A 115,343-nucleotide genomic window follows, 5' to 3' on the forward strand; every position below is an offset into this window, starting at 1 on the left:
AGTAAGAAATAAAATCATCCATCGAATCTTCGCTGTTATTAAAAACCAAGTACCTTACCAAAAGCATTTGTTTGTATCATAGAAATCGCAATGACGCGTGAGGGAATTGTTTCATCAAGGCTGTGGCAACCTCTAATTTATCTATTGTTTTGCTGCCCAGGAATCCATTTTTGCTTCAAATACAGCAAGCGGCATAGCGCCATCTTTCAATACCTGGTTATGGAATTCAGCCAGGTTAAATTTGCTGCCCATCTGTTTTTCGTATTTATTACGAAGCTCACGTATTTTAAGCGCCCCTATTTTATAGCCCAATGCCTGACCCGGTATGGCCATATAACGCTCAATTTCGGCAGTGGCACCTTGTTCGCTGATGGCTTCGTTATCCATCATGTATTTAATGGCTTGTTCGCGGGTCATGTTTTTGGTATGTATGGCCACATCAACCACTAAGCGGATGGCACGGTGTATCTCATCGCCCAGCGCGCCCATATATTGATAAGGGTCTGTATACAGCCCAAGTTCTTTACCTAACGATTCGCAGTATAAGGCCCATCCTTCTACATAGGCATTTTCATTGGCATCAAACCGCCTGAATTTTGGCAAGGAGGTGTTTTCCTGTGTCAACGAGATCTGGTAATGATGGCCGGGAATGGCTTCATGCAGAAATAAGGATTCCATACCCGAGGTAATATTAAACTTGGTAGCGTCCAGTATGGGCACATAAAATATACCGGGCCTGCTGCCATCTGCCGATCCGGGGTTGTACTCAGCACTGGCCGATGCAGCCCGGAAGGCTTCCGTTTGCCTGATTTCGAAAGGGGTTTTGGGCACATGATTAAACATTTTTTTCAGATTGGGCCCCATGAGTTTGTGGATATTTTCAAACGCAGCCAAAACATCTTTTGGGGTTTTATATGGGGTAAACTTAGGATCGGTTTTCATGTATTCAAAAAACGCTTGCAGGTCGCCTTTAAAACCAACGCTTGTTTTGATGCTATCCATAATACCACGTATGCGGCTTACCTCTTTCAGTCCGGTTTGGTAAATTTCTTCGGGTGTTTTGTCGGTAGTGGTTTGTTGTTTTACCAGGTAAGCATATTTGGCGGCCCCATCTGGCAAAGCCGAGAAGCCCGACGTTGCGCGGGCATGCGGCAGGTATTCTGTTTTTAAATAGTCGGCCAGTTTTTTATAAGTGGGCGAGATAACGGTGTTGATCGCTTTTTTATAAGCTTCGGTGAGTTGTTTTTTATCCGCGTCAGAAAAACTCTTGGGCAGATTGGTGATCGGCCCGTAAAATAAACTTTTTGCAGGGTCGGCAACTACCAGGTCTTGCAGTTCGGGGATGGCTTTTAGTACCAGCGCTTTGGGTAAAACTACGCCCGCTTTAATGCCTTTATTAAAATTGCTGATAGCAGTATCGGCCCATACCGAAAACGCCGATACGCGTTTTAGCCAATCATTGTAATCCTTAACCGTTTTAAATGGCTGCGCGCCCGAACCCGAGCCTAACTGACCCATAGTAAGCGGTAGGGCATAAAACTGGTTAAAAGGCATGTATTCAAAATGCTGTTTAAAACCATCCAGTGCAAGCTGGGTCTCGTAGATAAAAATATCATAAGAGAGCTGATCGGCCTCGCTGAGGTCTTCCCGGTTAAAGTGTTTTACCTGGGCCAGGTAATTGGTGTAAAAAGCCTGGGCTTTGGTCAAAAACGCTGCGGAGCCATCATTGGGCAGCTGATCGTTATAGCGATTATCGCCAATGTTGGTGGCATTAAGCGGGTACAACTTTAACGACTCCTCAAAGTAATTATCAAATACTTTGGCCAGCTCCGGACTGTCGGTTTTGGAGGCGTTGTTTGTTTTGGGTTGATTGCAAGCGGCCAATATGGTGGCGGCAAAGAGGTATAGAAAAGTTTTTTTCATTTTCAGCTAGTAGTTAATGAGTAAAGCTAACAAAATGAAAATAAAGAAAACTGTGCGTGAATCACCTTTTAACTGGCAGGCTTTAACAGATCGTTTAATAATGATAACGGCACTGAAGAATAAAAATAGATTCATGCTCTACCTTATACACCAAACGATGTTCGAGATTAATTCTGCGAGACCACCAACCAGCCAGGTTATGTTTTAATGGCTCTGGTTTTCCACTACCATCATAAGGAATACGTTCTATTTCTTTAATTAAGGCGTTGATTTTCTTTAAAATAGATTTATCTGTGGTTTGCCAATATAAATAGTCATCCCATGCCGGACTCAGAAAAATGATCTTCACTAATCAATAAGCTTTTTTTCCTGACCTAAACCGTTCTCATATTCTTCAATGCCTTTTAGAAGCCGTGTAGCATTGTTTGGACTTTTGAGCAGATAAAAAGTTTCCTCCATGCTCTCATAATCGGCTTTTGAAATGACAACCACATCGTCGCCAGTAGTACTGGTTACCAATAACGGTTTATGATCATTGCGTACTTTATCCAGAAAGGATTTTAGTTGCTGCCTGAATGCGGTATATGTGGTAATTTCCATCTGTCTTTTATATTAATATAAAGATATAAAAACAAAACGACATGTACAATATGTTGTACATGTCGTTTTAAAGAACGTTTAGCAAAAAATTTACTTTACCCCCATTTCCTTTTTCAAAAACTGGCCGGTAAAGCTGTTTTTTACCTTGCACAAGCCTTCTGGTGTGCCGGAGAACAGGATATTACCCCCGCCCGATCCGCCTTCGGGACCCAAATCGATCAGGTGATCAACCACTTTGATCACATCCAGATTATGTTCGATGACCAGTACGGTGTTGCCTTTATCAACCAGTTGGTACAGTACGCCCAGCAGTACGTTGATATCCTCGAAATGCAAACCTGTTGTTGGCTCGTCCAGTATGTAAAAAGTGTTGCCCGTGTCTTTTTTGGATAGCTCGGTAGCCAGTTTAACCCGCTGCGCCTCACCACCTGACAGGGTTGTTGATGCCTGCCCCAGGGTGATGTATCCCAAACCTACATCATACAAGGTTTTCACCTTGCGGTAAATAGATGGGATATGCTCAAAAAACGGTGTGGCATCCTCAATGCTCATGTCCAGCACATCGCTAATGGATTTGCCGCGATAGCGTACTTCCAGCGTTTCCCGGTTATAACGACGGCCGCCGCATTCTTCGCAAGGCACCTGTACATCGGGTAAAAAGTTCATCTCGATCACTTTCATGCCCGCACCCTGGCAGGTTTCACAACGACCGCCTTTTACGTTGAACGAGAAACGACCAGGTTTGTAACCCCTGATCCGGGACTCGGGCAGGGCCACATATAGGTTACGGATATCAGAGAACACCCCGGTATAAGTAGCCGGGTTGGAGCGCGGCGTACGACCAATAGGCGTTTGATCGATCTCGATTACCTTGTCGATATTTTCAAGCCCCTCAATTTTTTCGTAAGGCAAAGGTTGTTTCTTGGCCCTGAAAAAATGATGGTTCAGTATAGGATATAAAGTTTCGGTAATTAAGCTCGATTTACCGCTGCCAGATACTCCGGTAACACCAATAAGTTTACCCAATGGAAATTCAACCGATACCTTTTTCAGGTTATGACCAGTAGCCTTTTTCAGACTCATCGTTTTGCCGTTACCTTCCCTGCGTTTTTCGGGGATAGCGATAGAGCGCTCGCCATTGATATAGCTGGTGGTCAAGGTATGCTCGGCCATAAGTTGCGCCGGGGTTCCCTGGGCAACTATTTGTCCGCCATGTACACCCGCTGCCGGACCCATGTCAATCACGTGGTCGGCTTCAAGTATCATGTCCTTATCATGCTCTACCACTAAAACGGTATTGCCGAGGTCGCGCAGGTTTTTGAGCGCGTTGATGAGGCGTTCGTTATCGCGCTGGTGTAAACCGATGCTGGGCTCATCCAGAATGTACATCACATTCATCAACTGTGAGCCTATCTGCGTAGCCAAACGGATGCGTTGTGCTTCACCGCCCGATAGCGTTTTAGCGGTACGGTCGAGTGTTAAATAACTCAAGCCCACATCCAGCAGGAACACAATCCGAGCGCGGATCTCTTTCAGGATCTCTTTAGCAATTACATTCTGGCGTTCGGTAAGCCGGTCTTCCAAATTGGTGAACCACTCCTGCAGGGCACGGATATCCATACAGGCAAGCTCAAATATATTTTTATTGTCGACCTTAAAATGCAACGACTCTTTCTTAAGCCTGGCACCTTCACAAACCGGACAGGTTTTCAGCACGCGATAGTTTTCCATATCGTCCATGCCTTCGTCACCGCGGCGTTCCTGCTGCTCTTCCAGCATACGCACAATACCATCAAAAGTGATCTGGTAGCTTTGCACGTTCCACTTATTGTACTCCACCGCAACGGTGATCATATCCGGCGACCCATTCAGGATGATATCCTTTTGCTCCGGCGTCAGTTTGTCGATCGGTGTCGACAGTGAAAACTCATATTTCTTGGCCAGCGATTTCAATACCTGGAATATCCAGGTTTCGCGGTACTCGCCAATTGGGGCAAGGCCGCCGTTCATGATGCTCAGTTTGGGGTTGGGAATAACCGAAGCTTCATCAACCTCAAAAATGTAGCCTAAACCATTACACTTTTCGCAGGCGCCGTAAGGCGAATTGAAGGAGAAAGTATTGGGTTGAGGTTCATCATAGGAGATACCCGATACCGGGTCCATCAGGTATTTACTGTAATAGGCTACATTATTATCCTTATCGCCTACGCGGATGATGCCTTTGGCAATTTTAAGGGCAGTTTGTACCGAAGTGTATAAACGTTTGCTGTCTTTGTCAGATACCACCAAACGGTCAACCACAATATCAATATCATGGATCTTGTAACGATCCACCTGCATTTTGGGCTCCACATCGGCCATGGCGCCATCTATCCATACTTTTAGGTAGCCTTGCTTGCGTATCGATTCAAAAAGCTCACGGTAATGACCTTTACGGGCTTTTACCACCGGAGCCAGGATATTTACCGGCTGCCCGTCGAATTTTTCCGTAATGGTTTTCAGGATCTGATCTTCGCTCATGCGCTCCATCTTCTCGCCGGTAGTGTACGAGTAAGCTTCACCGGTACGGGCAAAAAGCAACCGCATAAAATCATAGATCTCGGTAATGGTACCCACGGTTGAGCGCGGGTTTTTGCTGGTTGTTTTTTGCTCAATGGCAATAACCGGGCTCAGGCCCGATACCTTATCCACATCGGGGCGCTCCATACCGCCCATGAACTGGCGCGAGTAGGCCGAAAATGTTTCCATATAACGGCGCTGCCCTTCGGCATAAATGGTATCAAAAGCCAGTGACGATTTGCCGCTGCCACTCAAACCGGTGATCACCACCAGCTTGTTGCGCGGAAAAGAAACATCAATATTTTTTAAATTATGTACCCTGGCGCCATAAACTTCAACTTCGCTTTGTTCGCCCAGGTCAACGGTTATTTCGTTCATATATGTTATTGGTACCAAATTTATTAAACCCGGGTAAACGGGTTTACTTTTAAAAGCGTATGTAAGATAATACCTTTAAAAGAAATTGCTAAAAAATTAAGCAAAGATACAGAAAATTGACGTGGATTTTATGCTAAGCGTGTCAGCATAAGGTTAATATTTACAGGGTTTAGAGTTTTTAATCAACAGCCGAAGCGGCTTATTTTTTATAAACGCTATTTATAATAAGCGCGTCATTGCGAGGTACGAAGCAATCTCTACATAGGCAGGTCAAACAGGTAAGTTCGCTCTGTATAGCATAGAGATTGCTTCGTACCTCGCAATGACGCGAGTTTTGATGTTTTTTCATTAGCACATGTGCACCAGCCGAAAGCAGTGATGATAACAAGCGATGAAAATCAATAATTCGCTACAATACGCAGCGCCTCATCCAACCTCTTCAAACCCAAATTATGCTGCAATTGTTCTCGATGAACCTGGGCATATTGCAAGCGGTTATCCATATCGGCTAAACTGAGCTTGCCTGTCCAGATGCGGTCATGAAATTCCCTGAAGTCGGGCACTATCATACCCAGATCGATGGGTTTATCGGGTGTTTTACCCACTATGGTAAAAACAACAAAGTAAAATAAATGGAGTATCTGGCGCATCAGGAAAAAGCGGGCGTGCTGATATTCGGTAGCTTCGTGGCCAAAATAGGTGTCCAGGTAGATCTTTTCGTCGTCCTCATTTTTCACCAGGAAATTGGCCATGATCGACAGGTCCAAATAGCGATCGTTCAAAAAGGCGGCTTCCCAGTCCACGAGCCATACCCGCTTTCCGTCAAACAGGGTGTTTTCTGGTTTAAGATCGTTATGGCAGCCTACCATATCTTCGGCATTACGCGGATATATGCTTTTTACCCGGATATAAAAGTCGAATAACTCGGCGGTCATATCCTCGGGCATGAGTTTATCGGTCCTGAATTTTTCAATGAACTCGCCAATTTTATCCAGGTAGTTGATGCGGAAAGGGAAAGACGGCAACGAATGCAGCCGTTTAAGCAGATGAGGCAGCTTCGTTTTGGCCTCCTCCATTGGGAAAGGCTTAGCTTCTATAAAATCAATAATGGCTAACCTGTCCTCCACATGGGTATACCAAACCTTGGGCGCTATCCCGGCTTCTGCCGCTGCTTGCATGCAATTGTACTCGAGTGTGGGATCGGCCATGGCATCTGTGCGGGTAATGATGCGGAGCAGGTAAGGCTTGCCACCAACGACGATCCGGAAAACAAGAGCCGATGATAGTCCGGCGGTGAGTTCATGGATCTCTTCCAGATCGGTGGTGCCAAAAGTTGTCAGCAGAGCATGGTCGACAGCAGTTTTTTTGGTCTCGGGAATCATAAATACAGGCTTTAAAATGGTGATGATGAGCCAAATATATTTATGGTTTTTTACTTTCGGCAGCTTTTGAAAGTATATTTTTTGCGCCGTACTTTTTGGTTAATATTGACGTTTACCCAGTATATAGTCTTGATGGTCAAGGGACTAATTCTTTACGTATCCTGGTTGTCCGGTGCACGCGTCTCAGCGCTATACCGCATTCACTTTCAACCAGCCGGTTATACTCATCCTGGGTTTGTTGGTACACAATACTTCATGTTCCAGTTCGCCGCTTTTAAAGAAAACACTTTTCCTGTTTTCGGGGGATATGTGCTGCAGTTGATCGGCATGATGAATACATAGTTCGCCACCATCAGCCTGCAGCCAGTCGGGGTTTAAATAAATGATCATGGAGTACTTTCTATCATCATTATTCCTGAACTGATCCAGATGCTTTTTGTAGAAACTGCCCGTATCATATAAGGTATAATGAAATTCATAGCCTGTTATGCCGGTATAGCAGGTACTGTTTAAATGACTTACAAAGCTATCCATCAAATTAAAAAAATCATTTTCGTGCCGGTCATTGTGTTTACGGTCGAGCCAGTAAATGCTATCGCCTCTTACGGATAGATTGTGCGCGACCAATTGATCATTGCCGGTTCCTGCCGCCAGGAGTAGCTTTTTGTGGTACAGGGCAAGCAGGTTTCCTTTCAGATCGGCAGCAAGTGCCGCGCTTAAAAAATGATCGGCTATGCCTACATGGTTATCTATAAAGCTATCAATGAGTTCATCAAACATTTTTTGCAATTAGCTATGATTTAGCAGAGGTGAGGGGGCAGGGGTAATGGGTGAAGGTAGCTTTAATTTGTGGTTAGTTTGTATGTGGTAACACTATAGGTGTTTGGAAGAGATAAAACCGGTTGTCATTTCGAACGAGGAACGAGGAGAAATCTTCAGCGACATGCAATTGTAACTTTGTATGCTGCAGAAGATTTCTCTTTCGCACAACGCTTAGGCCTATCCCGGCTCTATCGAAATGACAAATTTTTATTGAAATATAGTTTTCCAAACAACTGTGGTGATAACACCGTCCGCCAACTAAACGATAATATTTATAAGGATCTCTGTAGCATTTTGCTTTTTCATCCGTACTATAAATAAATCATTATCATGTAATTATGAAAAAGCAGATCCTGTTGCTGAGTACTGTTATAGTCTTGTTATTTATAGTCTCGTGTAAAGACAATCATGAAAGCCTTAAAACCGAGGACGAAAAAAAGCTTCGGGAACTTTATGCTGATATTCAAAAGATGGCACAGCAATTTAACTGTGAAAATGCCGTCGACTGGAAATTTACGGACATAGGTTCAAAAGCATGCGGCGGCGCAACGGGTTTTATCGCGTATTCCATCAAATTGGATACAGCGGTTTTTCTGCAAAAAGTACGATCTTATACCACACAACAAGCCGGGTTCAATAAAAAATGGGGTGTAGTTTCAGATTGCTCCCTGGCTATCCCACCCAAAAGCGTAACATGTGACAGCGGGAAACCGAAGTTTACTTATTAAGGTTCCGACTTCTATTCAGGTGAAAGCTCGTGGAAGCGAATCGTTAACTCAACCATTCACCAACAAAAAAAGTCCTGCTTTCCATCTGGGAAAGCAGGACTCGGGGTGCTCCGTAATGTATTCTTTAATTAATTAAATCTCAATTAATTAAAATTCAGCAATGATGAAGGCGGGGTCATGGCGAAATAATCGCTATACCCGTACTTCTTGGGTTGCTGGATAATTGCTTTCATAGCAATAAGCTTGTAAACATATGAACCGGTTTCGCGGTTCAGGCTCATGCGGAAGTAATTATCTTCATTCTGTTTGTTAATAGCCCTTTCCAGCTTAATTGAACCGTTGTTGTAAGCGGCTGCAGCCAGTGTCCAGCTATTAAATTCACCGTATAGTTCTTTGATATACTTGCAGGCTGCAATGGTTGATCTGCGCAGATTGAGGCGCTCGTCGACCCCATGGCCTACTTTAAGTCCGTAAGTACGCGCGGTGCCAGGCATAAACTGCCATAAGCCACGTGCCCCCTTGGGCGAAGTGCCTTCGCAAAGGCCCGACTCCACCAGTGGGATGTACTTAAAATCATCGGGGATACCATAAAGCCTTAAAAGCGGTTCAATAACAGGGAACCATTTTTCGGCTTTGCGATGCAGAATAGTCGACTGAACGGTTTTGAAGTTATGCTGTTTAAGCGATATTTTCAGTTTCCGTGTCACCCGTGCATCGTTTACAGGTAAAGCTTCGTTTGCAAAATTGTATGCATTTGCATTGCTTTTTATAAAAATAAATTTCGAGTTCCGATGGCTAATATCTCCAGTGCTCGCAACCTTTTCATTGATGGTTGTGCTGAAAATATTGAGCTTTGAAATGAGAACCAGCACTAGCATTACGGAGCACGTAAATAAGTGTTTTTTGATCATTTCTTTCTTTATCATTAACTATACATTTGGTTAAAATGTGCTGCAAAGGTATGTTATACAGGGCACATAATCAAATACTTAGCAAAATACTAAAGATTTTAGTTGTGGTTTTTGGTCCAAAAACAGGCTTTAAAACTGTTTAAACCGGGTTTTTGAACCGCTTAATTTTTTTGCTTTTTTTGATTAAAAATTGCCAAAAAAGCGTATCTTTGACCCTCACGCTGCGAAAGCGCAAAACAAAAAAATATGGTATTTAAGAGACCAACAGGTAGTCGCGACGACAAGCCAAAAAGAACAACAGGCCGGAGCTCCAGAAGCGACGACAAACCCAAAAGACCTGCAACCGCAAAAGGCAAAGCCACTCCAAACGGAGAGAAAAAAAAATTCACTAAACCAGAACCAAAACCTTTTCAAAGCAACAGGTTTAGCGACGACAAACCCAAAAGCAATTTCAGGGATGGCGCTTCATCATCTGGCGGAAGATCAAAACCTTATTCAGGACGTCCAACAGGTGATAGTCCATCGGGCGATAAAAAATCATTTACACCACGCAGCAAGCCATACTCTGGCAGGCCAACTACCGGTGGCGATGAAGAAAGACCGAAAAGAAGTTTCGGTTCCAATTCAGCAGGCGAAAGGAAGCCTTACTCAGGCCGGCCATCATCTGGTGAGGAAGAAAGACCAAAAAGAAGCTTTGGCGGCAGCGCAGCTGGCGACAAAAAACCATACTCATCCCCACGTACCCGCTCAGCTGCAGGTGCCGAAGGAAAGCCCAAAAGAAGTTTTAGCGAAGGTGGCGACCGTAAGTTTGGCAACAAACCAACCGAAGGCGGCGATCGTAAGTTTGGTAACAGACCGACTGAAGGCGGCTTTAAAAAACGCGATGACGCTTCATTTAAGGACAAACCTTACCGTGACAAACCATCACGCGATCAGGATGCCCCTGCCAGAACCATGCGTGGTCGTAAAAACCCGGCTGAACCAAAAGCAAAAGACGATGGGCTTATCCGCCTGAACCGTTATATTTCAAACGCCGGTATCTGCTCACGACGTAAAGCCGATGAGTTGATCATTGCCGGTGTGGTTTCGGTGAACGGTGTGGTGGTTGACGAACTGGGCGCCAAGGTTGACCCTCAAAAGGACGATATCAAATACAATGGCGAAACCCTCCGCCGCGAAAAAATGGTTTATGTACTATTGAATAAACCAAAAGACTATATCACTACTACCGAAGATCCGCAGGAACGCCGTACCGTAATGCACCTGGTTGAAAAAGCAACCAAAGAACGCATTTACCCTATCGGTCGTTTAGACAGGAACACTACCGGGCTATTATTAATGACCAACGATGGTGACCTGGCCGACAAGCTGTCGCACCCGCGCAGCAATATCAGCAAGTTGTACCAGGTGGAGCTGAGCAAAGCCTTAACCCAGGGCGATTTGAACAAAATTGGCTTTGGTGTTGAACTGGAAGATGGCTTGATAAAACCCGACGCGGTATCATACGTAGCCGGTGGCACAAAAAGAGAAGTAGGTATACAGATACATAGCGGTAAAAACCGTGTGGTACGCCGTATTTTTGAAAGCCTGGGTTACGAGGTAGTAAAGCTCGACAGGGTGGTTTATGCCAACCTCACCAAGAAAGACCTGCCCCGCGGCAAATGGCGTTTCCTTGACGAGAAAGAAATTATCCAACTGAAACACCTGATCAAATAAGATTGGTAGAACTATGATTTTTGGACTATGGGATTTTGAGACTACAGGATAAAAATCTTAAAGTCCTACCGTCACAATGTCCCAAAATCTCATAGTCGCAAAGTCCAAAAATCAAGGTTCAGAAACAAAAACAGGGCTATTTTTAGCCCTGTTTTTGTTTAATGTTCTCAGTGCCAATATATTAATACTTTTTAAAGCTTTCAAAACCCATCAAAAATTTGTTAAAAAGTGTTAAAATGGCGTTAAAACTTTGTTAAAATGGGCAATTATCAAGCCTTTTTACCCCATTTTTGATCAGAAAATTGTTAAAATAAGAGGTTTAAAAAGTTTTTATTTCAGGATGGATACCCGATGGGTGGGAGGGCTGTTTTTTTAGCAATTTTGTTAACTTGCGCTTCGTAAACCAATTTCATCTCTCATGAAAAAAATCGTATTGTTCGTTGTCTTATTGCTGCCTTTGCTTGTGCAGGCGCAAAGCACGCAAAACAAAAAGAAAGGCCCCTCAACTTATGACCTCGTCATTGGCACCTATACCACAGGCACCAGCAAGGGCATAGCGGTTTATCGCTTTTATGCCGAAAATGGCAGGCTGGCCTACCTGAGCCAGATTGATGGTGTGGTAAACCCATCCTACCTGACCGTAAGTGCCGATAATAAGTTTATCTATGCCGTAAATGAGCTGCCTAAAGGCGAAGTAAGCTCTTTTTCATTTGAGCCTAAAACAGGCAAAATGCAGTTCATCAATAAGCAATCATCCCTCGGCGCCGACCCTTGCTACATCACAGTGGATAAGGCCCGTAAAAACGCTTTTATCGCCAACTATTCAAGCGGGCAGGTTACGGTAATGCCTATCAATAAGGATGGCTCACTGGCCAACGGTGTGGAGACAGTAAAAAACGACGGTACTGGTCCTAATAAAGGCCGTCAGGAAGGGCCACATGCCCACATGAGCATACTATCGCCCGATGAGAAATATGTGCTGTATAATGATCTGGGAACTGATAAGGTACACATATATCGTTTCCGCTCTGGTAAAAGCTCACCTTTAACCGAGCCTACATCCGTAAGCGTAACCCCGGGCGATGGTCCGCGGCACCTGGATTTTTCGCCGGATAAAAAACACGCCTACCTGGTAACTGAGATGGGATCAAATGTATATGTGTTTGATTATGCTGGCGGTAAGCTTAAACAGAAACAAATCATAACCCTTCTTCCGGAGGGTTTCAAGGGTCAAACCGCAGGTGCGGCTATTCATATATCGCCAAATGGTAAATTCCTGTATGCTTCTAATCGTTTAGAAACCAACGAGATCATTGTGTACGCTATTAACCAGGAAACCGGCGAACTTACTTTTGTACAGCGCCAATCATCTATGGGTAAAAATCCGCGTGATTTTGCTATCGACCCCACTGGTAAATTCCTGCTGGTAGCCAACCAAAACAGCGACAGCATATTTGTATTCCGGATTGATCAAACCACTGGCCGTATATCGCCAACCGGTTTTAAACTGGAAATTGGTAACCCGGTGTGCCTGAAATTTGCACCTTCAGAATAGAGTGAAAGGATAAAGATTAAGGGCGAAAGGTTTAAATATCTCTTCCCATAAAAAAAGGTAAAGGTGAATGTTTAAATTCCCTTTACCTTTTTTTACGAACCTTTTACCTTTCGCCTTTGTCCTTTTACCTTAAAATTAATTGCTTTTTGTAAACGAGTAAATGATATACCCGGTACCGCCGCTACCGATGGCAACCGGCGATTTCAAGGTCATGGTTGAGCCGTTATTGCTGGCAATATCTAAACGATAACCTTCGGCTACGTTTTTGGCTTTATCGCCTTCGTACAATTTTTTAAACTGGAATTGTGTGCCTGTGCTGCCGCCATTATAAACCGACCAGAATATAGTTTGTGAGGTACCGTTCGATAAAGTATACACACCATTACCACTATTGGTTAGTTTCCAGGTACTACCCGCAAATGCTTCGGGAGGGGCCTGATCAAATACATTTTGAACGGCATTTTGAACAAGGCCATCATAACTTACGTTGTTTAACGTCCAGGTACCCACAAATTTGCCACGTGATACATTATTAGAGACTGTGTTTTTTTGGCCAGAGCAGGCTGATAAAACAAGAATAACGGATAAGATTGCGATTGAGGTTTGAAATATCTTTTTCATGATTGGGGTTATTTTATGGCATAAGAGCATAAATCTTGCCAAACATAACTAAGTTCAACAGTTTTTTGGCTTAAGCTTTTTTTGCATTTCGTTTAATCGCTTATTAATGGCCTCTGCTACCTGGTCTGCTTCTTTAATATGAGTAAGGCTATTGGCAAATTGCTGATCAGTGTTTTTAGAAAATACAGCGCGGCTTAAATGTAATACGGTTTTCATGGTTACTTCTAAAAGTTTAGGTATACGAACTTTTAAACGGAATGTTACGCGTAGGTTAACCGAAAAATAATTATTTCTACAGACCGCTTGTGGTGCTTAAAAAATCGATGAGCTTATCAACAGCTCTTGCACGGTGGCTAATGCTATTCTTTTGGTCCATGCTCATTTCGGCAAAGGTGATGTTGTATCCCTCAGGTTCAAATATGGGGTCATAACCAAAGCCCTCGGTACCGCTGAGTTCGGTACGGATGTTGCCTTCAACTGTTCCATCAAAAAAATGTTCCTCACCATTCCAGATCAACGATATCACGGTGCAGAAACGTGCCTTTCGATTTTTTTCGTCATGTAGGTTTTGTAGTACCTTGCTTATATTGGCTGCATGGTTACCATGCTCGCCGGCATAGCGTGCGGAGTAAACGCCAGGCTCGCCTTTTAGGGCGTCTATTTCCAGTCCGCTGTCGTCACCAAAACAGTTCAGTTTGTATTGCTGATAGATGTAATGGCTTTTTATCGATGCGTTTTCACGAAAGGTGGTCCCGGTTTCTTCAATATCATCGGTGCAGCCAATATCATCCAGGCTCAATAGTTTAAACCGGCCTTTTATTTTGGCCGATACCTCCTCAAGCTTATGTTGGTTATTGGTTGCAAAAACTAATTGCTGCATATTTTATGGGATGAAGGATTAAAGGATCAAAGATTTTCTGACAAATGACTTTATATTGTAGACTTATAGAGCTTTCATCAGTTCCCAGAAAATTTTCTTGTTGTCGACACTGGCCATCATCTCATCAAAACTGAAACTATAGAGCGCCGTGCGGGATCCTGATGTTTTTGGCGTGTTTAAGGCGAGCGAAGTAAGACCTTGAGGTATAGCTGACTGACCTAATAACAGGAGCTTTACAGGTTTAAAAAAATCGGCAAGCTGACCAATAGTCGCTTCGCTATGTTGAGCCATGTTGAGTATAACAACATCATCAAGCTCAAATTCCTTGCGTTTCAGTATGTTTTGCAATGCGGCCAGATGGGCGTCAGCAATAAACTCCTGATCGGGATAGTGAACCAGTATTAAGAAGTTCTTTAAATTTTTGCCCAGATAATTAAAAGCAAGCTCTGGCGTTTTTACCTCAGGCTTAGCTTCTTGAGGTGTAGTATCAATAGCCGGCGTTTTTATTTCGGGTTCAGATTCTTCAATGATGGGTTGATGTATTTCTCTTTTTTCGTAAAAAGCTTTATCTGTATTTAACAGATAAAGCTCATCCTGTAATATAAAACGCAGGGCAACCGGGTTTTCAACTTTCACTTTAACAAATTTTAACCAAAAGTAGTTAAATGGTTTCAAGCTTTATAGCCATATTAGCGCAATTATAGGCAGTTATATGTAATTGCCATTTTTTGTTCAGCTATAATTAATAAATTTTACCGAAATTCGAAGTTTTTAACGGACTATTGATCCGTATTATTTAGAGTATAAGTGCATTACATGAGAAAGTTAGGGATATTCATTTTAAGTTTTGTTTTGATCATATCAGTTGCCCACGCGCAAACCAAAGTTGATTCAACTGCAAAAAAAGCAGCAAAGGCTGATTCAACAGTGGTACCATCGGGCCCGAAGCATACTTTAGATAAAATTGCGGCCATTGTGGGTAATGCCCCCATATTACAATCAGATATTGAACTATCATACGCTCAATTCCTTGTTCAGGGTAACCAGCCGGATCCGGGCGTAAAATGCCGTATTCTGCAATCCTTACTAACCCAAAAGCTATTGGCACAACAAGCCGCTATTGATAGTATTGAGGTAAAAGAGGATGAGGTTGATAACAATGTTGACCGCCGTATGCGCGAAATGACCCAAAGAGCAGGCGGCCAGGAAAAACTGGAAGCCTTCCTGGGCAAATCAGTTATTCAGTATAAAGACGAGATTCGCCCCGACCTGAAAGAACAAATGGTTGCGCAGAAAATGCAGCAACACATTACCGAGAAGCTGAACGTGACCCCGCAGGATGTTAAAACCTATTACGACAAGATCCCGAAGGATAGCTTACCATCTTTTAATAAAGAAGTGGAGGTTGGCGAGATCGTATTTCAGCCGAAATTAAATAAAGAAGAAAAAGAACTGTATAAAGAAAAAGCAGAAGAATTGCGCCAACGTATTAAAAAAGGAGAAGATTTTGGAACGCTTGCCCGTTTATACTCTCAGGATCCGGGATCGGCGCCTGATGGTGGTGATCTGGGCTTTGCCGACCGTACAACCTTTGTGAAAGAATTTACCGCGAATGCCTTTAGACTTAAAGCGGGTGAAATATCACCTGTATTTGAAACCGATTTCGGTTTTCACTTTTTGCAGGTGATCGAGCGCAGGGGCGAGCAGGTCCATGTTAGGCATATATTAATAGCCCCGGTAATTACCCAGGCCAGTTTAGAAAGGGCGAAAGTAAAAGCCGATAGTATTTACACCCTGATGATGACCAATAAGAAGATCGACTTTTCGAGCGCGGCTGCTTATTACTCTGATAACAAGGATACCAAATACAATGGCGGTATGATGCTGAATGCAGAAAACGTTCAAAACCGTACAACCTTTATCCCTACTGATAAGCTTGATCCTAAGGTTGCCCTTACTGTTGATACTATGAAAATTGGCAGCATATCAAAACCCGATGTGTTTACCGGTGCCGATGGTAAAAAAACTTATAAGATATTATACCTTAAATCGGCAACAAATGCACATAAAGCCAACTTAGAGCAGGATTTTCCTAAACTAAAGGATATGGCTTATGAAGATAAAACCAATCGCACAGTAACCCAATGGTTTGAAAAACGCAGAAAGGAAACATTTATTAAGATTGATCAGGAATACCAATCCTGTGATATATTAAAAAAATGGATCACCCCGCCAACAACTACCGCGCAAGCTAAATAAAACTAACACTATGCAACACCGATCTGACGTGGAAGCTGCCGATGCTTTAAGGCAGGCATATCAGCAAATACGCTCCGAAATAGGTAAAGTTATCATTGGGCAGGATGAAGTGGTGAAATTTGTTCTGGTATCCATCTTCAGCAACGGTCATTGCTTGCTGGTTGGGGTGCCGGGCCTTGCCAAAACACTGCTGGTACAAACTATTGCCAGGGTGCTTGACCTTGATTTTAAACGCATACAATTTACGCCGGATCTGATGCCATCAGACATCATCGGGTCTGAAATACTGGGCGAAGACCGGAATTTTAAGTTTATACCCGGCCCGGTTTTCTCCAACATTATCCTTGCCGACGAAATTAACCGGACACCACCAAAAACCCAGGCAGCCTTATTGGAGGCTATGCAGGAGAAAGCGGTTACGGCTGCCGGTATTACACATAAGCTTGCCCAGCCATTTTTTGTACTGGCTACGCAAAACCCCATTGAGCAGGAAGGTACTTATCCCCTGCCAGAGGCGCAGCTTGACCGCTTTATGTTTAGTGTAGCATTGGATTACCCCTCTTTTCAAGAAGAGCTTCAGGTGGTTAAAAATACCACCAGTACGGTACAAACAGATGTTAATAAGATACTGAACGCATCCCAGATCATTTATTTTCAGCAGCTGGTACGTAATATACCGGTTACCGATCATGTGTTGGAGTACGCCGTTAAGCTGGTATCCAAAACCCGGCCCAATGGCGAGTTTGCAACACCTCAGATCAATCGTTTACTGAGCTGGGGCGCCGGTCCAAGGGCATCACAATTCCTGATACTGGGCGCTAAATGCCATGCGGTGATCAATGGGAAGTATTCGCCCGATATTGAGGATGTACAAGCGATCGCTAAGCCTATTTTAAGCCACCGTATTGTACGCAGCTACCATGCCGAGGCCGAAGGGTTGTCGGCCGCTGATATTATCGAGCAGCTGTTTTAAATTATATTTTCGAAGTCATGCCGAACTTGTTTCGGCATCCCATATGATATGTACTTTGTACAACAAGCGGGCTAACTTGTCTTGTGAGATCCTGAAATAAGTTCAGGATGACATTTTGCTATAAACAAGAAGAGCAATGTATAAGTACATTGCTCTTCTTGTTTATAGTATAGTCTCCTTATTCGTTTTCAATTGCCGAGAACACCTCCAGCAGGATATCCCATTTTTTTGTTTTATCCAGCTCCCAGATACGCACATAGTTGTAATTGCTTACCACATTGCCTTTGGTTATACGGGCATGGCCATAAGTATAAGCCAGGTCGTTACTGGCAGAGCGGCCACCGTCTGTAGTTTCGGCGGTGATGCTGATGGCCTGGTTGTTAATGAATTTCATAATAACATCCGGACCTGTCATGGGGTCGAACCCAGGGAAATAATAACGGGCTTCAGGGCTTAAAAACTCTTTGTAGCTGGCCAGCGCAGATATGGTTAATGAATGATTAAATATCTTGTCGGTATTTACAATAATGCTTTTTGCGGTAAAGGGATCTTTACTTGGCGCCGCACGAGCTGCTGTAGGTTCTTTAAAATCCGTTACTTCTTCCTGTTCAGGCTCTGGGTGTTGTATACCCAGGTCTATCAGCAGCTTTAGCTTACCTTCAGCATCAGAACGCCAAACAGAAACGTAATCGCCAAAAACTTTGTCGTCTTCGCTTTTACCGTTGGTGTAAGTATAAGGCCCGGCAGTAAAGGCTAAATCGCCATTTGCTGATATGCGGCCAAATTTAGGTATCCAGCTCAGCTTGCCTGCTTGTTTGTCGATATTAGAGTAAAAATCAGTTATCTTAACTGCATTGGGTTTAAAAACAATGCCTTCCGGATCGGTAACGGCTAAAAAGCCATCCTTTATGCCTCTGCGCTCTACTAATTTATTAAAAGCTTCTTCGGCACTAACTACCTTATTTACTTGTGCGGGGGCAACTTGCGCAAAGGCAAATGCACTGTAACCAATAAATGTAGCAGCTAATATTATTTTCTTCATGGTCATATTAGATTTTGGGGCAATTTAACAATAAATTTTAAGTCGGGAATGTAATTTGAATTAAGGTGATAAGTAAATAACCCCGCAGCATCGCAGCTAAATAGGTTCATATTTGAAACGAAGGGGTTGATATTTAATTGTAACTGAGCGAAGCTAATCATGCAAAAACTGGTACCTAACGGCAAATATTAACTAAATGCGTTGAATTAAAAACTAATTAACCGCATAGCGTTGATTATGTTTTGATTAAAAAAAGCATTATGCGCATATTTATAAAAAATTACGTTGTAATGAACAAATTTATCATCTGTTTTATGGCTATGGTATTTGGTTGTTTAGCCAGCCACGCCCAGATAATACATGATCTGCAGGGTAAGCCGTACATGGAGCAATCCTATACTGAAGTTGAAGGCAATCCATTTCTGATCAACGGCTGGGCCGAAGGGGCCATTGACTTTGTTAATGGAAAATCAGTAGCCATTAAGGTGAAATATGATTTGGTAAAGGGTTTGCTTTTATTTCAAAATAAAAGTGATACAACGGCGCTGTATTTTATTGAACCGGTAAAAGCCTTTAAGTTTACCAGTTCGGCTATTGAAGATAGTAACATTCTGCTTCCAACGTTTAACAGTGGTTATCCTGCTATTGATAACCAAACATCTTCTTCGTTTTACCTGGTGATTGCCGGTGGCAAAACGCAGTTATTAAAGCATTACAGAAAAGTAATACGTACGGATAAGCCGTATGGTTCCGCTACCACTTCCAAAACATTTGTACTTACCGATATTTATTATCTTTTTGCCAATAATCAGATCAGCCGGATAAAACCCAGCCAAAAAAGTATCCTCGCCGCTATGGCGGATAAAAGCACGGAAATACAAGCGTATTTAAAAAATAATGCTGTAGACTATAAAAACGATGCGGCCTTAGCCAAGCTGTTTAGCTATTACAATTCGCTTTAATAGCTCAGGATTTGCTCCAGTGTGTACCGTCTTTACTGTCCTTTAACTGAAAGCCTATTCTGGCCAGGCCATCGCGTATTTTATCTGATATGGCATAATCTTTATTGATCTTAGCCTCGCTCCTAAGCTCAACTATCAGGTTCAGTACATTCGGCAGGTCGTCATTTGCAGCTTGCTCGTCCTTTAAACCCAATACATCCAGCACAAAAGTGTTCATTAGGGTTTTTAGCAGTTGCAAATTGGTTTCATCTATCTTCATTTTGCCATCATGAACCGAGTTGATGATACGTGACGCCTCAAATAGTTCGGCAATGAGCACGGGGCTGTTAAAATCATCGTTCATAGCTGCATAGCAGCGCTGCAACAAGGGCTCTATCTCAATTTCGGTAGTGCTGCTTGCCTTTAATCCGTTAAGTAGCGCAAACGCGTTCATTAAGCGTTTAAAACCTTTTTCAGATGCCTCCATAGCCTCGTTGCCAAAATCAAGCGTACTGCGGTAGTGGGCCTGCAGCATAAAAAACCTTACGGTCATGGGGCTGTAGCCTTTATTCAGGATAGAGTTATCGCCTGTAAAAAGCTCATGTGGCAAAAAGCTGTTGCCTAATGATTTTGACATTTTTTGCCCATTCACGGTAAGCATATTGGTATGCACCCAGTAATTGGCTGGGTTTACACCGCAGCAGGCCTCGTGTTGGGCAATTTCATTAGTATGATGGGTCGGTACCAGGTCAAGGCCACCGCCATGTATATCAAATTGGTTGCCCAGGTATTTCTGGCTCATGGCCGAGCATTCCAGGTGCCAACCCGGGAAGCCAACGCTCCAGGGTGACGGCCATTTCATCAAATGCTCGGGTTTGGCTTTTATCCATAGAGCAAAATCAAGCTTGCCATGTTTTTCGTCCTGACCACCAAGGGTGCGGGTATTGTTTAGCAGGTCTTCGAGATTACGACCGCTCAGTATGCCATAGTTTTTGGTTTTGTTGTATTTCTCCACATCAAAATACACAGTACCATCAACTTCATAAGCGTATCCTTTTTCTAATATCACTTTTACCATTTCTATCTGCTCAATAATATGGCCGGTAGCTGTAGGTTCAATACTGGGTGGTAGTGTATTAAATATTTGCATTACATCGTGAAAACCAACGGTGTACTTTTGTACAATCTCCATGGGTTCAAGCTGTGCTATTTTTGCTTTTTTTGATATTTTGTCTTCTCCTTCATCACCGGCATCGCCTTCCAGGTGACCGGCATCGGTCACGTTACGAACGTAGCGAACCTTGTAACCAATTTGGGTAAGGTATCTGAAGATAAGGTCGAAGGATATATAAGTACGGCAGTTGCCCAGGTGCACATCACTGTAAACAGTAGGGCCACATACGTACATGCCCACATGGGGCGCGTTAAGCGGTTTAAATTTTTCCTTTTTACGGGTTAAAGTATTGTAAACAAACAAATTTTGTTGCATGAGCGCAAACTTACGATTTTTTCAATTTCATGTTAACTTATAGAGATAAGAGATTAGAGCCAAGAATCAAGATTTAAGACAATACCAAGATTATTTTACATGTTCTTGATTCTTGACTCTAACATCTTGCTTCTTTTCCCTAATTGAGCACCACATCACTGCGCAGGGGATAATGGTCAGATAGTTTTTTTTCGATGATCTTGTAGGTGGCTACCTCAAACTGGGGGCTGGCCATAATATAATCGATCTGATAGTTCGGAAAATCACCATTATAGGTACGCCCAAAGCCCGATCCTTTTTGACGGAAAGCGTTTTTTAGCCCTTTAGCCATCTGGTTAACAGCAAAGGAGGTAGGCGTATCGTTAAAATCACCAGTGATAAGGTATGGATACGGGCATTTGGCCGCGTGTTCTTTGATCTTAAAAACCTGTTCGCTTCTTTTTTCAAAGGCTATTTTGAGCTTACCTCCCAGACGTCTGGTTGATTGCATATCCGTTTTGCCTTTTTTGGATACGCTGTCCAGATATTTATAATCTTCGGGGTCAAAGCGGATAGATTGCAGGTGGACGCTATAAAAACGAAAGGTTTGCTTCCCTTTTTTTACGTCGACAAATAAACACTGGTTCTCGGAGCGGGTTTCTGTCAGGCGGATCATTCCTTTGCCTACTATCGGAAACCTGGAAAAGATGGCCATACCAATAGCCTCGGTACTGTTAAAATTAAAAGGCTCAAAATAAAAGTTGCTGGCGCCTATAATCCTGATGAGGGAATCGCGCATTTCATACTGGCCTTTGTTTTTAGTGTAAAATTCCTGAAATCCGATAATATCGGGCTGTTGCTGGCTAATAAGGGTTAGAATTTGATGTTTGGTTGATATATCGTTTGAGGCCCCGTACCGTTTAAAGTTATGAACATTATAGGTCATTACCCGAATGGCGTTCTCTGCGGCGGGTTTTTCAGTTTCGGCCCCACTTAATCTGAAACCGATATTATTGAACAGCACATTGTAGCCCAATAAAATAGTGACAAATGATAACAGAAACTGCCAGCGACGGCGCAGCAGCCAATAGGCAAGCATAATAAGGTTAACGATGAGTAATACAGGATAGGCCAGGCCAAAAAAAGCGAAGACCCAAACCTTTCTGGGGTCAACGTGGGGGGCGAAATAGCTGATCAGTAAAGCAACACATAAGAACAGATTTATCCATAAAAGTATTTTACCTATAAAGCTCTGTTTGCGTTTAACTTTCATTATTGCTTGCGCGAAATAAAATTTCTTTTTCCTGCTTGGTCAGGCTGTCATAACCCGATTGTGATATTTTATCTAATATACGGTCAATTTCATCCTGACGTGGGTACTCGGCGCTATTTTTATTGGAATTTTTAGCCACCACTTTTAATTTAGGACTAGCTTTAAATATATTGCCGATACTGCCAATCCAATCGTGCCCTCTTTGTAATTGTTTAATATAAACAAAACCCAGTAGCGCACCGCCCAGGTGAGCTATTTCGCCGCCCGCGTTAGGGCCAACCATGCCCAGAAAATCAATTACCAGGATTACTAATACCAGCCATTTTAACTTTACCGGTCCAAACAGGATTAATGATATGGTATAGTTAGGCAGCAGTGTGGCGGTAGCCACTACAATGGCCATAACGCTGGCAGAGGCCCCTACAACCGGAATAGCCTGTAAACCCGGGTTGTGTGTAAAAGCCGGAAAGAGATTATAACAGGCGATATAAAAAAGAGCACCTGCAAGCCCCCCCATGATGTATAAACCTATGGTACGTTTATTCCCAAGATACTCTTCAAATATTTGCCCCATCCAATACAGCCAAAGCATATTAAACAGGATATGGAGCACACCTGCGTGCATAAACATGTAAGTAAAAGGCGTCCAAAAACGGGTAAGCAGTTTTGGCAGGTAAGCGGTAGTTGCCAGGTAATCATTGGCGTAATAGGCAATTGTACTTGGTTGCCCAAAAAGATTTTCAATAACTGCAGGAATATTAATACCCAAAAAAACAATAACGTTAATGCCAATGAGCAGGTTGAGCTTATTGCCCGACCGCAGCATTTTGTACTGAATATTTTGCCAGAGGGTACTCATAAAATATACTTTTGTTTATTGGATAACTACCGTTATTAATAAAAATTGTTTGGCCTTTGTATTCGCCAGTATTTTAATATAATATAGCCAAACAAAGCGCCGCCAAGATGTGCAAAGTGTGCCACTGAGTCGCCGGCAAATTGCCCGAAACCGCCTATTAATTCTATAACTATGTATACTGTTACTAAATACTTAGCTTTTATTGGTACAGGAATAAACAATATCATCATCTCTACATTGGGGAACAAAAAGCCGAATGCCAATAATAGGCCAAATATTGATCCGGAAGCTCCTAATGTAGCGCCATAATAAATTTCTTTTAATTTATTAAACCCGGCATAGTTAACATAAGGGGCTATATCTCTATTGATAACCGTAAACGAGCCTATTACTCCATGCACCTCAATCGCCTGTACCAGCACCTGTAAAATTAAAGCACCAATACCTGTAATAAAATAGTATTGCAAAAAACGTTTGGAGCCGAGAGTGTACTCAAGGGTAGGACCAAATATGAACAAAGCAAACATATTGAAAAAAATATGCTGGAAGTTTGCATGCATGAACATATAGGTAACAATTTGCCAGGGGTGAAATAAGGGCGAATTAAAATAAAACGCGGATAGCCATGTTACAAGATCTATCCCCGCCCTGCCTAAAACATATGTTCCTATAAAGAATATAATATTAATGATCAGCAGGTTTTTTACAACCGGTGGTATATTGGCAAATGGTGATTGACTATTCATAGTATAAATAAAAGCCGGTCAGGCTATTTTTCAAATCGTTCTAAAAGTTCGGCCATGGTAAAGGTACTGATTACGGGCTTACCGTTCAATGCCTGGTTTGGTGTTTCGCAGGCAAAAAGCTGGTCAATGAGCTGGTTCATTTCCTCCAGTGATAACTTAGTGCCGGTTTTAATGGCCCCGTTGCGCGCCAATGACCGGGCCAGGTTATCGCGCTTATCCAGTTTTAAAATGGCCATGTTATTTTTAAAGCCTTCCAGCAAGTGCTCCAGCAACTCATGCTCGCCCACATTGCTCAGTTCGGCTGGTATACCCTCTACCACTACTGTATTTTTCCCAAACTCGCGTATATCAAAGCCCAGTGAGCGGATATCGGGCAACAATTCTCTTAATAACTCAAAATCGCTACCGTTTAGTGTTACCGATTGTGGGAATAAACTTTGCTGACTGACCCCCGAATGATTTTGCAATTGCTGTAAAAAACGCTCATACAAAATACGTTCATGCGCGGCCTGCTGCCCGATGAGCATAAAACCTGATTTAATTTGCGACAAGATAAAACGGTTATGGATCTGGAATAATTGCCGTTCGCTCGATTTACTTACCTCCTGCTCATTTACCGCGATACGCTCTTCCTGGTGCAGTTCATGCTGCAGGTTTTCTTCCTTTTTACTGATCTCGTATAGTGTATCCCAATTTTTAGGAATGGGGTTGCTTCTAAAGCCACCGTCCTCTCGCAAAAAAGGGTGTTCGCGTACCGGCTTTTTCTCGGCAGCAAAAGGGTTAAAATCGGGGTTGAAAGATATGGTTGGCGCTACGATCTCCTCAAAAGGCTTGGGTGTTATCAGGTGTTCAATGCTGTTCTCCTGGTCAAAATCCAAACTTGGCGTAATATTATACCTGCCTAATGACCGTTTTACCGCCGAACGGATAATGGCATAAATAGCCTTTTCGTCCTGGTACTTGATCTCGGTTTTGGTAGGGTGCACATTGATATCTATGCGCGATGGATCTATATCAATAAACAGTACGTAAAACGGGAAGCTATCATCTGGCAACAACTCTTCAAACGCGGTGAGTACAGCGTGGTTCAAATACGCGTCGCGGATAAAGCGGTTGTTCACAAAAAAGAACTGCTCGCCCCGGGTTTTACGCGCAAACTCGGGCTTGCCTACAAAACCCCGCAAATTGATGATGCTGGTATCTTCCTCAACCGGTACCAGGCGTTGGTTATAATTATTGCCAAACAGATGCACTATGCGTTGCTTTAGCGCAGTCCCCGGCAAGTGATATACCTCTTGTGCGTCATGGTGCAGGGTAAAAAATATCTGTGGATTGGCCAGTGCTACCCGTTGAAATTCGTCAATGATATGGCGCATCTCTACCGGGTTACTTTTTAAAAAGTTACGACGGGCCGGTGTATTATAAAAAAGGTTTTTAACCGATATGGAGGTGCCGGTATTGGCCTGGCAGGCCTCCTGGCTCACTACCTCAGAGCCTTCAATAAAAATGCAGGTGCCCAGCTCATCCTCATGGCGACGGGTTTTCATTTCTACCTGGGCAATGGCGGCTATAGATGCCATGGCCTCTCCACGGAAACCCATGGTGCGTATGGCAAACAGATCATCGGCCTTGCGTATTTTTGAGGTGGCATGGCGCTCAAAACACATACGTGCATCAGTAAGGCTCATGCCGCAACCGTCATCAATAACCTGTATTAATGATTTACCCGCATCCTTTACAATGAGCTGAATTTTTCCGGCTCCGGCGTCAATCGCGTTCTCCACTAATTCCTTTACGGCAGATGCGGGGCGTTGTACCACTTCGCCAGCGGCAATTTGGTTGGCAACGGCATCCGGTAAAAGCTGTATGATATCTGACATCTAAAAAAAATCCCTCCAATTTCGAATTCGATGCTAAATTAAATATTTGAAGGCATAACTTTATGATTTGATAATTGTATAAACATTTAACGTTTAATAATTACATTACCAGTACCATACGATTTAGTTTATGAAGAAATTATGGCCAGCACTGCTCCTTTTCGCGGTAGCCTGCAAGCAAAAAGAGTATAATGCCGACCTTTTGGTTAAAAACGCCGTAGTTTATACGGTTGATAGTTCCTTTACCACCGCCAACGCCATTGTAGTTAAAGGCGGCAGAATATTGGCTGTAGGCGATGCGGATACGCTGGAACAAAAATACCTGGCCAACGAAGTGGTCGATGCGCAAGGCGCGCCTATATATCCCGGTTTTATTGATGCTCATGCTCATTTTTATGAATATGGCTTAGGCCTGCAGGAAGTTAACCTGGTAGGCACGCACAGCTGGAATGAAGCCGTGGATTCGGTACAGGCTTATTCAGTTCGTAATACCGACGGTTGGATAACCGGGCAGGGCTGGGATCAGAATGATTGGGCGCTGAAGCAATTTCCAAACAAGGCCAGGCTCGACTCCCTGTTCCCGGTAAGGCCGGTAATACTGAGCCGGGTTGACGGCCACGCGGCCATAGCCAATCAGGCAGCGCTGAACATTGCCGGTGTAAAACCAGGGCAAACCATTAACGGCGGCGAAATTGAAACCGTTAACGGAAAACTTACTGGTATTTTAGTTGATAACGCGGTGGGGATAGTAACCCGCAAGATTCCTGAGCCGTCTGGCCAGGTAGTGGAAGACGCATTATTGGCGGCGCAAAAGAATTGTTTCGCGGTGGGCTTAACTACCGTTGATGATTGCGGTCTGCCTTATACCATGATGAGCACTATTGCCGAACTGCAACACAAAGGATCACTAAAAATGCGTATGTACGTAATGCTGGCCGACCGGGAAGAGAATTACGAATACTTGTTTAAGCATGGCGCATATAAAACTCCCGGTTTGAATGTGAGGGCCTTTAAAGTTTATGCTGATGGTGCGTTAGGCTCAAGGGGTGCTTGTTTACTGCAACCCTATAATGATCAGAAAAACTGGAAAGGTTTTTTGTTAAGCAGTCAAAAGCATTTTGAGGAGGTAGCCAAAAAGATCTATGACAAAGGCTTTCAGATGGCTACCCACGCCATTGGCGATTCGGCCAACCGGGTGATGCTGAAAATATACGCCTCGGTATTGAAGGGCAAGAACGACCGCCGCTGGCGCATTGAGCACGCGCAGGTACTATCACCTCAGGATATTAAACTATTTGGTGATAACAGCATTATCCCTTCGGTGCAACCTACACATGCCACCTCAGATATGTACTGGGCTGGTAAAAGATTGGGCAGCGAGCGTTTAAAATCGGCCTATGTGTATAAGCAATTGTTAAAACAAAACGGCTGGTTGCCATTGGGCACAGATTTTCCGGTAGAGAATATAAACCCGATGTACACGTTTTATGCAGCGGTGGAACGTAAGGATCTGAAGGGGTTTCCGGATGGAGGTTTTCAGCCTGAGAATGCCCTGAGCCGTACCGAAGCTTTAAGAGGCATAACCATCTGGGCTGCAAAAGCCAATTTTGAAGAAAAGGAAAAAGGTAGCCTGGAGCCCGGCAAATACGCCGATTTTGTGATACTGGACAAGGATATCATGAAAGTAAAAGGCGCCGAATTGCCCAAAATTAAAGTGACCAGTACTTATATAAACGGAGTTAAAGTATATGATAAAAAATAAATGGGGCTGTATCCCTTTTGTGTTGATTGGATTTACCTTTTTGAATACCGCCTGCGCGCAAATACCGCCACCGCTTATACCAACCGGGCAGGCTTATATTAACGAAGAACGACTGGTTGAACACTCAACCGTCTTATTTAACAACAGCAAATACCTGTTGCCGCTGAAAGATCTCGATCAGTTAAAAATAGCCAGCGTTCATTTCTCCAGTTCGTATGCTTCCGCGTTTGATAGTTTGCTTAATAAATACAGTAAAGTACAGGCATTTGATGGTCGTACTTATAGCGGGGCAAAAACACTCGCAGATTTGTCGGCCGATCTGAAATGGTATAACACGATCATTCTGCAGGTCACAGATGCTGATCTGAACAATCCGCAGGTTATTGATTTTATTAACAGCAGCCAAAAACTCAAAAATGTGATTGTGGCTGCGTTTGGTGGTGGCGCGATTTTAAGTAAGCTGAACAATGTTACCGCACCCATTTTATGGAGCGAGCGCCTAACAGTAGTTTCGGCATTGTACAGTGCACAGGTTATTTTTGGTGGTTTACCAGTAACGCAAAAACTTACCCGTACCTATTCGCCGCAATTTGCCGCGGGCATGGGTTTTATTACCGATAAGATCAGGCTGCAATATACCGTTCCGGAGGATGCTGGGATCAATGCCAATAACTTAACCGGCATTGATGATATTGCCCGTGAGGCCATCGCCGAGCATGCTACTCCTGGTTGTGTGGTGTTGGTAGCCAAGGATGGCAAGGTGATATTTAATAAGGCCTACGGTTATCATACCTATGACAAAGCCATACCCGACCAGATAACGGATATTTTTGACCTGGCATCTATGACCAAGATAACCGCTACCACCGTAGAGGCCATGAAATTGACCGATGAAGGAAAGCTAAACCTGGAAGCTACCCTTGGCGATTACCTACCCCAAACCCGGAGCAGCAATAAAAACGATATACAGATACGCGAACTCTTGATGCACCAGGCCGGCTTGATCCCCGATATTAAAGGATTTGAAAAAGTAAAACCAACAGACCATAGTACCGATTCATCTGCGGCCTATCCTACCCGGGTATCTGAGCATTATTTTTTGCGGAAGGATTATTATAAGGATGTAATGTTTCCGGATATCCTGAGCTCTCCACTTAAAACCCGGGGGCAATATGTATACAGTGATGTAGGTCTGGTACTGATGATGGAAGTGGTAGAAAGTATCACCGCCATACCCGAAAATGTATATGTACAGCAAGCTTTTTACAAACCGCTGGGGATGCAAACCGCAGGTTTTTTACCCCTGTACCGGTTTAACCAAAACCAGATACCCCCTACCGAGAACGACCAGGAATACCGACAAAGTTTGCTGGATGGTTATGTGCACGACCCTACTGCGGCCCTCATGGGTGGTGTAGCTGGCCATGCCGGGCTTTTTGGCAGCGCCAATGATGTAGCCATATTATACCAGATGCTACTTAACCGCGGTACTTACGGCGGGACGCAATATTTTAAACCCGAAGTAGTTGATCTGTTCACTTCCAAGCAGTCGGCAGTGAGCCGCAGGGGATTGGGTTTTGACCGCTGGGACCCTATTGAAGATAGGCATTACCCCTCCAAACTGGCATCGCCTCAAACTTATGGGCATACCGGTTTTACAGGTACCTGTATCTGGGTGGATCCGAAATATAACCTGGTGTATATATTCCTGAGCAACCGGGTGCACCCTGACGTAAGTAACAAACTGGGCAGCCTCAACATCAGGCCGAGGATCCAGGATGTGGTTTATGAAGCAATTAATAAGGGGATGTAAGTTTTTTGAAAACCTAAAGGGATACAAAGACGTGTCTCTGGATATATTAGAATTGTAGAGGCGCGTATTCGCGTCTCTTTTTGTTTTCATCTACCTATGTTGATCTTGATTTTTAACTTTAAGTAAAACAATTTTCCAATCAATTCGTTTCAGTTTTCTCTAATAAATAAAAATTACTGAACATGAGAAAACTATTCAAAGTCACGCTGCTCGCTTTAAGCTTACTATTTGTTGGTAAATTTTCAAATGCGCAATCCAAGATCGGTTATGTTGATTTTCAATCCATCGTTAGTCAGATGCCCGAGGCTAAAACTATTAAGCCCCAGATAGATGCCTATCAAAAACAATTTGTAACCCAGTTAACTGCAATGAATAATGAGTTGCAAACCAAGGGGAAGGCTTTTCAGGATCAAAGCAAAACCATGACCGATGCCGTAAAGGCAACAAAGCAAGCCGAATTACAGGACCTGCAAAAAAAGATGCAGGATTACCAGGCTACTGCGCAACAACAGGTTGATGCCAAATCAAACGAATTGGTGAAACCGGTAACCGATAAGGCCCGCGCCGCGGTTAATGATGTAGCCAAAGAAAAAGGTGTTAACTATGTGCTTGATTCTTCACAAGGCTCTGCACTGCTTGTATCCAACGATGGCACCGATCTTACCGCTTCGGTTAAAACCAAATTGGGAATAAAATAAAAATTTTCTTACGATAGGGAATATTTCCCTTTTCTATAAAAAAACGCGTCATTGCGAGGTACGAAGCAATCCCCGATAAGCAGAGTCACTCTGTATAGCTTAAAGATTGCTTCGTACCTCGCAATGACGTTTTTATTAGTCAATGTTTTATGAATAACTTTTATAAGATATTGATCATCAGTATAAAATTAAACAATAAACCTTAATTTTATATATAAACTCAAACATCCTACTTACGCAATGAAGTACTATACCATTCAGCCACCGGATATATTAAAACCTTTTGTGAGGTTTTTTTGGGTGCTGGAGCATGAACTGTCTGCCGGCGAGCCGGAGTATGTTTACCGCTCTATAGCCGATGGTTGTACCGAGATGGTGTTTCATTATCAATCTACCTTTGATGAAATTAACGACCGGGGACAGGAAAACGGGGGACCCTCGGGTATTCAATTCCAAACTAACCGTTACAGGCGTTTTGTGACCCGGCAAAGCTTCGGCATTTTTGGTGCTTACATTTATCCTTTTGCCGTTCCCCGTTTTTTTAAGATCCCCAGCAGCGAAACCACCAACCTGGCGCTTGATTATGATACTTTTTTGGGCAGCGCCGGCCGCGAGCTGGAAGAACGGATGATGCTGGCGCCCGACAATCAAAAACGGGCTGTGATACTGACCGATTTTTTACTGATGCGTCTGCGGCACAATACATCTACAGATGATCGGATCATCACCTCCATCAGGCAGGTGATCCATGCCAATCAGCATAAAACAGTTGCGCAGCTGGCCGATGCGTTTAATCTTTCAACGCGGCAGTTCGACCGGCGTTTTAAGGAGTATGCCGGTTTTAGTCCTAAAAGCTATTTGCGGTTGATCCGTTTTCAGGATGCCATAAAACAATACGGCAGTAATAAATCATTAACCCAGATAGCTTTAGAATGTGGTTATTATGACCAGTCGCACTTTATACATGATGTAAAAACTTTTACCGGCTATCACCCCAGCTTTTACTTTTCTGGCAAGGCAGAAGGAACGGAATACCGCAACGCGGATTAATTTTAAATAAATTCGAGATCGAACATCTGAAACGGCGTAGCCCTCTTGAGTACCTTAAAAAACAAACAAAAACGAAAAATCCGAAATCAAAAGATGTCTTGTTTTTACAATTTTGCTGAAACCTGTCCGGTTAATTTTGAATAAAAAAACATATCGTCATGGAAACCATAAAAAACATTCCCGAAACCTATCAGCGTATTATGCCTTACCTTATTGTAAAGGATGCACCCGCCTTCATCACCTTTATGCAAAACGTGTTTGGCGCGAAGGAGCAGTATAAACAAATGCGCGATGAAAAACATGTCATGCACGCCGAGATCAGCATTCAAGGCAGCACCATTATGTTTTGCGACAGTACCGAAACCTATCTCCCGCAAAATGCAGGTTTATTTATTTATGTAGATAGCTGCGACGAAACCTATAAAAAAGCCCTCGAAAACGGTGCCTCAAGCGTTACAGAACCAGCAGACCAGCCTTATGGTCGTAGTAGCGGGATAAAAGATCCTTTTGGCAATACCTGGTGGTTAACTAATCCGCTTTGAAACGTCGCCCAACTCAAACAAAACGCTACCTTGTTATTAAAATAAGGTGGCGTTTTGTTTGAGTGATGTAATTTTATGATGTGATGACTGCTGTAGGATTGTATCTTAACTAATTCATAATTAGCGTGTTTTGCGGCGATTGTTTGATCAGTGTAACTGTCCCGGCACGGGTTCGTCCAATATACCGCTGATAAGAATGTTAATTTTGCGGTATCTATGAGCACGTTAACATCAAAAGGTTCTGCAATTAAGGAACATCACCAGTCAATAGCAACATTGCTAGCTTTTGCCCTGATCCCTTTATCTGGTTTCGCTACTGATATTTATATCCCATCGTTACCCACCATGGCCGGCGAAATGAGTGTGAGCAATGTGCAGGTACAGCTAACATTGAGCATTTTTTTGATCAGTTATGGTGTATCACAACTGTTTATCGGCAGTGTCTTGGATAGCTTTGGCCGGTACAAGATTAGTCTGGCTTCGCTAATTATTTTTGCGGTTGCCAGCGTAGTGATTGCCATCACCCATAATATCTATCTCATTTACCTGATGCGGGTGATACATGGCATAACGGTTGGCGCCATTATAGTAGCCAAGCGGGCCTACTTTGTGGATCTGTTTACCGGCGATAAGTTAAAGCATTACCTGAGTATGTTTTCTATCATTTGGTCAACAGGGCCTATCGTGGCACCTTTTGTTGGGGGCTACCTGCAAACCGCTTTTGGCTGGGAGTCTAACTTTTATTTTTTAGCTGGTTTCGCGGTGGTATTTGCAATACTGGAGCTTATTTTCAGCGGCGAAACCCTGGTGCATGTTTCAGAGTTTCATTTGCAGAAGATCGTCAGGGTATATGCCAACATGATCAAAACCTACAGCTTTACGCTGGGTATTGTGATGTTGGGACTGGCGTATTGTATGGTGATGACCTATAACATGACCGGGCCATTTATTATTGAGCATCATTTACACCTAACCCCTGTTATTGCTGGTTATAGTTCGCTGGTATTGGGATTTGCGTGGATGGTAGGCGGCTTTATCGGCAAGGCAACTATCAATCGCCCATTCTTTAAAAGGATGGTAGTTAACGTGGTCATGCAGGCGCTTTTTGTATTGGTGATGATCCTCAGTCTGCAATTCATTAGCAATTTATATTCGATGATATTTTTTGCATTCATTATTCATGTTTGCGCAGGATATACTTTCAATAACTATTTTACTTTTTGTTTGAGTAAATTCCCTAAAAACGCCGGTATTGCTGGTGGGCTCACCGGGGGTATCACTTATGTAATTGTTTCTTTTTTAAGCTACGCCATTGTTAATGTGGTGCCAGCCAAAGATGAACGTAACCTGAGTTATAGCTATTTGATATTCATTTTGCTCTCGGCACTGATCATGTTTTTGATCTTCAGGATCAATAAAAAAGAAAAAGTGCCTTTGGAAGAAATGGTCTAAGTAAGCCTAATAAATAAAATAATATTTATGGAATTTAGCTAATAGCTGCATCTTATAGGTAATGTAAAGTATTTACTATGACAGGATTTAAACCATTTGGCATGAAAAAAGTAATTATTATTCTGTTATTGAGTTTTAAAGTGGCTTTCGTAATGGCGCAAAGTGATACCATTTATCGGCACTTGGCAGTAATGAGAGAAGGTGCACCCTTGATTGTAACTAACGATAATATCATTGGAAACTTAGATGGTATTAAACCAGATGAAATTGATTCTATAAGGGTTTTAAAAGATCATGCTACGATGCCTGCTCGGGTAAAAAATCTGGATAAATATGGAGTTATCTTCGTAGTGCTTAAAAAAACAGTAAATATCAAGACAAAGTCAGTTAAGGAGATTAAAGCTTGGTTAGGTGTTATAAATGATGCCAAATTCGCAGTTGATGGTTTTTTACTAGAGGATGAAAATTGGCTCATAGCTACAGAGGCTATCAGGGAGATCAATGTCATAAAGAACAAAGACATATCGGGAAATTTAACAAACGTTGTGATCAATGTATGGACACTTGATCCCGAAGGCCGAAAAGCGCTAATGCCAGGTAAAAGATTAAGTACTGATAAGCCAGGTGTAATATACATCAGATAGTCTGTTAAAGTTTTTTGTTTGTTGTTCGTGAACTGTTCTAAAGCACCTGGTTAAATTCCAACCTTTCACCATCAGGCCCGGTGATGTTAAAATACTTACAGCCATTCTTCCAGAATTGCAGAAAAACCGGGGCTTCTTCGATGATGTTAAACCCCGCCTCTTTTATGACCGCATAGGTTTCATCAATATCGCTTACATCAAAAGCCACATGGTCAATATGCCCATTGCCACGGCTCCTGATCTCTGCTAAGCCTGCCTCGGGTAACTGGTAAAGTTCCATGAGTATGTTTTCACGCTGCATCATTACACAGGTGCCCTGTTCGCCATGATCAGTAAAGTGGGCTTGCATCACGTTATTAAAACCAAGTCGGTTGTAAAACCTTTGTGACGCATCCAGGTTGGTTACAGGGATGCCTATGTGCTGTATGCTGTTGATTTTTAACTGGATAGCATTTTTCATAGGAACCGATATTAGTAGTGTAAAATTAAAAAAATGAGTAACTTGACTAAGTTATATCATTTTACACAGTGTTAACACATTTGCCATAAATTGCTGTTAAACTTGCAGCCATAATTAACCAACTTAATGAAAATCGGAATTGTATGTTACCCAACCTTTGGTGGAAGCGGTGTTGTAGCCACAGAACTCGGTAAGGCCCTTGCCGACCGCGGTCACCAGGTTCATTTTGTTACCTATAACCAACCAGCCCGGTTAGATCTTTTTTCCGAAAACTTGTTTTACCACGAGGTATCGGTATCCAACTATCCGCTTTTTGATTTTCCGCCTTATGAGCTGGCCCTGGCCAGCCGCCTGGTTGATGTGGTTCGCCATGAAAAGCTGGATGTATTGCATGTTCATTACGCCATTCCGCATGCCTCGGCCGCATTTATGGCTAAACAGATATTACTAACTTACGGTATTTATATCCCGGTGGTTACCACCCTGCACGGTACCGATATTACCCTGGTAGGTAAAGACCGTACTTTTAAACCGGTGGTTACTTTCTCTATCAATCAGTCTGACGGGGTTACCGCAGTATCCGAAAACCTGAGGCACGATACTTATGAGTTTTTTGAGATCGATACCGATATCAAGGTGATCCCCAACTTTATTGATCTGACCCGTTTCAGTCTTAAAGCAAAAGACCATTTTAAAAAGGCCATCGCGCCATCGGGCGAAAAGGTGTTGGTACATACTTCCAACTTCCGTAAGGTAAAACGTACCGAAGATGTGGTCAGGATATTTGCCGAAGTAATTAAAAAGATCCCTTCAAAATTGCTGATGGTTGGCGACGGCCCTGAACGCTCTGGCTGCGAGCAGTTATGCCGCGACTTAGGTGTTGCCGATAACGTACGCTTTTTAGGTAAGCAGGATGCCATTGAAGAAATACTTTCGGTAGCCGACCTGTTCCTGATGCCATCACAATCAGAAAGCTTTGGTTTGGCCGCTTTGGAGGCTATGGCTTGCAAGGTGCCGGTGATCAGTACCAATGCGGGTGGTTTGCCCGAATTAAATGTTGACGGTGTAACCGGTTTCTTGAAGGATGTTGGCGACGTAGAAGGTATGGGCGAAAGTGCTATTTATATACTGGAAGATGAAGACCGGCTGAACCAGTTTAAAGAAAACGCCCTGGCCCGCGCCAAGGAATTTGATTTGGCCACCATTTTGCCTTTATATGAAAATTATTACCTGGAGGTGATTGATAAGTGTAAAGACAAGTGTAAGGAGCTGTGTACAGGTAAAGCCAAGATTGCCTGAATGTAAACTGAATACAATTAACTCATATAAAGTTAATTAGCTATCTGGGTATTTTTTTTCTTATATTCAGGTCATTCATTTGACAGCCTAAAGAGACGTAACATACCTGATACAATTGAAAAAATATTTTCTAAAGGTTAAATATTTTCGTTGATGTTAACTAACTTAGTTTTCTGTTCACTTTTAAAAATTAAACTTATGGCAAAGCACACAACCCTAAAACGTGGTCAATTACTTAAGTACATTGGTAAAAGATGGAAGAATTTAAACATCAGTAACCCCTTCATGAAATTTTTGGGTTATGACGGTAATGGCTTCGCTGATCTATGGGTAGAATACCAGGGCCGCACATTATTCATCTCTATTAAAGAAGTTGAGCTGGCCGTTTAAAACGGTCAGTTTAAATGCCGCGAAAAGGGTTTGTTTTTAAACTTACCCCGGATAATTATGGCTTTATAAAAAAAGGAGCTATATTCGTACAAAGGAAATGGTGTCTTCCTACTTAACCGCCCTAAAAAGCTGATGGCGCCTACAATAAATTAACCCACAGGTTTAATCCCTGTGCTGATTTTTTGTAGGTGGAAAAAAAACTCAACACATCTGTTTTAAACGTATACCGGCATAATGCCCGGCTGAAATTTCTATTACCTTCTTGTAAAAAATCTGTTTTACTTCATGTCATTGCGAGGTACGAAGCAATCGTATGCTTTACAGAGTCGGGTTGTATTGTCCGCTATTTTCGCATACTTCTCAATAGTATAGTTTTCTGTTACCCAATAAAACAACCTAAATTAGTCGCTCATGAACGATAAGCCCTTTACGTCCGAACATTTTTCGATCCTGAAGCATCTGCTCCGTTGGACGGTCATCATTATACCCATCGCTATAGTTATTGGCAGTATGGTTGCTTTGTTTTTATGGCTGCTCAATTGGGCTATCCATTTCAGGTTTGCTCATACTTTTTTGCTTTATCTGCTACCTGTTGCGGGTGTATTGATCTACTTTATTTATAAGCTAATCGGCGGATCGGCCGAAAAAGGAAACAACCTCATTATTGACGAAATTCATGTGCCCGGCGGCGGCGTGCCAAAACGTATGGCCCCTATTGTGCTCACCACTACTATTATCACACATCTGTTTGGTGGCTCAGCTGGCCGCGAAGGCACAGCTGTCCAAATAGGCGGCAGCATAGCGCAAATGTTTAGCGGCTGGTTTAAGTTAAATAATGATGATACCCGCATTGTGCTCATCGCCGGTATTGCCGCGGGTTTTGGAGCCGTTTTTGGCACGCCACTTACGGGGGCCATATTTGCCATGGAAGTATTGACCATAGGTCGCATTCAATACAATGCGCTGCTCCCTTGCCTTATAGCCAGTATCATAGGCGATGTTACGGTTGCCGCCTGGGGTGTTCATCATACTAGTTATCACATCGATATTTTTGCAACAGCGCCACATTGGTTTTCGGCATACCTGTCGTTTGATTTTGTTTTGCTTTTTAAGATCATGATCGCATCAGCAGCATTCGGATTGGCCAGCTATCTGTTTGCATGGATGGTGCATGGCATCAAGAGCTTTTTTGTGAAGCGAATCCCTATTCCCTGGTTGATACCTGTATTGGGCGGACTGATCATTATTGGTCTTACCGCGTTGATTGGCAAGCCAGATTACCTGAGCCTGGGCGTCGATCCCGAATATGCGGGTGCCGTTACTATTCCTTCGGCGTTTCACGCGGGCGGCGCCCATACCTGGAGCTGGCTCTGGAAAACCATTTATACCACCATCACGCTGGCCACTGGTTTTAAAGGTGGCGAGGTAACCCCGCTTTTTTACATCGGTGCCACATTGGGTAATACACTATCGGTATTGATGGATGCGCCGGTGAGCTTATTTGCAGCGCTGGGTTTCATTGCGGTTTTTGCCGGGGCAACCAATACCCCGCTGGCCTGTACCATCATGGGGGTAGAGCTTTTTGGCGGGCAATATGTTTTGTTTTTCGCGGTAGCTTGCTTTACGGCCTATTTTTTCAGTGGGCACTCCGGAATCTACAATGCGCAGCGTATTGGTGTACCCAAAGTAGCAGATACTCGTTTTTCAGACGCAGCCACGTTGTCAGAAGCCGGTAATCGCCGGCAAAGTTATGTGCAAAAGAAACTGCATAAGTACGGGTTGGGAGGTAAGAAGGAGGAATAAGCGATAAAAATATCAAACAAGAATGATTTACTTGAACAGAGAACCTTTTTAGTTCGCTCTGTAGATCGGGGATTATTAATGTTGTGTTTGTTTTATTGGTATTAATGAGCTCTCTCCGGTCGGTTGTCTTCGTACCTCGCAATGACGCGTCTTTTTATTTTTTCTTTATCTTATCAATCTTCCCGTCAGCAGATAAGCTTCGGGCGAAAGCAGGCAGAACGATGGTGGGCTTGTGCGGCTGCAGGGACATAGCAAGTTTTTGCTGAGGCGCAAGGAGATGTGGGAACGAAGTAGGGCAAAATAATTGCAGTCCGTGGTTCTACCCGGTTTGCAGGGTAAAGGCATTGTGCGGCAAAGAAGCATTTCTGTTGACTTGATTTATTCATTGTTTTTTTATTGGTACTCATTATCTCGCTACGCTCGGTCTTGGTTACTTTTCATCAAGGAAAAGTAACTGGCCCTCCCGCGGCCAAGAGCGGGTATACGATTTGCAATATCTACTACCTGCACTGATGAGATTGCTTCGTACCTCGCAATGACATATTGTTTTATTACCCTTTAACTTCCCGGTTTTTTAACCGGAGTGGTCGTCGTATCCTTAACCGCTTTTATTGGCGGCGGCGTTCCTCCAGCTTTGCCCGTCGTATCCTTACCCGCTTTTATGGCTGGCAAATTCCCTGTACCTGGTGCCTTATTTACTGTATCCTTAACCGCATTTATTGCCGGTTGCTTACCCTTAATAGTAGCATCAGCGGTGCCTTTAACGGGTTTTGCTGTTGCTGCCGCCTTGCTTATCGAATCAGTAAGGTTTTTCAGAACCATCTGCAGCTTCTTCACGGAGTCGGCTTTAGTTGGATTCTTGCTCAACTTCAATATCATTCCTTTCAAATTATCAATTTTGGCCTGGTTTAAACTATCAGCTTTGATTTTTGATGGCGGAGTTTTTACAAGTGCCGCTGCTTTGCTTATGGAATCAGTAAGGTGTTGAAGGTTTAGTTGTAGCTTTTTGACGGAGTCGGTTTTTGTCGAATCCTTGCTAAGCTTCAATATCATTCCCTTCAAATTATCCATTTTAGCCTGCGTTAAGCTATCAACCTTAATTTTCGGAGGCGGCGATTTTGAAGCAGGTGTTTTTTTATGACGCGTTGGAATGATCGCCTCTTTGGAGGCCGGCCGGTCCTTCGGCTTCCAGATAAAGCCTTTCAATAATTTATCCTCCTCGGTAACTTTAGCTATAGGGATATAGCGGTTTTCGGGCTTGGTTAAAAAAGTAACTTCCTTGGTTTCGCCATTTTTAAAAACGACATGGATGCGGCTGCTTAATGAACGTTGCATACCGGCTACCTTGCCGCTATCACGTTTAAAATAAATGCTTTCGGCGTTAACGGCGATGTATAGCTGGTGAAGTTTGTCATTTTTAAAGAAACCCCGCATCTTTCGGCCCGAGGACTGGTTAAAGTGCACCGAATCATCCTTCTCAATATTCACCACGAAGGCCGATGGGAACAGTTCTATATTATCCAGCTTTTTGTTTCGCATTTGCAGGTACACGGTATCGCCCGAAAGCTGTGAACCCTGCGTCCAGAACATGGGTTTTACATAACAGCGTATGGTGGAATCACTGTTGCTGTAAAAGATGGAGTCGGCCTTACCCTGTAGATCCGATTTAAATATTTTAGCATGATGATGGGCGATCAATATCCTGATGCGGGAGGTATCTTTCACATCAAACTCGCGGCGGGCAAACACCGGATCTTTCTTCATGTTTACAGCCCGCACGCTATCCTGTCTCGCCTTTCTTTTGGCATTTAAGAGATCTTTTTTGATCTGGGTAGAATCTACCTTGGGTTTTCCGAAAAAATCGCGGTGCAGGTAGCTGGTGTCTTTTGGGGCGCGTAGATAAACCGTAGGCATCCCCTTCAGTTTCTGGTTTAAAACGGCTCGCTTTAAGCCTGCCGCCGAAGTGTCCCTGAAATTAAGCAGCCTTTGCTTTTCCTGGTATATCTTCAGGTTTTTGAAGGTCATGATCTGGGTTTCCAGCGTATCGGCCGTCATGAATATCGAGTCGCGCTTTACTTTTTCGCCTTGTTTGTTTGTATCTGCTGGTGCTGCTATCGGTTTAGCCCCATTTTTGGGTTTGATATCGGCAGTCAGCTTGGCCATATTCGTAAGCTTTTTATCAACCTCGCCCGGTTTTATATTTTTGGTTTGCACGCCGAGCTTTTTCGCCATGGAATCTATTTTAACAGAGTCCTCCTTCCCGATGGTGCCTTTTTTCTTGATATCATCGGCCATTTTCGACAGCTCTGCCAATTTCTCAACTGCTTCGGCCGGTTTCATGTTTTTATTTTGCTTGATCAATGCCTTCGCGGCGGAGTCTATCCAGGTTGAATCGGTTTTACTCACCATGGTTCCGGGTTTCAGATCTTTAGCCAATTTGGTCATGTTGGTAATATTCTTCATGTCGGGACCATCTTTAATTTTACTGCTTATTGCATCTTTGCCCTTTTTAACCAAGGTTGGAGGTGCTTTGGCGGCCGCCGAATCAGTTTTGGTACTGTCCTTTTGCTCCGTGATCATCACCATATAGGCATTTTCCGTAACAACGGTGCGTTCGTCGGCTTTAAAATAGGTTCCCAGATCGCCTTTGAGTGTTATTTTTTGCTCATTATCGTTAAACGTGATGTTCTTAACCGCACGGCCATAGCCTTTAAGCCTGTCATAAAACAAACTATCGCCTTTTAATGATTTGGTGCCCTGTTTGTAGAGGTTCTTTTTACCAAAAAAAGCCTGCTCGGTTACGGTGTTGTACAAACCGTTTTCGGTGTACAGGGTATCTTTATCTTTTTTACCATAGATGTTGGTAGGACCGTAAAAATAAGATATGCGGGTGCCGGTATTATAACGGAGCGTATCCGTTTTAATAATGGCATCAATGGTGGTGAGCACTACATCATACCGGAAGTAAGAATCGCGCGATTTGGCAAAATAATACCCGTTTTTACTGGTCAACACATTATCCTTGTTCACCAGTTTACCCCCACTGGTATAGGTGCCTATGCGGGTAGCGGTATTATACGTAAGATAATTAGTAGTTAAGGTAGCATCGCGGTCAACCATTTTTACATTATCGGTGAGTATGGCCAGCTTGGTATTGCCGTTGTAGTTGAGCTTGTCAGAAAAAATATTCAGGGTATCGCCCTGATTGATGTTTACATTGCGGAAAGCATCGAAAGCGTTTTCGTTGGGATAAAAATAGGCGCTGTCTGAACGCAGGGTGGAGAAATCCTGTTTAAAAACCCCTTTATAAACCTTAATTACATCGCGCCCGTTAATTTTGGTAAAAGAGCTGCTTTCTGACTGTATCAGGTTTACAATTGATTTCTTTTTTTGGGCCATAACACTGCCCGCCAGCATCAATAACAAAAAGCTTAAAACATATTTACTCACGTTGGCAAAATTAGTTTTTTGTTGGGGTTAAAGAGAATCAAGAACTAAGAATCAAGAGGCATGACAAAAAAAACCATTTGTAGCGTGTTTTTTCTCTCTTAATTCTTGATTCTTAACTCTTGGTTCTCATAATTTAATAATTTTGATGAATGTTACCTGTTAAACAGTTTGTAAATTTTGTTGAACAAAATACTTTGTTTACGCCCGACAGCAAAATTCTGGCTGCGGTAAGCGGTGGCATGGATTCTGTTTTAATGGCTCACTTGCTAAAGCAGGCCGGCTATACTTTTGGCATTGCTCATTGTAACTTTCAGCTGCGTGGTGACGAAGCTCTGCGTGATCAGTCATTTTGTAATGATCTGGCCAATCAGCTTCGTGTACCTTTCCATACCACCCGTTTTGATACCCGGAATTATGCGGCCGAAAATAAAATCTCTATCCAGATGGCCGCGCGCGAACTGCGTTATCAATGGTTTGGCACCATAAGCCAGCAATCAGATTACCAGGTTATTGCGCTTGCACACCACCAAAACGACACAATTGAAACAATATTGTTAAACCTTACCCGCGGCACGGGCATAGCAGGACTGCACGGCATATTGCCCCAAAATGGGGCCCTGGTACGTCCGTTGATGTTTTTGAACCGGCAGGAAATTGAGACGGCTGTTGCCCAAAATAAGCTGGATTATGTAGAAGACAGCTCCAACGCTTCGGCAAAATATGCCCGTAATAAGATCAGGCTGGAGGTGATACCCAAACTGAAAGAACTAAACCCGGCCCTGGAGAAAACCTTTGAAAATAACCTGAAGCATTTCCGCGACCTGGAGATACTGCTCGAGAATCAGATAACAGCGTTGTCCGGAACAATAATTAAACCGGGTCCGGATGGTAATTATTTATTACTGGATGAGGTAAGGCAATTAAACCCTATGCGTTTATTGCTGTTTAAATTATTGCAGCCATACGGTTTTAACGAAACTGCCGTTGATGACCTGATATCTGCACTGGATAAGCACCCCGGCAGAGTATTTGAATCGGCAGCATATTTGCTGATTCTGGACCGCGACCGGCTGATATTGGAGAAACGGAAAAATAGCGGGCACGAGGCTGTGCTTATTGCCGAAAAAACACATGAAGTGCATTACGGTAATTATAAAATGACGGTTTTGCATGATGATAGTCCGCTGATTATAAAAGATAATCCGCTGGCTGTGTCTGTTGATGCGGACTTGTTAAAATTTCCGCTAACACTGCGGGCATGGCAGGAGGGCGATCATTTTTACCCCCTGGGAATGAAAGGGCGAAAGAAACTGAGCGATTTTTTTATCAATCAGAAAATAGCTTTGAATCAAAAAGAAGAAGTGCCGGTGCTGGTAAATGGTAATGGCGAGGTGATGTGGGTTGGTGGTTACCGGCCCGATGAAAGGTATAAAGTGAGCAATAACACTAAAAAAGTTATTATCTTCGAACTGTATAAATTAAGATGAGCGATAAAGCAATATTTGTAGAAAAACAGTACCTGGGCCGGGAGTTTATCCCGATAACTATACGCCTGGTTTTGGCCATGTTTTGTTTCGCGGCCTATTTTTTTACTGATGAACGTGAACGCAACGGCGACCTGTTGGTAGTAGTAGGTTTTGCCATTATCATCATATCTATCATCATGGGTTTTTTATTGCACTTTAGCACCCGGGTTGAAAATAAAAGCATCAGGCTTAATGGTTTATGGACAACCCGCCTGGTAAAAATAGACCTGAACGGTATTGTGAAAGTTGAGAAAGGGGTGTACAGTCGCTATTTGTTCAATAACCCTGTATATAACCTGCATACCAAAGGAACCATTCGGTTTTATGCTGCCGGCAATGATGCCATACATCTTACCGACAGGGACGGCCTGCTTTACATCATCGGATCGCAACATGCCAACGAGTTTTTGAGAGCGATCAAAGAGGAGATGGCCAGGTAATGGGTAGCTCTGTATTTTAAAAAAACGGTATGCGTAAAGTCCACAATTTTATCAGGCAAGGGATCCTGAATTTTATCGACCTGTTTTACAAACCATTTAAAAAATGGATGCCGCTGCATACCTTTCGTTACGCGGCCTGCGGTGGCAGTAATACGGTATTTGACATCCTGCTTTTCAGCTTCAGCTATAATTTTATTTTTAAAAAGCATAACATCGACCTGGGTTTTTATACGCTAAGCCCGCATATAGCTTCCCAGATGCTTTCGTTCAGTATATCGTTCTGTACCGGGTTTTATTTAAACAGGTATGTGGTTTTTAAAGAATCGGGTTTGAGCAAAAGAGGGCAGTTATCACGCTTTATGATGGTTAATGCCATCTGTATCCTGCTAAACCTGCTGTTTTTGAAATTACTGGTTGATGTAATGGGCCTTTATCCAACCCCAGCCAAGATCGTCGCTACGATATTTATCGTGTTCTTTAGCTACTATAGCCAAACTCATTTCTTCTTCCGCAAAAAGAAACCGGCGTTACCTGCCGAAGAGGTTTAATAATAAAAGGCTGCTCCATATTTATGAAGCAGCCTTTTTATTGATATCTATCTAATCAGTTCTATTTCATGTAAGGGAAGTTTCTGGAGATTTTTCTCATCTGGCTTTCAATTACATCATCTGTTGATACCAATATACCTTCGCTCATTCTTTTAGTGTATCTCCATAAGGTTTCACCATCTGTACCATTCGCTATTTGCATAACGATAGTTCCATCTCCGGTTTTGCTGCCCCAGCCGCCAAATAAAGCGGTTGTTACAATAGCTCCTGCTTCTGATCTTGTAGTGGCTTGTGAATAAGATCCATAAATTACAGCATCTACGCCAAGTTTTTTCGCTATCTCGTCTTTGGTATACGTATCAAGACTATCTATCATCTTATTCTTCAATAAAATAACATTTGTTTTTTCCACATCCTGAAAACTTACCGAATAATCGTTAACCCTTCTAAGTAAATAGGTGTACATGCTTGATTGGATAGATTTGCCCGATTTTAATTCCTGGGCCTTATTGGCTGCGGGGTCATAATCTTTGGGTTGTTTTTTGTAAGTGATACTTACGGAGAATGGTAAAATGGCTACCAGTTTTTGAACTTTAATGGCCGCTTTTAAATTAGGGCTCTCAAAAATTTGTTTCTGTGCCGAAACATTTAATGCAATTAAGCAAATAGTGATAAGAAGTAAGGTTTTTTTCATTTTCAATAGTTTTCGCAAAGATGCTTAATTGGATGACATTTCTATTACAATTAGTATGGAATAACATTATTTATCAAAACTTTATTGAAGCTAAATGAATTTATATCTTTAAGCCGATATGCTTTTTACCCATCATCACATCAAATATCTAAGCGCCGCGTTGCTGCTTATTATCGTTATTACTTACTCCGGGTGCAAGGATCCGGGCAGCGCCAAAGAAAAACACCTGATCTCATTCAGTGCTTATAATGGTATTAACTACAGCGAGGTAGCCAGGCGGCAAAAAAACGGCTTGTCATTTAATGAATATGGTTATCAGCTGGAACCGCAGTGGAAACTGAAATTTGTGTCAGACGATTCGGTGAGCGTTTTTAGTCCTACAAAAAATGCATTTATCAATTTTCCACTTACCCGTGGGTACGATTCTGTTTTTAATGCTGCACGGTCATGGCTCAAAATAAAAAAAATGAGCAAAGATAGCATCGTGATGGAGATACTGCAGGCCAAAGGCGACTCGATCGATATCAATGGATCTAAAGTGTATATGCTGTTTTATGCCGATAATTATGTGAAAAACGTATTACATACCGACACCTCTATATTAAGGCGGCCCAGCCGCAAGGATACTTTGTTTGTAAAGGGATTGGTAGCTAAAGCCAACAGCAATATTGCCAAAGCCTTTTCGGCCCGCCAGCCTGTGCAGCTCATCAGTAAAAGCTCACAGATAACGGTAAAGCAGAAAGTTACCAAGCCCGATATTACCAATAACTTTGATTCGTCCGACGATTATCTTGACCCCAACTTTGATATCACCATCAATAAGGCCTATAAGGATTTCTATTACTCCTTTGAGATCTGTGTTGACGATAAAGGCCAGATGCACTATGTAAAACCGCTGATAGATTTTTCGATGAGCGAAGATTTTAAGGGTACTTATATTCGCCTGTCGCAAGGTATCATGAGCAGTTATCTGCAATACTATTTTAAAGTTGTACCAGGTAGCACCCTGGGTTTTGCCCATGCCAGCACCATATCGGTACACGTGGAAGGACGTACGGCGGCCAAATAAAATAAGTTACAGTCATTCGTTATTCATGGTTTTCATGAGTTGTTCGGTAAATAATATCGCGGCCTTTTTGCGGTAAACGCCTTTCTGCCAAAGGATGTAGGATTGTTTTTTTACTTCCTGCCCTGCTATCGGAATGGCAACCAGTCTATCCCAGCCTATTAAGGTTTTTTCATTCAGAATAGTTGCCCAGTCGCCGTCCTGTACCAGGGATAGCAGCGTATGCACATCATTTAGCTCGATCTTGATATTGGGGCTCATCTTGTGTTTGTAAAACAATTCATTAATAAATGTGCGCGAGCTGAAACCCTTGCCGGGCAATATCAGTTCAAGCTCGGCCAGTTGTTTCAGGTTTACGCTTTTGAGTTGCGCCAGTGGATTATTTTTAGCAACCACCATCACAATGCTGGAACTGAACAGTGGCTGCATTTCCAGATCCTCATCGTCTGATTCATTGTGATAAGCCACGATCAGATCCAATTCGGCCAAACGAAGTCTTTTCTCCAGTTCTACATGATTATCAGAAATAATAGAAATTTTAATACCCGGGTATTTGGTGGAAAACGGAGCAAGTACCGGGAATAACGAGGAGGTAAAGGCATAGGATACCCCTATATTTAATTCGCCGGTAGCCGCATTGTTTAATTCGGCGATGGCTTGTTTGCCTTTTTGCACATCCATTAATATTTTACGGGCATGGGTTAAAAATACATGGCCCGCCTCGGTAATGCGCACATGTTTGCCAATACGGTCAAACAACAACATGCCCAGCTCTTCCTCCAACTGTTTAATTTGTTGTGATAGAGTGCTTTGGGTAATAAAAACCGCGGCAGCCGCCTCGGTAAAGTTCACGGTTTCGGCGGCTTTAACAAAGTATTGCAATTGTCTGAATTCCATAATCAATCGGTTTTACTAATCAATATCATTAAAACAATCTATTTTACAAATATATCACCATTCCCGATATTTGTACCATAAAGAATTTCAATAGTCTTGTATTAAGATCTCCCCTGAAACGCTTTTGTTATGTATTACCCCAATGAATGTTTTCCGCTCTCTTAAATAGCGAAATTTCAAACTGTTTTTTTATGGTCAGTCTATATCCCTCATTGGCACCTGGATGCAAAAAACTGCCGTTAGCTGGCTGGTTTACCGGCTTACCGGTTCGGCCCTGCTGCTTGGTGTGGTTGGCTTTGTAAGTTTGATCCCTTCGCTGATATTGGCCCCCTATGCGGGCAGTATTGTTGACAGGCATAACCGCTATCGTATACTGGTAATAACGCAGGTGATATCCATGGCACAAGCAGGGGCGCTTGCCTTCATGATCTTGTTCAAGTTCTATAACATCCCGGCTATTATTGGCTTAAGTCTGGTACAGGGTATTATTAATGCTTTTGATGTTACCTGTCGCCAGGCCTTAATGATGGAGATGGTTGATAACAAGGACGACCTGCCCAACGCCATCGCCCTTAACTCCACCATGAGTAATTTAGCACGCATCGCAGGCCCCGCAGTGGCTGGTATTATCCTGGGCACCTTTGGTGAAGATTTTTGTTTCTTCGGCAACTTTTTAAGCTATATACCCGTGCTGGGTTGTTTATTTATGATGAAGCTGAACACCAAGGCGATCATCCGGTCGGAAAAAAGTATCTGGGTTGAATTGCAGGAAGGTTTTAAATATGTGTCCGGCGATCGCGATCTGAGCAGCCTGATCGTGATGCTGAGCATCAGCAGCTTATTTGTTATCCCCTTTAATACCCTGATGCCCATTTTTGCGAAAGATATATTTAATGGCGATGCCAAAACTTTCAGCTGGTTTGAGAGCGCTGCCGGTTTAGGATCGGTGATCAGCGCGGTTTACCTGGCTAATTTAAAAACCAACAAAAACCTCATCAAAATCATGATAACCGCCAGCCTGGTTTTCGGGCTTAGCGTATTGATGGTGGCTTATGCTGGTAAATTACCCTTCGCTTTAATATTTATGGTGTTTACGGGAATAGGTATGATGGCGCAAACATCGGCCATTAATACTTATATACAAACCCATGCCATCCCGGCCATGCGGGCCCGGGCCATCAGCTATTATGTAATGGCTTACCAGGGAATGATCCCTATTGGTAGTTTACTGGTGGGCTGGCTGGCCAGCGGAATGGGCCCAAGACGTGCAGTTTGTATTGAAGGCATTATAGGTGTACTGGCTGCCGCCCTGTTTGTATTGTATAAAAGAAGGCAGCAAGGATTTGAAGCTAATGTGGATAACAAAGCTCAAGTTAAAACCAATATGGTTAATGCTTGACAGCGGTATTGAAAAGGGCGTTTAAGTCGATCAGAAAATGGCAAATCATGAGCATTTTGATGTTCCTGTATTTATAGTAGTGATATCCGAAAACTATGCCGATAATAGTTGGGAATAGCACATTAGCTAAGGTGCCGTACACGATATGCGCCACACCGAATATAATCGCCGAGATGAATATAGGCAGATGCTTGTTTTTAAATAAAAGGGATAGCCTGGTCATCATATAGCCTCTGAAAATTAATTCCTCTGCAACGCCTGCGGTAAAAACACCAAAAAGTTTTACGGGGGCATTTATTTTTCTCATCCATATAATATCGTCGCTTACTTTAAGTAAACCAAAAGATTTGAGTATCAAGTAACCTAAGCCACCGATCAGAGTTATCGCCAAAAAAATAAGTATAATATGTAGTATATAGTAGCCTATCGAATAGCTCTTATCAGTCCATAATAAAAAAGACTGTTTTTCTTCCCTCACAGCGTACAGGCAAATGATGCCGGTATACAACCAAAAAGTGATCCTGGATACCAGTACCTGGGCTGTTTTTGAAAAGTCATGGAGCAACAGCCTTGAGCTTAATGACCAGCAGATAAGTAATACTACCGTTAGGATAAGCCCTTTTATAATAGTTGTATGTTCCTGGTTTTTTAAGGGCTGTATCATTGATGATTTAACGGTTTAGTTATTTCAATGATACTAAAAATAAACAATACAAAAAGCAGAAGGCCAAAAAAGCAAAAAGCCCAAAGCAAAAGGCCTTTTTATTTAGCTTTCTGCTTTGGGCTTTCTGCCTTAAGCTTTTCACTACATTTTTAAGCCAATTTCTCTCAGGCGTTCATCCAGGTATTCGCCGGCGGTAATGTCTGGGTATAGTTTCGGATGCTCTGCATTGATACAGGTTTCCAGGCTGGTGAGGTCCATGTCTGATACCGGGTGCAGGAAAAACGGAACCGAATACCTGGAGTTTTTCATCAGCTCACGCGGCGGGTTTACTACCCGGTGCGTGGTTGATTTAAGTTTATTATTGGTTAAGCGTTGCAGCATATCGCCTACGTTAACTACCAGGTCTTCGCCAAAGGCCTTAACCGGGAACCAGGTACCTTCGCGGGTAAGCAGCTCCAGGCCGTCGGCGCTGGCGCCAATCAGCAGGGTAATCAGGTTAATATCCTCATGCGCCCCTGCCCGTACCGCATCAGCCGGAACAGAATCGGGATCAAGAATAGGGAAGTAATGCAAAGTGCGTAATATCGAGTTGCCATTATGCACTTTATTATCAAAATAAATTTCCTCTAAATTTAAATAAAGCGCGATAGCCCTCAGCAAGTGTATACCTGCCGATTCCAGTCTTTTATAAACTTCACGGGTGGTAGTATTAAAAGCCGGAAGTTCAGTAACAACCACATTATCCGGATATTGCTCTTTAATGGGCGATCCATCGGTAACCGTTTGGCCTATCTGCCAAAATTCTTTCAGATCGGGTGTTTTAAAGCCTTTGGCGGTTTCTTTGCCTTTGCCGGTATAACCGCGCTGGCCCGCAAGACCCGGGATCTCATATTTTTGTTTAATGGCATCGGGCTGGGTAAAAAGTGCTTTCACCTGCTCATAAAGCTCATCTATCAGCTGTTTGCTCAGGCCATGGTTGGTAATAGTTACAAAACCGGTTTCATTAAATGCTTTGCCTATATCGTCTGAAAATTGCTGACGGTCGGCCGCGCTACCGTTAATATAGTTGTTCAGATCAAGCCTTGGGATATTTACTGTACTCATAATGGTAAAGATAATGGGATGTAAAAATATTTAATTTTTAAGATAGCATATGCAAGGTATAAATAAAAAAATTGAGACATGGTTTGTTCCATTTATTCATACAGGGAAATCGCTTTTCAATCAATGGCCGATAAGAGGCACCTGCCGGAGCCTTTAAATTAATGTTTTCTGCCTATAAACATGTTACTCCTCTGGAGTTTAACGAATTGAACAAGACAACTCCGGAGGAGTAACATGTTTGTAGATAAAAGATAGGAAAAGTATCGGCTCCGTAGGCGCCTCCTATTTAAAAGCAATTCTCCTGCTTATTCATATTGTTGCGGCTTAAAACAATTTTGATGTTAAACGTTTTATAATTTGATAGGTCATACCTATATTGATACCGGGTACACCGGTCACATTTTAATCCTGATGAACAAATGAAAATTATAAAAAAAATAGGCGGATTATTTTTAGTAGCATTTTTAATAATGCTCGCCGCTCCAAATAAAGTCAGGGCACAGCAGGGGGAGTATGTATCTGACCAGCAGTTCTATGACGAACTTGATCCCTATGGTACCTGGGTTGATGACCCAACCTATGGTAACGTTTGGATCCCTGATGCCGAAGACGGATTCAGGCCCTATGCCACACGCGGGCATTGGGTAATGACAGATTATGGTAATACCTGGGTTTCTGATTATCCCTGGGGATGGGCTACCTTTCATTACGGCCGCTGGCGCTATGATGACTATTATGGATGGGAATGGATCCCTGGTCATGAATGGGCGCCGGCCTGGGTAAGCTGGAGAAGAGGTGGTGGTTATTACGGCTGGGCTCCGCTAACACCGGGCATCAGCATCAATATTTCGTTTGGTAACAGCTACCGCGTGCCCGATTACTATTGGGTATGTGCACCGCAGGCCTATATTAACCGCCCTAACATTTATAATTATTATGTACCACATACCCGCGTAGTTAACATTATTCATAACACAACGGTTATAAACAATACTTATGTTTATAATAACCGTACCTATGTAACCGGTCCGCGGGTTAATGAGGTTAGAAATGTAACCCGTCAAAATGTACAGGTATACCGGGTTAACAATAGTAACCAGCCGGGAGGCAGAACAAGCATTACCAATAACAGGCTTAATATTTACAGGCCCGAGATTAGAAAAGCACCAGATGCACGGCCTGCACGGGTGGTAAATGCAGCTGAATACCGGAAAGAAAACCCGAATAACGGCATAGCGCACCGCGTAGGCGGACAGGCAACTGTAAACCGGAATAACGCCGCCCGTTTAGCCGAAATAGCTAAAAGCAATAATAACAGGTTGGTAAGGGTTAATAATAACCAACCCGCCGCAAGGCCGGGACAGCCTGCAAATCAAGGCCCTGGGCAACCAAATGCAAGACCGGGTCAGCGTACGCAGCAACCCAATACAAACCCTGCCGAACAGCAACGTCAGCAACAGCAATTGCAGCGTCAGCAACAAACCCAGCAGGCGCAGCGTCAGCAACAGGAAGCTCAACGTCAGCAACAACAGGGCCAACGCCAACAACAGACTGTTCAGCAGCAACAACAGCAAGCTCAACGTCAGCAGCTGGAAGTTAAGCAGCAGCAGGAGCAGGCCCGCCGCCAACAGCAGGGAGTACAGCAGCAACGCGATCAGGCTCAACGCCAGCAGCAGGAAGTGCAACAACAACGCCAGCAAGCACAGCGTCAGCAGCAAGAGGTTAAGCAACAACAGCAGCAGGCCCAACGCCAGCAGCAGGAGGTTCAACAACAACGCCAGCAAGCACAGCGTCAGCAGCAAGAGGTGCAGCAGCAACGTGATCAGGCTCAACGCCAGCAGCAGGAAGTTCAACAGCAACGCCAGCAAGCACAGCGTCAGCAGCAGGATGTTCAACGTCAGCAACAGCAGGTACAGCGTCAGCAGCAACAAGCCCAGCAACAACAGGCTGCACAACGTCAACAGCAGCAGGCTCAGCAACAGGCTGCCCAGCGCCAACAGCAACAACAGCAAGCTGCCCAGCGCCAGCAACAACAGGCTCAGCAACAACAGCAAGCCGCTCAGCGTCAGCAACAGGCCGCGCAACGTCAACAGCAACAACAACAACAAGCTCAGCGTCAGCAACAGGCTGCACAGCAACGTCAGCAACAAGAGGCCCAACGCCAGCAGCAACAGCAGCAAGAAGGAGAAGGTCACCGTACCAAGCCATAAACTGTTTGTTTAGCTGATATAACAGATATTCATAGCACATATAAGCCAATAGCGGTTTATATGTGCTATTTTTATGACGCATATTTTAAGCCTGTATAATGAAAACCTTTTTTTCTGCCTTTTTTGCTGTCGTTTTATTTTTCCTATTATGCCCGTTTAATGGCAACGCCCAAAAAAATGGCGACAAAAAAGCGAGCCAGATTAATTTTATTGAAAACTCCTGGGGCGAAGCTTTAAAGCAAGCCGCCGCCAAAAAGAAATATATTTTTGTTGATGCCTACGCCACCTGGTGCGGCCCCTGTAAAATGCTAAAAGCCACCACCTTTAAAAACAAGGATGTAATAGCTTTTTACAACAGTAATTTTATAAACGTAGCCATGGACATGGAAAAAGGCCAGGGCCTGGAGCTTGCCGCTCAATGGGGTTTACGGGCATATCCTACACTCATTATTTTTGATGCCAAAGGCAAGCCAGTTTACGGAACAGTAGGCTTTATTAAACCAGACGACCTGATTAAATTCGGTGTGCAGGGATTGAATAAATAAGCAAGTTTGTCATCCTGAACTTGTTTCAGGATCTCTCCGGACAGCTGACCCATCTTGTTGTACACTTAGCTTATGGGATGCCGAAACAAGTTCGGCATGACTAAATGGTTGGTTTAACTGAATATCCGCCGCAATGTTCAGGAACAAAAAAACACTTACGAAGTTTATAAAACTTCGTAAGTGTTATCTATCAAAAAGTCCTGATTCTTGATTCTAACTTCTTGACTCTTTCTTAATGCTTAACCAGGAAGCTTCCTTGCAGTAAGCCTAAAACCTGCTCCATGCTTAAAGCTTCATCAAAAGCGGCGGTAGCTACGGCAACCGAGGTAGTGTTACCACCTGCCGCGTTTTTTAATGTGGTAACATTAACAGTGCCTTGCATTACGTTTTGTTCACCGTCATAATTGCCGTTTACAGCCGGGTTGCCGGTATCATTACCTAAAGTGGCCGTACTGGTGATCCATGGTGTTTGCCCGCGGATCTGACGGATGGCCGAAGCATGGCGCGCTTCAACTGCATGGATGCCTAAAGCCGCGGTTAATACGGTTTGGTATAAACCGGCTTTTACACCTTCTGCTGCTGCTTTATTAGCCAGGATATTCCCAGCCTGGCCTTTATAAGCGCGTACACCGGTATCTTCAAATACCTGGGCCACGGTCAAAAAGGTTTGGTAATTGGTTAGTACATCGGCAAATGGTCCGGTGCCTGAGCCGTTACCAGCTGTTAAATCAATTTCAGGAGCGGATACCGGTGTAGCACCCAACGAAGTAATAACACCTTTCAGAAAGGTTACATGGTTATTTTCGTCGGTAGTTACCTGGTTAAAATAATTAGTGGCCGCCGCCGCGGGTATCAGGGCTGTGCCTTTGGCTTTACCGGCATTGTAAAAGGTAGATTCCAGGTACTCCAGTGTAAGTGCGTAATTCAATATGGCTACTACAGATGGTGTGGATGAGCTTTGCGCGTATGCTTTTTTAAATATAGTACCTATGGCAAATGGCATGGCAGCCAAAGCCACTTTTGAACCAAAGCTGGTTATATTTTTGATCACGTCGCGGCGTTCGCTTATTCTGCCGTAAACTTCCGGATCAACATTTTCAATTTCTTCTATGATGTTAAATAAATTCATGGTGATGTTTTTTAAGATGCTTTGTAACCGTAATTTACCGCGCTGACTTTAGTTTTTAAATAGGTATTGGCTATCTTCAAAACATCGGCTATGGTTGCTGATTTGTTGATGCTGGTTGTAGGGTCAACCACATCTGCCCCGGCGAATGAACCCGGTGTGATCAGATTGCGGATCAAGGCCGCGTGGCGTGCTTCTACCGAAACAATTTTACCGGCTATTAGTAAATAAGCCGCATTATCGATCAGGTAACCCGCACCGTCATAGGCGGTAACGCCCGTATCTTCAAACGCTGCTGCTGCGCCTAATACACTAGCGCGGTCGCTAAAGTTGATAGAAGAAAAATCGGGTGTTAAAGCGGGGATGGCGCTGGCGCCCAGGGCAGCCTTGAAAAATTCACGGTGTAAAACCTCATGATCGCGGATATCCGTTAACAAAGCGGTTTCTGACGACGTGATACCACTGTACGGGGTAGCAGCAACCTGCAGGTAAAAGGCGGCCTCCAGTTGTTCCAGGGCATAGGCGTAGTTTAAAATGGCCACATCGCCTTTGGCGCCCAGATCGATGGTGTTTGTGGCTGGATTGATCTTATGATCTTTGTGGCATGACGCGGCGGTGGCTAATAAGCCAACGGAAGCAACGCCAACACTTGCATAACGCAAAAACGACCTCCGGGCCATATTTACATTGAGCATGCTTTCTTGTGAGTCTGTTTTCATAGAAATTAGTTTTTTGAATTTTTAATTCGTTTTGTAGATGATATACGCCTATTTCAACACCCCGGATTGGCGGATGTGGATAAATAACCCACTCCAAATTAGAGTAGTTTTACTTTATTTAATTTCGATCAGTAAATAGGTATGAGCCTGAACTAAATTAAACAAATCGGGAATATAAACGGATAGCCGGTATTGCCAAAATAAGGCTTTAAAAAGTTTTTTATGAATGAGGGCGGGTTAAAGGCAGGTCGCGCGATTTGTTCTGTATAAATTTGAAGCGGTTGCAAGTGGGGAAATAAAAAAGGCCGAAAAACTCTCGCAGTGTTTCGGCCCTACATCTACCTATGAAAAACAACCCTTTTAGAAGGGCAATAAACTTAATTCAAATGCAATGCCAATTGCCCGGCAGCTATAATTTAAGTAAGTAAAAGGCAAATTTGGGCACTGTTTATCAATGTGTTGTAGAAAATACTTCCCAATGTGTGGGTGCTGGTTACACGGAAATTAATAGCTGAAGCTCCCTAAAATATAAATACTAACTCCGGAAACCATACCACCATAACATTGTTATGAATTTATGGACCATAACGTTTACTTATTGGCAACCGATCCTAAAAACCCTTGCCGGGATGTTATTCATTCCAGGGATACCCGCTTAAAGGTTAGGGTTTATTGCCTTGATGAGGAACAGTTTCGGCCCGATGATGATGAATTGCAGTTATATGGTTATGCCAATAGTAAATTATTTGCATTTGAAACCATTGACATTGCCGCCGAAGATGCTATTGACCTGGTTAGTGCTATAAAATGGTATGCCGGCTATATTCAATCCCCAAACATGGAAATTTTGCCCGAAGACCCACGCCCGGGCCGAAATAATATAGCGATGTGAGAACTCAAAAGAGTTACTTTATAGTTTTTATTGTTAATAATCAGCAGTTTAATATAAATTAGAAATTTTTTTTTGAAGAATAGATCAGAACTTCTATATTTGCAGACCCAAAAGCAAGGGAGTTTAGCTCAGCTGGTTCAGAGCATCTGCCTTACAAGCAACTCCAAAATCCTCCTTAATTCTTTCAAAAAGCCATTTTCACATCTTAATTATTGTTTTGTGCAAACTGTGTACAAACAGAGTAACCTTGTAAATAAATAATTGAACTGTATTGCTAATATAATGATTTGCTTTTATAAGATCCCTTCATCTGCAAATGAATAGTAGCCATCAGGTGTTACGATAATATGATCAAGTACTTGAATGTCTAATACTCTTCCAGCCTCTTTAATTCTCCTCGTCATACTTAAATCTAATTCGCTTGGTCGTAAATTACCCGATGGATGGTTATGCGCTAAAATCACGTGATGAGCACAACTTAATAACGCTGACGCAAACACCAACTTTACATCTACAAAGCATCCTGCCATTCTTCCTGTACTCACTGTATATATCCCAAGTACTTTATTTGACCGGTTTAGTAACATCGGTTTAAATTGCTCTATAAGCTCAATATTACCTTCATCCCAGGACGATAATAGTAATTCATAAGCTTGTCTACCCGTTTCAATCTTGGGCCTGTGTTGAGCCTTAATAACTGGCCTGTAGGTTAACTGAATTTCTGCACATTGAAGCATGTTTTGCTTTTCCATAATTTGAATTTGTTAAGTGAATAAATAATTATGGTGCCCCTCAAGTGCAAGACTGAATTAAATGCAAGGAGGAACGGAATAAATGTCAGGCAGTGAGTAGGATAGGGTTTATGCCGGAAATTCCTTGCCTTGTATTCCAGGCTCACACTTAACTTTGCTGAATAATTATTATCTCACTCTTCCTCCCTTTTTATTCAGCACATTTTACGTTTAAGTTTCATATTACTATACTGGTTGATTTGGAAATGTGCAGGTTTGATTGGGAGCTTTAAACAGCATGAGATTGTAAGTTGAGAACATTCTACTGTATACCAATTTCCTATTTTTTGAGAGTTTTTGTAAGTACCCTTATAGTAGCAAGTATGCTATAAAAATAGGAAAAAGGAAAGTTGTTGAGGATGGTTAAAATGCTATATCTGTCTACTGTCTTTAAAAGGTAGATTGTTGTTTGACTTGCAATTGACTGTATCTATCATTTGAAGATTGTTTGATTCTGATTGAGTGTAGTTGGATTGGTTGGGTGTGATTCTAACCTGTTCGTCTTAAAAGGTAAAACTTGCTATTATTCACCTATTACTCGTCCTCAGTACCTTTTAATAAGATAACTCAAAATGCTATTCGCATGTATATCGGTCGCTATTGAATTAGGACTATCTGTATGTTTTTGGCAATCAAAGCCGGCGTTCATGCTAACCTTATCGGTAGGTACGAAAGGATGAGGCTATACCTTCTGCCGAGGTCGCCAGTAAGATTGCTGATGCTTTAAGCGTGTCATTAGATACCTGGTAGGTAAGGCTGATAAGCAGATAGATGAAGCTCTTTTAGATAAGGTTCTATCCATCCAGCAACTCCCTGATGAGGATAGAGAGCATATCATGTATGCTATTGATGGCCTTATCCAGCATGCTAAGACAAGGATGGCTTATAAAAAGTAAAAGCCCAAAGAGTGGTTGATCGCTGGGCCTATTACTTTATATTCTTACATTGCAAATGCTTAAACCCATATTACACACTGATCACAGATCAGCGCGAGAGTGGCAAATAAATGGTCACAAGATGACCTCGCAAAAGAAACTGACTCTTCCAGAATAATGATAGGTAAGTATGAAAGGGGCGATAATTCCCTATCTATCGAGGTCATTGTTAAGTTAGCACGAGCATTTAAGGTATCTATCGATTACCTACTCGGCGAGGGATTAAATGCCAATTACGATAAAGAAACCATCAAACGATTGGATGATCTCGAAAGCCTTCCCGAAGAAGAAAAGCAACGCATTTTTCACTATATGGATTTAGTGATCCGTGACTATAAAGCTAAGAAAGCTTATTCAAAGTAACTCTTATTAAAAAGTAAAGCCCAACGCTGTGGTTGGGCTAATTGTTACTTATCAATTCTTACTCACACGCCACAGGAGTGCGCTAGTTAAGGATTACAAAGACTTTAAGTCTTTGTAATTCAACTTAATATTTAAGATATTCTTTCTATAATTACGAATGTATTCTGTATGCGTTATGAAAACATCGACTATATTATTATGCGTGTCTAAAGAAAACGCCAATTCCATTGATAACGTCGCTTTGCATTTCCTGCACCCTTTTTTATAACCTGGTTTCCAACGATAATGGTTAAATGTACCTGTTACGTATTTATGTATCTCTGCAAGATGTTTATCGTCTTCTCCAGTATATCTTTCAGGTATTAACACCCCTTGCCTGTTAATTTTAAAAACCATTTCATAAAGACCCAATAAGGTATCCCGCTTTAGAAGGTCAAAGGCCGATTTCAAACCTGCTTTATTTTTAATATCAGATAAAAACAAAGCCGAATCAATAAGTTGCGGCGGTCTGTACGCCGATGTTTTAGGATGGTCGCCAGCAAGGCAACATTCTAGCGTTTGGGCTTTTAAATGATGGAGTCCCATGAACGTCATAAGAAGAATTAGCAATTTAAGATTTTTCATTTTACTATTTGAATTGGGGGCCCCTGTTGTCTATTCATTTTTATCTTTTCAATAGTTCTTTGATTACCATTTGGTGAAGTCTGTAACCATCCAGGAGAATTATTAACCCCAAATGATCCCTCAATCCAATCGGTATAGGATCCGTCTTTAGCCTTTCCTATTGGCTCTGTTACCCACCCATTAGGTAGAAAAATATTTAGTCTGTTACCTGTAATTTTATTCAAATCGCGTCCAAGCTGTTGGCCTCCTTTACCCATTCCGATGTTACATGCCGCTATTATAAACCTTCCACCATCCGTAACCAAATTAGCCATTCCAAGTAATGGTGCCACTTTTGATTTGATTGCATCATATTGTGGATTTCCTGTATAATCCGTTCCCATTAAAAACAGTAAATTACTATCATAAATATAATTAGGATTAGTCGTATTGTGTATGTCATTTATGGCAAAACTTGACTCACCTCCCGTACCCTCTTGACCGCCATGAGTTTCAAGCACAAGATTGTCAAGGCTGTTTCCAGACGCGTCATGTAATGCCTGTAAAGCATTAAGCCCCACTCCAATATTTGAAACTGAAAACACGCTCCATTGTCCATAGAAACCACTCTTGTTTGCTTGATTAACATGGCCTCTTGTACTTTTATCCCCCTCAACATCAACATAAGCATTTTTAGTTCTACCTGTAAGCAATTTAAAAGCCTCAACAGCATCGTTGGTATTTACATTATCAAATCTCACACCTCCGTCAATAGTAGTAACATTTCTACCATCTGGATCAATAAGTACTATTGGATTATTCGCAACAAAATTATACGGTGAATGATTGAGGAAATTCTCCGCCAACGGATCCACACTTGTCCACCTGGCAATCACCGGATCATAGAACCTGGCACCGTAATCGTATTGGTTCAACTCATCCTGCAACTCTTTCTTATTGTAAAGATAATGATTTCTCAAACTTGGTATCGTTCCCCTGGGCACATTCAATCCGAAAGGGTAATAATCGTCTTCACTCTTCTTGCCATTCGTCTGGTCAAATGTTACCCGGTTATTCCCCAGGTGATCTGTCAGGGTATACTCATAGTTCGGTGAACTTGTTGGGTTCAATACCCGGCCCTCCTCCGTCTGCACAAAGTCTATTCCTGCTCCTGTGTACTGGATGCCACCAATGTATTCCGTTATCGTCGTACCCGAGATCTTCCGTAGCTTCTGACCGCTGGCATCATAGGTATAGGTTAAGCCTTTACCGGTGATCGTTTGCGGTAGGTTGAGCAGGTTATAGGTGATGGTGTTACCCTGGCCATCGCTGGTGGCATTGCCATTGGCATCATATCCATAACTCCGGGTAATTCCACCGCTGACCGAAGCTAACTGGTTGGTGCTCCCATAATTATAGGTCAGCGTTCCCGCGTTTGGCCCCAAACGTATCATGGTCTTGATATTGCCGTTGGCATCATAGGTTATACCGTTCTCACTAAATGCCTCTACCGAATTGCCCGCTGTTAAACGGTTCAGCTGATCGTAATTATAGGTCACATACTTTAGCCCTGCGGCACCCTTGTTATACAACTGTTCGGAGATATTGCCGTTATACTGCGAACTCACGTTGTGGGCCGGCACCGGCGTATTGTAATTCAGCGCCATGCTGAACAGCTTATCTGCCGCCGGGGCTACACTAGGGTCGTTTACCTGCGAAAGCCAGCCCCGCTCGTTATACGCATAGCTGATATTCTGCAAAAACGAAGACCCGTTGTTGGTGCTATGCAGGTGTTTGGTCTTTAACTGCCCGATCTCGTTATAATCGGTCTGGCTTAACAGCACCGTCGTCCCGCCGTTGATCTGTTCTTTGGTCTGAACCTTGCGCCCCATGTGGTCATAGTAATACAAGTTGGCGATGGTCAATACCGCGTTTGTTGTATTGGTGGCGTTATAATGCTGACGAGTGGTAGAAGTGACAGCATTGGTAAAATCATATCCCGTGGTGATCACATCATAGTTATTGGCGTTTGGCGTGCCGCCACCCAGATAGTGCTGCTTATAGGTTTGTATGTTACGGCCAAAACCGTCGTAATAGCTGACACCCCACAGCATATTGGTGCTCCCCAGTATATTTACCTTACTGGCAGTAAGCAAACCCTTGGTTTGGGTGCTGCCTCCGAATGGCATCGTGCCGAATTTGGCAGGGAACCCGGTGATATTGCTGAAACTATAGTCGTCATAATAGTTGATGCTTAAAGAACTGCTTAATGCCGGGTAACTAGTGATACTATAGCCTGTGTTGATATCGCTGGTGTTGCGTACATCCCACTGGGCGGCATTATAAATATTGGTTTGCAGCTGGGATTGCGATAAGGCTGCGGCATCGGTCCATAAACCGGTCATGATCACTCTTCCTAAAGCGTCATACTTGGTTACTGTCCATTGCTTGCTGGCACGCTGAACCGCATCCTGGCTGAGCACCGGCTGATCCAGTTTGTTATAGACCATATATTCCCAGTCCTTGCCGGGCAACCTTTTCCGGCTTAACCGGTTGCGTTCGTCATATTGATACTGATAACACAGGTTATCCAGCACAGGTTGATTAGCTGTACTCGTGATCCCGGCATCAGCACCACTTAGCGGGGGGAGTACAAAGGCCAGGTTACCCAAATCATCGTACACGTAATAGGTAGATAACATTTGCAGCGCGCCAGCGGTGTAATTAAACGTGCGTTTCAGCACCACATGGCCTTCTTTATCTTTATATTCTTCGGTTGTTCCTCCACGACCACTTTTCCAGTTTTCGTCCTTGCTCACGGTTACATACAGCTGACCAGCCGGGTAATAATTGCCTGAGGTATTGCCGATGGTCAGCGTTCGGCTCTGGTTGCTGTTGATCGTCGCGTTATAAAGTGTTACCCGCATGCTGACTGCCGTATCGGTCCCGCTAAAGGCGTTCAGGTTATTGATCGTATAAACCATTTTTACCGTATGTCCCGTGGTATTTCCTGCAACCGGCTGCCAGGCTGTTCCAGGCGCGCCTTGCTCTACCACCCGGTTCAAGGGCGAAGGTTCAAAATTGGTCTGGGCGAATGGCTGCGGGATCACCACGATACCGTTGCTTTGTTGTGTTCCGCTGGTACCATTGCCCGTTGGGTTATAAAAACTACTGATCCCTGTGATTAGCGCATCTGTTTTATAGCTGCCATCCGCGGTAGTGGCCGCATACGGCAGGTACTTCGTCGTTTCCCTGCCAAATTGGTCATAGGCAATGGGCTGTACCATGTCTTTATTCAAAGGGCTGCCTTTGACCTGTATTGTTTGCAAGGGTCTGCCCAATCCGTCAAAATAGCTTACTGTCTGCATCAGTTCACAGGTAGAGTAAGTGTTTACTGCCGGGTTGTAACCTGCATTGCGTGGTACAGAACTGAGTATGTAATTCTGGTTTTGGCTCAGCGCGGTGCCCAGCGGCTGGCAATCCGGGTTGGCGATATACAAGCTCAAACTGCTCCCTGCTGCTGCCGTAAAACTGAAGCCCGGGCTCAGTGCAATACTGCTGTAACTGAAATAAGAACCTGCCGCCGGTGTGCCCGTCATCGGGGCCGTTACCTGCGTTTGTGCTTTTAAGCTTAAAGCATAAAGCATAAAGCCGAAGGCTATGAGTAATCTATTTATATGCTTCATCGTGATAATGTCTTGTAGGTTGATCCTTCGGTTTACTGTCCCTGGTAATGATAGTCCATGTGTTTCACAATGTTCCCGTCTTTGTCCTTCAGGTTCATCAATCGCTGGAAATTGTCGTATTCGTAGGTTGTCGTTTCTCCTTTGGCGTCCGTTGAACTGGTCATGCCAATCAATGGTTCATAGGTATACGTGGTCAGCAAGGCATCTTTAGGATAGATTCGCACATCGTCGTAAGCCGTGCCTCCGGTCATCGTAAATGAAGGGCCGGCATAAACTTGTTCTCCACTATATTTCCACAGACCTCCACTCAGATACCAATAACTGATCATATAATTCCGGTTATTCGGCTTGGTCCAGCTCACCCCGGCACTGGTTGTATATTTTAGTCCGGTATGTGCTGTCCCGTTCGTTACCCCCGTAGCAGTACTTTCTTCAAACCCCTCGTAATAAAACTCGGTATTCAATGCGTTCTTACATTGAGCTACCGGATATTCCTGGTTATAACCCCATTTGTAGCCTACAGTTATGCCATCTTTTGGAGTTGCCAGAACTGGGTTCCCTGTGGGGTCGTACTGATAGGCTATCTGTTCCTCGTATTGATCATCATGGACATAACTCCCGTGTGATGAAGGATAAGGCAGCTGCCCTTTAGCACTTGCCGAAAACTTAAAGTTCGCCTGGCTTATCGGCGATGTTTCTTTCAGCTTATACGATTTTGTTAGCAGGCCCCTATCTCCGTATTCATTGATTGATCCTGAAACGACACGGGTACCCTGGCTATCGGTTAAATAAACGACCTGTTCAATCGGATTGTTGCCCCCATTGGTGAAATTGGTTAATGGAACATACTCATCGCCATAAATATTGGCTTTTGTGTAGGTTTTGCCGTCACTTTTGGTTGTAACATCCCTGGTTACAAGCAGGTTGGGTGGATTATCGTAATAAAAATCATGATTTACAACAACGGAGTCTGTATTGCTATAGGTTACATCCCGCTGTTTATCCATGTAGTATAATGTCGCGGCCTCCCGGGCGGCGCCGACAAAGTTCGTTATGGCGCTTTGAAAACCTTGTACATAGATCGGGATGGATGTCCAAAAATATTGACTAAATGTATAGGGGACAGAAGTTTTATAACTTCGTGTTGATCTTGTTAACAGCTTATTTTGACTATCATATATTTCTGTTCCCAGTAAATTACCTCTCAAAAAGTCCTGTGTCCCGGTTGTCCCTAAGTTATGGTTGACTACCGGCGTTTGAAACTCAGGATCAAAATCACTATAATCTCTATAAGTAGTATAATAGTTTACCGTTTTTGAATTATCGTTTCTAATTTCTTCTATTCTCTGGTAATTAATATAATTGCCCTGAGTTAGAGGGATAGTATTTACTGTTGAAGATCTTAATACGAATATGGCATCGCATTGATCTCCCAGGGGATTGCCATCTACAGTAAGATTGCTATCGAAATAATAATAATACTTAGGATCTGCCCCAATCACACCGGAGGACAACTCACTATTATTCATTTTATACCGGTAAGTGGTGATCATGTCATTAGCATGATTAATCCCGTCATAATTCGTAACTTTCTTCAGCCTGACACCTCCTCCGAAATCCATAAAGGCTTTGTAATAGTCCTTGCCGGAAATATTGATGGATATCCTGTAAAGACAACCCACCTTGCGTGAATCTACCTGGGCAACGACGTCCGCCAGGAAACTGTCAAAAACATCGTAGGTACCGGCAGGAAAAGTTTTTTTTATTGGGGGATATGATCTTGTTTCCTGTAAGCAATCTCTACCGTCATTGATCTCGATCGTACCCGTTGCAGTAATTTCCGCCTGGTGTGCTATTGTAAAGGTCCCATCGATGTCTGGTCCATCACCCGTCGTATAATATTTCCAGGTGTTTACGGCCGGGATACTAAAGTATACGGTTCGTTCATATCCAAAACTATAATCATGAGGTTCGTACTCAAAAGTTGTTTGCCCGCCCGTTGGGTATCTTATATTTTTTAGAATACCACATACTGCAACAGAGGTGTTTACCCCCCTGTCAGCGGTTCCAACTGGTTGATCGTACATACCAAAGGCCGGCGCCGTGATGATTGTTCTGGGTATGAGGGATCCATTACCCGCAGCGTTGTAATACCCCCAGTGATCGATACCCATGTAATTATAGGGAACATTTGGAAATGAATAATAATCAAAATTGTATTTGTTAAATATCCCTCCGCCTTTGGCATATTGTCTGAACTCCACCGGTACTGCACGTATGCGCCCAAGAGGATTATTATATTTTATAGCAAAAGATTTTAAGGGTACCGTCAGATTGTTTAAACTATAAACAGCAATGGAATCTAATTGCTTATCTTTTAAGGTATACGTACTACCGGTCGCCTGGATCTGATAGGGATCATCCCGGTCACTCGTGAAAAATTTCACTTTCGCGGATTTGGTTTCAATCTCACTTAAGTATATGACCTCGTGCCAGGTAGGGTTTTTTGAGAAATTATTCATTGGAACACTCGGACTCCCACCAAATGTGGCACAGCTGGCAAGTCCCATGCTCTCAGACGGAAATTCCTGATAGCGATAAGCATTTGGTGTGCCTTGATAATAATAGTTGATGTAATCTCCTCTTTTTGAGGTAGCATTTGTAAGATACCAGCTGGATACGGTTTTTATCTCATACGGCTGTGTCGCGACCGTAGTTGGTGTTCTTGACCATTCTTTATCTGAGAACGTATAGGTATCCCCTTCCGGCGTGCTGATCACCCAGGACTCAATACCGGCAATGATATTATGACTTTGATCATCTGCCCTGCTATAAGTGATTTTAATATCTTGATAGGGCATGATATGTATATCTCCGCCAAAGTCCATATAAAACTGCCCGGAATAATTCCCGACATGAAAGCTGTACATGTCCGGCTGAAAATCAAATTGATTATGATTAATTTTATCGTAGGTTTGAAAAGTGATCGTCCGTCCGCTTTTAATTGTATTGTCAAAGTCGGCAGCATCGGCCAGATTACTAAGATAACCATACAGATAAGTGTCATCGGGAAGCCCCCTTACGGTCCGGGTGATTACGCCGCCGCCGCTTAAGGTCCAACCAGCGCCCACCCAACCGGGAACTTCGGCTGGCTTGAATCCGTTGGAATTATACCTGAGTTGAATATTTTCATCCAATGTCCCGGTTTGTAAATTAAAGATGGGGACGGAGGCATTGATCGCTCCCGTGGACGAGTTCCCGTAATTATTGATATATTTCCCTAACGAGGCGGCCGTCGGAGATGGTGGGATAAATGTGTTGTTTTGCGTCGATTGTTGTGATAATCCGTTTAGTGAGGCAGCTAAAAACGGCAGCAGGAGCATTAATTTCTTTACCATTATTTGTTTTTTAGCTGTATTTTTAAATCATTAATATCTTTTTGCTGATCTTCTATTCGTTTATTTTGCTCGATCATATATAAGGTTAATTCCTCCACTTTCTTCATCAGTAACTTATTCATTTCACTCACATCAAGACCTTTCTTTACCATTTCCTGTTCGGATGGGACCTCCGGTAAATGTTGATTTTGATCGATGTAGTTTTTAACCTCGCTTAATGGACGTAATTGATAATCATTCTTTAATACATAGTCAGACCAACCGTTCAGATCGATCAATACGGATTTAGAATGAATAGTACCATTTACGGACAGTTTCTGATCTGGGGTTTTAGTGCCAATGCCAACATTATCATTGACCAGATTTAGTGTCTCGAAATAATTCGTATTATTACTTCTAACACCAAATGATAAAACGGTATGGCCTGAAGGAACCGTTATTCCCATTACTCCATAATATCTTGTTGCTTCTGCGCCTGATACAATTAATTGACTAGCGTCGGTATAGCTATTATTATTAACCTCAAGCGCACTTTGTGGATTATTTGTCCCTATACCTGTACTACCATTTGAATTGATGGTTAATCGATCTGCGCCATTTGTTCGAAAAATCACTCTGCCTGTAGGAGTGCCTGCGAACAAATCCCCTAAATAGATATTGTTGTCCGCAGCAATACCAAGTAATGGTGTTGCTGCACCAGAAGTATTTCTAGCGGCAAACCAGCTCGCATTATCTATGAGTATGTTTCCACCAGAAACATGAAGTTTGCTTAAAGGCGCAGTCGTGCCAATACCAATGGAATTAGTAGTTGAAGTAACAGTGCCACTGGTTGTCCATTGGGCATGTACTAATGATGAAAAGCTTAAAAATAGATTAAGTGAAAAGATGAGTTTCTTCATGATATAAGGGCAAAAAGTTTGCTTAAAATATATGGACAAGATCAATCCGTAGTAGATTGGTGCTAAGTTGTTTTGAAATGAATAAATGCTATTTGATTGATGCCTTTCTGAAGGCTAAGGGTTGGGTATTCTTACTGTGATAATGCGATCATATTGCAGGGTTAAGGTGCTTCAAATATAATTATTTATCATTTCAAACAAATAGGCTTTAATAATATTTAACAACTTATTTAAAACAATTGTTAATACTCTCTGCGAGCCGCCTGCGAATAGAGGAGAGGATCTTTGTAGAGATAGCACGAAGTGCGGCTACAAAGAATGCTTCACACAAAAAACTGGCGTTGCGTTTGACTCCTTGGGGCTGTGTGTTAGCCTTTCAAACGCCATGACAGTTGTGAAGTCCTCGACGAGAAGCAGGTGAGCAAAAGTTATAATGAGCGCCTGGCTTTATAGATATTGAGTGTTGCAAGTGTTACCTGGTCGAATAGACCAAGTAAAAGCGCAGCATAAGCGAAAGGTATATAAAGACAGAGAAAGCTCATGTGGATTACCGTAATTGCTACGGACAACAGTAGTGACAGGCTGCAGATGCAGTGGAGAGAAATATGTGCGTAGCACTTATTGAACGCAACGAAGCCTGGCGGTTCTGTTGTATAGCTTTCAGGTAAGTAACACCGATCTTCCTGGTGTGTGAGTGGCCTCTGCGCCCAGCCATAAGCATAACTTGGCTTTCTCCTTGTAAGCAACCAAAAGTGAGGGAGCCAAGTGTAGGCTTATGTCATTAAAAGAGCCTACCCGAAAGTAAGCTCTCTTATTATTTAGATTCTGTACCTTTTAATAAGTCAACTCAATTGATAGTAACCTTTTGAATAACAAAGCCATTAGGGTGAGTTGCATAATAAATATTTCCTGACTGATCTGCTGTGGCAGCCCATATAACAGGATTGCTAGTAATAATGCCTCCATTTGTCACTGTACCATCTGACTTCACTTTATAAAAGCCTGAACCCTTAAGCTCTTTTGAAGGGCTATATAAATCTCCATAACTGTAAATGGTCCCATTCTGGTTGCCTGATAGCGTAGCCGGAAGTGCAGCAATAGGCTTTTGAAATGTATAAAGTGTACTTGTTGACTGTGAGTTCGAAATCTTAACAATACCTGTCGTGGTAATTGCATAAACTTCACCATTACCCTGGGCATATAGTGAGCCGGGAAAGCCACCATCTACACTTGCCATTAAAGTTCCTGAGCCTGAACTAATCTTATATACGTTCATCTTGCCTGGCGTAGAATTTCCTGTAATGAACGCTCCGTAAACATTTCCTGACGCATCTACTGTTATGTTGTTTAATACAGTAGCTGGTTCAGCCCAGACATTTGTGGCATCGCCCGATGTAGTAGAAGAGATTAATACTTTGACAAAGCCACCCGTCGATATGTCAAATTTATAAACACCTATTTCCTGATAATACCATCCACCATTAGATGGAGTAGTTGAATAATCGGTTAAGTTGGCCAAGACATATAAGGCACCATTTGGATCAGAGGCGATGTCCAGTATACGATATATCTTTGACTTGTGGACTGGTTTGTTGTTTACGAATTCTTCATATCCAGAGTTGAATAGCGTAGAGGTTGTTCCATTTGGTGTTACTTTCCTTATTTTAAAATAAAGATGGTTGTCTGTTGTAGATACAGGTTCAAGAACATAAACGTTACCGGCTTTGTCAGATGTGAGCTTTGAAATCGTATAGAACTGTGCATTTGTACCCACTCCATCAGTCGATTCTTGTTTACCACCTCCGGCAAAGCTTTGAACAGCCAAGGTTGGTATAGTTTCAATAGGCGGCTTTGGTGTTACAGGCTCCGTGTTGTTATCTGTTTTCTTGCTGCATGATGTAAATAGTAAAGCTGTGGCAGTCAATGCCATCAATAGAGTTGTTTTCATTGTTGATCTTGTGATTGATTTGTGAGTTAAGGTTATGAATTTTAAAAGCGTTTGGCTGTGAGTTTCCAATAGGCTGTCCTGTATGCACCCTTATTTTCTTGAACATTCCAGGTGAACTCCGCTGACGTAAGTACTGCAAGCGAGGTATGCAGCTTCAGCGTGTAAGTATAGGTTTCTGTTCCGCTCTCGTTTTTAGATATGTTTGTATAGGTATTATCGGACGATTTCTTTAAGAACATTGGCTTATCTGTACCAATCGTCATTGATGCGCTGTTATCAAATACCTCAATGGTCATTATCTTTCCCAAAGTATATGGAGCTCGCTCATCGTAAAGCCTTTGGATAGATGCATCCAGCGCTGTGATCTTTAGTTTTTGGGCATGTAGTGATAAAGTAGACAGGGAAAGGAGCAATATGATCCTAATTGTTTTCATTGTGATTAATTAAGGCACCGAATAGTCCTCAAATCGGCAGGTTATAAAACACGAAAGCGCAGGACTTAACTTAGTCTGCGCATCAGGGGCACCTAGGAGAGCCCTACAGCAACAAACAAGTCTTCGCCCTACGCTTTCGCGTTGGACGTTGAACTCATTTGTTTTTGCTGTAATACGAAATTTCCTAGGTTTCCTGATACAAAACAAACAAAGCTTAACGCTTATATTTTAATAAGATGATATGTCTATGTAATGGTATGTTGGCGGTTCCCTCCTTGTTTTAATACAAAGTTAGTGATAAGTCAATAATACTTTAGGCAACTGCCTGCATTTGTTTTCTTCTAACGGTTGCAGATTTGTATTTGATCTGTTTGAATGTATGGTGCTTATTGCGCTCTTCAATATATTCGTACATTTCTGAACAGGTTTTAATGCACCAGTCCGTCCTAACCGCTTCCTCAATATTAATAGCCGTGGTGTCTTTGGCTGTCAGTTTATAAATGCTCCTGATAAAGGCTGAGGTAACTTTACTGTATTGGTTTACAGCTAAGACCTGTTCAAATCCATAGTGAATGGCCAGTATTTCATTTGGGTGGCACTCCAACCTTAAATAGATCAATGGATTAATAAACTCATGGATGATGGTGCCAACTTTAGTTGTGGTTTTGTCCTCACGTTCCAGGCTGTAGCGTAATTCCTCTCTTTCCAATGTGGATAGCAGTTGTTTGGCATTCCTGTAGATAGCGTAATATACCTCTTTGACTGTCTTATTATAAGTTGACTGAATCGGGTTAATTGGTTGTTGCTGTTTCATTTGGTTTAAGTGTTTACAATAGCTGTTAATAAGAAATGCCTGGTCGATCAGACCAAGCATTTTGAATGTGTGTTGGGAAGTTTTACCTTTTAAAGCAAGTAGCTGGATGTGCGCTTTTGAAATGGCTTAGCTTTCGTTCTTTACCTCGTAAAGACGCTTCAAGGGTACGAAATAGGCTGAATCTAAATGCTCCTGCTCTTCAAATGCTTGATATAGCAGACATTCCGATCTGAACCATTCATAATTCATTAGGTCCTGAACGAAAGGCCATTTGATCAGAACATAAAGTTCATCAACAGATATAGCACAGTTGAATTGATATTGGTTATTAGGCATGTGATTGGAATTAAAGTGTTTTAATGTATTGTTTGTCCTGGTGGTTTTGAACGCCTTGAAAGAAGGCTGGTAAGTTTGGTTGTTTAGGCTTGTGTAGGCATTTGCCTGTGTTGATTGGGATGCACAATAATTTCCTTACTTCTGCCTCAAATCGGAAGTCATCAAAGTCGTAATGTATCTGCATGATGCCCAGCAAGTCACATTCCAGATAAAAAGAGAGTTTATCACAAATGAAACTGTGTAATGCAAAAGGATCGTTACCATCATCTTTATAGTCCCTTTCAAAGTATATCGTTCCTCGTTCGAGGTATTGCTCTTTGATCAATTGGAGAATACGATAGTATTTGTTCATGATGGTGTCGTTAACACCTTTCAAATCATTAGGATGAGAGCCTGTGCTTACTTTCTTCCATTGCTTGCCGAGTTTAATAGATCGTTGTGGTGCAATAGTAGGTTTTGTGTTTTCGGGTCGTTTGTTGAGTTCTGTCATGTGTTTTCATGTCGTTTAAGGGTTAGTAATTGAATTGTTTTGAGTGTTGAGGCGATTGAGAAAGTGAGTTCTGGGCAGCATTCTTTGTTAATTTCTAACAGTTGCCTGCGTTTGGTTATGCTGACCGGATTTTATGGATCGTGGCACACTGCTCTTGCTTTTAACACTCAAAACAAATCGTCTTTCATCAGGAACATGGTAAGGGGATGAATGCAGACCGGGGGATCTGCTTAAAGCTTATTCAAAAAAATTATTGAGAAGTAATTACTTATAGGGGGGCGGGTGTTATTGGAAAGGCCAGAGGGGGCGTTTAAAGAAATGGGGACTGTTTTACTGATTTTGACCTGTTCGTATTAAAAGGTAAGCCTGACAAATGACTTTCCGATAGATTTGATAAGTCTACTTTACTTGAGTGCCTTTTAAATGAAGATGGTTGAGTGTATTTTACTAAGCAGTATTGCCTTAAATGCAAAAAGACAGGTCTATGCCTGTCTTTTTGTTCTTCCAAATATATAATGATTTAGTACGTGACCGCGCACTAACAGATTGATACAAAGATACTTAAAATTTACCGCATCTTAAATACAAACCATTGATTATCTGTTATTTATACTGAATATTCCCAAAAGATACGCTAACTATACTATATGTGTATTTCTTAGTATAGTTAGCATTTACTTAAGGAATAAAAGTACTGCTATCTTGGCCGCACAAAATATTACTAGTCCGTATAATATTAATAACATTGATAATAAAATGTGCAGGATAAGATCTTTCTCAAAAGATCGCTAACTATACATTATATAGTTTTAAGTAGTTAGAGTATTCATTAGGAAATATCATGTATTTTTCGTATATTTAACTATGTAACAACAAGTTACACGACCATCACTCCCGACTTCCAGATACACTCCTATCCCTAAGATTTCTTCTTATTTACTTTTAATGATTCATGACCGTGATTCAACCTAACAGGCGATTTATCGCTATGCCAGATTTTTTAAACTTAAACCAACAAAACATTAAGTACTTAGATGCCTTAACCTATGTTACCATCAGATCATTTCATAACTCAACTACTGGACTATGCTATCCTGCTTATGAAACGATTGCAGATAAAGCTGGAATGAGCAGAAGCTTTATAATCAATTCTGTAAAAAGATTAGAAAAAGGTGGCTTCTTGAATATTACTCATTCAAAGAAGAAACACACTTGCAATCAATATCATTTTGATAAAGAACCTCGCTTTGAAAGAATACCATACGAACTCTTGGATGCCGATTTATCGGCTAATCAAAAAGCTATGTTAATATGCTTAAGACAGTTTTTTAACGAAGGTCCTTTAAGTTCAACCAAAACCATTACAGACTTTGCAAAACTGCTTGGCATAAGTTACAAAACGGTATACAGTCAGTTCATAGAGCTTATAGCCAAAGGGTTTATTAATGAAAAATATAAGATAATGAAAGGTCAAACCAAGAGCTTAATTTGGCTTAAATTAAGTGATAAAATTGACTGGCATTATGACTATTCTAAATCTAAGCCGAAGCAAGCTATCGTTTATCCTAAATTGAGGGTTGCATAGTATGGTCTATAAATACAATTAAGCTGCAAGTTCGTTGCAGCTGTTGTATTTCCGTTCCATTAATATATAGGCCCTTGCCGATTTCGAATCAATATGGTTAAAATAAGGCTTGATATGAAAGTATAAAGTTATATCTGTTGATTTAGCTTTACTAGATAGACCAAGTATGTCATGCAGCTCTTGAAGTTTCTTTTTTATATCTTTTACTAAATAGGATTTATTGAGTTGGAAGGTTTTATTGATTAAATCTATTAACGGATAACTGTTTTTCTTTTCTTTTATATCCAATTCCAGAAGTTCATTTTGCATTTTAACTCTGTTGTAGTTAAGACTGATGATTTTTTCTATCCCCAATCGCTCATACGCATTGAAAGTTATAGGGAATACATTTAAAATTCGTAAACGCTCTTTATAATAAGTATCTGTACCCTTTATTGCTTCAAGGTCTTGTAAGGTGGCCACGCTGTTTTTATTACTCGCTTTCAAATATTTAACTTTGTGATGTGATAGTTTAATGCATACATCTTTATTAAAAGTTACACTTTCTTCTTTAAGTTTAAATAGCGTTGTACCAACATAAGCCGACATTAACTGGGACGTACTACTATAATACTGGCTTACCCTATTTTCATCTAAATAATTATCTTGTAAGAAGTAGGAATAGTTACCATTTTCATCCAATAAATTAAAGTATGGTTTACATGTTTTTAATGCCTGGTCAAGAAAGTAAATATTATCTTGTTCAATAAATGAGGTTTTAAGACCGCTTAGGGTTTCATATGCTTTTTTGCTTTTTACAATTTCGTCCTTTGATTCATCTGGGTTTAATGGTGTTATATATCTACTCACGTTATTTATATGCACCAAAGGGAGGTCTTGTATCTCTCGAAACCTTCCACTGATCTGCAAAACATCGGTGAAGGGATCAACTATACAATGATTTCCAAAACTACAATCGCTAATGATAATTACGTTAGGGACTACATCTGCAATGTTTATATCTAAACCATTATAAAAGCTACTGGTAAGGAAGTTATATTTTGTATAACCGTCATATAAACTATGGGCATATTTTACGCCTTTGTCTTTTAAATGATTCTTATATTCCTCTGAACAGAATATTTTGACATCTCTTTTTATTTTGAGCTGCTTGATTAAGCTAAGGATCCCACTAACACTGTTGAAAAATATAAAATAACATTCCGATGGATTCTCGTTTATATGTTGTTTTAAAGAGCTTATTACACTGTTTGAGTTAATTAGCTTTATACCCTTTTTATAATCAAAGTCCGGAGTAACTTTGTAGTGCTTAAACTTTTGCTCGACCAACCTGGAGTCACTTGGAGGGATTGGTGTTGCTGAAATCATGGCCTTTCGATCAAATTGAAAGAAGTTTTCCATCATTTCAAGCATATCACCTCTGTATCCCGCATCCTGTATTAACTTGTGACATTCATCAATCAAAACAAAGAAAGAGCTTTTGTAGTTCAGGCCGGTTAGTTGTGTGGCTTTTATGATTTTTTTTAACCCGGCCGGAGTCGTTAATAACTTACGATATTCAGCAGAACCAGAAGCTAAATAATTATAAACTTGCTCGACGGTAACTTCACCGTGAACAGCAAAGGTTGAATCTTTATATTTAGGGTCGTTATGTTTGCTTTTTACTATTGACAGGTGTGGCAGAATGATTATACTATCTCTTTTAGAAACAATCTCGCTATGAGTAGCACCGAGCCCACAGACCGTTTTATAAATAATGGTGTTGGACGGTATAGGGTTTACTTCTGGTATTTCTGTAAATCTGGTAATCTCAATAGGAAAGACAATCTCCTTATCGAATGTAATATTGTGCATTGGTTGAGTTTTGAAGGTGAGTGATTAAGAAAAAGAGCGGGTGCTATACACCCGCTTTGTCGATTTCTGGATTATTCCGGCATGTCGTCGTCTGAATAGTCATCTTCAAATCCATTGGCTTCATCATCAATAGCTTGATCGACATCATATGGCGCGTTCTTTTCAAAATTGCTCCATACGTCCGATAACGTATTTGAGCCGTTAAACATCGCATACATAGCGGCATTTGATTTGGTGATCTGCTCTATCGATTTTTGCAAAATCCCCCAACGAACTGATATAACATTGCGTTGTGCAACATCTAAAACTAATGCGATCTCATCAATATAGATGTATTTGTCGACTAAATCCTCAATAGCTGTTTTTATGTGATTACTTTTTGATTCTTTATGGAACAAACTCCTTAAAGCAATATCATGGAAAACCCCATCCAGAAATAAATCCTCATTTAATCTCTTCCACTGGATTTTGGCCATCGCTATTTGCACCTCCCCAAACTGTTGATAGTATAAACTCCGTATAACAAGAAAACCTTTACGAGGGCTTAATTTTCCGGTATTGGGGTGAATGGCATTTGCAAACTCTTGATTCCTTGTTGATTTTAACTGTTCGAATATGTTCATTTTTTTTGTATTAACCGCCGGCTACATTGCCTTTGGTGATACAAAAGTGTCAAGGAATCGAAAGGTGAAAGGAAATAAGAAAACGCTGTTTTTAAAAGATTTTATTTCCCTGTAAAATAGGAATTTAACTGTTTAAACCTATTCATTAGAAACGTTCTCGTCCAATCCTTAGGTTCTGATTCAATCTTCAAATGATCAACGTATTGAAACCCCTCAAGTATATCAAAATAGAAATTCAACAGCTTATCCGAAAACCAAGTATTGGGCTCTGGTTTAATATCGGTTTCTGATACCAGGTATTTATAAATAAATAAGCAGAGATCGGCCTGTTGTTCTTTAATCACTTTGGCAGGTGTAATTAAGCGAACAGTTGCCGCTGTGCTTAACTTCTCCAAATTTAACTCCTTGTTATTCTCTCTTTCAGTATACATATCATCCGCCGCTAATCCCAATAGAGAGATAGGGTAGTTACCTTTTTCTATGTTTTCAGTTATAAGCTGACTTATCCAGGCTACCAGATCGGGGTCATTTACTTTGGCTGTATCAGTATTTGTTGCTAAGACTAGTTTGTTGTATTTATTCTTTGGTGTTTGTTTTGCAAGTAGCAGAAACATTGCCAGGTCCTTTGCTCTCTTCCGATTGTTGTAATCAAGCTCTAAATCATAAATTCTTTCTTCTATAAGCTTGTACTTTAAAAGGAGCAACAATAGCAAATCATCACCAAATTCAACAAGATCATACTTTAACAATATCTCCTGAAAGCTGTTGAATACGGCTTTATCTCGTTCTTCATCCCACCAATCAATTACTATTGGGTACCCAGTGGGATTCTCTACTTGCATTTGTTCTGGTGTCACTGGCCATTGGAAATGTTTGTGGATTCTCTGGTAATTTGGATGGAAGTTGAATTGTAGCATGTATTTATTAAAAGGTACTAAGGTAAAAAAAGCAAGGTAGTTGCCCACCCTGCTTAATATTTTCATCTACTCTATTAGCTGAATAACCTTTTCATTTACCTCATCGATCAGGCTTTGATCGTAACTATCTAAGTAGGTATTAGTTATTTTATTGCCATATTCATGACCTAGGCATTCGGCGATTACCTCATTGGAATATCCAAGCTTTTTCTTGGCTAAGGTTGCAAAAGTATGCCTTGTTACGTAACTAGTAACATCCTCTTCAATACCACAATTACCTCCAATGCGGGTAAGGTATTTATTTGATGTTTTGATCCATTGAAATATTACCTTTTTTGCTTCCAGGCTATCCTCAATAATTGTAGCCGGTAATATTGGTAGAAGATATTTTGCATCTGGGTCGATATAGTGATTAAGAAGCCCCAAGGTATATGGCAGCAGTTTCACTTTAAGCTCTTTTCCTGTTTTCCTTCTTTTATAAACCACATATCCTTTCTTGATATTTTCTGACTTTAGGTAGGCTATATCAGTGAAGGAAGCTCCCCGAAGCGCAAAGCTTAAAAGAAAGTAGCTTCTAGCTTTCCATTCTTGAGATTTATGTTTAAGGTCAAGTTTAGTTATTTTAATTAATTCCTCTAAACTTATTGCACGCTTAGCAGTCCGTTCTGTTTTAACTGTAATATCTAAAAATGGATAGTGTGCCCTATCAACAATTTTTTCTTTAATTGCCTTGTTGTATATCGCCCGTAGAGTACGAAAATAATTACTAATTGAGTTGGCTTTTAAACCGGACTTTATGAGATCATTTTTAAATCCTTCAAGGAATTTGTATGTTATATCAGTAAATCTAAGCTTCGGGTTATTAGCATAAGTCATTAATTTGTTAGTTGCCGTTTGATAAATAATAGCATTACCGGCTTTATTAATAGAAAGCATCGCTTCTATAAGTTGCTGAGAGTATTCTTTAAAAGGTAAGGATTTTACGCTTTTAACGGGTTTGTAGTTATCGTTAATTCTTTCCTTTAAGTTATCGAAATTAAAGATCTCTTCATTTTCAAGTTCGAGTACTGCCTTTTGAATTTTCAAGTAAAACTCAGTAACCTTCTTATTTAATAATTGCATATTGGGGTGTGTGCTTTTTATACTCTGGTTTTTGTTATCCCAATATTCCTTTTGAATATGGACCCCAGAATTGATAGTGCTTACCTTTCTATCACAAGTAATTCTAATAATAATTGAATAAGTCCCATCTGACTTTGCCCGTCTTTCATCTAATAATACCTTGTAAGTAACCATGTTTTTTGTATTATGGTTACCCTGTTTGTGCAAACTATGTGCAAACAACCCTGTGATTTAACTTAAAATCTACTAAAACGGCTCAATGCCCCAATATGGAAATCTTACCCGAAGACCCACGCCCCGGCCGAAATAATATAGCGATGTGAAGCTTTAAAAAAGTCGTTTTGTTATTTTTATTGTTAATAATCAACGGGTTAATACAAATTGAAAATTTTTTTTTTGAAGAATAGATCAGAACTTCTATATTTGCAGACCCAAAAGCAAGGGAGTTTAGCTCAGCTGGTTCAGAGCATCTGCCTTACAAGCAGAGGGTCACTGGTTCGAACCCAGTAACTCCCACCAAGAGGCATATCAAGCCGTATCGAAACCCTGTAAATTATATTATTTACAGGGTTTTATGTTTTCAGTCATCTCAATTTAACGCATACTTTCTTAATGTTTCCGGTACCAAAGTGAGTACCAGCATTTGTTTTCTACATTTGTGGTACTCTAAAGCGTTGTAATTAATTGCTTGTCAGGTAATTAACTCTGAAAAAAAGCATTAAAAATGACCTGTTTTTAGCCTGTTTGACATGGTATTTCCAGCGGTTTGGAGTACCAAAATATCAAACCATTTTAAAATGTGTCAAAACAAATTAAGTATGAAAGCAACAAACAGATTCAGTATTCACTTCAAATTGAGGGCTGAAAGGACAAAGGACGGCTTTGCGCCGGTATTTTTAGGTCTTGTGGTGGATGGCACCAAGAGCTATATGGCTTTGAAGAACTTCCAGGCAGATACAGAACATTGGGACAAGATCAAAGGCGGAGGCAGAAAGGACACCAGGCAAGGCCGGGCTATCAATGAATATCTTGACGAAGTCCGGATGACTATCAGGGGGCATTACCGGGATATGGAGCTTAACGGTGAGCGGATCACAAGCGATACGCTAAAAGATGCCTTTCTTGGAAACGTGCAGGATGGTGCCCCAATCATGTTCAGCGAATTAATAGCTTATCACAATGAACAGGCTTTAGCGTTATTGAGCATCGGTACTATGCGGCATTATTACGTTACGCAACGTTACCTCATTAAATTCTTTAATCTGAAATATAAAAGGGAAGATATAGCGCTTTCTGCGCTCAATTACAAATTCATCTCCGATTTTGAAATTTTCTTACACAACCATAAACCAGTTGATCACCAAAAGCCGATGGATACCAACGGGGTATTGAAGCACCTCGTACGGCTAAAGAAAATGGTTAACCTGGCTATAAGCCTGAGTTGGATTGAAAAAGACCCTTTCAAAGGGTTTAAGATGAAAAAGAAGAAAGTGGAGAAAGAGTTTTTAAATGAATGGGAGTTGGAATCCATCGAAAGAAAGATGTTTAAGATTGAACGCCTCGCTATGGTCAGGGATATGTTTGTTTTTTGCTGTTATACTGGCCTTTCTTATGTTGACCTAATGAATTTGAGGCCGGAACATATCGTAAAAGGAATTGATGGTGAGCCATGGATTAAAACTTTCCGTCAGAAGACATCTATTCCGGTCAATACCCCTTTGCTTATCAGCGCGCAAAATATTCTTACAAGTTATGCTGGTAATATCAGGGCGATTTCAAAGGGAATGATATTTCCTTTGCTGAGCAACCAGAAAATGAACAGCTACCTGAAGGAAATTGCTGACTTCTGCGGCATTAAAAAGAATCTGACCTTCCATATTGCCCGCCATACCTTTGCGACCACTATAACGCTTTCTAATGGCGTTCCAATCGAAACGGTCAGCAAAATGTTAGGCCATACTAAAATTGCTACGACACAGATCTATGCCCGTGTGCTTGAAAAAAAAGTAAGCGATGATATGGCCATACTGAGAAAAAAATTAGCGTAACAAGTTTTAAAAACCCTGTTGCCCAATTGGGCAACATTTGATATATTTGTATGAGAGCGAATCAAGTAAGAGAAATAGTATATTTCAAAAACTACTTTCTGGATTTTTTTAAAAAGCAGCAACAAAAAATTCAGAAAAAAATATATTGGACATTTCAAGTCATTGAAGAACATGAGAATGTACCGGAAACTTATTTTAAACACCTGGAAGGTACGGACGGTCTTTATGAAATAAGAGTGCAAGCAGGAAGTGACATTATCCGCATTTTCTGTTTCTTTGATAAAGGAAAAATAGTTGTCGCGATAAACGGATTTCAAAAAAAGACTCAGAAAACGCCATTCAAAGAAATTGACAAAGCCTTAAAAATTAGGAAGGAATATTATGAAAACAAATAATTTAACCAAATTCAGAGATCATCTTGATGAATTATATAAACCCGGAACAAGTGAACGCGCAGACTTTGATGCAGGCTATGAAGAATTCAAAATCGGTGTTTTAATCCATGAGGCCAGAAAGGCCCAGGGCCTGACCCAAGATCAGCTCGCTGAGAAGTGTGGTACAACAAAGGCATACATCTCCAAAGTTGAAAATAATTTAAAAGATGTTCGCTTTTCTACTTTAAGAAATATTGTAGAAAAGGGCTTAGGAGGCAAACTTCAATTATATATTCGAATCTGACCAAAATCATGATTTGGCCAGATTTTATCACAACGGTTGGCTTTACCGGTTCAGAACAGTTATTTCAACTGGTTCTACAAGAAAAGTTTTATAAGCCGTTAAATAAAAAAGGCTTTGCTGTTAGTCTAATTGAGGTTGAAAAAAATGATATCATACCTGCTGACGGATTTTTAAATTTCCCTTCGTGGATCAATTTCTATTTGACAGAAGACTTTGTCATAGGCGAGTACAACTCAACATCAGAGTTTTACACGGAGCTTGCGGCCAAACTTGAAGACATTTTTAAAATGATCGGAAGAAAGGAAGATCGAGCGACGTTGGAGAGCATGAGGGCAGCTAGATACTCCTTTTTTTATAGATGCAATGACGGGAGGATATTGCTCTTTCAACTACATAATAACGCCAGTGAAGTCTTAATGTGGAGGTTCAAACAATCCCTTGATTTTATTTCAGACCTGTTGGCCGCAAAAACACCGGAAGTCGAGAATGCCATCAACAAAGGCTATTCCTATAACGACCTTATCTATTATGTCGGTTATTTGAATGACTCTTGGAGAATTATAGATCCTTTACTATATGTGGCGGACCAAATTAACTCGGAATACCGACAACATGCGGATTTAAGAACTCATAAGCCTGATATCATTTTGCAAGAAGATAACCTGAACTGACGGCACACATTCGGCGATAATTGGGTGTTAGAATTTGATGGGCTTTCTACTTTTTTGGATCGACCAAATGATGTTGGGTTGTATTCGAGCATTTGCGAAAGGAATCTTTTGTTAGCAAGAAAATTTTATAATGATACTATTCTGATAAGGCATCAATATTACACTGGTGACTTTCCCATACCAGAACAGCAAAGAGAGTATTTTGACTATTTTGAACTCATTACAACTGCCCTGATCTTTGCTTATAGTTCAATTGAAGCTTTTATAAATAATTTTATTCCGGACGATTACACCTACACCAAGCCAAATGGCACCAAAGTGATGGATAAAAATCATATTGAGCGCTATTTTTCATTAACCGATAAGCTGAAAAATATTTTCACGGATATATATCGTACGCCAGACCCGGAGTTGGAAACCTGGTGGCAAACCTTAACTGACCTACAAGAATTGAGAGATCAGACCATTCATACCAAGCAACATTATTCGCAAACTCGGTATTCTAAACTGCTTAGCCGGGAAATTTTTGATACCATACAAATCTATAAGATTATTATTTCCTACTATGGTAAATACATTTTGGGAAAAGATAAAAACCTTATTAACGACTTTCCTTATAATTTTGGTTTCGACCAGGTATATCCGGCCCTTATGACAGACCGCACTTATAAAGACATCTACAACAGTCTTCACAACCCGTCGAAGCCCTTGTAGATAGATTCGTGTTTCTGACTTGAAAAGTATATTTATGACTAGAAAAAACTCCCTTACTGAGCTTTACGACCAGTTAAAAAAGTTCCATTTGTCCGACGGACTGTATGTGATTGGTGCCGTGAATGCGGCATTGAAATATGGCACCCTTAAACCGGACAGAAAGAATATTCCGGACTGGATATGGGGTTGGTTACAGGCCAGGGGAAGAAGTGAGCAGGATAGGCGATCATTATCTATTTCGCTCTCCAGGATGGCACGTTTCCTGCTTCTTTCTTCTGCAAATGATTATAAAGGGATCTTTCTTGATTTAAACAATCCAGCGGTTCATAAAGCTTACAATCAGGTGGTAAATTTGGAAGAACTGGATGAGTCTTTAGGGGAAGATACACTAAGCAAGTTTTCCCTGTATTTCAACAGAATAGGACAAATTCAATTTCCGTTACAGGCCAGTAAAAAGACTATAATTGGCAGAGGTTTCTTGTTGTTCCATAAGCTGGTTCTTGCTACTCCAACAGATTATGATTTTGATAAGAAGTTTAAAGAGTATTTTGGACTGACCCTTATTGAGTTCATGTCAACCGGCTTTGCCATGTGGATTTTGACAAACGGCACGCTGGACTACGAAATAAAAAATGAAATAAAAGAACTGAAACATGTCATAACACTGGAAACGCAACGGATATTCCTGTCATTGTCTTGCGGGACACCACAGCGTTATCGGGAATTTGTACGGGGAGCAGATTGGAAAACCCCTCACAAGCTTAAAGATATGTATGCGCTTGAACCCTTAACAATTATGCCCGCTGTCAAGGTAGAAAAATCGTCAAAATTGTCTTCCACAACTTATGTGGTGCCTCAAGCTAAATATTTACTCGACAGGGCAAGTTCGGGTATATTCTATCTGTTAGGGGATAAAGAAAAGGAATTGGCCGAAAGTGAAGGTAAAAAAGGTAAAAATCCCTTTAGAAATGCTTTTGGAATGGTGTATCGTGCCTATGTGGGTGAGCATTTGTCGATACCTGGCAGGCATGAGTTCATTGATCTTGACAACGACTTTGTACAAACCGACGGAAAACTACCGGACTTTGCAATTGTACAAGAAGATATATGCATCTTATTTGAGGTAAAAACCTCCTTGCTTAATATTGATGCCCGGACATATTTTGAAAAACAAACAATGGAAAAGGAAGTGAAAGCCGGCAATATCCAAAAGGCAATCAATTAATGGATTTTAAGCAGAAAATACTATCGGGGCAAATCAATGATGCCAGATTTTCAAAAATCACCGCAGTGGTCGGTGTTATTGTTGGTTACGAAGATATTTTTTCTATTAATTCAACCCTGTTACCAATGCTCGACAAGCTCAATGGTTCGGTTGTAGACGACCTGCAATTTGCTTCAATATCGGACATTGAAGCTATAGGCAGTGCTATTGATCAGAAATTAAACATCATCGAACTGCTACAAAAAAAGGTTGCAAGTCCTGCCGAACGACAATGGTCGATAGCTACCCTATTCCATAAAGATATGGATCATAGAAATTCGGTATTGGATCAAGCCTTTGATGAATTTATTATAAAAATGGGCGTCCCTGGTTTTGCAGGGAAATCAGTTTAAAAACTTAGCCAAACCGTTTCCCATTCATCCAAGGCTTTAGAGCGGCATAAAAATCTGCGTTAATCTCTCTATACTCGCTTATCGGATCAGCGGTAAAATCATATCTGGCCCATCGAAGAAAATAATTTTCCAATATCTGATACAATTGGGAATCGATTTTTCTTAACTGCTGTAGTTCATTATTGTAGTTGAATGTTGAGTTCGGATCACATTTGAACGCGAAACATTTACCAATAAAGTTTCTGATAGCCGAAAGATTATATAAAGCGCCCTGTTTATAATATCTGGCAATCTGGCTGAGGAAACCATGCTCTGTTTTAAATTCGTGATAATCCAGCAGAAACATACTCCTGTCAAAACCCATTTCCAGATAGAGCGGTAACATCAGCGTATGAGCAATGCTGTTGGTAATATGTTCAGCTAACGGAAGATCAAAAAGTTGCTTTAGGATATTGCTCTGCCACATTGTATTCTTGAAATTTCCGCCGATGTATGCTTCGTGATAGTCAATATATGCGTGTAACAACTCGTGGGTGAACATATCTGCTGAATAAACGCCAATAGGAATATAAAATGTGATCGAGTTTCCTATCGTATATACTGAATGCTCGCCGTTATAGGACGGTTCAAAACTAAGTTCAAATTTGGACTGGACTTTTTTGAAAATATCCTCGTTTCTATGATCAATAAGCCTGTTATGGTCAATTATGCTATCCATATTATAATATCTTAGATGAAAGTAAGTAATACTTCTTACTTATAGGTATATAAGTTGGTAACTATAAACGATGCCTAATATGAGTAATCGTGAAATCCACACTGTACCCTTTTGTTTGGTTTGTCCATAAGTCTTTTTTTACAGATAGTTTAGCCAAAGTATTGTTGCTCACGGTATTTTTTGCTTTAATTATCGCTTCCTTGATTTTTCCCGGTAAATGCTCCCCAAATACATTTTGATAAAGCATCTCCGAACATTGTAGTAATTGCATCAGGGATAATGAGTTGTCGACAGTTCCATTATACACCTTTAGCCCGAGATGGAGTTCTGTTGCTACTAATTGTTCACCAAGCACCATATAGGTTATGGTATCCGAAAATATGGGGTCATCAGTTAATTTAAAAGGAAAGGAAATTGCACAAAATTCCTCGTCCATAATATTTCTGTAGTCAGGCGTTTCTATTCCCCTTGAAACTAGTAAATCTTTAACTTGATAGGGTGACCATCCAAGCCCCTCGTTTACCGTGTGAGGGTTTTGCTCTGCATCTTGCAGGGTTTTAACTAACGTTATGGCCTCACCGACTTCTTCACGGGTTTGAAGATTCTTGCTAAAAACCATTCTTTTCCATCGCTCCATTCCTTCAAGATCGCCATGAAACCGGAGCATAGCTTTAAACATGGCGTACTTGTAAACACCAGGCAGTCGGAACTGCCTCTTTAAAGCCACGAAAGCTGTTTCGTAATGGGTAAACATGGCTATTCCATATAACAAAGGCACGAACATCAACGATAAGAACAGCGGCATAACAAACTGTATTAAGGTCGACCTGTTGAGATAGTCGGTATAATGATAGAACAAATGGACAATGACAGCGGCTAAGGAGATCAGGCCCAAGAAAATAAACACGCCGTTCATCAGTTTATGTACCTGCCTGTGCTCTGGTTTTCTTTCGCTGAAAGCTAGCATTCCACCTATGAATACAGCGATAGGAACCATCAAGATTTCAATCCACCAGTTAAATGTATACAGGCCGAAAATGTATTCAAAAATGACCGAAAAAGCCACCAGGGGACGTACTACCTGCTTCACAAACTTTTTAAAGCTATTGATCTTAGTGGCATTATACATCAATGGCAAGGCAACGAACAGGAACCACATTACGGTATCTTTAACCAGCGAGGCATCCCACACCTTACCTTTGTAAAGTATCCAAACGCATAGAAAAAGATAAGTCAACGCAATCAGATAAACGTAAATAAATTGTTTACAGAATAACGCTTTTATCAAATCGGTAATAGATGACCGATTTTTTCCGGAGAAAAGAAGGATTATTAAAAGTAAGGTTCCCCATATTATATAGGCGATCTCCCGTGTATTGAACATAAATGCAGTTTTACTTATTCATCAAAGATAAGTAAACCACCCACTGTTTAAACTAAAAATTTTAGCAAAAAGTTATAAATTAGATTATTAATAATTGGTAACGAAAGATCCGTTTTGATATTACCTCAACTCTCTTTTAGAAACATATTATTTTCGCAAGTATAAATACATGATATAGGTCTCGATGGTTAAGTATAATACTAATTAATTTACTCCGACTCGGATAAACTCGGAGTAATTTCCCACTCACCTCACTCAATTTTGTACTGAAGCAACGCATCTGAAATAATTGGTGCTTATAGTTAAGCTCATGTCAACACAGATGTTATCAATCGCTATTAAAAAATTGGATTAACAAAATTGAAAAGCTATGGCAGCAGAAATTATCACCAAGGAGGATTTACAAGAGTTCGGAGAAAAACTGTTAAACCAGATGAAGGCATTAATAGGTGCTGGCTCGACAGATGAACCAAGGAAGTTTATCAAGAGCTACCAAGTCAAGAATCTATTGAAAATCTCCAACAACACCCTGCAAACATTACGGGATAATGGTACAATCCCATTCACCAAGATCGGAGGTATTCTCTATTATAATTACGAGGATATCATGAAAGTCTTAAAGGGAGAAGTCAAGAGCAAACGAATCAGCTTTAGTAAATAAAACTGTCTTTACCATATGGAGCAAGCCATGTTTTCGCTACGCTTAAACGGCTTGCTCCTTCGGAGACAAGAGCGATTTTGCACTTCGTTTAAAATCAAAGATCATGGGAAGACCACTGGTAAATGAAGAAGACAAAAGGGTTGTACAGGTCAATATCCGGTTAACTACCAGCGAGAACGAACGAGTATTAACCTATGCCGAAGCCTCGGCGATGACACCCGCCAATTGGATACGGCAGAAGATTTTTACAGGAAAATTCCCGCAGGTCAAAGTATCGCCGGTCACTGCCGCGATGTACCGTGAACTGCATCAGATCGGTGTCAATCTCAACCAGGTGACCAGGCAGATGAACGCGGGCAAACAGCCCAATTTCGTTGGAGTTATCGCAGAACTGGCCAAACAGCAAAGGGACATACTTAAATTATTGATCCATGACAGCAGACCAGGTGAAAGGCAAAGGATTCAGGGGAGCACTGAATTATAACCTGGAGAAAGTAAGCCAGGGTAAAGCGGAAATACTGGACACTTCTTTTACTGGAGTAAACGAAAAGTCCATTATGGAAGAAGTGAGGATGGTCAGGATGCTGCGTCCCAATCTGGCCAAATATTTTTATCATACCTCCCTGAACTTTCCGCCGGATGAAAATCTGGGCAATGAACAAATGAACATTATTGCAAATGAATATTTGAACAATATGGGCTTTGACCGGAACCAGTATATGATCTTCCGGCATTATGATGCTGAGCACCCACATCTGCACCTGCTGGTTAACCGTATCGGCTATGACGGCAGTTTGGTATCCGATAGCAAAGACTATCAGCGCAGTGAAGCCATTTTAAGGAAGCTCGAAAAGCAATACGATTTAACAGAGGTCATTTCCAGTAAACAGGCACAGGAAAGAGCGATGACCAAGAACGAACTGGAAATGATGAAACGCACCGACGCTCCCTCTACTAAAATGAAATTACAGGTCTTGCTCAAAGAAGTGCTGAGTAAGCAACCAGCCACAGAACAGTTCATCAGCCAACTGGAAGCAAAAGGCATCGATGTACGATTCAACCAGGCCAGTACCGGCTTCGTGAGTGGTATTTCTTATGGTTTTGAAGGCATGCAGTTCAAGGGACAACATTTAGGTAATGCTTACAAATGGTCATCGGTAAAAAACAGTATCAGTTATGAACAAGAAAGAGATCGCGCAGCAGTTCACCAGGCAAACCTTAGAACAGCAGCCGGGCAAAGTGCAACCGGAGCCGATACCGATGGAAGAACCATCAAGATTGCACAAAGACATAGAAGAGGCCAGAAAACTGCTGATGGAGATCCGCTTACTGAATCTCAAGGCCCAGGACGACTACAGGAACGGATCAGCAAAGCGGATAACAGACACAAATTATCAGCTACAGCAACTGGAAACACTGGCAACGGGAATCGCCTTTCAGATCAAAATGACGGTGGTCAGTACGGAACAAATAAGACAAGACAACAACAGGATCGGCAGCAGGTGGCTGATCAGGGTGTACCTGATCGCGGTTTTATCAGCGATCTGCTCGGCACTGACCACTCTAATAGTGATATGGCTGATCCGGCACTAACACCAAACCGGCGCAGGAAGCGAAAAAAGAAACGCGGGTTATCCATGTAATGGCTATTGCTGTAAATGAATAAAACTGCAATTGTAGAATTATAGAAATCTATAAATGTAGAAATACAGAGATTTATAGCAATGTTCTTGTTTAGTCTTGAATAATCATTGCAGTTTGGGGGCATTGTCCGGGCCTAGTGAAACTCAGCAAGATAAAATCATCGAAGAAATCAATAAAAATCGGGATACACAGTGTAAATCAAAGGCCGGAGTTGCTATCTTCAATGATTGGCGGCTCGATCAAAAGTAAAATCCAAATTACACAGTATGAAACTACACGTCCCAATGCGACCCCTTGAATTCCATAAAATTGCAGGCGAAATCAACATCCTTGAATTCCTTGATTAGCTTTATTCCCCTATACATATCTTTCAAATGATCCTGGGCGTGCTTGATGTAGGTATGATAATTCAGGTGCCAATTTCTGTGTGTAGGTATTAAAAAGCCATGGCCGAATAGGTTAAACATGTAAAATTCATAATCGGAAATGTTTTGCAGTTGCGGTTGGGAGAAGTTAAGCCTTGGAGCTATAAATTCATCTTCTGAGTAAAATAATACAGGCAATTTCGGGACCAGGTAGAAAATAGGATAATCTCCCAGTCCATAGCGAGCGTATTCCCGGATAAAATTATACCGCTCATCCATTCCGGCCCCAACCTGGCGATGGTATTCTTCCAGAAAAATTTTAAATAACCCTCTCTTAAATTGTTCGGCTATCATTGCCTGGAAACCTGGTTTGATAGAGTAAAGCTGCTTAAAAGAGAATGTTTTATTGGTCGTATTTAATTTGAAAATACCGATTTAAATCGCGCATAGTAATTTGATTTACGTTGGGGGTTGCTAAACACCATGTTTCGGGTTAACTCAAATGCTTCCCGTAAAACTACCTCTATAGCTACTCTTTGATAACCGGGACTACCAAAATAATGATTGCATGTATCACAGACATCTGCGCAGATAAACTTCCCTCCTAGGGCTTGCGGGATAGTGTGGGCTTTTTTAATAAATGTGATAGCCGATACGGCTGAATTTAGCTGACACCACAAACAAGTGTTGTTTTCTTCCATTTACTGATTATGATCGTCGGCTGATGCAAAAAACTCGGTTTTGCCTTTATATGCTACCAAAGCCTGTATTTTTTCCGTGATGGTATCTTTTTGGTGCGGGTAGAGTTCGAAGGCTTCAGAGAGGGAACTCAGCGGTATTTTAAGTTTACCGGCATAATAAGAATCGAGTTTAAGCTGAAACAGGTAGCGTGTTTCCTCATTCAAATTGGAAAGTTGTATCCTTTTTTCAATAAGATTAAAGGTGTCAATGATTACGGCAAGCTGCCCGGCTTCATACCAGACCTTAAAGGAATGTCCCTGTGTATTCCCGAACTGCTCGATATTATAATCATAGCGGAACCCGCGGGCAAAATCATTCAGGGCTTCGAGGCCCGTGTATTTTTCAACTACAGTTCCTCGCGTCTGCTTAATATAAAACCGATCCAGTTCACTGTCCATTTGATTGATCAGTAAAAATATAATATCGCTTTCATTTTTTAAACGCTGTTCGGTGTTTGATTCTGTCTGCCGTGTCAAGGTGATATATAGCAGATAACTGGTAAATATAGTCAAAACCGGGGCGGTAATTCCTCCAATGGTGCTTCCGATGTTCGCAGTTTGCTGCGTGGAAAAATCAAAAAAAGGGATCACTGCCGGAGATAAGGCAAGTATCAGGGTACAAAATGAGATTAACGTTAGTACAGACAGAATAACCAGCAGTGATTTACTATCATGATTTTTTAGCATAAATGATCAGATTTCAGATATCATAAAATAAGAAGCAAATAAATAAGAATTCATAAGCTATGCTTTATGTTTTAGTATATAAAGGTATCGCATTTCTTGTATCTTAGCTTACCTTGTTACTCAAATAAATAACTTTGATTACAAGCAAAGATGAATAAAACAATTATCGCAGTTTATGGGCGGGGAGCAGAAGGAAAGTCTTCAACTATCAAATTGGCTTTTCAATTATTAACGACTAAGTACCCGCACGTTAAATTTGACGCTAGCTTAGAGCTTTCAGGAGATATCCTTACTACGATAGAATTTAATGGGGTCAAGATTGGTTTTGAAAGTCAGGGTGATCCTGGCTCTCGCGTTATTTCTGGAGACACCCTCCGGCAGCTTGCAGACAGCAAATTTGGAGATGACATAGGTAACTGTGATATTATTATTTGCGCGACACGAACTGAGGGCGCAACAGTCAAAAAAGTTGATGAAATCGCCGATGCCTATGATTACCATACCTTATGGATCAGTAGTTTGTATTCGCCATCCTTAGATCATCAGGTATTGAATGAAAAGGCTGCTGCCAACTTAATGGATATCATAACATCTATTATGCTTGGACAATTGTAGATTCCATCTTTTTTTGTAGAAAATAATAACAGCCTTCAAATAATTGAAGGCCGTTTAAAAATTTCTACATAGGATATTTTGTACTCCCGACGATACAAATTTCGAACCGTTTTTTGGAAGATTTGCAAGTTTTATTGCGCTTAAGTGCATGAAACGGATTTTTTGTATAAGGTGACGGGAAACTTATCGAACCGTTCAACCGCTATTTGGAAATTATATGCTTAGTTAATTTTCCCTTATGGGCATTCACGTTGAATGTCCATTTAAGAAGCCTGTAATAAAATAGATATTTATTTTAATTAATTCTATCACCGATCTGCATTTTCATTTCTCCATCGATTACAAAAATAAATTCCTCACCTTCATGTGATAACAGGTGCGATTTTACTTCCCCCTTTTTAGCTACAAAAAGAAAAAGCTGCATTTTTTCCATGGTATCCTGAGGCATATGGAAAAATTGAATAGCCTTTCTCTGTAGGCATTAACTTTTGCTCAGCTTCACTTCTGGAGGTAATTATAGCTTTCGCCCAACCATCGTTTTCCATTAAACTAGAAATAGTTGTTCCCAGATTTTGCGCGATCTTAACTAGGGGGGCTACAGAAGGCATAGTTTTACTCGTTTCAATTTACCCCCCCCCCCAATTCCATAATATAAAGCGGGCAGAATTCGGCTATTATATGATAATATACTGTCATTTATTATATACCTTTTGCTTTATTTTTAGCACTTAGGCAAAAACAGGATCTCTGCAAATCCTATTGATGCTCTTTTTGCTAAAGGCCATATATAATCTTAGTTTGTTATTTTCTATCGATAATCATGAGTTTGTGTATAAAATAATAGCCTAAATATTTTACTGTTGAATAAGTTAAGCCGTTTTTTTCGTGATGAGCACAGTACACCTTAATGATAACGACTTGGTTGTTGCGTTGCGAAATGATGACGTAAAAGCTTTTGAACAATTGTATTTAAAATACCGGACGGCCATTTATAAAAATATTTTAAAACTTTTAAAGGACCCTGACGAATCGAGAAATGTGATGCAGGATGTCTTTGTGTCTTTATGGGAAAAACGGATGACACTCGATCCCTTAAAACAGGTATCCGGCTGGCTGTTTGGCGTGAGCTATAACAAGTCAATTACCCGTATAAAGAAAATGCTGAAAGAATCGTCAATGTTTAAACATATTGAAAATGACCTGTTTTGCGGCGACGAACAATATGCTTATTTAAAAGAGGCAAAATTAAAACTACTTGATGAAGCCTTTTTAAACCTGTCACCCCAGAAACAACGCGTTTTTGAATTATGTAAATTGCAGGGTAAAACATGCGAGGAAACTGCAATTGAACTTAAGATTTCAAAATACACGGTAAAGGAATATTTAGCTGCTGCTGTTAAAAACATTAAGGAATACATTGAAAGGCACCCAATTGATCATTTATTGTATATTTTTTTGACTTTGGTTCTGCTCGGTTGAGCGTTCAACTCCCCGCACTTTGTCGCCCGCAAATCCCCCCCCCCCCTAAAAAAATGGTACTAAAATTCTAAAGAAAATATTTTAAAAATACTTTCATTTAGTACCCCCTCCTTTTACAGGTTTTGAGTATTTAGGGTATAAACCGTGTCTTACCATTTAAATAGTGCTGGTAGCGCTGCAACGTATTTGGGTATGCAATATCGGATAACTTTAATGAACGACACAGACAAAAAGCTTTTAGAGCTGCTTCATAAGCATAAGTTATCACTTGATGATAAGCAATGGTTATTGGATTACATTGAAAATACTGATCAAAAAGAACTGTTTCAGTTATTGGAACTAGAGTTTAATAGGTCCATTAATGACCCTAGCCACGCGAATGTAGAGTTTTCAGCCGAAATATTGACCGCTATTTATACAAGGGCCGGCATCCAGGCACCTGATAAGCCTAAATTAAAACACTTATGGCCTAGGCGACTTGCTATTGCGGGTACCTGCGCATGCTTATTTGGGGCTTTCTTTTTTTGGCGGCTTACCAGCAACAAGCATCCCGGCGCTCAGCAAAAGGCTTGCGCAGCACATGTTTTTAAAAATGATGTTGGGCCGGGAAGCAATAAGGCGGTTCTCACCCTCTCGAACGGGAAAAAGGTAATACTGGATTCCGCCAGGAACGGGTTGATTGCCAACCAGGGCAGTAGCCTGGTTATGAAAGCCAAAAATGGTGAAGTGGTTTATGATCCCGCCGCCCAAAACCAGCCCCAACTGGTCTTTAATACCATTGCCACACCTCGCGGCGGCCATTTCCTGGTTGTACTGCCCGATGGCAGCCGGGTTTGGTTAAACGCCGCATCAAGCATCCGCTTTCCCACCTGCTTCAGCGGCAATGAACGGAGCGTTGAAGTTATAGGTGAAGCTTATTTTGAAGTGACCAGAAATAAAGAAAAACCATTTATAGTAAAACTTAACAACTCGGCGATCAGGGTTTTAGGGACTCACTTTAATGTTAATGCCTATGCCGACGAAGCAAGTATCAAAACAACGCTGCTTGAAGGGGCCATACAGTTTACTGCCGGAAAGTCACAATACCTGCTTAAACCAGGCCAGCAAGCAGAGTTGAATAAGGCCGGGGTAATAAAAGTTATACCTGATGCTGATGTTGAAAGTGCTGTGGCATGGAAAAATGGGATACTTCATTTTGAAGATGTGGATATTCACTTTGTGATGAGGCAATTATCAAGATGGTATGATATTGATGTGGTTTATCATACAAAAACCAGCGATCACTTTTTTGTGGAACTCCCCGCCGGATCAAAACTATCGGACGTATTGAAAATGATTGAATTAACCGGGCGCGTCAGGTTTGATATTGAAGGAAAAATAGTAACTGTAAACTGATGATGAACCCTACTTAACAAAAATAACTAACCCCAATATAAACCCAAATCTGAAGATATGAAGAGAAATTTATAAACCCTGTACGGCTGATTATCTTTTCAGCGAATTAATTTGATGCCAAAAAAACCGAAAGCGTTGCAAGCACTTCCGGTTAAGTCCGGGCTATTCAAATATCGAATTGACATATACCATATTACAAACGCCCAAACTATTCAAAATTATGGAAATTATTCCTAAATGCGCCCGCATGCTTTCGCGGCATGGCCATATTCTGAAAAAAATAATCATCATGAAGCTCACCGTTATATTCTTTATAGCCCTTTGTCTCAATGCTTCTGCAAAAATTTATGCGCAAAATGTCAATTTAAGCGAAAACAATATGTCTTTGCAATCAATTTTTAAGAAGATCACCAAGCAAACCGAATACAGGTTTTTATATACCCGTGAACTTTTAAAAGGGACAAACAGCGTAAATATCAACGTTACCAATAAACCTTTGAAAGATGTACTAAAGCAAATATTTGCTGATCAGCCAATTACCTATGTAGTATACGATAAGGTAGTGGTCATAAAGGATAAGGGTACAGAAAGCCCCACCACCGGCCGAATTGAAAGAGTGATCACCGGGCAAGTTGTCGACGAGCGGGGGGGACCATTGCCTGGCGTCACTGTAAATGAAAAAAACACCCACAACACAACCGTAACCGAAAAGGAAGGAAATTACAAACTTACCGTCAACGAGCAGGCCATACTTGTTTTTTCCTATGTAGGTTTCAAACCGCAGGAAATTCAAGTTGGTGTAAGCGGGTCACTTAATGTGCAGCTTCAGCCAAGCATGGGCGCTTTAAATGAAGTTGTTGTGGTAGGCTATGGTAAACAAAAACAAACCACCATTACGGGCGCTGTTAGCGTAGTATCTGGTAAGGACCTAACACAGACCCCCCTCTCCAACGTAACCAATATGCTGGTTGGGCGTACCTCGGGTATTAGTGCGGTGCAATCCAGCGGCGAACCTGGCATGAACGCGGCAAGCATACGGATACGTGGCATTGCTACCTTAAACGGTTCAGATCCTCTTATCGTAATAGATGGTATCCAGCAACCGGCCGAGCAACCTTATACCGTACTTAATGCCATGGATGCTTACGAGATAGAGACTATCAGCATACTTAAAGACGCCTCCGCAACGGCCGTTTATGGCATAAGAGGTGCAAATGGTGTTATCATCATTACGACTAAACGAGGAAAAATAAACGGTTTACAATTAAGCTTCACAGCAAACCAAGGCTTTACAAAAGCCGCGTCACTTTTTCAAACGGTAAACTCCGCTCAATTTGCCCAACTACGCAACGAAGCTGTCGGAAACGCTCAGGCATTCGGCGACCATACTTATGATCAACTGCTTTTCACCAATGATGAAATATGGAAGTTCCAGAATAACCGAGACTATACTCCAGCGGAGGTCAACGCCATGGGAGCCCTATCAGCGGCACAGAAAACAGCACTTTTAAACAGCCCTGCCTTGTATTACACCAGTCATAACTATTATCATGACCAGTTTGACGGGCTTGGCCGCCAGCAGCAATATAATTTGAATGTTTCCGGCGGTACCGATAAAGTAAAATACTTCAATTCGCTGGGCTATTTTCAGCAAAATGGCATTCTGTCCAATTCATCTTTCGGCGGTGCTAATGTAAACCCGAAGTACACTCGTTTTAATTTCCGCTCAAATTTTGACATAAACGTCGCTAAGAATTTCCAGTTGACTTTCAATATTGCAGCGCAATCATCCATCAATCAGGTTCCGGGAGCCAATAACAGTGCAAGTGATTTCGGTAACCGGTATCAGAATATCATTCAAAACATTCTCGAAAACAGCCCTTTCAGCGGCCCGGGCATCGTTAACGGGCATCTGGTAACCAGTTTTGTCGGCCTGCCTGGTGATGCGACCAACCCGCTGGGGGCAAAAGGAGGCAGCGGTTACACCCCGCTTACGCAACTGCTTACCGCTGGCACTATAACCATGTACGGTACAAATCTGACAAGCAACCTAACGCTAAAACATACCATGAATTACCTTGCTGAAGGTCTGGAAGCGCATGCGACTATTTCTTATGATGATAGTTACAACAAGGGGTTTGCCCGAATAAACAGCATACCGCAATACAGCGCCATGCGTGATCCATCTGATCCAAGCAATATTGTGTTTATGGGTGGCCAGGTAAACACTGCTTATACAGCAGATAATATAGGCAATAGCTCTTGGCGCAAGGTTTACGCGGAGGCGGGCATCAATTATAACCACAACTTCAGTGGCCATAGTGTCAGCGCCCTGTTGTTAGGTAATGCACAGCGTTATACGTCTAATAGTATGTCTTACAATGCGCCGTCCGGTCTGATGGGCGTAGTAGGCCGTGTTACTTATAATTATAACGAGCGCTACCTTTTAGAGAGTAACCTAGCCTATAACGGCACAGAACAATTTGCGCCTGGCCATCGGTTTGGCCTTTTTCCGGCCGTATCGGCTGGATGGATCGTATCGAACGAGCCCTACTTCCCGAAAAACAACTGGCTCACCCTGGTTAAGTTCCGGGGCTCGTACGGCGAGGTGGGAAACGATCAGTTGAACAACCGCCGTTACCTGTATCTCCCTAATACATGGGGATACACAGGTTACGGTTACTATTTCGGCAACGCCGACGGCTCAAGCGCAAACCCGTATTATTCTCCTGCCAAAGAGACGGCGCTGGGTAACCCTATGGTAACATGGGAACGCGCTAAAAAAACCAACCTTTCTGCAGATTTTCAATTTTTTAAAAGCCGACTGTCTGTAACATCGTCATTGTTTTGGGAAACCCGGAATAATATTTTAGTAACCCTGGGTATTATTCCGGGCACTTACGGTGTTGCGTCTTCCAATGTACCGCCTGCCAATGTTGGCCGGGTAAGTAACCATGGTTTCGAACTTGAGGCCGGCTGGGCCGATAAAATAGGCAAGTTTAACTACTTTGTGAAAGGTAATTTTTCGTACGCGGTTAATAAGGTCGAGTATAAAGCTGAAGCTAATTACCCGTACCCCTGGATGAACGACACAGGCTATCCTATCGGGCAATATAAGGGCTTACTTACCAATGGTTTTTACAATACGCAGCAAGAGCTCAATAACCGGCCCTATAATACCTATGGTAACAACGCAAGGCTTGGCGATTTGAAGTTTGTTGACGTAAACGGTGATGGAACTATCGACCAGAAAGATGTGGTACCTATCGGCTACCCTAATTTACCCGAAGTAGCCTATAACTGGACAGTAGGCTTTTCCTACAAAGGATTTGATCTGTCGGCATTATTTATAGGTACTGCCAAAGGTTCATTTCCGCAATTTGGTTATATCCTGAGTAGCCCTTTTGCAAAAAATGTTGGTGAAGTATTACAAACAACTTATGATGGGCATTGGACAGCTGCAAAGTATGCGGCCGGCGAAAAAATCACTTATCCGGAGATTTCTTTTAGCGGAGGCGGACCGAATAACGCGGTACTTAGTGACTTCTGGCTAAAATCAAATGACTTCACCCGATTAAAAAACCTGGAGGTGGGTTATACTTTTCCAAGCACCATGGGTTTTCTCAAAAAAGCGAAAATTAAAGGTATGCGCTTGTACCTGAATGGTAATAACCTCGTTACCTGGGGTTCTGCTCTTTTAAAAGGAATTGATCCGGAGCAAGCCGATGCAGGAAAAAACAGCATGGGTTATCTCTATCCGCTGACCAGGGTTTATAACATTGGGGCCAGCATTCAACTTTAACCGTAAACTTTTTATGAATATGAAAAATACGACATTATTTGCTGCTATTGCAGTCATAATTAGCTTAGCGTCCTGCCAAAAGGAATTTTTACAGATGCCCATCTCTAATTCCACTACCGTCGATACCGTTTTCTCGACTTCGATAAATGCCCAGGCTGCTATTGCCTCAGCTTACCAGCAAAGTCTTTCACAGGGGCTGCCTTATCAGGGTTATTGGAACTCGATGCTTCAAGACAATCTTTCCGGCGCTATGAATTATGGTTTTGCATGGACCATAGCTAATCCAATGGTGTTAAACGGTATGAGTTCGAACAGTGGCAACGAAGATATGGACGGTTTTAATTATAACTATACCGCCATCCGGCAAGATTACCTGGTCAAAGAAAATATCGGTAAGGTGAAAGACATGTCTGACGCTGATAAGGCCGTTGTCAGGGCCGAGATGCAGGCTTTAATAGCATACCGGTATGAACAAATGATGATAATGTATGGAGGCGTACCCATTGTCAGTAGAAGTTTCGCCGCTACCGATAACCTGGTTGTATCGCGGCACCCCTTGAAACAGGTACTGGATTCTATTGTTACCTGGTGCGATTATGCATCTGCCGTCGTGCCGTCACAATGGCCGTCCACATGGCGGGGCCGTATGACTAAAAGTGCAGTTATGGCAATAAAAGCTAAGGCACTATTATATGCCGCAAGACCTTTATTTAACACAGCTACGCCTTATCTCAATTTTGGTGGCAACAATAACCTGGTTTGCTTAGGCGGTAATGACCCTTCGAGATGGGATGCAGCCGCTAAAGCTTCTGAAGCCGAGATCGCTGAAGCGGAGGGCCAGGGTGGATTAGCCATTATCAATACCGGCAACCCGCTTGATGACTATGGCAAAGCCACCTCTCTTCCCGGAAACATGGAAGTGGTATTGGCTTATAAATCAGACAACTCGTCGTCAATGTACACTTTTTATAATGCACATACATGGCAGGCGTATGGCAACCTGTTGAATACAAATCAATTGAAATTTTATTATAAAAGCGACGGGACAGATGAGGTTTGGCCGAATACCACAACCGTAAAACCGTTCTCAGAATATCTGGACAATATGAACGCAATCGAGGCCCGTTTTAAAGCTTGTTTTCAGCCCTGGCAGATGGATGCCTGGAACAATCCCGGTGACAACAACTGGAGCAACCAGAGTATGTTCCAGTGGCAAAATCCAGGATGCGCCCGCATTACCAAATTTTATTATAAAGCAGGCACACGCTCATGGTTTGAGTTTCCTGTTTTCAGGCTGGCTTCCGCATACTTGAGCTCTGCTGAAGCCTACAACGAACTCGGGCAAACCCAGCTTTCACTGGACAGGCTCAATAAAATACATCTTCGTGCCGGCTTACCTGCAATTACCGAAAAGGATAAAAATCTTTTGAGGGCAATCATTCAGCGCGAGTGGATGATTGAATTTTTTGATGAGAACTATCGCCTCCACGACATCAAACACTGGAAGCTGGCCGGCATTAACAATGGGCTGATCGGTGGAAGCATTACCGCCTTTACCTACAATGGCAACACCGGAGCCAAACTTAATGGCAACACCGATTATCAGGACAAATTACTTTATCAGGCGTTTTGGGCAGATCGTGAATACCTCAACCCATTCCCCCAAACGGAAGTCAACAAAAGCATTATCGTTCAAAACCCAGGCTATTAGTTGCTTCTGATTTTATTAACCACAATTACGCGATGATATGAAAAAAACGATTAAACTAATTATATGGGCCTTTATCACTTTGCCATTGGGTACACAGTTGTTAAATGCGCAGCAGAAAAATATCTCCCCACGCGTTAGCGCGGCCGACTCGCTGAAACGAATGGGGGACGGCCACTTGTTAACTATTTCAGAAACAGAAAATGTAAAAGCGCGAGCCTCGGTCAGCGGTTCAACACTATATAAAACGCCAACCGCTAATATAACCAATACTCTTTATGGACGCTTGCCTGGCCTAACCGTGCTGCAGGGATCGGGCGAGCCGGGATATGACGCAGCCTCCTTATACATCCGTGGGCTTGGAACTTATGACAATAGTTCGCTTGTGATCTATGTAGATGGCTTTCAGACTACTTCCTCATACTTTCAGTACTTGTCGCCGGCCGAAATAGAAAGCATCACAGTTCTGAAGGACGCGGCCGCGCTGGCTAGTTTTGGAATGAAGGGGGCCAATGGCGTTTTATGGGTTGTAACGAAAAGAGGAAAAACCGGCCCTTCCAAGGTAGCAGTAAATGTAGTTAGCGGTCTGCAGCAGGCGATGCGTATTGATAAACCGCTCGGTGCCTATGATTATGCGCGCCTGTACAACCAGGCGATAAGTAACGATAACTATAGTTTAAATGGCTATCAATTTTTATGGACACCCAAATACAGCGATAAGCAATTACAAGCTTATAAAAATGGTTCCGCCACCAATGTAGAGTGGTTTGATCAGGTACTCAGGAAAAATGCCCCTTACACCGATGCTAACGTGAATTTTAACGGAGGGAACAACGCAACGAAATATATGGTGATCCTTGACTACATGAATCAGGGCGGAATATATGATATAGCAAACACGGCTGCCACATCAAACGCGCAAATACAGCGATTTAATATCCGGACAAATCTCGATCTTAATTTCTTTAAAATCTTTGAGGCGCGGATAGATCTGGGAGGTAGAATTGAAGACAGGCACTATCCAAACTACAATGGTTCGCAACTATGGCAGGACTTAGCCGGTTATCCATCAAATATATATCCCGTTCGGGACAGCCTGACTGGCCACTGGTCGGGTACGGCGCTATACCCTAATAATCCGGTCGCCACATTGCATGGATTAGGTTGGATTGGTACACATGACCGCACTTTGCAGGCAAACTTTGGTCTTAAAGAGCGGCTCGATTTCATTACCCCCGGCCTTTATTTAAAAGAGGCCGCCTCCCTAAATACCTGGACACGCAATGCGTTTAGCTATACGGCAACTTATGCTCGTTATAATAATGGCCTGCAAACTACGACCGACAAACAGGCGACTATTGTGGCCAACGGGTCATCGCCTGTTAATCAGTATGACTGGAAACAAGGAACCTTAACTGCAGGTTACGATCGTACCTTCGGCAAGCACCGGATCAGTGCCGCCGTGGAATACCTGGCCAGTAATTTTATGACCGACTATTCGACCAACAACCCTGGTTTAAATACGGGCAACAATATCTTTTATCATTATGAGAACTTAGGTTCGGCGGTTCATTATGCTTACAATGCAAAATATCTGCTGGATGTCAATGTAGGTTACAGCGGCTCAGACAGCTATGCCCCCGGCAACAGGTGGAAAGCCTATCCGGCCATTGGCGCAGGTTGGATTCTATCCGAAGAATCGTTTCTCAAGTCCTCTGTGCTTAGCTTCCTTAAATTACGAGGCTCCGTTGGTTTATCAGGAAACGATCAAACCAACAATGGCAGGTACCTGTACCAGCAATATTTTACACAGAACGGCACTTACTACACCGGCAACAACGGTTTGGCAAGTAACAACGGCACCGTGCAGGGCTACATTGCCAATCCAAACATCACCGCCGAAAAAAGCTTGAAATACGATATTGGCTTTGATATGACATTAATTCAGAAGCTATCAGTAACGGCCGATGTGTTTCTGGATAAGCGCAGCGGTATTGTTACCAGGACCAATGATCTTTTAGGTACCTTTGGCGGCTCACAGCCCTACCTTAATATTGGCAAAGTGACCAACAAAGGCTTTGAAGTAAGCGCCCGGTATGCCGATCATGCCGGTAAAATGAATTATAATTTTGGCGGGAGCGTGTCGTTTGCCAAAAACACAGTCGATTTCCAATCTGAGATCCCCACTGTCAATAAATTTTCCCAAACTACCGGGTTGGCCATCGGGACCCCTGTCGGGCTGGTTTCCACCGGCTTTTATAACATCACAGACTTCAATAGCGATGGCACGCTTAAGACGGGGCAACCCGTACCAGCGTTCGGCGCAGTGCAGCCGGGCGATATCAAATACAAGGATTTGGACGGTAACGGAAAGATAGATCAAAACGATGTAACAGTAATCGGTAAGTCGCCGTTTCCTACACTTACTTATACTTTCAACGCCGAAGTAAGTTATAGTGGTTTCGATTTTTCAGTGCAATTTCAGGGTGCATCCGGCAATAGCGTAAATTTAATTTCAGAGGCCTATTACCAAACCGTAGCTTTCGTCAATAATATCAACGTTTATCCGACAGCGCAAAATGCCTGGGCTTATTTCCCGGCACAAGGTATTGACACGCGGGCGACGGCAACTTATCCAAGGTTATCTACCCTGGCCAATAATAACAATTATCGAGCATCAAGCTTTTGGATGGTAAGCGGGGATTACCTGCGGATAAGAAATGCTGAATTCGGTTATACCTTTTCCCCGGCGCTGCTCAGAAAAATCCACACGGAGAGCCTGCGTATCTATGTCAGCGCGGTTAACCCGCTTACCTGGTCATATTTAAGGAAACATTACAATATCGACCCTGAAACAACATCCGGCTATCCTGCCTTGAAATCCTATAACCTTGGCCTGTCATTCAAATTTTAATATGATTAACATGAAAAGAAAAAATATATACGTTAAGTTGTTTTTTACAGGCATGCTTGCGGCAACTATCAGCAGTTGTAAAAAAAGCTTTCTTGATACCAAAATTGATACTTCTCAAACAGCGCAGACCCTTAATTCCAATTATAACTCACTATACGGGTTTGGCAACGCCCCATATACTTATCTGCGCAATGAGTTTGCAATTATAGATAATAATCTTTTTGCCCCCGTCTCTGACGAGGCTAAGCAAACTGCGGCAAGTTCAAACGTCATGTTGTTTAATAATGGCAGCTGGAATGCCAGCAACAACCCCGATAATAACTACGCTAATTATTACAGCGGCATCAGGGCTGCTAATTATTTCCTGGAGAATTCCGGTAATTACAAATGGTTTTTAGCCATGAACCGTGATACGATATCAGCCAGCGGGAAACTGAGCTACCATAATGATGTTCTTAATATTGCCTGGTACCGTGGTGAGGCCCATATTTTGCGGGCATGGTATTATTTTGAACTGGCGAAACGGTATGGTGGTGTACCGCTCGTCACAAAAACTTTGTCTATAACCGATAATACGAACATTGCGAAGGCATCTTATGACGATATTATCAATTTTATTACTTCCGAGGTAGACAATTTTAAAGACAGCCTCCAGGTTAACTGGAAAACCTCGTCATTTAGCAACAATGATGGGCGATTGAGCAAGGGGGCAGCACTAGCATTAAAGGCGCGCGCGCTTCTATTTGCCGCAAGCCCTTTACACAACAGCGCAAATGATGTTACACGTTGGCAAAGCGCCGCGACTGCTTTACATGACCTGGTGGCATTCGGTCAGGCCGCGGGCCAATACGCGTTAGACGGTGATTACCGCAAATACTTTTTACTTAACAATACGTTGACAAGCGCTGAAACTATCTGGGCTATCCGGTATCCGGCGAACAGCGTGTTGGAAACGCAAAATTATCCGATAACAACACAAGGAGGTGCCAGCGGCATAACGCCTTCGCAAAACCTGGTAGATGATTATGAGTATACCTCGGCACCCGATCCCCTGAACCCGTATGCCAACCGCGATCCGCGCCTGAGCTTTTCTATCGTAACCAACAACAGTACCTGGAATGGACGTATTATCAACGAGGCTTCGGGCGGCACAGATGATATGTCAATAACCAACACTAGCCGCACCGGTTATTATCTTAAAAAGTTTGTTAACGATAGCTTCAACCTCACGCAGGGGCAAACCGCGGTCCACAACTTTCCCATTTTCAGGTACGGGGAAGTGTTACTGGAATATGCCGAGGCGATGAACGAAGCTTACGGCCCGGATAATGCCAATGGTTATGCGCTAAGCGCCCGAATGGCGCTTAACATGGTGCGCAGCCGCGCTGGCGTACAAATGCCCTTGATAATTGCTGCCGGCCAGGCATCTTTCAGGACAGCAATAAAGCATGAGCGCCGTATTGAACTGGCTTTTGAAGATTACCGGTATTGGGACCTCCTGCGCTGGAAAGATGCTGTCACAGTATTAAACCAACCTATCCGGGGCGTTGCCGTGGGCAAGGATGCTTCGGGAAAGTTCACTTACAATACTAATGTCGTTGTGGAGAACCGGGTATTTGATGTGGTAAAAATGTACTATTATCCGTTTCCGCAGTCAGAGGTATCTAAGTCAAAGGGCATTCTCATCCAAAATCAAGGTTGGTAAATTATCATTAACTAAATTATAACAAGTTATGAAGTTCAATAAAACACTATGGTTACCTGTCACAGTAATCGTTTTAGCTTTGCAAATCGGCTCCTGTAAAAAGGGTGCATCGCAATTGCCTTATGGCTTTTCAATGGTCTATATGCCGCAATCCATACTCAAATCCGGCGGTGTGAATAACAATTATCCTGTGCCGTCCGGTACTGACACATCGACCTATAATTATGTGGTTGATCAGGCCAAAGGCAAGGTGAACATAATATTAGGTGTTTCTGTATCGGGTCCGGATAAAAGTGGCTATGGGGTTGATATCAAAACGAATACTGACACCATCGGCCAATTATTTACTTCGGGAGTCATTGATACAGTGAACTATAAATTAATGCCAGATGCCATGTTTACGCTGCCGTCGCACATCGATATCCCATCTGGTAAAGTAGCCGGTACCTTTTACCTGTCTATAGACCTGGCCACCATGAAAAAAGCCGAGTATGCTGGTAAAAAACTGATTTTAGCGGTGTCGGTAGCCAATCCGTCAAAATATGCCCTGAACAAGGCCTTAGCTACAACAATAGTTATTATTGATGTAGATGGACTGGTAATTGGCCCTGCCAATGATATTACTTCCAAGTATATTCAAAATCCGGGCAATAATTTCGTCGCATCCAGTATGGATGCCGGCGGCCGCTGGGGTACGCTGGCATCCTGGGCCACCAACACGGCTATCCTTAGCCATAATGGCAAGGGTGGCTATGCAACAGATGGCGACGGTATCAATATGGATTTGGAGTCGGGCTGGGGTTCCCCTCAAATTCTAAACGGCAAGGTTTACCAAACCATCACTTTGCCAGCTGGCAGTTATACTTTTGATCTCGCACCATTTGTGTGGCAGGGTACTAAAGATATCACTTACGTGGTCGTAGCTCCCAACAGCGATTCCTTACCCGACTATAGTTCGATTCCGGGAAACACGGGCATTTACTATGCGCCCTTTACGAATTCAGCGGTTTCATTTAAGTTAACGGAGTCAACAAAGGTTACTGTTGGCGTAGTCGTTAACTATACGCAGGATCAGCAAGGTTTCAAAACACATGGCGTTCACCTATATAACTATCCGAAACACCTGTAAGCTGTTTTTTAAAAGCGGATGTTTATTAAAGAAGCCGCCCTTGCCATTAGTAGGGCGGCTTCAATTAACATGATTGATATTAATGAGATGAGAAGCATGATATGGCATTGCTGTATGGTTGGTTTGGCAGCTGCAACTTCAATGGGTTACGCGCAAAACGCAATTCCGACAATTGATACGCCTAAAACCTATAAGCTGGTTTGGGCCGATGAATTTAACAATAATGGGTCGCCTGATACCACCAACTGGAAGTTTGAACAGGGATTTGTACGTAACAACGAGTTACAGTGGTACCAATCGCAGAATGCCTGGTGCAGTAACGGTTTGCTTATCATCGAAGCCCGTAAAGAACATTTGCCCAATCCCAATTATAACGCTCAAAGGATTCCACATATATGACAACCGATATTAAATGGATCAATAGTAGTATACCCTAAAAGAATCGGATCTGGGAAAGTTCTTTAAACGGATAGCATTCAAGAAAGGCAGTTAAGCTGCTATCACCGCTACGGCCAGAAAGATAGCTGTTATTCTTTACAGCATGGTCGTTAAAGGAGAAAAGTGCCAGCCTAAAACAGCCTATGTGTTTCTGGATGAAAAATCAAGGCTGTTAGCTGCAATCCGAAGGAAAATTGCTAAAATTGGGCTGGATCCAAATGAGCCTGGCATCTTTTCGCAGGAAAGATATCGCCAGAAATGAAAAAAAATAACTCAATAATCAGATGACTAATAAAGGTTAGTCAGAATTGCAAAGAAAAACCTTATGAACTTTGAGTAGACCAGATGCAAGATAGAAACGAAAAATTCGAGAGCTTAAAGAACGACAAGCTGAGTATAAAGATTATCTCAAACAACAATCCTTATCTTTCTGATGATATTCAGAAAAAGCTTTTACAACCTCGTCGGCTGACTTCTTATTTTATAATGCTGATTGACAGCGGCTCTATTACTTACAATCTGGATTTACAAGACATCACTCTTACTGACGGGCATTTGCTTTTTGCAATGCCTAATCAAGTTTTTACGCCCCCGCCTAAAACTGCTGGTCTTAAATATTTTAAAGTATTATTTGATGAAAACACCTTGGCATTGTTACCACAACAATTTCCTTTTTTAGTTAATCCTTTAAACTCACAGACTATAATTTTTGACAATGCCACAAGAGAGAGAGTAATGAAGGTTTTTGAAATTTTAAATCAGATTCTTCAAATAGGCGAACATCCAACTGACACAGAAATAATATTAGCTTACTTGAACTCACTATTAACAGATTTAAATAGTGCTTATTTCAAAAACACAGAACCAATAAATATTCTAAACAACAATCTGTCAAAGTTTATTGAGTTCAAATTAATAGTGGAGACACATCTTACAGAGCAACCTTCTGTTAATGCAATAGCAGAAAAATTGGCTTTGACCACAAACAGCTTATACCGGATCGTAAAAGAATATTCGGGAGCTTCGCCTAAGGATTTTTTCACCAACCGTTTAATGATCGAAGCACAGCGAAAACTACAGTACTCTCCGCTTTCTGTAAAAGAATTAGCTTATGAATTAGGGTTTAATGATCCTGATTACTTTTCAAGATTTTTTAAAAAATGCACGGGCAAAAGCGTAAGTGAGTTTTTAGAAGCTCGGCAAGATTCGTCTAGAGAATAAATTGATTTGTCCATCCCCACGGATTTTTAGCTATTTACTTTTGCTTCACTAATTTAAATAAAAAAATGAAATCAGCATTAGTAACAGGAGCTAACAAAAGCATTGGCTTTGAAGTTGCACGGCAACTTGCTCAAAAAGGGATTTATGTTTACCTCGGCAGTCGCAATTTAGAAAGCGGTATAGCAGCCGTGGAAAAATTAATGGCAGAGGGACTAAGCAATGTAGAGGCTATCCAGCTTGACGTTACGGATGATGAATCTGTAAAAAATGCTTGTACAGAAATAGGTAAGAAAACAAAAACATTGGACATACTTATCAATAACGCTGGCATTTATGGTGGCCATCCACAGTCAGCACTTGATTCAACCATAAACCAATTCCAAACAACATATGATGCAAATGTTTTCGGGGTTGTAAGAGTTACACAGGCATTTATTGATTTATTGAAAAAATCTTCTGAACCTCGTATTGTAAATGTAAGTTCAAGTCAAGGTTCAATTACTTTGCACAGCGACCCTTCATACAAATATTACGATTACAAAGGAGCTGTTTATCTTTCTTCAAAATCAGCAATGAATATGTATACAGTTGTTTTGGCATACGAGCTTAGGGATAGCGACTTCAAAATAAACGCTGTTTGCCCAGGATATACAAAGACGGATTTTAACGGTCATAGTGGGCCAGGTAGTGTTGAAGTTGCTGGAAGGCGAATCATAAAGTATGCTTTGATTGACAAAGACGGGCCGACTGGAAAATTCTTTAGTGAAGAAAATAATCCTGAAACGGGAGAAGTGCCATGGTAATAAACACTGAACGATTAGGACGAATGGATATTCCGCTGATATTGACCACCTGATTCATGGATCGGTTGACACCTGATTCCGCTGCAAATTGCCTCAATAACATTATGGGTTTCATATAGCTTGCTTTTTAAATAATCTACCGTAAGGTACTGGAGAAACTTTTTTGGGGTAAGACCGACCCAATCCAAAAACAAGCGCTGAAAATGAAACAGGCTAAGGTTAACCCGTTCAGCAATAGCGTCCAGATCGGGCTGATCTTTAAAATGAGTTACTACATAGTCTATCGCCTTTTCTATACGATAGTAATTAAGCGTTAAATCTTTAGCCATATCAAACAAACCTAAGGCATATCAACATAATAATCAACCCGAAACTTGCTCATTACTTTATCTGGACCTGCTTTTTTTCATTTAAGCTACCCAATTAAAAACATTATATTGAGCGTTGAAATCCACTTAGGCAAGTTGTTGAACATCACTGGCCTTAATTCATAATCAGGTCAAAAAATTAATTGTCATTATATGATTATAATTAGCTTAATAGGTGCTATTGTCCAGTTGTTAGTTTTCGCGTTTCTTCCGTTCCTGGTTTATCTCCTTATCAATAAAACAGTCAAGGGATTTTTCGGCTATACTGGCATTCACAAAACAACCTACCCGGCAATAACACTTGCTGTATTATCGGGATTTATTCTTGGCAGTATAGGAATAGCCGTTATGTATGCCAGTCCCGTAATAAGACAAATAGCGGCGGGCAAAGGTACTGTACCAGAACAGATCAGGCTTCTCACATCGAGAGCAAATAGAATCCTGTTGATCCTCATCGTCGCCTTCATTAAAACAGCTTTAGCCGAAGAAATATTCTTCAGAGGGTTTATCGCTAAAAGATTGATCACCTGGCTGGGATACAAGACCGGTAATATTATACAAGCCTTTATATTCGGAGCGATGCATGTCTTATTATTCCTGAGCATTCCTGGTATGACTCCAGCCTTTCTGAGCTTTGCATTTTTATTGCCCGGGACATCTGGCTATCTGGCCTGTTATTTAAATGAAAAAAAAGGAAAAGGCAGTATCTATCCAGGTTGGATCATTCATGGGATCGGAAACTTAATTTCTTACATTTTTTTAGTATTCATAACCGGTTAAAAAGGCACGGATTATAAAGATCGGACTGAAATTCATCTCTAGGGCATCAAAAGAATTTTTAAATCATTGTGCCGTTGATGACGCTGTAATTCATTTTAAAGGTAACTGAAAATTCAAAATTATTGCAACAAGCAACGCAGTGTTCTAAAACTAAATAGGCAGCATATATTCAGTTTTTATATTTGATTTTATTCTTTATAGGACAAAACAAAATAAATGCAAGAGAACTCTTATTTGATGGGAAAGTAGAGCCTGAAGATTTCGTGATCATGAAAAAGGATTGTGCAGAAAAAATCAAAAGATTAGAAATCAATCTTACAGATGTAAAATTACAAAGTTCAAACCTTGCGAGTTTGGATAAAATGCTTTTTCAAGCAATAGAGGCGCTTTCCGATCTGAGGAATCTTTATTTACAAGGCAATGTTCTGAAAAAAAGAGAGATACTCGGTTCGATATTTCGGGAAAAACTGCGATTTGACAAAAGTGAATATCGAACCGGAAGATTGAACGAGGCAGTTGCACTTATCTTTCAGATTAACAATGCATTAGGGGCTAAAAAAAACGGGAAAGATCGATTGCCAAATCGTCTTTCCCGTTCAGTACGCTAAGCGGAAATCGAACCGTTTCCACTTTAATTTCTGACTTAGCATAAATAAATGCTTTACCTGTTTATATAAGTGAACACTTGTATAAACAGGTAAACTCGCTGGTACAAATACCAGCGATAATTGAACTTTGGTAAAGCTACAAATGATGGGTTATTCTACAATGCAAAGGGGTTTTATGTTACCGCATGATTTGGATACGAGATCGAGTATCTCTGAGCAGGGAAAGCCCATGTCAATCATGTCCTCCATTAATGAAGCTGTAGCAATTTCTTTTCGGAGAAGGAAACTCTTATCGCTGATGAATTGATAGATCTCTCCCTTGAACCAATTATAGCCTTGCTGGGAAATTTCGGCATGCAACTCGTAAACGATCCGGTTGTCCGGCTTGGCTTCTAAGAGGCTTTTCAATAGTTTTACTAAAATGAAATCGGAGTTAAACGAGAATAGCCTGGTAAAAGCATCATGATCAAACTTAGCCTTTATACTTCTGAGCAATATGCCATAGTAAAGTTGTTGTCTGAAATCCATACTTGACTGACATTAAAACTATCTCTTATTTAGCAATTCGTTCTTTTCTTTTTCAGCCTGGAGCAGGCGTTCATAAAGCTGTTTATTTTCTTCTACTAGCTCCATTAACTTATCTAAAGGATTAAATGTGCAATGATGCCGAAAATCGCCTGTGCTATTATCGTGAAAATTATTAAAGTAATTAAATACAGCTTCTTCACTGAAGTTTTTGATAGCTTCAGATGGGACACCTAATACATTAGCGATTTTTTGGAGGGCATCCTCTTCGACATCAGCGCTCTGTTCAATTTTAGAAATAGCTTGTTGACTAATTCCTAAAGCAGCGGCAAGTACCTCCTGTTTCATACCTTTTAATTCACGAATGCGTCCAATTTTCCTTCCGATGTGTACTGTAGATTCTGCCATGTCTCAAAAATATCGTTTATATGTAAATGTACAAAACAACTGCCTATTTGTAAAATACAACCGCCTATGGTTCGGTACAGGTAGAGTGTGTTATTCTTTTGTGTTGCCGGTTAATGGAGGCCGGTTTAAAATAGATCATTATGTACACCGGAACTTATGCCCCCTGGGAACATTACCCAAAAACACTTCGCCATTACGAGGTTGAAAACCCATTGGCCGTTGTAGCTGATTTTTTTAGTGCTGATTCAGTAAAAGGTCATACCAAGAGGTTAAAAGAATGGCGTTATTACGTAGTCAATAACGAGCATTATAAAGACGAACGTCATGGCCCAGGCAGCTTACTTTTTATTTATGATTTCAATTTAAGAATTTTAGAGGCTATGTATTTACTGCTCATCAACCATCAACAGTTCTCTTATCGTAAGAAAAAGCTGACAAAAGCCCAACTGGAAGAAGAAAAAGAAAGGTGGACATATTTTCCTAAGAATATTTCCAGGAAAGAACAGCTTGATCCCTATAAAGCCGTTAAGAAAGTCTTTAGTAAAATTAAACCACAAGAATACAGGGATTACCTACATGAATGGTCACATGCGGCGCTATACAATAAGGCAGACGACGAGGGCCTGTATGCAGGCGAGGTTATTATGGTTTACGAAAATCTAATTAAACTATATGCAGCTGCGTGGTTGATTCATCAACGGGAAAGCGATAAACCGGAATTTAAAAAAAGCAAGATTGAAATTGATTTAACCGAAACAGTTACAAAGCCAACTGCGTTAAGAATCATAAACCCTGCTCCTACAACGGCAGAAAAACTGGCTTTAGAGGAGTTACAGAACCTGATTTTAAAATGCTGCCCACTGGTTAGGATGATCATTCATTTAGGGATACATCCAAAGCCTTTTACATTTTACATGTTGATTCTAATAGCTGATGAAGAAAAAACACCGGAACATGAAATTAGCAATAAAATCGAAGATAACTGCCGACATCTGACTAACCTACATGCGATAGTCCATAAGGTTAGCAGTGCAAAGAAAGCTCTCGATATCGGCAGGCGCTTTTGGACTAAGGCTATGGAAAATGGAACTATGGTTTATCAATCACCTGATTTGGTATTGCCGGAGCCGCGTAAAATAGCCAAAGAGATTTTATTAGAAAGAGTGAAATTCAATTGGGAAAGATGGGGGATACAGGGAGCGCAATTTTTAAGAGGAGCAGAGCTATACCTGGCAGATAACAATTTTCGTCTTGCGGCATTCCTGCTGCACCAATCGGTAGAGAGCACGTTAAAAGGCATTATCCAGGCCGTCATAGGTTACCGGGTACAAATGTATAATTTATCAAGATTGCTAAGGCTTACTCTGTTATTTACCGATGAATTGAAAGATGTGTTTGAACTTAATACTACTGAGGGAGTACAATTGTATACATTACTACAAAACGCCTATTCACAATCAAGATATAATAGCGCATTTGATCCTGATGAGGGATCAGTGAGAATATTGGCAATGCGAGTAACCAGGTTTAATCAAACGGCCGAAGGGATCTACAAGCAATTTATTGAAGATATGAAATAAAACTAAGTCGTGACAGCTTCGGCAATATTGGCAGGAGGGAGTTGATTAATTTCTATCGCCTCGTTGCTGAAAATCAGTAAGACACATTTTCCATTGGAATCATCCAGCTACGATAATCGACGATTTTATTACATTATCCGCTATAGCACCGGGTTCGTTATGCTATCGACTTCGCCGTTACGCAGGCATAAGATATGTTCCTCTGACCCTCCTTTTTTTCCTTATTTCCATTTTACCGCAACCGGCAAAGTTACCGACCGGCGGAATGAAATGTCAAGGCTATATAAACGAAACCTTTTTATTTGTTTTTAATTGTGTTTCGGCCTTGACATTTCATCCGCCTTTCGCTTTTTTTGCCTAAGCGTCGAAAATGGGATAGTGTGTGCATTTATCTACTAATGTATAATATAACGTTTTGCAAAACCGACTAATCTTAGTATTGTCGCCGATACCCAGGCAGCAGATCTTGGTGCTTTCTTTTGCCGTCTTTAGCAATAAGGCAGAATAAATCTGTTCACAAAAATAAAATTTGCTTGGCTATTGTATATTATTAATAAATTTTTTAGCTTTAGTTGAAATGATAATTGTTAAAAACACACTAAAAAATACAATTACCTCAACCTAAAACCATCACACTAATATGAAACCTTTCCTTCCAGATATTTCATAAGGTATAATCCCGACAATATTTCGTTGCGTATTCTACTATGCGTCATGGGATTGTTATTTCCTGGTTAGTCATTTCGTGAATGATCAATGGTCAAACACACCCTCAATTTCAGTACGATCCTTTTTAAATATAAATTATGAAAAAGTTAAACCTGATCATTCTCGCGCTTCTGTTTGTTTCCCCATTTGCCCGGGCTCAATGGACAACCGGCACCAATATATACAATACGAATACCGGGAATGTCGGTATTGGTAGTAATAATCCTAACGCTAAACTGACCATTTATCAATCTACCTCCTTAGGCAGTGTAGCCAAAAATAACATGTTATTGAGCTCTACCGGAGGAGCGGCTGTTAATAATGTACAAAATAATGTATGGTTGGTCAGAAATGCGGCAGGAAGCGATTTTACGACAGCCAGGTTACATGACGCCATTTCGATAGATGGAAGTTATATAACGCCGCAAACCGATACGCGGACCTGGTGGGAAAGAGATCCAACAACAGACGTTCAGTCATGGGGTTCAGCAGCAAGTACTTATCTCACCTTAAAGCAAGGCAATTTAGGGATTGGTACGATTGCTCCGGCGGCGAAGCTTGACATCACTGTCAGCAGTTCCAGCTTGACCAATAACATCCGGTTCGGAGACGCGACTCCTGGATATTTGGCTGCTGGAACAAATGGAATTTACCTAAGTAATAATAGCGGCACTGCGGTATTTACCGTATTGCATGGAGGGAACGTTGGCATTGGTACACTAATTCCTCAAAATAAATTAGATGTTAACGGAACTATTCATGCCAAACAGGTGAATATCGATTTGAGTGGATGGAGTGATTATGTATTTAAAAAAGATTACCCGCTTCTTCCATTAATTGGGGTCAAAGATTATATCGATAAAAATCAGCATTTGCCAGGCATTCCGTCTGAGCAGGAAATGATAAAGAATGGGCTTAATGTGGGAGAGATGAATCAGCTGCTGATGAAAAAAGTGGAAGAGTTGACTTTGTATCTGATTGAGAAGGACCGAAAGGAAAAAGAACAGGAGATAAAACTTCAAAATCAGGATGAACGGATTCATAAACTGGAAGAAGTCCTATTAAAAATGACTAAGCCTAACAATTAATCTTTCAGTTGAATCATTTATAGAATCAGATTTCAAAATGAGAAAAATCTTTTATATTATTTTATTGAGTTCTACGCTTTACCGAACTAGCTATGCCCAAATTGGAGTGCCCGTAGATCTACAGACTGGTAATCCCTATATTAATATACCGATCCATGAAATTAAAAATGGAGACGTTTCTATTCCGATAAGTTTATCCTATCATCAAGGCGTTAAGATAGCTCAGCCATACGGCAATGATGGTTATAACATCGGCGTTGGCTGGAGCATAGATGCCGGTGGTACAATAACCCGCTCGGTGAAAAGTTTGCCGGATGATTATACAGGCACGGGCACAGATACACGAATGGGCTGGTTATATGGAAGCGGTTCTCCCCGGGTACTTAGTTTTACTCCTCAAAGCCGTACGGACTGCAGTGGAGATGTTGCCAACTATAATACACTAAATTCATTGGTCAATAGCAATGCGGACACAGAGCCCGATGTATTCAATTTTAATTTCGGTGGATATTCCGGCCAGTTTATGTTCGACAATAATAAAGTTATCCGAACCTTGCCTTATAGTGACCTGAATATTCAGCCATCATATTCAGCCTCCGGTTCAATAGCTTCATTTACCATTACCACAAATAATGGTATGCAATATACTTTTATGCCGACCAGTACCATTACGTTGTCGGTGACACCGGCTGATGTTATCAATAATGTACATTATTTAAGAGATAAACTAATAAAATATGCCCAGCCGATTACTTATACCACGGCTTGGGGCTTGACTGCTGTAAATTCCCCGTCTGGAGGGGCACTACTGTTAAGTTATGGCGGCCAGCAGCCCGGAACGAATATCAATCTGGAAGTAATAGATACGGTGTATACTAACCCTCCGTCGACAGATATTTACCTTGCCAACAATAATACATCGAACAGCTGGTATCAAAAAAAACTATTTTACACAAAAACGATAACGGATACCAAGCTTTTATCGGGTATATCTGAATCAGTAGCGATAAGTTATCCCGGTATTGTTCCTGATAATGAGCAGATTAATTTTGTCTACGGAGCAAGCAATATATATAACCCTGGAGCAAACAACGGTCCGAGTAACACAAATCACCAAACTAAACTGACATTAACGGCTTTTCAAGTTTATATAACCAGCAATCTTATTAAAACAATTTCCTTAAATACGATAAATGTAGGGGGATACTATTTTTTACAGTCTCTTCACGAGTTTGCCAATAATTGTACTGTAAGTCCACCTTATGAATTTGAATATTTAGGAACGACACTTCGCGGGATTGCTCCTATCACAGTACTGCCCGCGCCACAAGGTACTGTTTCTGCTTCGGAAAGTTTAGATTATTGCCAACAGGACTATTGGGGATATTTTAATGGAAATAAGGCGACCACCTTAGTGCCTAACTTGTATATGTATCCTAATGAACCATTGCAAGAAAGATATAGATTGCAACAGATACCGGGTTATACAGGAGTAGTTAATGCACTTTCAGGTGGTGCAGATCGTACGGTGAGCCCTGGTGCAATTACAGCAGGCTCCCTATCCAGGGTTATTTTTCCAACGGGTGGTAGTGTTAAAATTGATTATGAACCTAATCAGTATATTGATGCGAGAACAAATCAAACATTTTTTGGAGGAGGCATCAGGGCAAAAACAGTAACACTTCATGATGGGATAAATGCCAGCAGCGATATTGTAAAAAACTACACCTATTCCGGAGGCTTATTGGTAAACCGGCCGCAATTTGCTTTCTCTATACCAGTATATACAGATTACGGTGGAGCCCTTCATACCATCAACGAATATAGTGATCAGCCAACCCAGGCCAGATTTTTTACTGCCCTTTTTGAATATGACTTGAACCCTTATGATTTTGATTCACCAGATGTGCTATATCAATCCGGTACAGAAAGCCAGGCCGGTAAAGGCAAAATAGTATACCAGTATAGTAACCCCGCAACCTATGCACAGCTGACATCTCCAGAGTACGCAGCACCTAATCAATGGCAGTCTACTTATTCACAATATGCAACTACCACTAATCCTTCTTCCGGTACATGCATGAGCCAGGGATTAATGACAGATGGTTATTATGGCTTCCCTTATCCAACAAACCCTAATTATAGTTTTGAAAGGGGGGTACTGCAAAATGCCCAGGTCTTTAATGAAACCGGGCAATTAATTAAGCGAACCGATTACAATTACACACCCGTATACCAAAATACTTCCCCGGTAAGTATTTATGGATTGACCTGTGATTATTTTACCTATAGCTCAAATGATATCAACACTAAAGCATTTGCTTATGGTAAATACCGGTTATTAGCCGCGATGAATAAATACCAGACGACAACCATAGAAAAAACGTATGATCCGGGTACAAATTTCGTTAAGGCGGCAACCGTTGAAAAAGATGCATTTTATAATGGCACCAACCACACCTTATTAAGCAGTACACAAACGACAACAAGTAATGATGGCACTAATGCTACAACCTATAAAACAAAGTATACCTATCCGCAGGATTATACGGCGTCTACCAATACCGATCCGGTAACAGCGGGGATTTTAGCGTTGAAAACAAACTATATGAATAATACGGTTATTGAAAAAGTATCTTCAATAACAAAACCTGGACAAAGTGAACAGGTAAACGCGGCCCAGCTGAATAAGTTTAATATATTTTCTGTCGCTAATCCACAAATCACAAATACAACGGCAAGTTTTACCAATAAGGTTCTGCCGTCGCAAATGCTGATATTAAAAACAAATGCGCCATTAACTAATTTTACCCCTTCTACGATCAACAGCAATAATCAATTTGTCAATGATACGCGGTATCAGATAACTGTTAATATTCAGGAATACAGCAAAGGGGGGAATCCTGTTTCACACGATGACGGACATCAGAATTTAACAGCTACGCTTTATGATATCACGGGTTTAAAACCAGTGGCATACATTAAAAACGCTTTGGCTAACCAGGTGCTTTACTCCAATTTTGATAACGATTTTCCAACATTTACCACACTCCACAGTTTTGATGAATCTCCAACTGCCGCTTACTCTCTTGTAAACGGAAGGATTGGTAAAGGTTTATTAGTGGCACCACCGAATTTTACATTTACAAAAAGTGTGATCAATAAAGGCCCCGGACTATATTACGCTTTCTCGTGCTGGATAAGTACTACGAATCCCGGTTCGATGACAGTTACTTTAACAGATGCAGCCAGTCATTCCAACAGCGGTGTAATAACATATACCAATACAACGGGCGTATGGACCTATTATAGGATCAGAATACCCGTCAATAATTTAAATTCTACTTTCAGCATCAAGGTACAGAACAGTAATGTTCCAGTGAATGTCGACGACATGCTCTTCCACCCCGAACTAGCTCAGGTTATCTTGACAGGATATCAAAATAAATTAAAAATTGCTGATACCGACCCCCATGGTAACACCACTTTTTATGCATATGACGGTTTGAGCAGGCCCACGATCGTTACTGATCAGAATCAAAATATCTTAAAGAGATTGGTTTATAGTTATCGAAGTGATTTCGTCCTAAATGCGTTATTCAGCATGCCTGCAACGGTGAATACAAATACCGCCGTTAGTTTCTTAAATGGTCCCGTTGATCCCTGCGAACCCGTTGGGATCGTCAGGAATTGGGATTTTGGAGATGGAAGTACCCTGGCTAATGGCGGTACAAGCCCGAGCCATACATATACAACGGCTGGTAATTATACCGTTAAACTAACGCTTACCCATTCCCTATATGGAACTGTAACAACGACCCATACTATCACAGTTAACACCCAATTGGCTTTTGCACTTCATATTACCGGTATTGTTGCCTATAACCTGTGCACACAGCAAATTATAGGATATGGTGATCAAGGAGTCGGAGGTAACCCCTTAGGTACTGACACCTTTACAGCGACACCTATAGGGAATTACACTAATCAGTTTTTGTGGGAACAGGCTTATGATACAGCGCCCAATACCTGGGTTACGCTACCGGGTAGGTCAAACACGGTGACGGTAAGTGTACCACTTAATTCTGATGGATCTGTAAGCTCAGACAAAACTTACACACTGCGCTGCACTATGTTACCACAGGCCTTGCAAAAAGTGGCTATTACAACAGCAAAAATAATATTCCTGGCTCCGAACTGTAACAAATAATCAAATATGAGAATCATGACAAATTTAAAATACTATAGAAATTTGTGTTTTGTTGCTATTTTAACAGTTCTCAGCACCCCAATTTATGGACAAAGTGTAAAATACGTAATTGATGAAACTGTATCCAGTTATCAGGGTACATCTTATCAGGCCTATCATAGTGTTACCCTGGCTCCCGGTTTCTCATTTTCCCCAAATTCGACTAACCCTAGTTTTTTTGTTACCATAACAAGCCAGGACCAACAAGCGGATGATCCAAACCTGATCCTGAATAATGCAATACGTACCGATATTGTTAAAGTGGTAGGTATTACAAGTCAAACCCAAATTAATGCCAGCAACGCACAAACACAAATATCCTATATGGATGGCCTAGGCAGGCCTATACAACGTATAACCCAACAGGGCAGCCCCTTGCAGAAGGA

The 115,343-nt window shown here is 41.7% G+C and carries 101 protein-coding genes, 1 tRNA gene and 1 riboswitch (1 of these 103 running past the window's edge); of the genes, 54 read left to right on the top strand and 48 right to left on the bottom strand.

The features are described from left to right. Nucleotides 1–141: 141 nt before the first annotated feature. The 6 genes from BLR84_RS14685 to BLR84_RS14710 all read right to left on the bottom strand — a co-directional run bounded on the left by BLR84_RS14685 (nucleotide 142) and on the right by BLR84_RS14710 (nucleotide 7,622). The gene (locus tag BLR84_RS14685) at nucleotides 142–1,923 is read right to left on the bottom strand and encodes a DUF885 domain-containing protein (RefSeq protein WP_090469386.1); all 1,782 of its coding nucleotides are present in this window, start codon (nucleotides 1,921–1,923) and stop codon (nucleotides 142–144) included. A 94-nt stretch (nucleotides 1,924–2,017) separates the two neighbouring features. After that, nucleotides 2,018–2,272, bottom strand: coding sequence for a Txe/YoeB family addiction module toxin (locus BLR84_RS14690; protein ID WP_090469390.1), 255 nt, complete (start codon nucleotides 2,270–2,272; stop codon nucleotides 2,018–2,020). Further along, the gene (locus BLR84_RS14695) at nucleotides 2,272–2,523 is read right to left on the bottom strand and encodes a type II toxin-antitoxin system Phd/YefM family antitoxin (protein WP_090469393.1); all 252 of its coding nucleotides are present in this window, start codon (nucleotides 2,521–2,523) and stop codon (nucleotides 2,272–2,274) included. Before BLR84_RS14695 ends, BLR84_RS14690 begins: the two co-directional genes overlap by 1 nt. Nucleotides 2,524–2,613: 90 nt before the next feature. Continuing rightward, entirely contained in the window at nucleotides 2,614–5,460 is a 2,847-nt protein-coding gene (gene uvrA, locus BLR84_RS14700; RefSeq protein ID WP_090469396.1) for an excinuclease ABC subunit UvrA, read from the bottom strand. Nucleotides 5,461–5,858: 398 nt separating this feature from the next. Further along, nucleotides 5,859–6,842 carry a phosphotransferase gene (locus tag BLR84_RS14705; RefSeq protein WP_090469399.1) on the bottom strand — a complete coding sequence of 328 codons (984 nt, stop codon included), beginning with the start codon at nucleotides 6,840–6,842 and terminating at the stop codon, nucleotides 5,859–5,861. 189 nt (nucleotides 6,843–7,031) lie between these two features. Next, nucleotides 7,032–7,622, bottom strand: a complete 591-nt coding sequence (locus BLR84_RS14710) for a 2OG-Fe(II) oxygenase (RefSeq protein ID WP_218128348.1) — start codon at nucleotides 7,620–7,622, stop codon at nucleotides 7,032–7,034. A gap of 380 nt (nucleotides 7,623–8,002) precedes the next feature. Here BLR84_RS14710 and BLR84_RS14715 point away from each other — a divergent pair, with 380 nt between their 5' ends. Continuing rightward, nucleotides 8,003–8,392 carry a hypothetical protein gene (locus BLR84_RS14715; protein ID WP_090469404.1) on the top strand — a complete coding sequence of 130 codons (390 nt, stop codon included), beginning with the start codon at nucleotides 8,003–8,005 and terminating at the stop codon, nucleotides 8,390–8,392. Between the two features lie 143 nt (nucleotides 8,393–8,535). Here BLR84_RS14715 and BLR84_RS14720 read toward each other — a convergent pair whose 3' ends face one another. Further along, complete coding sequence (locus BLR84_RS14720) at nucleotides 8,536–9,099, bottom strand: lytic transglycosylase domain-containing protein (RefSeq protein ID WP_255366953.1); 564 nt, start codon at nucleotides 9,097–9,099, stop codon at nucleotides 8,536–8,538. Between the two features lie 450 nt (nucleotides 9,100–9,549). On the opposite strand from BLR84_RS14720, the gene BLR84_RS14725 reads away from it, so the two are divergent. Together BLR84_RS14725 and BLR84_RS14730 are read left to right on the top strand one after the other, a co-directional pair. Then, nucleotides 9,550–11,019 (top strand): pseudouridine synthase, encoded by a 1,470-nt coding sequence (locus BLR84_RS14725; protein ID WP_090469407.1) that lies wholly within the window; start codon nucleotides 9,550–9,552, stop codon nucleotides 11,017–11,019. A gap of 418 nt (nucleotides 11,020–11,437) precedes the next feature. Next, entirely contained in the window at nucleotides 11,438–12,574 is a 1,137-nt protein-coding gene (locus BLR84_RS14730) for a lactonase family protein (protein WP_090469410.1), read from the top strand. A 135-nt stretch (nucleotides 12,575–12,709) separates the two neighbouring features. Here the strand turns inward: BLR84_RS14730 and BLR84_RS14735 are convergent, their stop codons facing one another. The 4 genes from BLR84_RS14735 to BLR84_RS14745 all read right to left on the bottom strand — a co-directional run bounded on the left by BLR84_RS14735 (nucleotide 12,710) and on the right by BLR84_RS14745 (nucleotide 14,711). Next, nucleotides 12,710–13,195, bottom strand: coding sequence for a hypothetical protein (locus tag BLR84_RS14735; RefSeq protein WP_090469413.1), 486 nt, complete (start codon nucleotides 13,193–13,195; stop codon nucleotides 12,710–12,712). A gap of 54 nt (nucleotides 13,196–13,249) precedes the next feature. Then, on the bottom strand, nucleotides 13,250–13,411 hold the full coding sequence (locus tag BLR84_RS30065; protein WP_176852074.1) for a hypothetical protein: 162 nt from the start codon (nucleotides 13,409–13,411) through the stop codon (nucleotides 13,250–13,252). A 76-nt stretch (nucleotides 13,412–13,487) separates the two neighbouring features. Continuing rightward, nucleotides 13,488–14,075 (bottom strand): non-canonical purine NTP diphosphatase, encoded by a 588-nt coding sequence (locus tag BLR84_RS14740; RefSeq protein WP_090469416.1) that lies wholly within the window; start codon nucleotides 14,073–14,075, stop codon nucleotides 13,488–13,490. 63 nt (nucleotides 14,076–14,138) lie between these two features. Continuing rightward, a complete protein-coding gene (locus tag BLR84_RS14745) occupies nucleotides 14,139–14,711 on the bottom strand; it encodes a hypothetical protein (protein ID WP_143013909.1) in 573 nt (190 codons plus the stop codon). Nucleotides 14,712–14,891: 180 nt separating this feature from the next. Between BLR84_RS14745 and BLR84_RS14750 the strand changes: the two genes are divergently transcribed. Together BLR84_RS14750 and BLR84_RS14755 are read left to right on the top strand one after the other, a co-directional pair. Further along, nucleotides 14,892–16,334, top strand: a complete 1,443-nt coding sequence (locus BLR84_RS14750; protein WP_090469422.1) for a peptidylprolyl isomerase — start codon at nucleotides 14,892–14,894, stop codon at nucleotides 16,332–16,334. A gap of 10 nt (nucleotides 16,335–16,344) precedes the next feature. Then, nucleotides 16,345–17,307 carry an AAA family ATPase gene (locus tag BLR84_RS14755; protein WP_090469425.1) on the top strand — a complete coding sequence of 321 codons (963 nt, stop codon included), beginning with the start codon at nucleotides 16,345–16,347 and terminating at the stop codon, nucleotides 17,305–17,307. A gap of 178 nt (nucleotides 17,308–17,485) precedes the next feature. On the opposite strand, the gene BLR84_RS14760 is transcribed toward BLR84_RS14755, so the two are convergent. Continuing rightward, nucleotides 17,486–18,349 (bottom strand): Cif family virulence factor, encoded by an 864-nt coding sequence (locus BLR84_RS14760; RefSeq protein ID WP_143013910.1) that lies wholly within the window; start codon nucleotides 18,347–18,349, stop codon nucleotides 17,486–17,488. Nucleotides 18,350–18,639: 290 nt separating this feature from the next. Between BLR84_RS14760 and BLR84_RS14765 the strand changes: the two genes are divergently transcribed. Beyond that, nucleotides 18,640–19,311: a hypothetical protein gene (locus BLR84_RS14765; RefSeq protein ID WP_143013911.1), complete on the top strand. Its 672-nt coding sequence runs from the start codon at nucleotides 18,640–18,642 to the stop codon at nucleotides 19,309–19,311. 4 nt (nucleotides 19,312–19,315) lie between these two features. Here the strand turns inward: BLR84_RS14765 and cysS are convergent, their stop codons facing one another. The 5 genes from cysS to mutL form a co-directional block, all read right to left on the bottom strand. Continuing rightward, nucleotides 19,316–20,779 (bottom strand): cysteine--tRNA ligase, encoded by a 1,464-nt coding sequence (gene cysS / locus BLR84_RS14770; protein ID WP_090469434.1) that lies wholly within the window; start codon nucleotides 20,777–20,779, stop codon nucleotides 19,316–19,318. A gap of 139 nt (nucleotides 20,780–20,918) precedes the next feature. Then, nucleotides 20,919–22,031 carry an endonuclease/exonuclease/phosphatase family protein gene (locus BLR84_RS14775; RefSeq protein WP_090469437.1) on the bottom strand — a complete coding sequence of 371 codons (1,113 nt, stop codon included), beginning with the start codon at nucleotides 22,029–22,031 and terminating at the stop codon, nucleotides 20,919–20,921. Further along, the gene (locus tag BLR84_RS14780) at nucleotides 22,021–22,890 is read right to left on the bottom strand and encodes a rhomboid family protein (protein WP_090469441.1); all 870 of its coding nucleotides are present in this window, start codon (nucleotides 22,888–22,890) and stop codon (nucleotides 22,021–22,023) included. Before BLR84_RS14780 ends, BLR84_RS14775 begins: the two co-directional genes overlap by 11 nt. A gap of 35 nt (nucleotides 22,891–22,925) precedes the next feature. After that, nucleotides 22,926–23,636 carry a rhomboid family intramembrane serine protease gene (locus tag BLR84_RS14785; RefSeq protein WP_090469444.1) on the bottom strand — a complete coding sequence of 237 codons (711 nt, stop codon included), beginning with the start codon at nucleotides 23,634–23,636 and terminating at the stop codon, nucleotides 22,926–22,928. 23 nt (nucleotides 23,637–23,659) lie between these two features. Next, the gene (gene mutL, locus BLR84_RS14790; RefSeq protein ID WP_090469447.1) at nucleotides 23,660–25,516 is read right to left on the bottom strand and encodes a DNA mismatch repair endonuclease MutL; all 1,857 of its coding nucleotides are present in this window, start codon (nucleotides 25,514–25,516) and stop codon (nucleotides 23,660–23,662) included. Between the two features lie 130 nt (nucleotides 25,517–25,646). Between mutL and BLR84_RS14795 the strand changes: the two genes are divergently transcribed. The 7 genes from BLR84_RS14795 (at nucleotide 25,647) to BLR84_RS14825 (ending at nucleotide 33,477) form a co-directional block, all read left to right on the top strand. Next, the gene (locus tag BLR84_RS14795) at nucleotides 25,647–27,278 is read left to right on the top strand and encodes an amidohydrolase (protein ID WP_090469450.1); all 1,632 of its coding nucleotides are present in this window, start codon (nucleotides 25,647–25,649) and stop codon (nucleotides 27,276–27,278) included. After that, nucleotides 27,265–29,091, top strand: coding sequence for a serine hydrolase domain-containing protein (locus tag BLR84_RS14800; protein ID WP_090469453.1), 1,827 nt, complete (start codon nucleotides 27,265–27,267; stop codon nucleotides 29,089–29,091). The genes BLR84_RS14795 and BLR84_RS14800 overlap by 14 nt, the downstream gene beginning before the upstream one ends. 182 nt (nucleotides 29,092–29,273) lie before the next feature. Next, entirely contained in the window at nucleotides 29,274–29,789 is a 516-nt protein-coding gene (locus BLR84_RS14805; protein WP_090469456.1) for an OmpH/Skp family outer membrane protein, read from the top strand. 240 nt (nucleotides 29,790–30,029) lie between these two features. After that, complete coding sequence (locus BLR84_RS14810) at nucleotides 30,030–30,839, top strand: helix-turn-helix domain-containing protein (protein WP_090469460.1); 810 nt, start codon at nucleotides 30,030–30,032, stop codon at nucleotides 30,837–30,839. A gap of 158 nt (nucleotides 30,840–30,997) precedes the next feature. After that, a complete protein-coding gene (locus tag BLR84_RS14815; RefSeq protein WP_090469463.1) occupies nucleotides 30,998–31,381 on the top strand; it encodes a VOC family protein in 384 nt (127 codons plus the stop codon). Between the two features lie 216 nt (nucleotides 31,382–31,597). Next, on the top strand, nucleotides 31,598–32,833 hold the full coding sequence (locus tag BLR84_RS14820) for an MFS transporter (protein WP_090469466.1): 1,236 nt from the start codon (nucleotides 31,598–31,600) through the stop codon (nucleotides 32,831–32,833). A gap of 101 nt (nucleotides 32,834–32,934) precedes the next feature. Next, nucleotides 32,935–33,477 (top strand): hypothetical protein, encoded by a 543-nt coding sequence (locus tag BLR84_RS14825; protein ID WP_143013912.1) that lies wholly within the window; start codon nucleotides 32,935–32,937, stop codon nucleotides 33,475–33,477. A 37-nt stretch (nucleotides 33,478–33,514) separates the two neighbouring features. On the opposite strand, the gene BLR84_RS14830 is transcribed toward BLR84_RS14825, so the two are convergent. Continuing rightward, nucleotides 33,515–33,937, bottom strand: coding sequence for a VOC family protein (locus BLR84_RS14830; protein ID WP_090469472.1), 423 nt, complete (start codon nucleotides 33,935–33,937; stop codon nucleotides 33,515–33,517). A 126-nt stretch (nucleotides 33,938–34,063) separates the two neighbouring features. Between BLR84_RS14830 and bshA the strand changes: the two genes are divergently transcribed. From bshA to BLR84_RS14845, 3 genes are all read left to right on the top strand, one after another. Further along, nucleotides 34,064–35,236 (top strand): N-acetyl-alpha-D-glucosaminyl L-malate synthase BshA, encoded by a 1,173-nt coding sequence (bshA, locus tag BLR84_RS14835; RefSeq protein ID WP_090469474.1) that lies wholly within the window; start codon nucleotides 34,064–34,066, stop codon nucleotides 35,234–35,236. Between the two features lie 198 nt (nucleotides 35,237–35,434). Continuing rightward, on the top strand, nucleotides 35,435–35,626 hold the full coding sequence (locus tag BLR84_RS14840; RefSeq protein ID WP_090469477.1) for a hypothetical protein: 192 nt from the start codon (nucleotides 35,435–35,437) through the stop codon (nucleotides 35,624–35,626). 84 nt (nucleotides 35,627–35,710) lie between these two features. Next, a riboswitch (Fluoride riboswitch) is annotated at nucleotides 35,711–35,775 on the top strand. Nucleotides 35,776–36,037: 262 nt separating this feature from the next. Further along, nucleotides 36,038–37,429: a voltage-gated chloride channel family protein gene (locus BLR84_RS14845; protein WP_090469480.1), complete on the top strand. Its 1,392-nt coding sequence runs from the start codon at nucleotides 36,038–36,040 to the stop codon at nucleotides 37,427–37,429. Between the two features lie 558 nt (nucleotides 37,430–37,987). Here the strand turns inward: BLR84_RS14845 and BLR84_RS14850 are convergent. Then, nucleotides 37,988–40,879 (bottom strand): OstA-like protein, encoded by a 2,892-nt coding sequence (locus tag BLR84_RS14850; RefSeq protein ID WP_090469482.1) that lies wholly within the window; start codon nucleotides 40,877–40,879, stop codon nucleotides 37,988–37,990. A gap of 149 nt (nucleotides 40,880–41,028) precedes the next feature. Between BLR84_RS14850 and tilS the strand changes: the two genes are divergently transcribed. From tilS to BLR84_RS14865, 3 genes are read left to right on the top strand one after another with little or no spacing between them, the layout of a single operon-like run. After that, nucleotides 41,029–42,366: a tRNA lysidine(34) synthetase TilS gene (tilS, locus tag BLR84_RS14855; RefSeq protein ID WP_090469485.1), complete on the top strand. Its 1,338-nt coding sequence runs from the start codon at nucleotides 41,029–41,031 to the stop codon at nucleotides 42,364–42,366. Beyond that, the gene (locus BLR84_RS14860; RefSeq protein WP_090469489.1) at nucleotides 42,363–42,845 is read left to right on the top strand and encodes a hypothetical protein; all 483 of its coding nucleotides are present in this window, start codon (nucleotides 42,363–42,365) and stop codon (nucleotides 42,843–42,845) included. Before tilS ends, BLR84_RS14860 begins: the two co-directional genes overlap by 4 nt. Nucleotides 42,846–42,874: 29 nt before the next feature. Continuing rightward, the gene (locus tag BLR84_RS14865) at nucleotides 42,875–43,393 is read left to right on the top strand and encodes a GtrA family protein (RefSeq protein ID WP_090469492.1); all 519 of its coding nucleotides are present in this window, start codon (nucleotides 42,875–42,877) and stop codon (nucleotides 43,391–43,393) included. 61 nt (nucleotides 43,394–43,454) lie between these two features. On the opposite strand, the gene BLR84_RS14870 is transcribed toward BLR84_RS14865, so the two are convergent. Continuing rightward, nucleotides 43,455–44,087, bottom strand: a complete 633-nt coding sequence (locus BLR84_RS14870) for a hypothetical protein (protein WP_090469495.1) — start codon at nucleotides 44,085–44,087, stop codon at nucleotides 43,455–43,457. 118 nt (nucleotides 44,088–44,205) lie between these two features. On the opposite strand from BLR84_RS14870, the gene BLR84_RS14875 reads away from it, so the two are divergent. Continuing rightward, nucleotides 44,206–45,156: a hypothetical protein gene (locus BLR84_RS14875; protein WP_090469498.1), complete on the top strand. Its 951-nt coding sequence runs from the start codon at nucleotides 44,206–44,208 to the stop codon at nucleotides 45,154–45,156. Between the two features lie 12 nt (nucleotides 45,157–45,168). On the opposite strand, the gene BLR84_RS14880 is transcribed toward BLR84_RS14875, so the two are convergent. Further along, nucleotides 45,169–46,050: a LysR substrate-binding domain-containing protein gene (locus BLR84_RS14880; RefSeq protein WP_090469500.1), complete on the bottom strand. Its 882-nt coding sequence runs from the start codon at nucleotides 46,048–46,050 to the stop codon at nucleotides 45,169–45,171. A gap of 181 nt (nucleotides 46,051–46,231) precedes the next feature. Between BLR84_RS14880 and BLR84_RS14885 the strand changes: the two genes are divergently transcribed. Continuing rightward, the gene (locus BLR84_RS14885) at nucleotides 46,232–47,449 is read left to right on the top strand and encodes an MFS transporter (RefSeq protein WP_255366965.1); all 1,218 of its coding nucleotides are present in this window, start codon (nucleotides 46,232–46,234) and stop codon (nucleotides 47,447–47,449) included. Here the strand turns inward: BLR84_RS14885 and BLR84_RS14890 are convergent. Together BLR84_RS14890 and BLR84_RS14895 are read right to left on the bottom strand one after the other, a co-directional pair. Then, nucleotides 47,439–48,113 carry a CPBP family intramembrane glutamic endopeptidase gene (locus tag BLR84_RS14890; RefSeq protein WP_090469503.1) on the bottom strand — a complete coding sequence of 225 codons (675 nt, stop codon included), beginning with the start codon at nucleotides 48,111–48,113 and terminating at the stop codon, nucleotides 47,439–47,441. The genes BLR84_RS14885 and BLR84_RS14890 overlap by 11 nt on opposite strands. 141 nt (nucleotides 48,114–48,254) lie before the next feature. Continuing rightward, a complete protein-coding gene (locus BLR84_RS14895) occupies nucleotides 48,255–49,217 on the bottom strand; it encodes an isopenicillin N synthase family dioxygenase (RefSeq protein WP_090469506.1) in 963 nt (320 codons plus the stop codon). A gap of 419 nt (nucleotides 49,218–49,636) precedes the next feature. Between BLR84_RS14895 and BLR84_RS30070 the strand changes: the two genes are divergently transcribed. After that, a complete protein-coding gene (locus BLR84_RS30070; protein WP_176852075.1) occupies nucleotides 49,637–51,427 on the top strand; it encodes a DUF6600 domain-containing protein in 1,791 nt (596 codons plus the stop codon). Nucleotides 51,428–51,525: 98 nt separating this feature from the next. Next, entirely contained in the window at nucleotides 51,526–51,972 is a 447-nt protein-coding gene (locus BLR84_RS14920; RefSeq protein ID WP_090469516.1) for a thioredoxin family protein, read from the top strand. A gap of 232 nt (nucleotides 51,973–52,204) precedes the next feature. Here BLR84_RS14920 and BLR84_RS14925 read toward each other — a convergent pair whose 3' ends face one another. After that, the gene (locus BLR84_RS14925; RefSeq protein ID WP_090469518.1) at nucleotides 52,205–53,101 is read right to left on the bottom strand and encodes a ferritin-like domain-containing protein; all 897 of its coding nucleotides are present in this window, start codon (nucleotides 53,099–53,101) and stop codon (nucleotides 52,205–52,207) included. 11 nt (nucleotides 53,102–53,112) lie between these two features. Further along, the gene (locus tag BLR84_RS14930; protein ID WP_090469521.1) at nucleotides 53,113–53,817 is read right to left on the bottom strand and encodes a ferritin-like domain-containing protein; all 705 of its coding nucleotides are present in this window, start codon (nucleotides 53,815–53,817) and stop codon (nucleotides 53,113–53,115) included. A 577-nt stretch (nucleotides 53,818–54,394) separates the two neighbouring features. Between BLR84_RS14930 and BLR84_RS14935 the strand changes: the two genes are divergently transcribed. Continuing rightward, complete coding sequence (locus BLR84_RS14935; protein WP_090469528.1) at nucleotides 54,395–54,709, top strand: hypothetical protein; 315 nt, start codon at nucleotides 54,395–54,397, stop codon at nucleotides 54,707–54,709. A gap of 293 nt (nucleotides 54,710–55,002) precedes the next feature. On the opposite strand, the gene BLR84_RS14940 is transcribed toward BLR84_RS14935, so the two are convergent. Continuing rightward, nucleotides 55,003–55,461 carry a JAB domain-containing protein gene (locus tag BLR84_RS14940; protein ID WP_090469530.1) on the bottom strand — a complete coding sequence of 153 codons (459 nt, stop codon included), beginning with the start codon at nucleotides 55,459–55,461 and terminating at the stop codon, nucleotides 55,003–55,005. Between the two features lie 1,034 nt (nucleotides 55,462–56,495). Here BLR84_RS14940 and BLR84_RS14945 point away from each other — a divergent pair. Then, complete coding sequence (locus BLR84_RS14945; protein WP_218128350.1) at nucleotides 56,496–56,798, top strand: helix-turn-helix domain-containing protein; 303 nt, start codon at nucleotides 56,496–56,498, stop codon at nucleotides 56,796–56,798. A 93-nt stretch (nucleotides 56,799–56,891) separates the two neighbouring features. Here BLR84_RS14945 and BLR84_RS14950 read toward each other — a convergent pair whose 3' ends face one another. From BLR84_RS14950 to BLR84_RS14990, 9 genes are all read right to left on the bottom strand, one after another. Further along, nucleotides 56,892–57,422 (bottom strand): hypothetical protein, encoded by a 531-nt coding sequence (locus BLR84_RS14950; protein ID WP_090469536.1) that lies wholly within the window; start codon nucleotides 57,420–57,422, stop codon nucleotides 56,892–56,894. Further along, nucleotides 57,419–61,087 (bottom strand): DUF6443 domain-containing protein, encoded by a 3,669-nt coding sequence (locus tag BLR84_RS14955; protein ID WP_090469538.1) that lies wholly within the window; start codon nucleotides 61,085–61,087, stop codon nucleotides 57,419–57,421. Before BLR84_RS14955 ends, BLR84_RS14950 begins: the two co-directional genes overlap by 4 nt. A gap of 32 nt (nucleotides 61,088–61,119) precedes the next feature. Continuing rightward, on the bottom strand, nucleotides 61,120–64,485 hold the full coding sequence (locus tag BLR84_RS14960; RefSeq protein ID WP_090469541.1) for an RHS repeat domain-containing protein: 3,366 nt from the start codon (nucleotides 64,483–64,485) through the stop codon (nucleotides 61,120–61,122). After that, the gene (locus BLR84_RS14965) at nucleotides 64,485–65,384 is read right to left on the bottom strand and encodes a hypothetical protein (protein ID WP_090469545.1); all 900 of its coding nucleotides are present in this window, start codon (nucleotides 65,382–65,384) and stop codon (nucleotides 64,485–64,487) included. Before BLR84_RS14965 ends, BLR84_RS14960 begins: the two co-directional genes overlap by 1 nt. An 847-nt stretch (nucleotides 65,385–66,231) precedes the next feature. Continuing rightward, nucleotides 66,232–67,332: an NHL repeat-containing protein gene (locus BLR84_RS14970; protein WP_090469549.1), complete on the bottom strand. Its 1,101-nt coding sequence runs from the start codon at nucleotides 67,330–67,332 to the stop codon at nucleotides 66,232–66,234. 41 nt (nucleotides 67,333–67,373) lie between these two features. Then, entirely contained in the window at nucleotides 67,374–67,766 is a 393-nt protein-coding gene (locus BLR84_RS14975) for a hypothetical protein (RefSeq protein ID WP_090469552.1), read from the bottom strand. Nucleotides 67,767–68,079: 313 nt separating this feature from the next. Continuing rightward, nucleotides 68,080–68,580 carry a hypothetical protein gene (locus tag BLR84_RS14980; protein ID WP_143013913.1) on the bottom strand — a complete coding sequence of 167 codons (501 nt, stop codon included), beginning with the start codon at nucleotides 68,578–68,580 and terminating at the stop codon, nucleotides 68,080–68,082. Nucleotides 68,581–68,706: 126 nt separating this feature from the next. Continuing rightward, nucleotides 68,707–68,916: a hypothetical protein gene (locus BLR84_RS14985; RefSeq protein ID WP_090469558.1), complete on the bottom strand. Its 210-nt coding sequence runs from the start codon at nucleotides 68,914–68,916 to the stop codon at nucleotides 68,707–68,709. Nucleotides 68,917–68,926: 10 nt separating this feature from the next. Next, nucleotides 68,927–69,406 carry a hypothetical protein gene (locus BLR84_RS14990; RefSeq protein WP_090469560.1) on the bottom strand — a complete coding sequence of 160 codons (480 nt, stop codon included), beginning with the start codon at nucleotides 69,404–69,406 and terminating at the stop codon, nucleotides 68,927–68,929. A 952-nt stretch (nucleotides 69,407–70,358) separates the two neighbouring features. Here BLR84_RS14990 and BLR84_RS14995 point away from each other — a divergent pair. Beyond that, entirely contained in the window at nucleotides 70,359–70,991 is a 633-nt protein-coding gene (locus BLR84_RS14995) for a helix-turn-helix domain-containing protein (RefSeq protein ID WP_090469562.1), read from the top strand. Between the two features lie 18 nt (nucleotides 70,992–71,009). Here BLR84_RS14995 and BLR84_RS15000 read toward each other — a convergent pair whose 3' ends face one another. The 4 genes from BLR84_RS15000 to BLR84_RS15015 all read right to left on the bottom strand — a co-directional run bounded on the left by BLR84_RS15000 (nucleotide 71,010) and on the right by BLR84_RS15015 (nucleotide 75,681). After that, on the bottom strand, nucleotides 71,010–72,845 hold the full coding sequence (locus BLR84_RS15000; protein ID WP_090469565.1) for a DEAD/DEAH box helicase family protein: 1,836 nt from the start codon (nucleotides 72,843–72,845) through the stop codon (nucleotides 71,010–71,012). Nucleotides 72,846–72,916: 71 nt separating this feature from the next. Next, entirely contained in the window at nucleotides 72,917–73,468 is a 552-nt protein-coding gene (locus BLR84_RS15005) for a hypothetical protein (protein WP_090469567.1), read from the bottom strand. Between the two features lie 101 nt (nucleotides 73,469–73,569). Continuing rightward, nucleotides 73,570–74,451, bottom strand: a complete 882-nt coding sequence (locus tag BLR84_RS15010) for a hypothetical protein (RefSeq protein WP_143013914.1) — start codon at nucleotides 74,449–74,451, stop codon at nucleotides 73,570–73,572. Beyond that, nucleotides 74,452–75,681, bottom strand: coding sequence for a site-specific integrase (locus BLR84_RS15015; RefSeq protein ID WP_090469572.1), 1,230 nt, complete (start codon nucleotides 75,679–75,681; stop codon nucleotides 74,452–74,454). Between the two features lie 267 nt (nucleotides 75,682–75,948). On the opposite strand from BLR84_RS15015, the gene BLR84_RS15020 reads away from it, so the two are divergent. The 8 genes from BLR84_RS15020 (at nucleotide 75,949) to BLR84_RS15055 (ending at nucleotide 81,235) form a co-directional block, all read left to right on the top strand. Then, a tRNA-Val gene (locus tag BLR84_RS15020) sits at nucleotides 75,949–76,026 on the top strand. Nucleotides 76,027–76,325: 299 nt separating this feature from the next. Next, entirely contained in the window at nucleotides 76,326–77,555 is a 1,230-nt protein-coding gene (locus BLR84_RS15025) for a site-specific integrase (RefSeq protein WP_090470358.1), read from the top strand. A 50-nt stretch (nucleotides 77,556–77,605) separates the two neighbouring features. Further along, nucleotides 77,606–77,950, top strand: a complete 345-nt coding sequence (locus tag BLR84_RS15030) for a type II toxin-antitoxin system RelE/ParE family toxin (RefSeq protein WP_090469575.1) — start codon at nucleotides 77,606–77,608, stop codon at nucleotides 77,948–77,950. After that, a complete protein-coding gene (locus BLR84_RS15035; protein ID WP_090469577.1) occupies nucleotides 77,937–78,233 on the top strand; it encodes a helix-turn-helix domain-containing protein in 297 nt (98 codons plus the stop codon). Before BLR84_RS15030 ends, BLR84_RS15035 begins: the two co-directional genes overlap by 14 nt. An 8-nt stretch (nucleotides 78,234–78,241) precedes the next feature. Beyond that, on the top strand, nucleotides 78,242–78,904 hold the full coding sequence (locus BLR84_RS15040; protein WP_090469579.1) for a hypothetical protein: 663 nt from the start codon (nucleotides 78,242–78,244) through the stop codon (nucleotides 78,902–78,904). 108 nt (nucleotides 78,905–79,012) lie between these two features. After that, nucleotides 79,013–79,618: a hypothetical protein gene (locus tag BLR84_RS15045; RefSeq protein ID WP_090469583.1), complete on the top strand. Its 606-nt coding sequence runs from the start codon at nucleotides 79,013–79,015 to the stop codon at nucleotides 79,616–79,618. Between the two features lie 19 nt (nucleotides 79,619–79,637). After that, entirely contained in the window at nucleotides 79,638–80,843 is a 1,206-nt protein-coding gene (locus tag BLR84_RS15050) for a hypothetical protein (protein WP_143013915.1), read from the top strand. After that, nucleotides 80,843–81,235 (top strand): hypothetical protein, encoded by a 393-nt coding sequence (locus tag BLR84_RS15055; RefSeq protein ID WP_090469588.1) that lies wholly within the window; start codon nucleotides 80,843–80,845, stop codon nucleotides 81,233–81,235. The genes BLR84_RS15050 and BLR84_RS15055 overlap by 1 nt, the downstream gene beginning before the upstream one ends. Before the next feature lie 4 nt (nucleotides 81,236–81,239). On the opposite strand, the gene BLR84_RS15060 is transcribed toward BLR84_RS15055, so the two are convergent. Together BLR84_RS15060 and BLR84_RS15065 are read right to left on the bottom strand one after the other, a co-directional pair. Further along, nucleotides 81,240–81,953 carry a hypothetical protein gene (locus BLR84_RS15060; RefSeq protein WP_090469591.1) on the bottom strand — a complete coding sequence of 238 codons (714 nt, stop codon included), beginning with the start codon at nucleotides 81,951–81,953 and terminating at the stop codon, nucleotides 81,240–81,242. Nucleotides 81,954–82,014: 61 nt separating this feature from the next. Then, on the bottom strand, nucleotides 82,015–83,337 hold the full coding sequence (locus BLR84_RS15065; RefSeq protein WP_090469593.1) for a hypothetical protein: 1,323 nt from the start codon (nucleotides 83,335–83,337) through the stop codon (nucleotides 82,015–82,017). Nucleotides 83,338–83,707: 370 nt separating this feature from the next. Here BLR84_RS15065 and BLR84_RS15070 point away from each other — a divergent pair, with 370 nt between their 5' ends. From BLR84_RS15070 to BLR84_RS15080, 3 genes are all read left to right on the top strand, one after another. Then, nucleotides 83,708–83,998, top strand: coding sequence for a helix-turn-helix domain-containing protein (locus tag BLR84_RS15070; protein ID WP_090469597.1), 291 nt, complete (start codon nucleotides 83,708–83,710; stop codon nucleotides 83,996–83,998). Between the two features lie 103 nt (nucleotides 83,999–84,101). Beyond that, nucleotides 84,102–84,482 (top strand): plasmid mobilization protein, encoded by a 381-nt coding sequence (mobC, locus tag BLR84_RS15075; protein ID WP_090469600.1) that lies wholly within the window; start codon nucleotides 84,102–84,104, stop codon nucleotides 84,480–84,482. Beyond that, nucleotides 84,430–85,641 carry a relaxase/mobilization nuclease domain-containing protein gene (locus BLR84_RS15080; protein WP_090469603.1) on the top strand — a complete coding sequence of 404 codons (1,212 nt, stop codon included), beginning with the start codon at nucleotides 84,430–84,432 and terminating at the stop codon, nucleotides 85,639–85,641. The genes mobC and BLR84_RS15080 overlap by 53 nt, the downstream gene beginning before the upstream one ends. A 273-nt stretch (nucleotides 85,642–85,914) precedes the next feature. Here BLR84_RS15080 and BLR84_RS15085 read toward each other — a convergent pair whose 3' ends face one another. From BLR84_RS15085 to BLR84_RS15095, 3 genes are all read right to left on the bottom strand, one after another. Continuing rightward, complete coding sequence (locus tag BLR84_RS15085) at nucleotides 85,915–86,361, bottom strand: hypothetical protein (protein ID WP_090469606.1); 447 nt, start codon at nucleotides 86,359–86,361, stop codon at nucleotides 85,915–85,917. 62 nt (nucleotides 86,362–86,423) lie between these two features. Further along, complete coding sequence (locus BLR84_RS30585) at nucleotides 86,424–86,708, bottom strand: HNH endonuclease (protein ID WP_090469609.1); 285 nt, start codon at nucleotides 86,706–86,708, stop codon at nucleotides 86,424–86,426. Further along, entirely contained in the window at nucleotides 86,709–87,434 is a 726-nt protein-coding gene (locus BLR84_RS15095; protein ID WP_090469612.1) for a hypothetical protein, read from the bottom strand. Between the two features lie 150 nt (nucleotides 87,435–87,584). Between BLR84_RS15095 and BLR84_RS15100 the strand changes: the two genes are divergently transcribed. Then, nucleotides 87,585–88,049 (top strand): hypothetical protein, encoded by a 465-nt coding sequence (locus tag BLR84_RS15100; RefSeq protein WP_090469615.1) that lies wholly within the window; start codon nucleotides 87,585–87,587, stop codon nucleotides 88,047–88,049. 398 nt (nucleotides 88,050–88,447) lie between these two features. On the opposite strand, the gene BLR84_RS29705 is transcribed toward BLR84_RS15100, so the two are convergent. Further along, nucleotides 88,448–88,657: a hypothetical protein gene (locus BLR84_RS29705; protein WP_143013916.1), complete on the bottom strand. Its 210-nt coding sequence runs from the start codon at nucleotides 88,655–88,657 to the stop codon at nucleotides 88,448–88,450. A 280-nt stretch (nucleotides 88,658–88,937) separates the two neighbouring features. On the opposite strand from BLR84_RS29705, the gene BLR84_RS15105 reads away from it, so the two are divergent. From BLR84_RS15105 to BLR84_RS15150, 10 genes are all read left to right on the top strand, one after another. Further along, nucleotides 88,938–89,528: an RNA polymerase sigma factor gene (locus BLR84_RS15105; protein WP_090469618.1), complete on the top strand. Its 591-nt coding sequence runs from the start codon at nucleotides 88,938–88,940 to the stop codon at nucleotides 89,526–89,528. A 213-nt stretch (nucleotides 89,529–89,741) separates the two neighbouring features. Further along, nucleotides 89,742–90,923: a FecR family protein gene (locus tag BLR84_RS15110; protein ID WP_176852076.1), complete on the top strand. Its 1,182-nt coding sequence runs from the start codon at nucleotides 89,742–89,744 to the stop codon at nucleotides 90,921–90,923. Between the two features lie 220 nt (nucleotides 90,924–91,143). Continuing rightward, nucleotides 91,144–94,725, top strand: coding sequence for a TonB-dependent receptor (locus BLR84_RS15115; RefSeq protein ID WP_090469623.1), 3,582 nt, complete (start codon nucleotides 91,144–91,146; stop codon nucleotides 94,723–94,725). 94 nt (nucleotides 94,726–94,819) lie between these two features. Then, the gene (locus tag BLR84_RS15120; protein WP_176852077.1) at nucleotides 94,820–96,436 is read left to right on the top strand and encodes a RagB/SusD family nutrient uptake outer membrane protein; all 1,617 of its coding nucleotides are present in this window, start codon (nucleotides 94,820–94,822) and stop codon (nucleotides 96,434–96,436) included. Between the two features lie 37 nt (nucleotides 96,437–96,473). Then, the gene (locus BLR84_RS15125; protein ID WP_090469628.1) at nucleotides 96,474–99,347 is read left to right on the top strand and encodes a SusC/RagA family TonB-linked outer membrane protein; all 2,874 of its coding nucleotides are present in this window, start codon (nucleotides 96,474–96,476) and stop codon (nucleotides 99,345–99,347) included. A gap of 10 nt (nucleotides 99,348–99,357) precedes the next feature. After that, nucleotides 99,358–101,052, top strand: a complete 1,695-nt coding sequence (locus tag BLR84_RS15130; RefSeq protein ID WP_090470360.1) for a RagB/SusD family nutrient uptake outer membrane protein — start codon at nucleotides 99,358–99,360, stop codon at nucleotides 101,050–101,052. A gap of 28 nt (nucleotides 101,053–101,080) precedes the next feature. Further along, nucleotides 101,081–102,181, top strand: a complete 1,101-nt coding sequence (locus BLR84_RS15135) for a DUF5013 domain-containing protein (protein WP_090469631.1) — start codon at nucleotides 101,081–101,083, stop codon at nucleotides 102,179–102,181. A gap of 18 nt (nucleotides 102,182–102,199) precedes the next feature. Then, on the top strand, nucleotides 102,200–102,580 hold the full coding sequence (locus BLR84_RS30255; RefSeq protein ID WP_218128352.1) for a glycoside hydrolase family 16 protein: 381 nt from the start codon (nucleotides 102,200–102,202) through the stop codon (nucleotides 102,578–102,580). A 384-nt stretch (nucleotides 102,581–102,964) separates the two neighbouring features. Further along, nucleotides 102,965–103,840, top strand: coding sequence for a helix-turn-helix domain-containing protein (locus BLR84_RS15145; RefSeq protein WP_090469634.1), 876 nt, complete (start codon nucleotides 102,965–102,967; stop codon nucleotides 103,838–103,840). Between the two features lie 65 nt (nucleotides 103,841–103,905). After that, nucleotides 103,906–104,643 (top strand): SDR family oxidoreductase, encoded by a 738-nt coding sequence (locus tag BLR84_RS15150; RefSeq protein ID WP_090469637.1) that lies wholly within the window; start codon nucleotides 103,906–103,908, stop codon nucleotides 104,641–104,643. A 14-nt stretch (nucleotides 104,644–104,657) separates the two neighbouring features. On the opposite strand, the gene BLR84_RS15155 is transcribed toward BLR84_RS15150, so the two are convergent. After that, a complete protein-coding gene (locus tag BLR84_RS15155) occupies nucleotides 104,658–104,972 on the bottom strand; it encodes an AraC family transcriptional regulator (RefSeq protein ID WP_090469640.1) in 315 nt (104 codons plus the stop codon). 192 nt (nucleotides 104,973–105,164) lie between these two features. Here BLR84_RS15155 and BLR84_RS15160 point away from each other — a divergent pair, with 192 nt between their 5' ends. Together BLR84_RS15160 and BLR84_RS15165 are read left to right on the top strand one after the other, a co-directional pair. Continuing rightward, nucleotides 105,165–105,791 (top strand): CPBP family intramembrane glutamic endopeptidase, encoded by a 627-nt coding sequence (locus BLR84_RS15160; RefSeq protein ID WP_090469643.1) that lies wholly within the window; start codon nucleotides 105,165–105,167, stop codon nucleotides 105,789–105,791. Nucleotides 105,792–105,973: 182 nt separating this feature from the next. Further along, nucleotides 105,974–106,399 (top strand): hypothetical protein, encoded by a 426-nt coding sequence (locus BLR84_RS15165; protein WP_090469646.1) that lies wholly within the window; start codon nucleotides 105,974–105,976, stop codon nucleotides 106,397–106,399. 150 nt (nucleotides 106,400–106,549) lie between these two features. Here the strand turns inward: BLR84_RS15165 and BLR84_RS15170 are convergent, their stop codons facing one another. Then, nucleotides 106,550–106,927, bottom strand: a complete 378-nt coding sequence (locus tag BLR84_RS15170; protein ID WP_090469649.1) for a hypothetical protein — start codon at nucleotides 106,925–106,927, stop codon at nucleotides 106,550–106,552. Nucleotides 106,928–106,945: 18 nt separating this feature from the next. Further along, nucleotides 106,946–107,332, bottom strand: coding sequence for a helix-turn-helix domain-containing protein (locus BLR84_RS15175; protein ID WP_090469652.1), 387 nt, complete (start codon nucleotides 107,330–107,332; stop codon nucleotides 106,946–106,948). A 140-nt stretch (nucleotides 107,333–107,472) separates the two neighbouring features. Between BLR84_RS15175 and BLR84_RS15180 the strand changes: the two genes are divergently transcribed. The 4 genes from BLR84_RS15180 to BLR84_RS15195 form a co-directional block, all read left to right on the top strand. Then, a complete protein-coding gene (locus tag BLR84_RS15180; RefSeq protein ID WP_090469655.1) occupies nucleotides 107,473–108,912 on the top strand; it encodes a HEPN domain-containing protein in 1,440 nt (479 codons plus the stop codon). Nucleotides 108,913–109,718: 806 nt separating this feature from the next. Continuing rightward, nucleotides 109,719–110,708, top strand: coding sequence for a hypothetical protein (locus BLR84_RS15185; RefSeq protein ID WP_090469658.1), 990 nt, complete (start codon nucleotides 109,719–109,721; stop codon nucleotides 110,706–110,708). 37 nt (nucleotides 110,709–110,745) lie between these two features. After that, nucleotides 110,746–114,918: a PKD domain-containing protein gene (locus tag BLR84_RS15190; protein WP_090469663.1), complete on the top strand. Its 4,173-nt coding sequence runs from the start codon at nucleotides 110,746–110,748 to the stop codon at nucleotides 114,916–114,918. A gap of 15 nt (nucleotides 114,919–114,933) precedes the next feature. After that, nucleotides 114,934–115,343, top strand: partial view of a DUF6443 domain-containing protein gene (locus tag BLR84_RS15195; protein WP_176852078.1) — the 5' portion only. It continues 3,499 nt past the right edge of the window; 410 of the gene's 3,909 nt are visible here — the first part of the coding sequence; it begins with the start codon at nucleotides 114,934–114,936; its stop codon lies off the right edge, out of view.

The organism is Mucilaginibacter sp. OK268, assembly GCF_900103125.1.
Lineage (GTDB): Bacteria > Bacteroidota > Bacteroidia > Sphingobacteriales > Sphingobacteriaceae > Mucilaginibacter.

Excerpts from the sequence above, each read along its gene's own strand:
- BLR84_RS14685 (WP_090469386.1), bottom strand. The coding sequence starts at position 1,923 with ATGAAAAAAACTTTTCTATACCTCTTTGCCGCCACCATATTGGCCGCT.
- BLR84_RS14695 (WP_090469393.1), bottom strand. The coding sequence starts at position 2,523 with ATGGAAATTACCACATATACCGCATTCAGGCAGCAACTAAAATCCTTT.
- uvrA (WP_090469396.1), bottom strand. The coding sequence starts at position 5,460 with ATGAACGAAATAACCGTTGACCTGGGCGAACAAAGCGAAGTTGAAGTT.
- BLR84_RS14705 (WP_090469399.1), bottom strand. The coding sequence starts at position 6,842 with ATGATTCCCGAGACCAAAAAAACTGCTGTCGACCATGCTCTGCTGACA.
- BLR84_RS14710 (WP_218128348.1), bottom strand. The coding sequence starts at position 7,622 with ATGTTTGATGAACTCATTGATAGCTTTATAGATAACCATGTAGGCATA.
- BLR84_RS14715 (WP_090469404.1), top strand. The coding sequence starts at position 8,003 with ATGAAAAAGCAGATCCTGTTGCTGAGTACTGTTATAGTCTTGTTATTT.
- BLR84_RS14725 (WP_090469407.1), top strand. The coding sequence starts at position 9,550 with ATGGTATTTAAGAGACCAACAGGTAGTCGCGACGACAAGCCAAAAAGA.
- BLR84_RS14730 (WP_090469410.1), top strand. The coding sequence starts at position 11,438 with ATGAAAAAAATCGTATTGTTCGTTGTCTTATTGCTGCCTTTGCTTGTG.
- BLR84_RS14735 (WP_090469413.1), bottom strand. The coding sequence starts at position 13,195 with ATGAAAAAGATATTTCAAACCTCAATCGCAATCTTATCCGTTATTCTT.
- BLR84_RS30065 (WP_176852074.1), bottom strand. The coding sequence starts at position 13,411 with ATGAAAACCGTATTACATTTAAGCCGCGCTGTATTTTCTAAAAACACT.
- BLR84_RS14740 (WP_090469416.1), bottom strand. The coding sequence starts at position 14,075 with ATGCAGCAATTAGTTTTTGCAACCAATAACCAACATAAGCTTGAGGAG.
- BLR84_RS14750 (WP_090469422.1), top strand. The coding sequence starts at position 14,892 with ATGAGAAAGTTAGGGATATTCATTTTAAGTTTTGTTTTGATCATATCA.
- BLR84_RS14755 (WP_090469425.1), top strand. The coding sequence starts at position 16,345 with ATGCAACACCGATCTGACGTGGAAGCTGCCGATGCTTTAAGGCAGGCA.
- BLR84_RS14760 (WP_143013910.1), bottom strand. The coding sequence starts at position 18,349 with ATGAAGAAAATAATATTAGCTGCTACATTTATTGGTTACAGTGCATTT.
- BLR84_RS14765 (WP_143013911.1), top strand. The coding sequence starts at position 18,640 with ATGAACAAATTTATCATCTGTTTTATGGCTATGGTATTTGGTTGTTTA.
- cysS (WP_090469434.1), bottom strand. The coding sequence starts at position 20,779 with ATGCAACAAAATTTGTTTGTTTACAATACTTTAACCCGTAAAAAGGAA.
- BLR84_RS14775 (WP_090469437.1), bottom strand. The coding sequence starts at position 22,031 with ATGAAAGTTAAACGCAAACAGAGCTTTATAGGTAAAATACTTTTATGG.
- BLR84_RS14780 (WP_090469441.1), bottom strand. The coding sequence starts at position 22,890 with ATGAGTACCCTCTGGCAAAATATTCAGTACAAAATGCTGCGGTCGGGC.
- BLR84_RS14785 (WP_090469444.1), bottom strand. The coding sequence starts at position 23,636 with ATGAATAGTCAATCACCATTTGCCAATATACCACCGGTTGTAAAAAAC.
- mutL (WP_090469447.1), bottom strand. The coding sequence starts at position 25,516 with ATGTCAGATATCATACAGCTTTTACCGGATGCCGTTGCCAACCAAATT.
- BLR84_RS14795 (WP_090469450.1), top strand. The coding sequence starts at position 25,647 with ATGAAGAAATTATGGCCAGCACTGCTCCTTTTCGCGGTAGCCTGCAAG.
- BLR84_RS14800 (WP_090469453.1), top strand. The coding sequence starts at position 27,265 with ATGATAAAAAATAAATGGGGCTGTATCCCTTTTGTGTTGATTGGATTT.
- BLR84_RS14805 (WP_090469456.1), top strand. The coding sequence starts at position 29,274 with ATGAGAAAACTATTCAAAGTCACGCTGCTCGCTTTAAGCTTACTATTT.
- BLR84_RS14810 (WP_090469460.1), top strand. The coding sequence starts at position 30,030 with ATGAAGTACTATACCATTCAGCCACCGGATATATTAAAACCTTTTGTG.
- BLR84_RS14815 (WP_090469463.1), top strand. The coding sequence starts at position 30,998 with ATGGAAACCATAAAAAACATTCCCGAAACCTATCAGCGTATTATGCCT.
- BLR84_RS14820 (WP_090469466.1), top strand. The coding sequence starts at position 31,598 with ATGAGCACGTTAACATCAAAAGGTTCTGCAATTAAGGAACATCACCAG.
- BLR84_RS14825 (WP_143013912.1), top strand. The coding sequence starts at position 32,935 with ATGAAAAAAGTAATTATTATTCTGTTATTGAGTTTTAAAGTGGCTTTC.
- BLR84_RS14830 (WP_090469472.1), bottom strand. The coding sequence starts at position 33,937 with ATGAAAAATGCTATCCAGTTAAAAATCAACAGCATACAGCACATAGGC.
- bshA (WP_090469474.1), top strand. The coding sequence starts at position 34,064 with ATGAAAATCGGAATTGTATGTTACCCAACCTTTGGTGGAAGCGGTGTT.
- BLR84_RS14840 (WP_090469477.1), top strand. The coding sequence starts at position 35,435 with ATGGCAAAGCACACAACCCTAAAACGTGGTCAATTACTTAAGTACATT.
- BLR84_RS14845 (WP_090469480.1), top strand. The coding sequence starts at position 36,038 with ATGAACGATAAGCCCTTTACGTCCGAACATTTTTCGATCCTGAAGCAT.
- tilS (WP_090469485.1), top strand. The coding sequence starts at position 41,029 with ATGTTACCTGTTAAACAGTTTGTAAATTTTGTTGAACAAAATACTTTG.
- BLR84_RS14860 (WP_090469489.1), top strand. The coding sequence starts at position 42,363 with ATGAGCGATAAAGCAATATTTGTAGAAAAACAGTACCTGGGCCGGGAG.
- BLR84_RS14865 (WP_090469492.1), top strand. The coding sequence starts at position 42,875 with ATGCGTAAAGTCCACAATTTTATCAGGCAAGGGATCCTGAATTTTATC.
- BLR84_RS14870 (WP_090469495.1), bottom strand. The coding sequence starts at position 44,087 with ATGAAAAAAACCTTACTTCTTATCACTATTTGCTTAATTGCATTAAAT.
- BLR84_RS14875 (WP_090469498.1), top strand. The coding sequence starts at position 44,206 with ATGCTTTTTACCCATCATCACATCAAATATCTAAGCGCCGCGTTGCTG.
- BLR84_RS14880 (WP_090469500.1), bottom strand. The coding sequence starts at position 46,050 with ATGGAATTCAGACAATTGCAATACTTTGTTAAAGCCGCCGAAACCGTG.
- BLR84_RS14890 (WP_090469503.1), bottom strand. The coding sequence starts at position 48,113 with ATGATACAGCCCTTAAAAAACCAGGAACATACAACTATTATAAAAGGG.
- BLR84_RS14895 (WP_090469506.1), bottom strand. The coding sequence starts at position 49,217 with ATGAGTACAGTAAATATCCCAAGGCTTGATCTGAACAACTATATTAAC.
- BLR84_RS30070 (WP_176852075.1), top strand. The coding sequence starts at position 49,637 with ATGAAAATTATAAAAAAAATAGGCGGATTATTTTTAGTAGCATTTTTA.
- BLR84_RS14920 (WP_090469516.1), top strand. The coding sequence starts at position 51,526 with ATGAAAACCTTTTTTTCTGCCTTTTTTGCTGTCGTTTTATTTTTCCTA.
- BLR84_RS14925 (WP_090469518.1), bottom strand. The coding sequence starts at position 53,101 with ATGAATTTATTTAACATCATAGAAGAAATTGAAAATGTTGATCCGGAA.
- BLR84_RS14930 (WP_090469521.1), bottom strand. The coding sequence starts at position 53,817 with ATGAAAACAGACTCACAAGAAAGCATGCTCAATGTAAATATGGCCCGG.
- BLR84_RS14935 (WP_090469528.1), top strand. The coding sequence starts at position 54,395 with ATGGACCATAACGTTTACTTATTGGCAACCGATCCTAAAAACCCTTGC.
- BLR84_RS14940 (WP_090469530.1), bottom strand. The coding sequence starts at position 55,461 with ATGGAAAAGCAAAACATGCTTCAATGTGCAGAAATTCAGTTAACCTAC.
- BLR84_RS14950 (WP_090469536.1), bottom strand. The coding sequence starts at position 57,422 with ATGAAAAATCTTAAATTGCTAATTCTTCTTATGACGTTCATGGGACTC.
- BLR84_RS14955 (WP_090469538.1), bottom strand. The coding sequence starts at position 61,087 with ATGAAGCATATAAATAGATTACTCATAGCCTTCGGCTTTATGCTTTAT.
- BLR84_RS14960 (WP_090469541.1), bottom strand. The coding sequence starts at position 64,485 with ATGGTAAAGAAATTAATGCTCCTGCTGCCGTTTTTAGCTGCCTCACTA.
- BLR84_RS14965 (WP_090469545.1), bottom strand. The coding sequence starts at position 65,384 with ATGAAGAAACTCATCTTTTCACTTAATCTATTTTTAAGCTTTTCATCA.
- BLR84_RS14970 (WP_090469549.1), bottom strand. The coding sequence starts at position 67,332 with ATGAAAACAACTCTATTGATGGCATTGACTGCCACAGCTTTACTATTT.
- BLR84_RS14975 (WP_090469552.1), bottom strand. The coding sequence starts at position 67,766 with ATGAAAACAATTAGGATCATATTGCTCCTTTCCCTGTCTACTTTATCA.
- BLR84_RS14980 (WP_143013913.1), bottom strand. The coding sequence starts at position 68,580 with ATGAAACAGCAACAACCAATTAACCCGATTCAGTCAACTTATAATAAG.
- BLR84_RS14985 (WP_090469558.1), bottom strand. The coding sequence starts at position 68,916 with ATGCCTAATAACCAATATCAATTCAACTGTGCTATATCTGTTGATGAA.
- BLR84_RS14990 (WP_090469560.1), bottom strand. The coding sequence starts at position 69,406 with ATGACAGAACTCAACAAACGACCCGAAAACACAAAACCTACTATTGCA.
- BLR84_RS14995 (WP_090469562.1), top strand. The coding sequence starts at position 70,359 with ATGACCGTGATTCAACCTAACAGGCGATTTATCGCTATGCCAGATTTT.
- BLR84_RS15000 (WP_090469565.1), bottom strand. The coding sequence starts at position 72,845 with ATGCACAATATTACATTCGATAAGGAGATTGTCTTTCCTATTGAGATT.
- BLR84_RS15005 (WP_090469567.1), bottom strand. The coding sequence starts at position 73,468 with ATGAACATATTCGAACAGTTAAAATCAACAAGGAATCAAGAGTTTGCA.
- BLR84_RS15010 (WP_143013914.1), bottom strand. The coding sequence starts at position 74,451 with ATGAAAATATTAAGCAGGGTGGGCAACTACCTTGCTTTTTTTACCTTA.
- BLR84_RS15015 (WP_090469572.1), bottom strand. The coding sequence starts at position 75,681 with ATGGTTACTTACAAGGTATTATTAGATGAAAGACGGGCAAAGTCAGAT.
- BLR84_RS15025 (WP_090470358.1), top strand. The coding sequence starts at position 76,326 with ATGAAAGCAACAAACAGATTCAGTATTCACTTCAAATTGAGGGCTGAA.
- BLR84_RS15030 (WP_090469575.1), top strand. The coding sequence starts at position 77,606 with ATGAGAGCGAATCAAGTAAGAGAAATAGTATATTTCAAAAACTACTTT.
- BLR84_RS15035 (WP_090469577.1), top strand. The coding sequence starts at position 77,937 with ATGAAAACAAATAATTTAACCAAATTCAGAGATCATCTTGATGAATTA.
- BLR84_RS15040 (WP_090469579.1), top strand. The coding sequence starts at position 78,242 with ATGATTTGGCCAGATTTTATCACAACGGTTGGCTTTACCGGTTCAGAA.
- BLR84_RS15055 (WP_090469588.1), top strand. The coding sequence starts at position 80,843 with ATGGATTTTAAGCAGAAAATACTATCGGGGCAAATCAATGATGCCAGA.
- BLR84_RS15060 (WP_090469591.1), bottom strand. The coding sequence starts at position 81,953 with ATGGATAGCATAATTGACCATAACAGGCTTATTGATCATAGAAACGAG.
- BLR84_RS15065 (WP_090469593.1), bottom strand. The coding sequence starts at position 83,337 with ATGTTCAATACACGGGAGATCGCCTATATAATATGGGGAACCTTACTT.
- BLR84_RS15070 (WP_090469597.1), top strand. The coding sequence starts at position 83,708 with ATGGCAGCAGAAATTATCACCAAGGAGGATTTACAAGAGTTCGGAGAA.
- mobC (WP_090469600.1), top strand. The coding sequence starts at position 84,102 with ATGGGAAGACCACTGGTAAATGAAGAAGACAAAAGGGTTGTACAGGTC.
- BLR84_RS15080 (WP_090469603.1), top strand. The coding sequence starts at position 84,430 with ATGACAGCAGACCAGGTGAAAGGCAAAGGATTCAGGGGAGCACTGAAT.
- BLR84_RS15085 (WP_090469606.1), bottom strand. The coding sequence starts at position 86,361 with ATGATAGCCGAACAATTTAAGAGAGGGTTATTTAAAATTTTTCTGGAA.
- BLR84_RS30585 (WP_090469609.1), bottom strand. The coding sequence starts at position 86,708 with ATGGAAGAAAACAACACTTGTTTGTGGTGTCAGCTAAATTCAGCCGTA.
- BLR84_RS15095 (WP_090469612.1), bottom strand. The coding sequence starts at position 87,434 with ATGCTAAAAAATCATGATAGTAAATCACTGCTGGTTATTCTGTCTGTA.
- BLR84_RS15100 (WP_090469615.1), top strand. The coding sequence starts at position 87,585 with ATGAATAAAACAATTATCGCAGTTTATGGGCGGGGAGCAGAAGGAAAG.
- BLR84_RS29705 (WP_143013916.1), bottom strand. The coding sequence starts at position 88,657 with ATGCCTTCTGTAGCCCCCCTAGTTAAGATCGCGCAAAATCTGGGAACA.
- BLR84_RS15105 (WP_090469618.1), top strand. The coding sequence starts at position 88,938 with ATGAGCACAGTACACCTTAATGATAACGACTTGGTTGTTGCGTTGCGA.
- BLR84_RS15110 (WP_176852076.1), top strand. The coding sequence starts at position 89,742 with ATGAACGACACAGACAAAAAGCTTTTAGAGCTGCTTCATAAGCATAAG.
- BLR84_RS15115 (WP_090469623.1), top strand. The coding sequence starts at position 91,144 with ATGGAAATTATTCCTAAATGCGCCCGCATGCTTTCGCGGCATGGCCAT.
- BLR84_RS15120 (WP_176852077.1), top strand. The coding sequence starts at position 94,820 with ATGCCCATCTCTAATTCCACTACCGTCGATACCGTTTTCTCGACTTCG.
- BLR84_RS15125 (WP_090469628.1), top strand. The coding sequence starts at position 96,474 with ATGAAAAAAACGATTAAACTAATTATATGGGCCTTTATCACTTTGCCA.
- BLR84_RS15130 (WP_090470360.1), top strand. The coding sequence starts at position 99,358 with ATGAAAAGAAAAAATATATACGTTAAGTTGTTTTTTACAGGCATGCTT.
- BLR84_RS15135 (WP_090469631.1), top strand. The coding sequence starts at position 101,081 with ATGAAGTTCAATAAAACACTATGGTTACCTGTCACAGTAATCGTTTTA.
- BLR84_RS30255 (WP_218128352.1), top strand. The coding sequence starts at position 102,200 with ATGTTTATTAAAGAAGCCGCCCTTGCCATTAGTAGGGCGGCTTCAATT.
- BLR84_RS15145 (WP_090469634.1), top strand. The coding sequence starts at position 102,965 with ATGCAAGATAGAAACGAAAAATTCGAGAGCTTAAAGAACGACAAGCTG.
- BLR84_RS15150 (WP_090469637.1), top strand. The coding sequence starts at position 103,906 with ATGAAATCAGCATTAGTAACAGGAGCTAACAAAAGCATTGGCTTTGAA.
- BLR84_RS15155 (WP_090469640.1), bottom strand. The coding sequence starts at position 104,972 with ATGGCTAAAGATTTAACGCTTAATTACTATCGTATAGAAAAGGCGATA.
- BLR84_RS15160 (WP_090469643.1), top strand. The coding sequence starts at position 105,165 with ATGATTATAATTAGCTTAATAGGTGCTATTGTCCAGTTGTTAGTTTTC.
- BLR84_RS15170 (WP_090469649.1), bottom strand. The coding sequence starts at position 106,927 with ATGGATTTCAGACAACAACTTTACTATGGCATATTGCTCAGAAGTATA.
- BLR84_RS15175 (WP_090469652.1), bottom strand. The coding sequence starts at position 107,332 with ATGGCAGAATCTACAGTACACATCGGAAGGAAAATTGGACGCATTCGT.
- BLR84_RS15180 (WP_090469655.1), top strand. The coding sequence starts at position 107,473 with ATGTACACCGGAACTTATGCCCCCTGGGAACATTACCCAAAAACACTT.
- BLR84_RS15185 (WP_090469658.1), top strand. The coding sequence starts at position 109,719 with ATGAAAAAGTTAAACCTGATCATTCTCGCGCTTCTGTTTGTTTCCCCA.
- BLR84_RS15190 (WP_090469663.1), top strand. The coding sequence starts at position 110,746 with ATGAGAAAAATCTTTTATATTATTTTATTGAGTTCTACGCTTTACCGA.